This window comes from Dactylosporangium sp. CA-139114 (assembly GCF_050955725.1).
GTDB lineage: Bacteria > Actinomycetota > Actinomycetes > Mycobacteriales > Micromonosporaceae > Dactylosporangium.
In genome coordinates this window covers 1,082,958-1,196,493 of sequence record NZ_CP192080.1, presented here as the reverse complement: position 1 = coordinate 1,196,493, position 113,536 = coordinate 1,082,958, and the positions used below count along the sequence as shown (strand labels likewise).

Sequence of the window (113,536 nt, the reverse complement as noted above, 5' to 3'; positions counted from 1 at the left end):
CCAGGACGCCGTCACGCCCTTGATGATCCCGCTGTCGTCGGTCACGTTGACTCGAATTGACGGCTGGGTGGTCCCTTTGTTGCACGGTGCGCCCGAGTCCAGGGTCTGGTCGATCGGGCTGGCCGGCTGGACCACCCAAGTGATCACCGGCGGCTGGTTGGGCGGCGGGCCGGCCGTCGTCGTCGGCGGGACCGCGGGCGTCGTCGTGGGCGGCCTGGCAGTGGTCCTCGTCGGCGTCGGGGTCTTCGTCGGCGTCCTCGTCCGGGTCGCCTCCGCCGACGGCGGGGCCGAGGCCGAGGCCGAGGCCGACGCGGACGGCGAGTCGCTCGGCGAGGGCAGCTCCGACGGCGTGTCCGAGGCCGACGGCACCACGGTCGGCGTCCCGCCCGGCTTCGGCAGCGCCACCCCGTCGCCGCAGGTCAGGTCGGCCGCCGAACTCGGGTCGACGACGGTGCCGTCCAGCTTGACCACGCCGCGGCTCACCTCGGGGTCGCCGCTCGCGGGCAGCGCGAAGCGGGCCGCGCCCTCGTTGGTCACCGGGCCGACCGTGAGGCGCAGCGGCTCGAAGGCGGTCGTCGTGCTCGTGGTGTCGACCAGCAGGCGGCCCTGGCCGAGGCTCAGCGCGGCGGTCGGCTCGATCGGCGTGCCGAGACCGCCGGCCGGGCCGCTGACGAGGGCGCCGACGCGCACGTCGGCCCCGGCGCAGAGCACCGTCGCGCTGCCGCCCCGGAAGGTCAGGGACGCGGTCGACTTGACGCTGACGTGGATCGAGTCGCCCTGCTGGACGTACACCTTGCCGTCGCGGGTCAGGGTGCGGTCGGTGCCGTTGACGCGCACGGTGGCGTTGCCGCGGGTGACGGTCACCAGGGCGCTGTCGGTCGGCATCTCCGCCCACACCGGCCCGGTGAACAGGTTCGCGCCGGTGAGGAACACGGCGAAGAGCAGGAGCAGCACCAGCAGCCACCAGAGCCGGCGCTCGAAGCGGCGGTCGACGCTGTCGTCGGCGGGCGCGGGCGGCCCGGGCGGCGCGGCCAGCGGCGGGTAGTTCGAGGGCGGGTGGGCGCCCGCGACCGGGCGCCGGCCGCCGGCCGGGATCGTGTCGGCGGGCCGGCCCAGCAGCAGCGGCAGCCCGGCGACGGCGGGCAGCAGCCACGCGCGGGCCGGGGTGCGGGCGGTGGCCACCTGGCCGGGCGAGCCGTCGCCGTACGGCCCGATCATCGACCCGCGGTGCAGCTCGACGCCCTCGGGCAGCACCAGCGAGCCCGACTCGACCACGAGCGCGTCGTTGCCGGTGCGCAGCACGACCGGCTGGCCGGGGCCGAGCTGCATGGGCCGGGCGCGGGTGAGCAGGCCGAGACGGTCCTCGGGGCCGAGGCTCGACAGCGCGGGCGTCTCGTCGAGCAGGGTCTCGAGCTCGGCGCGCTCCACCGGCGGCGGGCCGGGCAGCGGGCCGACGGCGGCCGAGACGGTCGAGGCGGGGATGGCCAGCAGCGTGGTGCCCGCGGTCATCCAGCTCAGCGCGGCCGGGGCGCCGGTCAGCGCGTTGGCGAGGCCGACGACCCCGCCGCGGCCGACGCGCTCCCGGACGGTACCGGTGGGATCGCCCGGACGCCTCGCCTCCAGGGCGCCGTCGACCACGACGAACACCGATGGCTGGGCGGCACCGGCGAAGACGAGCTGGTCGCCGGTGCGCGGGTGCACCCAGCGGGCGTCCCCGGCGAGCCGCGCGAGGGCGTCCGGCGGCAGGCTGGACAGCGCCGAGGAGCTCAGCGCGGCGAACCGGCGGGGCTCGTCGCGCCCGAGCCTGCGCTCGCCGAGCCGGTCCCGCACGCGCCGGCCGCGCCGCCGCAGCCAGCCGAAGAACAGGTACACCACCGGCGCGAGCAGCCCCGCGACGATCACCGCGAGCAGCCCCCGGGCGAGCCACCCGGCGTTCCACAGGCCGGTCACGACGCCGGCCACGCGGTCGGTGTAGACGCGGTAGACGAGGTTGACCGCGATCGCGATCCAGGCGACGGCGAGCATGCCGTAGAGCGCGACGAGCCGGCCCTCGCGGTCGAGCTCGGAGAAGCGCGGCGGGCGGCGGCGCAGCCGGGCGAGGACCCAGGCGAGGCCGCGGGCGCGCAGGTTCGGCACCTCGAGCCAGTCCATGAGCAGGTAGTAGCCGTCGAGGGCCATGAACGGGTTGAGGTTGAACAGCGCGTTGAGGTACCACGCGAAGGCCAGCTTGAAGGTCCAGGGCTCCAGCTCGGGGAAGAAGACGCCGACGAGCTGGCAGGCGCCGGCGAGCACCAGGCCGGTGGCCGGGCCGGCGACGGTGGTCACGAGCCGGGCCCGGCGGCCGGCCATCCACACGTCCGTGGTGTCCACGAAGACGGAGGGGATGCCGAAGTACACCAGGAAGCCGGCGACGGGCACGCGCCGGCCGGCATGCTTGGCGCCCAGCGCGTGCCCGAGCTCGTGGCAGGCCAGCGCCACCACGTTCAGGCCGAGCAGGACGAGGGCGCCGGAGAAGTACGAGTCGTTGGTGAGGAACACCGACTGGTCCGCGCGGAACCAGTTCCACACGAACACGCCGAGGCCGGCCGCGGCGACGAGCCCGCAGAGCACCGCGACGATCCGGGTGAAGAAGAGCCGGCCGCCCGCCTTGTAGAGGAAGGTCACGACCGGGTCCACGCGGGCGAGCACGACCCGGCGGCCCTGCGCGGTGGCCAGCAGCCCCCGGCCCAGCCGGATCGGCCAGGGCCGCCGGTGCACGCGCTGGAGCTTGCTGAACGCGTCGACGGGCAGCTCGTCGAGCATCCGGTTGCCGGCGAGGTCGGCGACGATCCGGGTCACCTGGTCGGGGGCGAGCCGGCCCGAGATGCGCGCGAACTCGGCCACGAGCCGCGCCACCGTGCGGCTGCCGTCCATGAGCCGCGCGAGCCGGTACTCCTCCGGCGTCAGGCGCAGGTAGCTCGACTCGCCGTGGTCGGGCGAGCGCAGCATGACGTACTCGACCCCGCGCGCCGACGTCAGCGTGACCGACTCGACGCCCTCGCGCAGCACCGGCCGGGCCCGTGCCGGGTTGAGCCGATCCGTCACCGCGTGCCACAGCCCGACGTCGGCGGGGCCGAGCGGGACACCCGGGGCGCGCCCGGCGAGGGCCTCCCAGACACTCATGCGCGTCTCGATGACGGACACTGTCGCTCCTGAATGGACACGGCTCCGGACCCGGACTTTAGGGGCCGCCGCAGAATGCCGGAAAGGTTCCGTCCCGAACGTGACAGAGCTTCGGCGAAGATGGCACTGTGTTTATCCTCGCCATCGACCAGGGCACGACCTCCACCCGTGCGATCGTGTTCGACGCCGACGGCGCCATCGTGGCGCTTGACCAGCGCGAACACCGCCAGAGCTTCCCCCGCCCCGGCTGGGTCGAACACGACCCGGTCGAGATCTGGCACAACGTCCAGGCGGTGTCGACCCGCGCCCTGGACCGGGCCGGGCTCTCCCGCGCCGATGTCGCCGCCATCGGGATCACCAACCAGCGCGAGACCACGATCCTGTGGGACGCCCGCACCGGTGAGCCGGTGCACCCCGCCATCGTCTGGCAGGACACCCGCACCGACGCGCTGATCCGCTCGCTGGCCGGCGACGCGGGCCCGAACCGCTTCCGGGAGCGCTGCGGCCTGCCCCTGGCCACGTACTTCGCCGCCCCCAAGGTGGTCTGGCTGCTCGACAACGTGCCGGGCCTGCGCGCACGGGCCGAGGCGGGCGAGATCCACTTCGGCACCGTCGACACCTGGCTCATCGAGAAGCTGACCGGGCGGCACGTGACCGACGTGACCAACGCCAGCCGCACGATGCTCATGAACCTCACGACGCTGGACTGGGACGACGAGCTGCTGGCGGCGTTCGGCATCCCGCGGGTCATGCTGCCCGAGATCGGCTCCTCGTCCTACGTCTACGGCGAGGCGAAGACCCTGCTGCACGGCGTGCCCGTGGCCAGCGCGCTGGGCGACCAGCAGGCGGCGCTCTTCGGCCAGGCGTGCTTCGCGCCCGGGGAGGCCAAGTGCACGTACGGCACCGGCTCGTTCCTGCTGCTCAACACCGGCACCCGTCCGGTGCCCAGCGAGCGGGGGTTGGTGACCACCGTCGGGTACCGCATCGGCGACGCGGACCCGGTGTACGCGCTGGAGGGCTCGATCGCCATCACCGGCTCGCTCGTGCAGTGGCTGCGGGACAACCTGGGCCTGATCGCCTCCGCCCCCGAGATCAACGAGCTGGCCGCGACCGTGGCCGACAACGGCGGCTGCTACATCGTGCCGGCGTTCGCGGGCCTCTTCGCGCCGCACTGGCGCCCGGACGCGCGGGGCGTCATCACCGGGCTCACCGGCTATGTCACCAAGGGCCACCTCGCCCGCGCGGCCCTGGAGGCCACCGCGTGGCAGGTGAAGGATGTGGTCGACGCGATGATGGCGGAGTCGGCGGTACCGCTGGAGACGCTCAAGGTCGACGGCGGGATGACCGCGAGCGATCTGCTCATGGCCTTCCAGGCCGACGTGCTGGACGTGCCCGTGGTGCGCCCGACGGTCGCGGAGACCACGGCGCTCGGGGCCGCCTACGCGGCGGGGCTGGCGGTCGGGTTCTGGCCGGACACCGACACGCTGCGTGAGAAGTGGCAGCTGGACAGGCGCTGGGAGCCCTCGATGGCGGCCGAGCAGCGCGACCGCGGGCACGCGCTGTGGCTGCGGGCCGTGGAGCGCTCCTTCGGCTGGGCGGACTGAGCACGGCAAGAGGCGGCGCACTCCGCCAAGTGCGCCGCCTCTTGCTTTCTGGGAGGGGAATCCAGTTTTTCGGGGAGGGGAATCAAAGCCTTTGGGGTGCGGATCCGTGCGAAGCGCGGGCTACTAGCTGAGCAGCTGCTGAGCGACAGCCTTGGCGGTGTTGCTGGAGATCGCGAAGCCGACGCCGATGTTGCCGGCCGTCTCGCTGGTCGAGGCGATGGCGGTGTTGATGCCGATGAGCTGCCCGGCCATGTTGACCAGGGCGCCGCCCGAGTTGCCCGGGTTGATCGCGGCGTCGGTCTGGATCGCGCCGGTGATCTTCGCGCCGGTCGAGACCTGCTGGCCGCGGCCGCCCTGGCCCGACTCCGCGCTCTCGTCGATCTCACGGTTGAGCGCGCTGACGATGCCGGAGGTCACCGAGGCCTCCAGGCCCAGCGGGCTGCCGACGGCGAGGACCGAGTCGCCCACCTTGACGGAGGAGCTGTCGGCGAAGGCCAGCGGGGTGTAGGTGCCGCCGGCCGTGAGCTTGACGACCGCGAGGTCGTTGGCCTCGTCGGTGCCGACGATCTGGGCGGTGCCCGACTTGCCGCCGGAGAAGCTGACCTGCACCGTGTTGCCGCGGGCCGTCGCGACGACGTGGTTGTTCGTGAGGATGGCGCCGTCGGCCGTGATGATCACGCCCGAGCCGACCGCGGAGCCGGTGTTGATGGAGACCACGCTCGGCAGCACGGCGGCCGCGACGTCGGCGAGGTTCGCGCTGCCCGTCTTCGACGTGCTGGTGTTCTGCGCGCTGACGACGGTGCTCGTCGCGCTCGACGGCCGCAGCTCGAGGGCGGCGACCCCGCCGCCGAAGGCCGACGCGGCGGAAATCGCGGCCGCGGCGATCACCGCGACGACGCCCTTGCTCAGCCGGCGGCTCGTGACAGGAGCCGGCACCGCGGTGGCGGGCGTCACATAGGGTGACGACGGCGGGTACCACTGCGGGGGGTGCTGCATGTGCGGGACATGCGGCGGCACGTGGTTGGAAGGCATGTGCTGCTGTGCTTCTTCGGCCGGCGTCTGCGCCCATCCCTGCTGTTCGCTCATGATTTGAGCTTGGCCGCAGTTGCTTGCGGGCCACCGGGAGCGGCCTGGGAACCGGCTGTGAGAGGAAGCCGAACCTGGAAGGTCGCTCCGCCACCCGGCGTGACGAAGACCGAGACCGTGCCCTGGTGCACCGCCACGAGCGCGGCGACGATCGCCAGGCCCAGCCCGCTGCCGCTGTGCGAGCCGCCGGCCTGCTGGCGGGTGCGGGCCTTGTCGACGCGGTAGAAGCGCTCGAAGACGCGGGCCGCCTGCTCGTCGGTCAGGCCCGCCCCGTGGTCCACGATCTCGATCAGCGCGTCGCCGCCGTCCCGGCGCAGCCGCAGCTGCACGGGGGTGCCCGGCGGCGTGTGGGTCAGCGCGTTCGTCATGAGGTTGCCGACCACCTGCCGCAGCCGCGCCTCGTCGCCGTTGACCTCGATGGGCTCGTCGGTCTCGAGCTCCAGCGCGATGTCGCGGTCGGGGGCCACGGCGGACGCGGCCGCGACCGCGTCGCCGGCGATCACCCGCAGGTCCATGTCGGCCAGGCTGAGCGGGCGCTCCTCGTCGAGGCGGGCCAGCATCAGCAGGTCCTCGACCAGCAGCCCCATCCGGTTGGCCTCGTCCTCGATGCGGCGCAGCAGGGCCGAGGTCTCCTCCGGGGCGCGGGCGGCGCCCTGGCGGTACAGCTCGGCGAATCCCCGGATCGTGGTGAGCGGCGTGCGCAGCTCGTGGGAGGCGTCGGCGATGAACTGCCGCATGCGCTCCTCGGAGGCCTCGCGCACGCGGAAGGCCCCCTCGATCTGCCCGAGCATGACGTTCAGCGCGCCGGCGAGGTGGCCCATCTCCGTCTCGGGCGGGCTCTCGGGCACGCGCTTGGTGAGGTCGCCCGCGGCGATCGCGGCCGCGGTGCGCTCGATGTCGCGCAGCGGCTGCAGGCTGGTCCGCACGATGGTGACCCCGACGGCGGCGATGACCACGAGCACGCCCGCGCCGATGAACAGCTCGGCCGCGACGAGCTCGTCGACCGCGTTGTCGATCATCGACAGGTTCTCGGCGACGCCGATGACGTTCACGCCGTCCTGCCGGGTGGTGGGCCGCTTGATGATCAGCACGCGCCAGCGCTCGCGGGTGCTGGCGGCGGTCACGGTGTAGGGCTCGCCGATGTGGTCGCTGACGTCGTTGCCCACCGGCAACGGCGGCCGGGGATCACTGTCGGAGAGCCCGACGATCTGCCAGCCCAGCTGGTCCTTGGCGTTGTAGGCCAGATAGAAGTAGAAGTAGTTGCTCTGCGTCATGACCGACGTCTGGCCGTGGGTCTGGGCCTGCACCTGCGCCTGCAGCCGGTCGAGGTCGACGTTGCCGGCGAGCTGGCGCAGCTGGCCGTCGACCTTGTCGATCATCGAGCTGCGCATGACCAGGGCGCTCGCGACGCCGATGACGAGCAGCGCCATGGTGACGAGGGTCAGCACGGCCGCCACGAGCTTGACCCGCAGCGGAACGTCGGCGATGAACCGCACCGCAGGACCGGATCAGACGGGCAGGCGCAGGACGTAGCCCACGCCGCGCAGGGTGTGGATGAGCCGCGGCTCGGCGATGTCGACCTTGCGGCGCAGGTAGGAGATGTAGGACTCCACGATGCTGTCGTCGCCGCGGAAGTCGTAGTTCCAGACGAAGTCCAGGATCTGGGCCTTGGACAGCACGCGGCCGGCGTTGAGCATGAGATACCGCAGCAGCTTGAACTCCGTCGGCGACAGCGCGATGGTCTGCCCCGCCCGGCTCACCTCGTGCGTCTCCTCGTCCAGCTCCAGGTCGTGGAAGACCAGGCGGTTGGGGCCGGGATCGCCGGCGGTGCGGCGCAGCACGGCCCGGATGCGGGCGGTGAGCTCCTCCAGGCTGAACGGCTTGGTGACGTAGTCGTCGCCGCCGAGCGTGAGGCCGCGGACCTTGTCCTCGGTGCCGTCGCGCGCGGTCAGGAAGACGACCGGGAGCCGGACCCCGCCCTCGCGCAGGCGCCGGATCACCTCGAAGCCGTCGAGGTCGGGCAGCATCACGTCGAGGACCACCAGGTCGGGCTTGGCCTCGCGGGCCGCGGTGACCGCCTCACTGCCGGTGGTCACCGCGTCCACCGCAAAGCCGGCAAAGCGCAGGCTGGCGGAGAGGAGCTCGCGGATATTCGGGTCGTCCTCGACCACGAGCAGCCTCGCCTCAGCCTGCGCCACGCCTGGCGACGATGCACCCCCGGATTGTGCGACGCCGCCTCGTACCCCCATGCGCATATCTTTCCGCCCTCCGCTGAAGTAGGGCTGGTGGTTGCCTGGGAAGTTCCTGGGCACCGTCCGGCCTACCTGAGCAAGCGTCTCACCTGGTCGATCGCGCCGTCCAACACCACCAGGGTGGCTCGCATGGTCTCCTGGCTGGCGCGGCCGGTGCGAGCCAGGCGGCGCACCTCGGCCAGTAGCAGCGCGGCCTTGTCCTCCAGCTCGCCGACGACGTCCGCGGGCGGGGCGGCCGGGCGGGCCCCGGTGGCGCCGGGCCGCGGCGGGTAGCCCCACCCGAACGAGGCCGGCCCCGGCGGCGGGCTGTTGCGCACCTGCCGGCTGGCCTCCTTGAGCTCCCGCTTCAGGTCGCGCACGGAGCCGCGCACGCCCTGCTCGACCTCGTCGGCGAGGGTCGAGAGATCGGCGAGCGAGGCGTTGATGTCGGCCTCGAGCGACTCGAGCTCGCGGGCGCGCCGGTCCAGCTCGGCCCGGCCGGCGGCGGCGATCTCGTACACCTTGCGGCCGCCCTCCGCCGTGTGCGTGATCAGGCCGTCGGCCTCCATGCGCTGCAGGCGGGGGTAGATGGTGCCGGCCGACGGGGCGTAGAGGCCGTGGAAGCGGTTCTCCAGCAGGCGGATGAGCTCATAGCCGTGGCGGGGGCCCTCGTTGAGCAGCTTCAGCAGGTAGAGCCGGAGCCGGCCGTGGCTGAACACCGCGCTCATGCCGTCTTCTCTTCCTGGTCGGTGGCCGGCGGTTCGCCTCGGGTCGGGGGCTCGCCGCCCATCAGGCGCATCGCTTCCTCGTCGTCCATGGGCGGTTCGGCGTCCTCGTCGTCCATCGGCGGCTCGTCGTCCACCGGCCTGCGCAACAACGAGATCGTGCCAGACGTGGCGCTGGCCGCCAGATGTCCACCGGACCCCGCGCCGAGGCGTCCGGTCACGGTGTTCCTCGCGTGCTGGTCGAGCTCCGGGAACCCGTTCACCACGTGCCCGGAGATCGCGTGCAGGCTCACCCGCAGGTCGCTGTCCTCGCGCACCCGAGCCGTGATCTCCCCCGACACCGTGTCGAGTCGCACCTCGGTCCCGGCCGGCGGGTTGTCGAGATCGCAGGTGACCGAGCCGGAGATGGTTCGAGCCGAGACCTGCCCCGCCGTCGAGTCCGCCACCACGATCTCACCCGAGACCGTCTCGAACGCGACCGTGCCCCCGAGCGTGAGCCCCTCGATCGAGCCGGACACGACCCGCCCGGCCACCGGCCCGTCGATGCCGAGCAGCGTGATCCGCCCGCTGGTGACGTCGACGGTGGCCCCGTTGCGCAGCGAGGACGCGATGACCGCGCCCGAGGCGAGGTGCAGCCTCACCGCGGCCCCCGTCGGCACCACGATCGAAACGTCGACCTTGAACCGCTGGTGGAACAGCCACCAGAGGAATCCCGGCCAGCCCTTCGGGAACTCCTGCGTGACGTCGAGCCGCCCACCACCGGCCTCGACGTGCACGGGCCGGTCCCCGATCTCGGCCACCTCGACGCGCGCGGGCCCGTCGTCGGACCCGACGACGTTGAGCCGCCCCGCGACGAGCGAGACACTGAGGTCGGTGACGCCTTGATCGAGCACGATCTTCTGCGGCTCGCTTACCTTCCACGCGGTCATGTCGCGCACTCCTCGCTCACGCTCTCCTGCGGCGAAGCGTAGCGCGAAACGCGATACATCGCGACTGTCGCTCACGACATAATGGCTCGCCACGTGATCGGCGCAGAGGCCCGCCCCAGCCGCGCGCACGGTCGGCTCGGCACCGCGCACCGCGGCACGGCGCGGACGCGCAACACGCAACACGCTCACCGCCCAGACGCCATGTCCGACGCAGTGGCGCAGGAGCGACGGCTTCCGCCGGGCGCCGGTCCACCCGGCGCCCGGCGCCGATGCTGCGGTAGGTGGTGATGGTCTCGAGAAAGCGCGCTCTGCAACGGAAAGGAGAGGCAGTGATGTGCGCGGCCGCGCAGGGGTCAGGCCGCCACGACGGCGGTCGCCGCGCGCGCCAGGACTCGGCGGGAGTGGGTGTGCGCGTGCGGGTGGGAGTCACACGCGGCCGGGTGCAGCTTCGGATGGGCCCGCAGGCTGATGGAGAGGTCGCGGGCGGCCAGGACCCGCTTGAGGGACGCCAGCAGGGTCTCGTCGCCGATGAAGGCGGCCACCGTCGTCACCACCCCGCTCTGGGCGAAGGTGAGGCGGACGGGCACGACCGGTACGCCGGCATCGACCGCGGCCTGGAACATCGCGGGGCGGAAGGTCCCGCCCATGCGCCCGCACCACGTGGTGCCCTCCGGGAAGACCGCGACCACGCCGCCGGCCGCGATGTTGCGGCGCACCTCCGCGACCGTCGACGGGAGGCTCTTCGGGCGGGAGCGGTCCACGAACACGGTGCCGAGGGTCGCGGCGAGCCGGCCGATGAGGGGCCACGAGCGGACCTCGCGCTTGGCCAGCAGGCGGGCCGGCGCGTGGGCGAGGATCACGATCACGTCAAGCCAGCTCACGTGGTTGGCCACGAGCAGGGCGCCGGACTGCGGGATGCGGCCGGTCGCGCAGTGCTTGATGCCGAGGCCGGCGAGCACGGAGCGGGCCAGGGCGCGCTGGGCGCGGATCAGGCCGCGCTGGGGCAGCAGGGCCAGCACCGGCACCGAGAGGGCGGCGAAGAGCAGCACGGCGCCGGTGACCGCGATGCGCTTGGCCACGATCAGGCGCGACACGTGCCGGTCCGGGGCGGCCGGCAGGCAGTCCGCGCCGCACGTCGAGCGAGGCAGCCAGAGGCTGTCCATGACCGCCATGGGGGTCACCGCTGTCCGAGGAAGTGGCGCATGTACCGCGGGTTGACCCGATCCAGCGACAGCAGCACGTAGAAGTCGGCGCAGTCGAAGTCGGGGTCGTGCGCCGGCGCGCCGCCCACCCAGGCGCCCAGGCGCAGGTAGCCCTTGAGCAGCGGCGGCACGTTGAGCTTGGCCGGGGGCTCGACGTCGCCGACCCACGGGTTGCGGGGGCGCACCCGCCAGGCGCTCGGCACCAGGTGCTGGCGCCGGGCGAGGTCCCAGACGCCCGCGGCGGTCGCGCCGCCGTCGGCCAGCGGGACCGACGCGCAGCCGCCGAGCCAGCGGTGCCCGTGCAGGTGCATGTAGCGCGCGATGCCGGCCCACATGAGGTTGATGACGGCGCCGCTGCGGTGGTCGGGGTGCACGCAGGAGCGGCCGGTCTCGACCAGGCCCTCGCGCAGCCGGGCGAGGCCGGTGAGGTCGAACTCGGTGTCGGCGTAGAGCCCGCCGGCCGCGGCCGCCCGGTCCGGCGGGAGCATGCGGTAGGTCCCCACGACCTCGCCGGTGCGCTCCTCGCGGATGATCAGGTGGTCGCAGTGCTCGTCGAACGCGTCGGCGTCGAGACCTTCCTCGGTGCTGTGCAGGGTGGCGCCCAGCTCACCGGCGAAGACGTCGTGGCGGAGCCGTTGTGCGGCCCGGACCTGGGCGCCGTCGGTGGCCACCAGCAGGGTGTAGCGCTGCAAGTCGCCCAGCTCTTGCGGGCCGGCGGCGACGGCGAGAATCGTCATGCGTTCGGTGTAGGCGTCGAGGTCTGCGGATGGCTGACACTCACAGGTTCGCCTGATGGCGCGCGGGTGAACTGTCGCTACCGTGGTCAGCCATGGCGGGATACTCAGGCACACCGTTACCCAAGAAGCTCGGGATCCACGCGGGACACCGCGTCCTGCTGGATGGCGCCCCGCCCGGGTTCGACCTCGCGGAGCTGCCCGTGGACGTGGTGCTCCACCGCCGCAGCGCGCCAGGGCTGTACGACGTGATTGTCCTGTTCTGTCCCGACTCCGCCCGGTTGCGCCGCCGGTGGCGGGTTCTGCACCGGCTCACCCCGCCCGCGGGCGCGCTCTGGGTGGCCTGGCCGAAGCGCTCCTCGGGGCTGGCCACGGACCTCGACGAGCACGTCGTTCGCGAGTATGCCCTGGCCAACGGCCGGGTGGACGTTAAGGTGTGCGCGATCGACGAAATCTGGTCCGGCCTGAAGCACGTCATCCGCGTGGCGGATCGACCCTAGATCGCGCGCGACTTGTCCGGACATGCCATATTGACGCCTTCACCTGTCTCACGGAGGGAGCGGCGCCTTGTCCAACGGGCAGATCGTCGTCTCCGGCCTGACGAAGCAGTACCGCAACGTCAGAGCCGTCGACAATTTGTCGTTCGTGGTCGAGCCGGGCCGCGTCACCGGGTTCCTCGGACCGAACGGTGCCGGCAAGACCACCACCTTGCGCATGGTCCTCAACCTCGTCACGCCGACGTCCGGCACCGCGACGATCGGCGGGCACCGCTACGCCGACGTCGCCGAGCCCTTGCAGCTGGTCGGCGCGATCCTGGAGGCCTCGGCCGCACACAAGGGCCGCACCGCGCGCAACCATCTGCGCTGTGTGGCCGCGGCCGGCGGCTTCCCCGCCTCGCGGGTCGACGAGGTGCTGGAGCTGGTCGGGCTCACCACCGCGGCCAAGCGCAAGTTCCGCGGCTACTCGCTGGGCATGAAGCAGCGCCTCGGCATCGCGCAGGCGCTGCTGGGCAACCCCAAGGTGCTGATCCTCGACGAGCCGGCCAACGGCCTGGACCCCGAGGGTATCCGCTGGATGCGCGGGCTGCTGCAGGGCCTGGCCCAGCAGGGGCGCACGGTCCTCGTCTCCAGCCACCTGCTGTCGGAGATGGAGATCCTCGCCGACGACGTGGTCATCATCGCCGCGGGCAAGCTGGTCACCCAGGGCCCCGTCGACAAGATCATCGGCCAGGGCTCGACCCAGGTCGCGGTGCGGGTGCGCACCCCCAACATCCAGGAGCTGGTCACCGCGGTGCGCGAGGCCGGCGGGGCGATCAACCCCAACAACAACGGCGCGCACATGATCACCGGCCTGGACGCCCCGGCCGTGGGCAAGCTCGCCCTGCAGGCCGGGGTCGAGCTGCACGAGCTGGTCGCCGAGCGGCCCGACCTGGAGCACGTGTTCCTCGAACTGACCCAGGGAAGGGCGGACATCCGATGATCCGGCTCATCCGCAGCGAGCTGATCAAGCTGCGCACCACGAACATGTGGTGGATCTTCCTGCTGTGCTCGGTGGCGTTCGTCGGGCTCGCGCTGCTCATCAACACCGCCCAGGCGGACTCGGACCTGTCCACGCCCGACTACCTGAACCAGGCGCCGCCGCCCGGCATGTCGCCACAGGACCAGGCCGACTTCCTGGCCCAGCAGCAGGCCGCGAGGGACGAGGCGGCGGCCAACCACACCGGGGCCGGGCTGGCCCGCATCGCCGCCAACGTCTACACGTCGGGCCAGTTCTTCGGCCTGATGATGGTCATGCTGCTGGCGATCCTGCTGATCACGAACGAGTTCTACCACCAGACCGCGACGGCGACGTTCCTCGCGACGCCGAAGCGCACCAAGGTCATCGCGGCGAAGCTGATCACCGGCGGCGCGATGGCGGTGATCTTCTGGTTCATCGCCACCGTGATCAACGTCGTGGTCGGCGCGATCTTCTTCTCCAGCGAGGGTGTGGCCAACAGCCTGGGGCACTGGACCGCGCAACAGGCGATCCTGCTCAACCTGCTCGTGTACGTCCTGTGGGGCATCTTCGGCATCGGCATCGGGGTGCTCATCCGCAGCCAGATCGGCGCGACGATCACGGCCGCGGTCGTCTACACCATCGGCACCTACGCGGCGCTGGCCATGCTGGCCCTCATCCGGGAATACCTCATCAAGGAGGACTGGGTGCTGGAGGCGGCCGTCTATATCCCGCCGCTCGCCTCCGAGCACGTGGTCGGCTCGCTGCGGGGCCAGATGGGCAACACCCACCTGCCCGCCCGGTGGGTCGGCGTCGTGGTGCTGGTCGGCTGGGCCGTGATCCTCGGCACAATCGGCACACTGATCACCCGCAAGCGCGACATCGCCTGACGGTGCGTGACGGGGTGCTCGCACCACCGCCTCAAGAGTTGCGCAAGATGTAACTGCAAGATCTTGGACAACTGTGGCCGCCCTCGGGCGGCCACAGTTGTAAGGGTGGGACGTCAGGCCGCTCGTCAACATGGTCACTCCGGCGGCGTCGGCGACGAACGAGCGTTAGGCAGCGCGTAGCCTAAAGGACCGGACATCCGTAACCCCTAGCAACTCGCGTTTGGAAGAGGCGATCAAGAGCCGTGTCGACCCAAGCGACCAACTCGCAGGAGAATCCGCTGGCGGGATTTGGCCCGAACGAGTGGATCGTCGAGGACATGTACCAGCGGTACCTCGCGGACCCGGCGAGCGTGGACTCGGCGTGGCACGACTTCTTCGCCGACTACAAGCCCGCCCCGGACGTTGCCGAGGCCGCGGCGCCGGCCAAGCCCGCCGAGAAGCCGGTCGAGACGAAGGCCGCCAAGCCCGCCCCGGCCGCCCCGGCGGCCAAGCCGGTCGAGAAGGCCCCCGAGAAGGCCCCTGAGCAGGCCGCGGCGAAGAAGGCCGTCCCCGCCGCCAAGCCCGCGCCGACGCGCGAGACTCCCGCACCCGCCGGCGGCGCGAAGCGCGTCCCGCTGCGCGGTGTGGCCGCCCGCATCGTGCAGAACATGGACGCCTCGCTCGAGGTTCCCACGGCCACGAGCGTGCGCGCCGTGCCGGCCAAGCTGCTCTCCGACAACCGGATCGTGATCAACAACCATCTCGCCCGCGGTCGCGGCGGGAAGGTGTCCTTCACGCACCTGATCGGATACGCGCTGGTCCGGGCCATCGCCGCGCACCCGGAGATGAACAACAGCTTCGCCGAGATCGACGGCAAGCCGAACCTGGTCGAGCCCGAGCACGTCAACCTCGGCATCGCGATCGACCTGGCCAAGCCGGACGGCTCGCGCTCCCTCGTCGTGCCCAGCATCAAGGGCGCCGGGGACATGGACTTCCGCCAGTTCTGGTCGGCCTACGAGGACATCGTCCGCCGTGCCCGGCGCAACGAGCTGACCATGGACGACTACGCCGGCACCACGATCTCGCTGACCAACCCGGGCGGCATCGGCACCGTGCACTCGATGCCGCGGCTCATGGCCGGGCAGGGCGCGATCATCGGCGTCGGCGCGATGGAATACCCGGCGCCCTACGCCGGCATGTCCGACGAGACCCTGGCCGAGCTCGGCATCAGCAAGATCATCACGCTGACCAGCACCTACGACCACCGGATCATCCAGGGCGCCCAGTCCGGCGAGTTCCTCAAGGTCATGCACGAGCTGCTGCTCGGCGAGCACGGGTTCTACGACCAGATCTTCACCGCGCTGCGCATCCCGTACGAGCCGGTGCGCTGGGTCCGCGACGTGGCCCGCACCTCCGAGGGCCAGATCGACAAGGCGGCCCGGGTCGTGGAGCTCATCCACGCCTACCGGGTGCGCGGGCACCTGATGGCCGACACCGACCCGCTCGAGTTCCGCATCCGCCGCCACCCGGACCTCGACGTGCTCGAGCACGGGCTGACCCTGTGGGACCTCGACCGCGTCTTCCCGGTCGGCGGGTTCTCCGGCAAGCAGAAGATGAAGCTGCGGGCCGTGCTCGGCGTGCTGCGCGACTCCTACTGCCGCCGCGTCGGCGTCGAGTACATGCACATCATGGACCCGGAGGAGCGGCGCTGGATCGCCGAGCGGGTCGAGAAGCCCTACGAGAAGCCCAGCACCGACGAGCAGAAGCACATCCTCAACCGGCTCAATGCCGCCGAGGCCTTCGAGACGTTCCTGCAGACGAAGTACGTCGGGCAGCGCCGCTTCTCCCTGGAGGGCGGCGAGTCGCTGATCCCGCTGCTCGACGAGATCCTGCAGAACTCGGCCGAGAGCGAGCTCGACGAGGTCGTCATCGGCATGGCGCACCGCGGCCGGCTCAACGTGCTGGCCAACATCGTCGGCAAGCCGTACGAGAAGATCTTCTCCGAGTTCGAGGGCCACCTGGACCTGAAGTCGGCGCACGGCTCGGGCGACGTGAAGTACCACCTGGGCATGACCGGCAAGTACACGCACCCGAACGGCGAGCACGCGACCACCGTCTCGGTCGTCGCGAACCCGTCGCACCTGGAGGCCGTGAACCCGGTGCTCGAGGGCATCGTGCGGGCCAAGCAGGACAAGATCGACCTCAAGCTCGAGGGCTACACCGTCCTGCCGCTGCTCATCCACGGCGACGCGGCCTTCGCCGGCCAGGGCGTCGTGGCCGAGACGCTGAACCTGTCGCAGCTGCGCGGCTACCGCACCGGCGGCACCGTCCACGTCGTGGTCAACAACCAGGTCGGGTTCACCACCGCGCCGGAGTACTCGCGCTCCTCGCTCTACTCGACCGACGTGGCCCGGATGATCCAGGCGCCGATCTTCCACGTCAACGGCGACGACCCCGAGGCCGTCGTGCGGGTGGCGCGGCTGGCGTTCGAATACCGCCAGGCGTTCAACAAGGACGTCGTGATCGACCTGGTCTGCTACCGCCGCCGCGGGCACAACGAGGGCGACGACCCCTCGATGACCAACCCGCTGATGTACGCGATCATCGACCAGAAGCGCTCGGTGCGAAAGATCTACACCGAGGAGCTCATCGGTCGCGGCGACATCCCGATCACCGAGGCCGAGGCGCTGCTCAAGGACTATCACGAGCAGCTCGAGACGGTGTTCAAGGCGACCCGGGACGCCTCCAGCTCGCCCGCCGCGCGGCTCACCCGGCTGCGGGAGCCCGAGGCGGAGCCGGTGGTCGAGACCAAGATCGACGAGTCGGTCCTGCGGGCGATCGGCGAGGCCCACGTCAAGCTCCCCGACGGCTTCACCCCGCACAAGCGCGTCCAGCAGCTGCTCGACCGCCGCGCGAAGATGGCCGTCGAGGGCGACATCGACTGGGGCTTCAGCGAGATCATCGCGTTCGGCTCGCTGGTCCACGACGGCGTCACGGTCCGCCTCTCCGGCCAGGACTCGCGGCGCGGCACGTTCGTGCAGCGCCACGCCGGGATCGTCGACGCCGAGACCGGCGCGGACTACATGCCGGTGTCGTCGCTGATCAAGGACAACGCGAAGCTCTTCGTCTACGACTCGCTGCTGTCGGAGTTCGCGGCGATGGGCTTCGAATATGGCTACTCGGTGGAGAACCCGGACGCGCTGGTCATGTGGGAGGCGCAGTTCGGCGACTTCGTCAACGGCGCCCAGTCGATCGTGGACGAGTTCATCTCCTCCGGCGAGGTCAAGTGGGGCCAGCTGGCCTCGGTCACGCTGCTGCTGCCGCACTCGCACGAGGGCCAGGGCCCCGACCACACGTCGGGCCGGCTGGAGCGGTATCTGCAGCTGTGCGCCGAGGACAACATGCGCGTGGCGGTGCCGACCACCCCGGCGAACCACTTCCACCTGCTGCGCCGCCAGGCCCTGTCGCCGAAGAAGAAGCCGCTCGTGGTCTTCACGCCCAAGTCGCTGCTGCGGCACCGGCTGTGCGTGTCGAGCGTCGAGGACTTCACCACCGGCACCTTCGCCACGGTGCTGGCCGACCCGGGCGTGAAGGGCACCGCGCTGGACCCGAAGGCGGTGAAGCGGGTCCTGCTGTGCTCGGGCAAGGTCTTCTACGACCTGCTGCAGGCGCGCACCGACCGCGGCATCACCGACACGGCGATCATCCGCGTCGAGCAGCTCTACCCGATGCCGATCGAGGAGCTCAAGGCGGCGCTGGAGCAGTACCCGAACGCCGAGGACTTCGCCTGGGTCCAGGAGGAGCCGGCGAACCAGGGGGCCTGGTCGTTCATCGCGCTCAACCTGCTCGAGCAGCTGCAGGGCGTGGGGCTGCGCCGCATCTCCCGGCCGGCCGCCGCCGCTCCGGCGGTGGGCTCGACCAAGCTGCACGACGCCGAGCAGCAGGCGCTGATCGAGGCGGCCCTGCCGAAGCCGTGATCGCGGTTCGGTAACTTCCGGGGGCACGGCGGCGACGCCGTGCCCCCGTTTCGCATCTTCCGGAAGGACGCGTCATGTACTTCACCGATCGCGGCATCGAGGAGCTGGCCCAGCGCCGCGGCGAGGAGGAGGTCTCGATCGAGTGGCTGGCCGAGCGGCTGCGCGACTTCGTCGACCTCAACCCCGAGTTCGAGACGCCGATCGAGCGGCTGGCCGTCTACCTGGCGCGGCTGGACGACGAGGACGACGAGTAGACCAGTCCGTCCATTTCGGACATTTGCCGCAATTTAGCGAGGTGATCGGCGGACGCCTATCCCCCTGAGGGTCGACAGGTCGTCCAAATGGTTCATCCGGTGACATCCCGGTGTAGTCCGGCAAGCCAATCGAATGTCCCCACTCGGGCGATATGGCTTTAGCACGAGCCGCCCTTACATTGCTCTCGTGCCCGCACGTCGCACCCGAACCGCAACCGTCACGCTGCTGACCGCTGCCCTGCTGATCCTGGGCAGCGCCTTTGCCGCGTCCGGCAGTGACGACAGCGGCACACCGTTCACCACCGCGGCCGGAGCGACCGCCGTCGACGCCTCCGCCAAGGTCCCGCACGCGGTCGGCGTACGGCACTTCAGCTTCGCGCGCGGCAGCCGGTCGCTGCCGACGACCGTGTGGTACCCGGTGCGCGGCTCCGCCCGCCAGACCCGCGGCCGCGTGCAGATCGACGCCACGCCCCTGCCCGGCGAGTTCCCGCTGATCCTGTGGAGCCACGGCTTCTTCAGCAACCCGCAGATGCAGGAGGGCATGACGAAGTTCCTGGCCGAGTCCGGATACATCGTCGCCGCCCCGGCCTACCCCTTCACCAAGAAGGACGGGCCGAAGTTCGACAAGACCGACGTGCCCAACCAGGCCGTCGACGCCTCATTCGTGATCACGCAGATGATGAAGGCGGGCAACCCGCTCGCCGACAGCATCGACCCGGACCGGCTCGGCGCGATCGGGCACTCCGGCGGCGGCACCACGACCGACTGGCTCTTCACCGGCAAGCGCGACCCGCGGCTCAAGGTCGGCGTGATCTTCGCGGGCCGGCCGACGACGGCCTACAAGGGCTCCCCCGTGCCGCTGCTGTTCGTCCACGGGGACAAGGACCCGGTCGTCGCCTACAGCCAGGGCCGCGAGTCCTACGGCAAGAACCCGTGGCCCAAGGCGTTCCTGACCATCGAGGGCGGCGAGCACGGGGCGGGCACCAACGATCCGGAGCGCGGCCACGTGCAGGTGCTGGCCACACTGCTGGACTTCCTCGACTACGCGCTCAACGGCGATGACGTGGCCCGGATGCGGCTGACGAGCGACGCCACGCTCCCGGGCTTCACGCACTTCGAATCGTCGGGGATCTACGCGCAGGCCAGCGCTCAGCCGAGCGCGACGAACAGCACGATCGCGAGCACCACGACGACACCGACGCCGACGCCGACCCAGAGCAACGTCCTGGAGCTCGCGGGCTCGGCCGGCTGATTCCTGCTGTTGTCCACCCACGCCTGGAACGCCTGAGTGTTCTGACTCGGGTCGATACGCTCATCGGGCATGGCCGACACACTACCGAGCGTGTCGGGGCCGCCAGGGCCCGAACAGTGTCGGATTGCGGGCACACTCCCCCGGTCGGGGTACTCCGCCCGGTCAGACCGAGGCCGGGTCCTCGGCGGGGGCGGCCTCGCCCACCCGGTCGCGCGACAGCAGCCGGCGCAGCAGCGCCCCGAGGCCGATGAGCGCGAGGCCGAGCAGGAAGAACGCGACGGTGAAGCCGAGCGAGGTCTCGGTCACGCCGAGTCCACCGAGCTTGTTGACGTCGATGAACGGGTACGGGTACTCGTGCACGAACGCCCCGCGCACGAGGGCGAACACCAGGTAGGCCAGCGGATAGCACAGCCAGGCGGCCGCGTACCACCACCGCACCCGCTCCCGCTCGACGACCAGCCAGGTGAGGGCGGCCAGGATCGGCACGGCCGAGTGCAGCAGCAGGTTGTGCAGCGTGTGCGCCCCGGAGTCGGCCTGGTAGAACGGGCTGGACGGGTTCGCCAGCAGGGTGTGGTACACGATCCCGGTGATGCAGCTGTAGAGCGTCGCCGCGCCGCGGACCCAGGCGGGCACCGGCCGGAACACGGCGACCCCGGACACCGCGGCGATGATGACGGCGCTCTGCACCGTGAAGTAGACGAACGAGCCCCAGTCCCCGTGGTTCGACACCTGCAGCGCGACGATGCCGGCCACCGCGCACACGGCGGTCAGCGCGCGGAACACGACAGTCATGCGCCGGAAGGTAGCCGGATTTCGCCCCGCGGGAAAGCGGTCATGCTCCGGCGCCGCTCGTACCGTTGGTGCCATGCGCCGACTCGCCGCCGCCGTATGCCTGCTCGCCCTGCTCAGCGGCTGTTCGACGGCCCCGGCGCCGGCGCGCCGGGTGGTCGCCTCCCCCTCGGTCGCACCCACCGTGCCGGGCGCGCTGGCCCCGGTACAGCTGCCGCCGTCCCTGACGCTGCCGCCACCGGGGCTCTCCGTGTCGTCGCAGCAGGTGACGTACACCCGCGAGAGCCGCGTCCTGCGCACGGTCGTCTGGACGCCGGACCGGCCCGGACGCTACCCCGCGGTCCTGTTCAGCCACGGCCTCAACGGCACCCCGGAGGAGTTCGCGCCGCTGCTGCAGAGCTGGGCGGCGGCCGGGTTCGTGGTGATCGCCCCCGCCTACCCGAACACGACCCGGGGCGCGGTGAACTTCGACGTGTACGACGTGCTGAACCAGCCGGCCGACGCGAGCTTCGTGCTCGGGCAGGTGCTCGCGGGCCCGCTGGGCAAGCGCATCGACGCCGGGCGCCTGGCCGCCGCGGGCCACTCGGCGGGCGCGATCACGACGGTCGGCCTGTTCACGTCCGGGCGCGACAAACGCCTGCGCGCGGGGGTGGTGCTGGCCGGCAGCGGCCTCGGGGTGGGCACCGATTTCCAGGGCACGCCGGCGGCCCTCTTCTTCGTCCACGGCGACGCTGATCCGCTGGTGACCTACGACAGCGGCAAGGCGACGTACGACCTGGTCCCGTGGGCGAAGGCGATGCTGACCATCCCGGGCGGCAACCACGACGACCCGTACCTGAGCCCGTCCTCGGCGTCGTACCCGACGGTCGCGAAGAGCACGCTGGAGTTCCTGCGGCTGGAGCTGTACGGCGATGCCGCGGCCCGCTCCTCGCTGGCGTCCACCGCCGAGCTCGACTCGCACCTCTGAGCCGGGCCCCGGGGCACGGCGACGCGGGAAACGCCGCGGCGCCCCGGCCCACGGGAGGCCGGGGCGCCGCGAGCGGATCGTTTCAGCCGGTGTGGTCCAGCACGACCTTGCCGAAGACGTCACCCGAGTGCAGCAGCTCGAACGCCTTGCGCGCCTGCGAGAACGGCACCACCGAGTCGATCACCGGACGGATGCCGGTGCGCGCGAGCAGGGCCATGAGGTCGGCCAGCTCCTGCGGCGTGCCCATGCTCGTGCCCAGGATCTCCAGCTGCAGCGCGAACATCCGGCGCAGGTTCACCCGCGGCAGGTGACCACTCGTCGCGCCGGAGACCACGATCCGCCCGCCCGTCTTCGCGCACTTCATCGAGTGCTCGAAGGTGGCCTCGCCCACCGTCTCCACCACGACGTCGACGCGCTCGGGGAGGCGGCCGCCCGGCTCCACGGCCGTCGCGCCCAGAGCCGCGATGCGTTCACGCTTGGCGGCGTCGCGGCTGGTGGCGTACACCCGCGCCCCGAGCGCCGTGCCGATCAGCACCGCGGCCGTGGCCACGCCGCCGCCCGCGCCCTGCACGAGCACGGCCCCGTCGGCCTCGAGGCGGCCCTTGGTGGTGAGCATGCGGTACGCCGTGAGCCAGGCCGTCGGCAGGCACGCGGCCTCGGCGAAGGTGAGCTCCGCGGGCTTGGGCACCAGGTTGTACGCCGGCACGGTGACCTGCTCGGCGACCGTGCCCGGGTAGTACTCCGAGAGGATCGTGAAGTCGCCCTTCTCGTTGTAGACGACCGGGTAGACGACGACCTCGGCCCCGTCCGGGCCGATGCCCGCGGCGTCGCAGCCGAGGGTCATCGGCAGCTGCTCCTCGCGCAGCCCGACGCCGCGCAGGGACCACAGGTCGTGGTGGTTGAGCGCGCTGGCGCGCACGTCCACCACGGCCCAGCCGTCCCTGGGCGCCGGCTCGGGAGCATCGCCGATCTCGAGCACGGCGAGCGGGTCGGCATCGTTGAACGCGGTTGCGAAAGCGGCACGCATACCCAGGACCTTAACCCTCGTTAACGGGTGACGCCGTCGCGGCGGGCCGCCTCCGCCACCGCGGCCGCGACCGCCGGGGCCACCTGCGGGTCCAGGGCGCTCGGCACGATCGTGTCGGGCGCGAGCTCACCGGCGCCGAGCACGCCGGCGATCGCCTCGGCCGCGGCGATCTTCATGCCGTCGCTGATGCGGGTCGCCCCCGACTCCAGCGCCCCGCGGAAGATGCCGGGGAAGGCCAGCACGTTGTTGATCTGGTTCGGGAAGTCACTGCGGCCGGTGGCCACGACGCTCGCGTAGCGCGCCGCGATCTCCGGGTGCACCTCGGGCGTGGGGTTGGCCAGCGCGAAGATCGCGCCCTCCGGCGCCATGCCCGCCAGCGCCGCCTCGCCGATCGTGCCGCCGGAGACGCCGACGAGCACGTCGGCCCCGCGCAGCGCGGAGGCGATGTCGCCGGTCACGCCGCCGGCGTTGGTCTGCGCGGCGAGCGCGGCCTTGATCGGGTTGAGGTCGGTGCGGCCCGTGTGCAGGCAGCCGCGCGAGTCCAGCACGATGATCTCGCCCGGGTCCGCGCCGCCGCTGATGAGCATGCGGGTCACCGCGACGCCGGCCGCGCCCGCGCCGCTGACCACGATGCGCAGGTCACCGAGGTCGCGCCCGAGCACCTTGCAGGCGTTGCGCAGGGCGGCGAGCACCACGATCGCGGTGCCGTGCTGGTCGTCGTGGAAGACCGGGATCGCCAGCGCGTCCTCCAGCCGCCGCTCGATGTCGAAGCAGCGCGGCGCCGAGATGTCCTCGAGGTTGATGCCGCCGAAGGACGGCGCCAGTGCGGTCACGATCCGCACGATCTCGTCCGGGTCCTGGGTGTCGAGGCAGATCGGCACCGCGTCCACGCCGCCGAACTGCTTGAACAGCACGGCCTTGCCCTCCATCACCGGCATCGCCGCGCGCGGGCCGATGTTGCCCAGGCCGAGCACCGCGGAGCCGTCGGTCACCACGGCGACGGCCTTGCCGACCCAGGTGAGCCGGTGGACGAGCGACTCGTCCGCGGCGATGGCCTCGCAGACGCGGGCGACGCCGGGCGTGTAGGCCAGGGAGAGGTCCTCGCGGGTGGACAGCGGGACCGTCGACTGCACCGCGAGCTTTCCGCCGACGTGCAGGTCGAAGACGGGGTCGGACACGGAATCGGACACGGAATCGGACACGGATGTAAGCACGGGGGCTCCTTTGCCACGGCTTGTGATACAGGAAGAACGCGCGGCGCGGGTGAAAGCGCGAAAGAATGTGCGAATGCAGCCGGGGGTCGCCCGTATCCGCCTCACCTTAGCGCGGGACGCGGCGCAGGCGCACTGGTTGTGGCCACCAGCGAAATGTCACACGACCGACGATGTCCGCGCGGCCGTACCGCGCCGAATCATCACTGGCGAAGGGGTTGTCGCCTACCACCCACCACCCGTCGGCGTCGGCCCGCTCCACGCGCTTGACGACGAGCAGACCGGGCCGGGCGCGAAACCGCGCGACCACCACGTCACCGGGGCGCGCCGACGTCCCGCGCCGCACCAGAATCCGGTCTCCCGAGCGCAGCGTCGGCACCATGGACGGCCCCGAGACGAGTGCCGCAAACCACGGTAGGCGCATGAAATCCCCGAAGATGGATAGGAGTAGGGTCAGCACTGAGGATCATCGCAAATCACCCTGGAGGGTTCGATGCGACTGTCGCGGCTATTCACCCCGCGCACCGTGGTGAGCGCCCACTGCGACCTGCCGTGTGGTGTCTACGACCCGGCGCAGGCCCGAATCGAGGCCGAGTCCGTCAAGGCAATCTGTGAGAAATACCAGGCGAACGACAACGCGGAGTTTCGCACTCGCGCGCTGCTGATCAAGGAGCAGCGCAGCGAGCTGGTCAAGCACCACCTGTGGGTGCTGTGGACCGACTACTTCAAGCCGCCGCACTTCGAGAAGTACCCGCAGCTGCACGGCCTGTTCAACGAGGCCACGAAGCTCGCGGGCGCGGCCGGCGCCAAGGGCTCGGCCGACCCGGCAGTCGCCGAGCAGCTCCTGGCCAAGATCGACGAGATCGCGAAGATCTTCTGGGAGACCAAGCAGGCCTGAACCGGCCTGTGGAGTCCGCGTCATCGAACCTCCCCCATCCCGCACCCGCGGGGTGGGGGTCGTGCTTTTCAGGGAGTAGCAGCATGATCCGCCCCGCCACCCCGGACGACGTCCCCGCGCTCGTCGAGATGGTCTACGAGCTCGCCGAGTTCGAACGGGCCCGCGACGAGTGCCACCTCACCGAGGGCCAGCTGCACGCGGCGCTCTTCGGCCCCTCCCCCGCCGTGTTCTGTCACGTGGCCGAGGACGGGGGCGAGGTGGTGGGCATGGCGCTGTGGTTCCTCACGTACTCGACGTGGGAGGGCGTGCACGGCGTCTACCTCGAGGACCTCTACGTGCGCCCGGGCGCGCGCGGCACCGGCGCGGGCAAGGCCCTCGTCGCCGCGCTCGCCGCGGTGTGCGTCGCGCACGGGTACCGCCGCCTGGAGTGGGCCGTGCTGGACTGGAATCCGGCGCGCGAGTTCTACGACAGGCTCGGGGCGGGTCCGAAGCAGGATTGGGTGCCGTATCGCCTCTGCGGCGCGCCGCTGGAAGCACTCGCCGCGTCGTCGGGTGCGCCGACGTCGTAGAGTCGCGGGCAGGACCACGGTGAAGGGGGGTTCGATAGCGTTGACTCAGGTCGCTCCGAAGAGGTCCGGCGCCGACGGCGACGACGTGGTGCTGCTGGCCGTGCCGGCGTCGCCCGCCTATCTCGGCGTGTTGCGCACCGCGACGGCCGGTCTGGCCGCGCGCCTGCAGTTCACCCTGGACGAGATCGAGGACCTGCGCATCGCGGTCGACGAGGCCTGCGCGATGCTGCTCGCCGTGGCCGCGGACACCCCCCAACTGGGTGACACGGTGGAACTCTCCTGCCGGTTCACCGTGACGCCCGACGCCCTGACCGTCTACACGACCGTGCCGCTGGGCTCGCCGGACGAGCGGCTGCCGGGCGGGGAGTCGTTCGCGTGGCAGGTGCTCAGCGCCCTGGCCGACGAGGTGTCGGCGAGCGTCGACGCGCACCAGGCCGGCATCCGGCTGACCAAGCGCCGGCCGGCGCGGGGCTGAGCCGGACGCCGGCTCGGATGACGGCTCGGACGCCGGCTCAGACGACGACCGGCACGCGTTCGGCCGGGCGGATGTTGTCGATGTGCACGCGAGCCAGCTCCATCGCCCGGGCCACGTCCTGCGCCTCGATCGCGCCGAGCAGGTCCCGGTGGTCGCGGTCCACCGTCCGCCAGAACGGCGGCGGCGACACCCGGCTCACCGCCTCGCGGCGGGCCAGGCTGTAGAGCGGGCGCACCACGAGGGCGAGCAGCGAGTTGCCGGTGGCCCCCGCGACCGCCAGGTGGAAGGCCGCGTGCGCCTCGATGCGCCGCTCCAGGTCGTCGTGCTCCGGGTCGAACATCGCGGCCTCGAGCTCCGCGAGGTGCTGCGGCTCGCGACGGGCGGCGGCCAGGCCCGCGGCCGGCACCTCGAGCATGCGGCGCACCTCGAGGAAGTCCTCGCCGGTCACCGCGCCGCTGGCCAGCAGCAGGCCCACGCCGTCGGCGAGGGACTCGCCCAGGGCGAACGCGTCGGGCTCGGCGACGAAGCTGCCGCCGTTGACGCCCCGCGTGGTGACGATCAGGTGCTGGCTGCTCAGTAACCGCAGCGCCTCGCGCACCGTCGAGCGGCTCAGGCCCGACTGCTCGCACAGCTGCGGTTCGGTGGGGAGGCGCTCGCCGGGGCGCAACTGGCCGGACACGATGTCGACGCGGATGCGCTCGGCGAGGACCTGATAGGCGGGAGCGACCGTCACGACAACCGAGCGTAAAGCACCGAAACCGTCTACGGATCAGTCACTGTGAGATAGCGGACTCGCGGTGCGACAGGAATTTCTGTCCGAGCCGCGAACAGGTGCGCACAGCGAACGACGAGAAGCTCTACAGCTGTCGATCTAACGAACACCGAGAGCGATGCGCGTCGAGGGCGCGAACAGCAGCACAGCGCCGGTCAGCCCGAGCACGAAGAGTGGTCCGCCGATCCACGGCTGGCCCGTCTGCAGCATCGTGAGACCGATCGGCATCTGCAGCATCGAGACCACGATGCCCGGGCCGCGGGCCCAGCGCCGCCGGCGGTGCAGGGCGAACCCGACACCGGCGAAGCACACGGTCATGAGGGCGAGATAGACGGTCACCGAGACCGCCCCGGGCACCGAGGCGGCGTCGGAGGTCAGGTCGAGATACACCAGCCACAGGGTCACGGCGGCCAGCCCGGCCCCCTCCACCAGCAGCAGCCGGACCGCCCAGCGCAGGGTCGCCGGAGTCCGGCCGGGAACCTCCCCGACCGCGCCCACCTGCACGTCCCTCCTGCTCACGACATCCTCACGGGCCAACCTTATCGCGCAGCGAACCGGGTACAGTGCCGCCCATGCGAGCCCTTCTGGTGGTCAACCCCAACGCGACGACCACCACCGAGCGCGGCCGGGACATCCTGGTGCGGGCGCTGCGCAGCCAGGTCGACCTGGACGTGGTCTACACGCGCCGCCGGGGGCACGCCGCCGACCTGGCCCGCGACGCCGCCCGGGAGCGCCTCGACCTCGTGGTCACCCTCGGCGGCGACGGTACCGTCAACGAGGCCGTCAACGGCCTGATGACCTTCGACGCGGGGCCCGCCGCGAACCGCGCCCAGGAGCGCCCCGCCCTCGCGGTCGTGCCCGGCGGCTCCACGAACGTGTTCGCCCGGGCGCTCGGGCTGCCCAGCGACTGGGCGGAGGGCACGGGCGCGATCCTCGAGGCGCTGCGGGACCGGCGCGAACGGCTGATCGGCCTCGGCCGGGCCGACGACCGCTACTTCACCTTCTGCGCCGGCCTCGGCATCGACGCCGAGGTCGTGCGCCGGGTCGACCAGGCGCGGCACAAGGGCTCGACCTCCACGCCGCTGCTCTACCTGCGCGCCTTCATGGCCCAGTACGCCGCCACGAATCGGCGCGTGCCGCTGCTCACCATGCAGTTGCCGGGCGAACCGGCCACAAGCGGGCTAACGTGGATGCTGGTGCAGAACACGGCACCGTGGACGTACATCGGCGAGCGGCCGGTCAATCCGAACCCGCGCGCCTCCTTCGACACGGGCCTGGACGTGCTCGGCCTTCGGGAACTGCAGATCGCCGGCACCGCTCGGACGGTGTCGCAGCTGCTGTCCAGCCGCCGGACCCCGAAGGGAAAGCAGGTGCTGCAACTGCACGACCTGCCGGGGTTCACGCTGACCGCCGCGAAGCCGATCGCGTATCAGGTCGACGGGGAGTACCTCGGCGAGGTTGACAAGTTGGATTTCGCGTCCGTCCCGGGTGCGTTACGCGTAGTGTGTTGAGTCACCCCGGGCGATCATCCACCGAAGGGGGAGAAAGTTGCAGAGAGTCGCGACAGAGACACCGCGGCCGCATCTCCGAAAGCCCTCCGGTCGTTGACCGAACCGTACTACATTGGTCACTGACTGTTGCGATCCAGGGTCACCAGTCGCCATAAAATCGGACAAACAGTGCGTGAGCTTGCTCACCGACTTGGATTTTTTTGGTTTGGACCCCTTGACATCGCGGTAGTTCGTGAAAGCATTCACAAGCGAAACGACCACTGAGCGTTGCCCGCACACATGCAACGGATCTTCAGGCTCCGCCTAGCCGAACCGTTACATGAGATGCATAACGGGAATCACCAACAACGATCCGCGAAAAAACAAGGAGTGTTGCCGCCATGTCGGACTGGCGCCACCATGCCCTCTGCCGCGACGAGGACCCGGAGCTGTTCTTCCCCATTGGGACCTCCGGCCCGGCGTTGCTGCAGGTTGAGCAGGCTAAGGCGGTCTGCCAGCGCTGCTCCGTGACCTCCGAGTGCCTCCAGTGGGCCCTCGACTCGGGTCAGGACGCCGGCGTCTGGGGCGGAATGAGCGAAGACGAGCGTCGCCTGATGAAGCGTCGCGGCGGCCTTCGGGTCCGCGCTCACTCTGCCTGAGCCTTTCCCACGCACGCATCTAGACAACAACGCCCCGGCCATTCGGCCGGGGCGTTGTTGCATCTAGTCGAACAGCTCTCCGAAGAAACTCTCACGGTGATGGCGCCGGTGCTTTTTGTGATGGCCGTAATGACCATAGCCACCGTGCGATTGGGGATATGGTTGCTGATAGCCGTATGACGGCTGGTGAGTCGGCTGATGGGGCTGCCGGCTGCCCTGCCAGGCCTGCTCGGCGTCGATCAGCCGCTCCAGCTCACCGCGGTCGAGGAAGATCCCGCGGCACTCCAGGCACTGGTCGACGGTGACACCGCTCCGCTCGAACTGGCGCATCTCGCCACGACACTTGGGGCACGTCATCATCCTGCAACGGTAACCGTCCAGCGCCACGTAACGGTCCCGCGGGGCCCCTCAGGCGGCTCGTAGGAGCGAGAAATCCCCGATCCGGGACACCACCAGACGGGCGACGTCCACGTGGGCGCACAGGGGCGCGGCGACCGGCTCCAGCGCGCCGGCGCCGACCGCCGAGCCGACCACGAGATCGTGCAGCCGGCCGGGGGCGAGGAAATACGACGAGACGGCGATCCGCTCGCAGCCCTGGGCCCGCAGCGCGGCCACCGCGGCGGCGCCGGTGACGGTGGACGCCGAGGCATAGCCCGGCACGCACGGCACGCCCAGCGACGCCCCCAGGGCCGCCGCGGCCACGTCGACGCAGCGGCGGGCCAGGTCGTCGCGCGTGCCGGCGGCGGCGAGCACGACCCCGTCGAAGGACACCGGGGGCAGCAGCCGGCGCAGCGCCGAGAGCAGCAGCGCGGGCGCGCCGGCGCCGAGCACGTCGGTCGTGATGACGTCGAGGCCCAGGCCCCCGGCCCGGGCCCGCTCCAGCACCGCGGGCAGGTCGAAGCGGCCGTGGAAGGCGTTGGTGAGCAGCAGCGGCACGACGACGGCGGCGCGGTGCCCCAGCGCCTCGAACGCCGCCAGCTGCTCGCCGGGGCGCGGGCCGGCGTGGTCGAGGAACGCGCAGCGCACGGCCAGGCCGGGCCGCTGGGCCGCGACCGCCCGCGTCAGCGCGCGAGTGGCCGCGGCCGCGCGCGGATCCGAGGACCCGTGCGCGACCAGCAAGACGGCATCCGCAAGGCGACGGCCCGTCATCCGGACGTGTGCAGCCCGCACTCGGTCTTGTCGAACGCGGCCCAGCGTCCGCTGCGCGGGTCGCCACCCGGAGGCGTGCGGCGCGTGCACGGCCAGCAGCCCACCGAGGCGTACCCCTGCCGCATGAGCGCGTTGACCGGCACGTTGTAGCGCGAGATGTACTGGTCCACGTCCGCCTGCGTCCACAGCGCCAGCGGCGAGACCTTGAACTTGCCCCGGGCCCGCTCGAAGCCCACGATCGGCGTGTTGGCGCGGCTCGGCGACTCGTCGCGGCGCAGGCCCGCGGCCCAGGCGTCGTAGTCCTCCAGGGCCCGCTCCAGCGGCTCGACCTTGCGCAGGAAGCAGCACTCGTCGGGCTCGCGGGAGTACAGCCGCGGCCCGAACTCGGCGTCCTGCTCGGCGACCGTCTGGCGGGGGCGGATCGAGCGGACGGTCACCGGCAGCGTGCGCTGCACGACCTCGCGCACCCGCAGCGTCTCGGCGAAGTGCAGGCCGGTGTCGAGGAAGATGACCGGCACGCCGGGCACCACCTTCGACACCACGTGCGCGAGCACCGCGTCGGCGAAGGAGCTGGTCACGCAGAAGCGCTCGCCGAACTCGCCGGCGGCCCACTCCACGATCTTCTCGGCCGTCTGGCCCTCCAGCCGCGCCGACGCGGCCGCGGCCAGCTCGATGGATTCTTGTGCGGTTCGGGCAACGGTCGTGCTGCTCATCGCTTCGCCTCCAAAGCGTTCGCCGCCAGTCCCAGGAATTTCAGTGAGAAGACGCGGGCGCAGCTGCGGCACTCCCATGCGCCGTGCGCGTCCTCGTGGGGTCGAAGGTCTTCCTCGCCGCAGTACGGGCAGTGCAGCGGCGCCATGCGTTCGCTCATGTCGCCGACTCGCTTCGCTCGCCGGCGCCACGAGGCTCAAAAAAGCGCTGAGTCATGATTCGCTCACTGCGTTCGCTCATCGCAGTTCCTCTTCCGGCGCGCGCATCACCCAGCGGGCGAAGGACTCTCCGGGCTCGCGCCCGGCCAGGTAGTGGTTGGCGACCCGCTCGACGTATGCGGGCAGGGCCGCGGCGGTGGTCTTGAGGCCGCGCAGCTTGCGGCCGAAGCCGGCCGTCTGCCCCTCGGCCATGCCCAGCCCGCCGCCGAGGTGGATCTGGAAGCCCTCGACCATCTCGCCGTTGTCGTCGCGCACGAGCATGCCCTTGAGGCCGATGTCGGCGACCTGGGTGCGGGCGCACGCGTTCGGGCAGCCGTTGAGGTGGATCGAGATGTCGGCGTCGAGGTCGGCGACCCGCTTCTCGAGGTGCTCGATGAGCTCCGCCGCCCGCGCCTTGGTCTCCACGATCGCGAGCTTGCAGAACTCGATGCCGGTGCACGCCATCGTGCTGCGCCGCCAGCTCGACGGGCGGGCCTCGAGCCCCACCGCGGCCAGGCCCCGCACGAGCGACTCGGTGTGCTCCTGCTCGACGTCGAGGATCAGGATCTTCTGGTACGGCGTGAGCCGCACCCGAGCCGATCCGTGCCGCTCGGCGAGCTCGGCCACCGCGGCGAGCTGGGTGCCGGAGCTGCGCCCGGCGATCGGGGCGGCGCCGACGAAGTACTTGCCGTCCCACTGCTTGTGCACGCCGATGTGGTCCACCGGCTTCTCCGGCAGGTCGGGCGACGGTCCGTCGATCAGGCGCCGGCCGAGGTACTCGTTCTCGAGGATCTGCCGGAACTGGTCCACGCCCCAGTCCGCGACCAGGAACTTCAGCCGCGCGCGGCTGCGCAGGCGGCGGTAGCCGTAGTCACGGAAGACCCGGATGACGCCGTGCCACACGTCGGGCACCTCGTGCAGCGGCACCCAGGCGCCGAGGCGCTGGGCCAGCATCGGGTTGGTCGACAGCCCGCCGCCGACCCACACGTCGAAGCCGGGGCCGTGCTCGGGGTGGATGACGCCCACGAACGAGACGTCGTTGGCCTCGTACGGCGTGTCGGCCAGCCACGAGATGGAGGTCTTGAACTTGCGGGGCAGGTTCGACAGCTCCGGGTCGCCGATGTACCGCGCGTTGATCTCGTTGATCGCCTCGGTCGGGTCGAGCACCTCGCTCTCCGCGACCCCGGCGATGGGGCTGCCGAGGATGACGCGGGGCGAGTCGCCGCAGGCCTCCAACGTGGACAGACCGACCGCCTCGAGCTCCCGCCAGATCGTCGGGACGTTCTCGATCTCGATCCAGTGCAGCTGGATGTTCTGCCGGTCGGTGACGTCGGCGGTGTCGCGCGCGAAGCGCTGGGCGATCGAGGCGATCGTCTTGAGCTGCTCCAGCGAGAGCTGGCCGCCGTCGCTGCGGATGCGCAGCATGAAGTAGCGGTCGTCGAGCTCCTCCGGCTCCAGCACGGCGGTGCGCCCGCCGTCGATGCCGGGGCGGCGCTGGGTGTAGAGCCCGAACCAGCGGAACCGTCCGCGCAGGTCCGCGGGGTCGATCGAGTCGAAGCCCGCGTGCGCGTAGATGTTCTCGATGCGGGCCCGCACGTTGAGCGGGTTGTCGTCCTTCTTGCTGCGCTCGTTCGGGTTGAGCGGCTCGCGGTGCCCCAGGGCCCACTGCCCCTCACCACGGGGACGACCACCGGCCGCACCACGTCCGCGGACAGTGTTCACCGACATGTCGGCGTCCTCTCAGGATTGAGAGCACGCGGCCAAGCGCCGGCCGTCCCCGATGGAAGCGGGAACGGATGACGTCGATGTCATAAGCATTCCGGCGCGAAGTCGCGCACCCGGGAAGAATTTCGGCGGGCGGCGTTCAGCAAGCCGGACAGATGGCGCTGCGCACGCGACCGTAGTCGACGTGTCGGCGGCTGACGAGCCGCAGAGAAGCAGCGTGCATAGGGTGCAGTCTTCCACGGGGAGCGGTCCTTACGCCACGTCCACGTGAGGGTTCTCTCAGTAGGATTTGACGAACATGTAACTGGAATAACACTCAGCCGATAGGAATTCGGGGGCGCGAATCAGCGCCTGGTCCGGTCACGGCGCCCCCATGTCCCACAGTCCGGTTGGTTTCACCGTTTCGCCAGCGGTACCACCATCACCGCCTCGGTGCCGCCCTCCGCCCGCGCGCGCAGCTCGATCGTGCCGCGCAGCTCCCCCGTGGCGAGGGTGCGCACGATCTGCAGGCCCAGCCGCTCGCTGGCGTCGAGGTCGAAGCCCTCCGGCAGCCCGCACCCGTTGTCGGCCACGGTCACGTGCAGCTGCTTGCGGAAGCGGTGCACCGAGACGACGACCTCGGGCGCGTCCGGCCCGGCGGGCTCGAAGGCGTGCTCGACCGCGTTCTGCAGCAGCTCGTTGAGCACCATGACCAGCGGGGTCGCGATCTCGGCGGGCAGCACCCCGAAGTCGCCCTCGCGCCGGACCGCGACGTTGAACCCGGCCGCCCCCACCTCGACGGCGGCCGCCGCGACCCGGTCCACGATGCCGTCGAACTCGACCGCCTCGTCCGAGGACTCCGAGGACATCGAGAGCGTCTCGTGCACCAGGGCGATGGAGGCCACCCGCCGTACCGACTCCTCCAGCGCGTGCCGGGCCGCGGGAACGCCCACCCGTCGCGCCTGCAGCCGCAGCAGCGCGGCGACGGTCTGCAGGTTGTTCTTGACCCGGTGGTGGATCTCGCGGATCGTCGCGTCCTTGGTCATGAGCTGCCGGTCGCGCCGCCGGACCTCCGTGATGTCCCGCACGAGCACGAGCGCCCCGATGGGCACCCCGGCCGGCATCAGCGGCAGCGCGCGCATGAGCACGGTCGCGCCCCGGGCCTCGAGCTCCTTGCGCGCGGGGGCCTCCCCGTGCAGGGCCTGGTGGATGCGGTCGGTCGCGTCGGCGCCCTCGAGCGGGTCGTCGACGAGCCGGCCCGTGGTCTCGGCGAGGCTCTCGCCCACCAGGTGGGCGGCGAGTCCCAGCCGGCGGTACGCGGACTGCGCGTTCGGGCTGGCGTAGGTGACCTTGCCGGTGGCGTCGAGGCGCACCAGGCCGTCGCCGATGCGCGGCGCGCTCGTCGTCTCGCCCGGGTGCCGGGGCGGCGGCCAGCTGCCGTCGGCGATCATCTGGGCCAGGTCGTCGGCCGTGGTCAGGTAGTTGAGCTCCAGCTGCGCCGGGGTGCGGGCGGTGCTCAGGTTCGTGTCGCGGCCCAGCACCGCGATGACCTTGTCGTTGCCGCGCCGGCGGACCGGGATCGCCTCGTGGCGGGCGGGCATGTCGCCGTACCAGACCGGGTCGCCCTCCCGCCAGATGCGCCCCTGCTGGCGCACGATCGCCAGGTGCGCGACCTCGGGGCCGCCGGCGATCCGGCCCACCTGGTCGTCCTGGTAGGCCGTGCCCGCGGTGGTCGGGCGCACCTGGGCCACGCAGATGAACTCGCCCCGGACCTCGATCGGCACCCACATGAGCAGGTCGGCGAAGCTGAGGTCGGACACGATCTGCCAGTCGCCGGCCAGCCGGTGCAGGTGCTCGATGTCATCGGGTTCGAGGCTCGTGTGTTCCTCGACGAGGTCGCGCAGGGTGGACACGAGGACAAGACTAAGGTTGCCGGGTGCGGCGTTTGGTACTTCCCCTGTTGTTGGTGCTCTCCCTGGGCGGATGCGGCTGGCTGAGCCGCGCCGACGAGACGTCCAAGCCCGATGGATTCCTGTTGCACGGCTACGTCAGCGTGGCCGGGGCGGCCGCGGGGACGCCGGGCAGCGCGTGCCTGGCGCCGTCGCCGGTGCGGGACGTGTACCAGGGCGGCACGGTGCGCATCGCGGACTCCTCCGGGCGCCCGATCGCCGCGGCGGAGCTGGCGGCCGGCGTGCTGGCGGCCGACGGGGGCGGGTTCGACTGCAACTTCGCGTTCGAGCAGCGCAACGTGTCCAGCGGCCGGGCGACGTACCAGATCTCGGTTGGCAGCCGCCCGGCCATCTCGTTCGCGACCAAGGACCTCGCGGAGGGTCGCCCCGCCGTGATCCCTGTTTCGGCCGCTACAGCGTCGTCGTCACCTTCTTGAGGCCACGGGGAGCGTCCGGGTTCTCGCCGCGCAGCAGCGCCAGGCAGAGCGCGAGGCGCTGCAGCGGCAGGATGTCCAGCAGCGGCGCGTAGCGCTCGTCCACGTCCGGGGTGCGCACCCAGCCCGAGGCGCCCTCGACGGCGGCCGGCCCGAAGACGACGGTGTCCGCGCGGCGCTCGCCGAGCCGGCCGACGACGTCGCGCATCGACTGCCCCGCGGGGCCGTTGCCGACGACCGCGAGCACCGGCACGTCCGGGTCGGTCATCGCGAGCGGGCCGTGCAGCAGGTCGGCGCCGGAGAACGCGAGGCCGGCCAGGTAGCACGTCTCCATGAGCTTGAGTGCCGTCTCCCGGGCGGTCGGGTAGGCGTAGCCGCGGCCGGTCGTGACGAGGCGGCCGGCGAAGCGGTACCGCGCGGCGAGGTCCACCACGGTGTCGTCGCTCAGCACCGCCTGGGCGTGCCCGGGCAGCTTGGCGAGCTCGGCGCGCTCCTCGTCGGGCAGGGCGCCGCCGCCGCGGACGCTCTCGATGAGCATGAGCAGGGCCAGCAGCTCCGCCGTGTACGTCTTCGTGGCCGCCACCGCCACCTCGTGCCCGGCCGCCACGTCGACGTGCAGCTCGGCCGCCCGGGCCAGCGGGGACTCGGCGTTGTTGGTCACGGCGAGCGTGTGCGCGCCCTGCTCGCGGGCGACGCTGAGCACGCCGTGCAGGTCGGGCGAGCCGCCGCTCTGGCTGACCCCGACGACGAGCGTGTCGCGCAGGTCGGGGCGCGCGCCGTACAGCGTCATCGCCGACGGGCTGGCGAGCCCGGCCGGGATGCCGAGCCGGATCTCGGTGAGGTAGGCGGCGTAGAGGGCCGCGTGGTCGGACGTGCCGCGCGCGGTGAACACGACGCTGCGCGGCTTCCACTCCGCGATCTTCGCGGCGACCTCGGCGATCTGGCCGGCGCGCTCGTCGAGCAGGCGAGCGAACACCTCCGGCTGTTCGGCGATGTCGGCCTTCATCCCGGCGCCGGTCATGACGGTCCTCCCAATGAGCGATCGATGCGCGTTCCTGCTCATAGTCTGGCAGTTTCGCGCACCGATCGCTAGTTTTGGGGGCAACTTCGCGCATTGCGTGCGCGAAACTAGCCCTCTTGCGCAAGCAGTGTGCGCTCGGGCTCCTCCTCGACGCCGCCGCGCAGGGCGACCTCGCGGATGAACAGCGCGATCACCGGCACGAGCGCCGCGGCCACGGTCGACCACAGGAACACGCTCGAGGTCGCGCCCGCGATCGCGTCGACGACCGCCGTGCGCACCCCCGGCGGCAGCTGCGCGAGGGTGACCGGGTCGATCCGCGCGCCCCCGCCGCCGCTGGCCATCCTGTCCGCGGCCGCCGAGCCGAGCCGCTCGCCGAGCAGCGCATGCAGCCGGTGGTTGAAGATCGCGCCGAAGATGGCCACGCCGAACGCTCCCCCGATGGACCGGGCGAACGTGGCGGTGCTGCTGGCCACCCCGATGTCCTTGAGCTCCACGCTGTTCTGCGCGATGAGCATCGTGGTCTGCATCAGGAAGCCCAGCGCGATGCCGAGCACGGTCATGTACAGGCCCGAGGCGAGCTTCGAGGTGTGCGGGCCGAGCTGGGCCAGCAGCAGCATCGCGGCGACCATGACCACGCCGCCGGCGATCGGGAAGATCCGGTACCGCCCGGTCTTCGTGATCACGCGGCCGACCACCAGCGAGACGACCAGCATGCCGCCCATCATCGGCAGCAGGAGCAGGCCCGAGTTCGTCGCGGAGGCGCCTTGGACGATCTGCTGGTACAGCGGCAGGAAGGTGATGGCGCCGAACATCGCGAAGCCGACGAGGAACCCGAGCACCGCGACCAGGGTGAAGGTGCGGTTCGCGAACACCGACAGCGGCACGATCGGCTCCGGGTGCCGGCGCTCGACGAGCACGAACGCGACGAGCCCGAGCACCGCCACGATCGCGAGGCCGCGGATCTCGGCCGAGCCCCAGGCGTACTGCGTGCCGCCCCACGTGGTGACGAGCACGAGCGCGGTCACGCCGATGGACAGCAGCAGCGCGCCCAGCCAGTCGATGCGGTGCTCGGTGCGGCGCTTCGGCAGGTGCAGGCGCAGCGCGAGCAGGACGAGCGTGGCCCCGCCCAGCGGCAGGTTGACGAAGAACGCCCAGCGCCAGTCGGCGTGGTCGGTGATGAAGCCCCCGACGAGCGGGCCGCCGACCATCGCGAGCGCCATGACGGCGGCGAACTGGCCCTGGTACTTGCCGCGGTCGCGGGGCGGCACCAGGTCACCCAGCACCGACATCGCCCCGACCATCAGGCCGCCGGCCCCGAGCCCCTGGAACGCGCGGAAGCCGATGAGCTCGGGCATGCTCTGCGCGAAGCCGCACAGGGCCGAGCCGATCAGGAACAGCACGATCGAGGTCATGAAGACGGTCTTGCGGCCGTAGAGGTCGCCGAGCTTGCCCCAGAGCGGGGTGGAGACCGTGGTGCCGAGGACGTATGCGGTGACCACCCAGGAGAGGTGGTCGACGCCGCCGAGGTCGCCGACGATGCGCGGCATGGCGGTGCCCACGATCACGTTGTCGAGCATGGCCAGCAGCATGGCCATGAGCAGGCCGGGAAGGACGACCTTCACCGGGCTCTGCGCCGTCTTGTCTGCCATTGTCGATTGCTCCCCGAACTTACTTGCCGACCGGCTAGGTGACTTACTAGCCGTACGGTAAGCTGGGTACTAGCCGGGCGTCAAGTAGGATTGGTGGCGATGAACTCCAGCGAGCACGAGACCGCCGCGCGGGTCGTCCGCGGGCGCAATCGCATCCGCACGGGCGAGGCCGACGGGGCTGCGGACGCGCGCGCCCACATCCAGCGGGTGGCGCTCGAGCTGTTCATCGAGGAGGGGTACGACAAGACGTCACTGCGCGAGATCGCCGAGAAGCTGGGCGTGACGAAGGCGGCGCTGTATTACCACTTCCCGACGAAGGACGACATCGTCTCGAGCCTGATCGACCAGCGGATCGCGGCGGTGGACGACCTGCTCGCCTGGGCGGAGTCCCAGCCGCGCGACTCGGCGACGCGGCTTCGGTTCATCGAGCGGTATTCGGTCCTGCACGACGAGTTCGCGCACGAGAACGTGATCCGCTTCTTCGAGCGCAACCAGACGCTGATCAACACGCTGCCGGCAGGCAAGCGCATGCGCGAGCAGATGCTGCGCGTGTTCGCCCTGCTGATGGACCCTTCGGATTCGCTGGGTCAGCAACTGCGGCGGGCGATGGCCCTGTTCTCGATCCACGCGAGCTGGTTCCTGCTGCGGGAGCGGCCCGGGACGGCGCATGAGCGCCGGGCCGCGGCCCTGGAGGTGGCGACGGAGCTCTTGGCCGCCGCCGACCATGAGGCCTCCGCCGACCGCGAGGCCGCCGCCGACCGCGAGACGCCTGCCAACTCGGACATTTCGCCCGAAATGCCCGCGGACGCACCGTCCCCCGAGCCGCGCACCTCCACCGGCTGAGGCTCGCCGCGGAGGTCGGCTTGGCTGGCCGGCCCAGCTGAACGGCGGCCGGCCCGCGACTCGGACCCGCCGGCGGCCGCTGGCGACCCGGCCCCGGCCGGCCCGCGGCTATTTCGCCAGAGCCGGCAGCCCGATCCACAGCCCGAGCAGCTTGACCCGGGGCACCGGCGACCAGTCCCGCGAGGTGTCCCGCGCGAAGCCGAACCCCTCGTACAGCGCGAACGCCCCCGGATTGTCGTCCCGCACGCAGATCGCCACCCCGCTGCACCCGAGCGAGGCGGCGCGATCGAGGCACGCCCGCACCAGCGCCCGGGCCACCCCGCGGCGCTGCGCGGCCGGATCCACGGCGAGCATGCGGAACTCGGCCTCGCCGGGCCGTGAAGCCTCCGCGTAATCCCCGCCGGCCAGCGTGAACGTCACCGCCCCCAGCAGCACCCCGTCGATCTCGGCGACGAGCACGTCCGCGGCCTCGGCGCGGCTCGCGACGTCGGCGAGCGCCTTCGCGTAGTCGGGCGACGCCTCCAGCTGCCCGTCCGCCCGATAGGCCTCGACGGTCAGCCGCGACACGGCGTCGTAGTCGTCCGGCGTGATCAGCCGTACGCGAACGGCACCCACGCCGGGCACGGGCGCGAAGTCCGTGGCCGACGGGCCGCCCGTGACAGGCGAGGCCGGCGAGGTCACCCGATCACGGCGATCAGGTCGCCCTCCTGCACCACGTCGCCCTCGTTCACGGCGATCTGGCTCACCGTGCCGTCGGACTCGGCCACCACGGGGATCTCCATCTTCATCGACTCCAGGATCACCACGGTGTCGCCCTCGGCCACCTCGGCGCCCACCTGGGTCGTGATCTTCCAGACGTTGGCGACCATCTCGGCACGGATCTCGTCGGACATCCCCGGTCTCCCTCGCGGCTGCATTGTGTGCGCTCGCAGCATATCGGGAGCATCACCCCCGCGCGGCCCTACCGTGGCCGCCGGGGACCCCACTCATCGAGGCGCCGTGGCAGCCACCGAAGCACAAGCCAGCAGGAGAGGAAGCAACGAGGACGAATGCCCGCGCAGAGCTCAAGGAAGCCAAGGCCCACTCAGGCGGTGCGCGGCCGATTCAAACCTAAGCCTACCCGACGCATCCAAATCTAGCGATCAAGCTTCTACGCCGAGGTAGGGGCCGAACACGGAAAGCGATGACGGCTAGTCCGTCCGCAGCTCGCGGGAGTCGGCGTTCACCACGAACTCCGAGAGCTTCGCGCGCAGGCGGGCCTTCAGCTCCGCCGGGGCCAGCTCCGAGCCGCAGCAGCGTGCCACCAGGGCCTTGACCTCCTGCTCGATGCCGAACTCGCGCAGGCAGGGCGAGCACTCGTCCAGGTGCTCGCGGATCACCGTGCGGCGTTCGTCGGCGCACTCGAGGTCGAGGTAGAGGTATACCTCGGCGAGCACGTCACTGCAGTCGGTCTCGTGCGGGTCTCCACAGCTCATCGATCTCAGACCTCGCTCGGCTCAGCGGACGGAGTGCGGGTGAACCCACGGTCGGCAGCATAGGTCTCCAGCTGCCGGCGCAGGTTGCGCCGTCCGCGGTGCAACCGGGACATCACGGTGCCGATCGGCGTGTTCATGATGTCCGCGATCTCCTTGTAGGAGAAGCCCTCGACGTCGGCGAGGTAGACCGCCAGGCGGAACTCCTCGGGCAGCGACTGCAGGGCCTCCTTCACGTCGGAGTCGGGCAGCCGGTCCAGGGCCTCGGTCTCGGCCGAGCGCAGCCCACTGGACGTGTGCGACTCCGCCTCGGCGAGCTGCCAGTCGGTGATCTCCTCGGTGGGCGCCTGGACGGGCTGACGCTGCCGGCGCCGGTAGGAGTTGATGTACGTATTCGTGAGAATCCGATACAGCCAGGCCTTGAGGTTGGTGCCCGTCTCGAACTGGTGGAACGCCGCGTAGGCCTTCAGGAAGGTCTCCTGCACCAGGTCCTCGGCGTCCGACGGGTTGCGCGTCATGCGCAGGGCCGCGGCGTACAGCTGGTCGATGAAGGGCAGCGCGTCATGCTCGAACCGGACCCGCTGCTGCTCCGCGCTCTCGCTGCTCACCACTCGTGCGACCCCCACCCTTGACCGTCCGGTCGAGGATACGCCGAGTTCCTGTGCGAGTTCGGTGTTTGTGGCGCCCGTCAATCGTTCACGGGCGATCGGCTGCCACGACGGGTCCGGCTCCGCGTCGGTCGTCGCGGGCCACGCCGGACTGAACAGCAACTCGCGGATCCGCAGGTCGTCACGCTCGAGTGTTGCCACGCTCTGGTTCCCTCCGCTGACGGCGCCGTCGGCAGCGCCGCTCGGATGGTGTAACACCGGAGCCCGGCCGGCCATTCCGCCTCACCCGCTCCAGCGGCCGGACCACTTTGGGACCGGGCCGACCGCTGGGAGCAGGAAGGGCCTGGGAGTTGTGGCAGCGTGACCGGCGTATGCCGGCCACATCCCGCTCAACGAGGCAGTCCGGTCCCGGTGACGAAGGCCACGGCGGCCTCGGCGACCGCCGCGGGGCGCTTCGACAGCGCGTGGGTCTCGCCGGGCAGGATCCGCACGTGTACTCCGGGCGATTCCCCCGGCACCCCGAAGGCGTCGCGGTCGCCGTTGAGCACGAGCGTCGGCACCCCGGTGAGCAGTTCGTCCGCGCGGGACTTGTCCGGCTTGCCCGGCGGGTGCAGCGGGAACGCCAGCGCCAGGACGCGCGCCGCCCCGGCCTCGCGCGCGGTGCGGCACGCGACCCGGGCGCCGCTGGAGCGCCCGCCCACGACGAGCGCGCCGAACTCGAGGTTGTGGCGCAGCCGGGCGACGACGGCCAGCCACGCGGCGTCGAGCTGAGCGGCGGGCGCGGGCGCACGCCGACCGGCGACCCGGTACGGCTGGGTCACCAGCGCCACGGCGACCCCGAGGCCGAGCACGGCGTCGTGCACGGCCACCAGGTCGGGCGCGTCGACGTCGCCGCCGGCCCCGTGGCCGAGCATGAGCAGCGTTCCGCCGTAGTTCCCGGGCACGTCGAGGCGGTACCGGGCCGGGCCGGACGGGGTCGCGACCGACCGTCCGCCGCCCGGCCGGGGCCGAGCGGCGGACGTGGACGGCTCTACTGCGCGGCGCCCGCCCCGACCGGATCCGGCTGTTCCCGGCTCCGGGCCCGCTGCAACGGCAGGATCGGCAGGCACGCCACCGCGCCCAGCCGTGGGTCGCTCTGGCCGGGAACGCCCGGCCCCTGCCCCTCGCTGCGCCATGCGACGAGCATCGCACGCCGCTCGCGCGGTGTTGTGGCTCCCCAGACACCGTGGCAGTCGCCGACGTCGAGGGCCCACGCGAGGCAGGCTCCCTGAACGTCGCACGTGCGGCACAGGGCCACCGCGGCGTCGGCCGGCTCCGTCGGAGCCGGGAAGAACGTCTCTGGGTCGACCGCCTGACATGCGCCGCGGATGCGCCAGGCTCCGTCGCCCTGCTGCTCCTTGACGGCCCTGAGCAGTCGCGGGTCTCGCTTCGCGGCTGCGACTTCGTGAGGGCGTGGCATCCTCGCCCGGGTCATACACCCACCTCCCCCGTGGGTCAAACGAACGCAAGGCGGGAAAACGTCGGGATGCCCCCATCCGACATAGACCCACCGGCGCTGTGTTGTATCGCAAAAACGGCTGCAAATTCAAGAGTTCATCGGCCGATCCGCAAAAACGGTCGGATTTTTTTCTGGACTTACAGCCTAAAACAGGGTCAGATCGATCGGCTCGACATCGCTCGATCGGAGAGGGGGTGCCGCAACTTTCGCGACCAAGTCAGGACCGTCGTTGCGTACATCGCCGACGCGGGCGCCTACGGGGCGTAGCTCCAGCCGTGCGACGTGCGACGATGGCGTCGGCAACAGGAGGCTTGCATCCGGTTGTGCGCCGAGCCAGTCGGCCCACCGCGCCCTCGGCAGCAGGAACGGCATGCGGTCGTGGATGAGCGCCAGGTCATCGACGGCCGGCGTGGTGATGATGCTGCAGGTGAGGAGTCGGTCGTCGCCTTTGCCCCACACGGACCACAGCCCCGCGAATACGCACGGCTCGGCGTCGCCGAGGGTCATGAAGTAGGGCCGCTTGGATTTCCCGTCGTCACTGCGGACCCACTCGTACCATCCGTCCGCGGGCACCAGGCACCGCCGCCGCGCGAACGACTGCGCGAAGGCGCTGGAGGACTCGACGGTCTCGACCCGCGCGTTGATCATCCGGGCGCCCGCCTTCGGGTCCTTGGCCCAGGACGGCAGCAGACCCCAGCGGGCCGTGGACAGCACCCGGCCGCCCGCCGACTGCGACACCCGCACCACCGGCACCGGGTCGGTGGGGGCGACGTTGTAGTCCGGTTCGAGGCCGCCGGTCTCGTCGGCCGCCTCGAACAGGGCGCTGAGGTCGGCGTTGCTGCGCGAGGTCGCGTACCTGCCACACATGCGTCCACGGTATCGGCGCAGTATGAGAAAAATCCCGCCCGGCAAACCCAGCAGTCGCTACATATCGAAGTTGATTGCACACTGAGCGCGTGGAAACCGACTTACCGTGGCCCGCCCCGACCGCCGCCGGTCCGCTGGACGCCACGCTGCGGTTGCCGGGGTCGAAGTCCATGACGGCCAGGGCGCTGGTCCTCGGCGCCGTCTCGCACGGCGCCACCACCCTGCGGACCCCCCTGCGGGCCCGCGACACCGAGCTGATGGCGGCCGGGCTGCGCGCGATGGGCTGCCACGTGTCGACCGCCGACGACAACCTGTGGCTGCTGCGCTCGCGGCCGCTGGAGGGCCCGGCCCGGGTCGACGTCGGGCTGGCCGGCACGGTGCTGCGTTTCCTGCCCCCGGTCGCGGGCCTGGCCACCGGCGCGGTGTCCTTCGACGGCCAGCCCGCCGCCCGGCGCCGCCCGGTGGCCCCGCTGCTCGGCGCGCTGCGGGCGCTGGGCGCCCGGATCGACACCGACAACGGGCTGCCGTTCACCGTGCACGGCTCGGGCCGGATCGCGGGCGGCCCGGTGACCATCGACGCCTCGGCGTCCAGCCAGCTCGTCTCCGGGCTGCTGCTGTCGGCGGCCGGCTACGACCGGGGCGTGGTCGTGCGCCACGTCGGCGCCCCGGTCCCCAAGCCGCACGTGGCCCTGACCGTGCACATGCTGCGCGCGGCCGGCGCCGGCGTGGACGACACCCGCCCGGACGTGTGGGCGGTCGAGCCCGGGCGGCTCAAGGCACGGGCCTGGGACATCGAGCCGGACCTCGCCACCGCCGCCCCGTTCCTGGCCGCGGCCCTCGTCACCGGCGGGACGGTCACGGTGCGGGGCTGGCCGGCCGCGACGAGCCAGCCGAGCCGGCGGCTGCTGGACGTGCTGCGGCAGATGGGCGGCGAGGCGGCCCTGACGCCGGGCGGGCTGACGGTGCGCGGCTCCGGGACCGTCCACGGTGTCAGCGCCGACCTCACCGGGCTGGCCGACGTGTCCGCGGTGCTGGCCGCCGTCGCCGCGCTCGCCGACTCCCCGTCGCACCTGCGCGGCCAGGAGCCGGCCGACCGGCTGGCCCAGGTGGCCGCGGCGCTGACCGGCCTGGGCGCCGACGTGACGGCCGAGCCGGACGGGCTGCGCATCCGGCCGCGGCCGCTGCGGGGCGGCACGCTGCGCACGAACGGCGACCGGCGGCTCGCGCACGCGGGCGCGGTGCTGGGGCTGGCCGTGCCCGGGCTGTGTCTGGACGACGTGGCATGCACCGCGAAGACGCTGCCGGACTTTCCCCGGCTATGGTCAACGATGGTGGCAGGGCGATGAGGGTCGGGTTCAGCGGGAGGTTCGGCTGAGGCGGAAGCGCGAGTACGACGAGGATGACGTGCGGGTGCGCCCGAGCCGGTCCTCGCGACCGCGCACGCGCCAGCGCCCGAAGCACAGCGACGCCGTCGAGGGGCTCGTCGTGGCCGTCGACCGCGGGCGGTACACCTGCCACATCGCCGACACCGGCGCCACCGTCACCGCCATGCGCGCCCGCGAGCTGGGCCGGCACGGGGTGGTCGTCGGCGACCACGTGCAGATCGTCGGGGACGTGAGCGGCCGCCCCGACACCCTGGCGCGCATCGTGCGCATCGACGAGCGCACCTCCGTGCTCATGCGCACCGCGGACGACGAGGAGGGCGGCACCGAGGGCCGCTTCGAGCGGGTCGTGGTGGCCAACGCCGAGCAGCTGGTGATCGTGAACTCGCTGCAGGACCCGCCGCCGCGGACCGGGTTCATCGACCGGTGCCTGGTCGCGGCCTACGACGCCGAGATCGACCCGCTGCTGTGCCTGACCAAGGGCGATCTCGCGGCGCCGGACGCGGTGCTGGACTACTACGCCGAGCTCGACCTGCCGTACGTCCTGTGCCGCCCCGACCGCCCCCTGGACGACCTCGTGGCCGAGCTGACCGGCCGGGTGTCGGTGCTGATCGGGCACTCCGGCGTCGGCAAGTCCACGCTCGTGAACCGGCTGGTGCCCGGCACCGACCGGGCGGTGGGCTCGGTGAGCGCGGTCGGCAAGGGCCGGCACACCTCGACCAGCGCCGTGGCCCTGCAGCTGCCCGACGATCTCGGCTGGATCGTGGACACGCCGGGCGTGCGCTCGTTCGGCCTCGCCCACGTCTCGGCCGACAGCCTGCTGCACGGCTTCCCCGACCTCGTGGAGGCCTCCACGCGCTGCTCGCCCAACTGCGACCACACCGGCGCCGGCGGCGACTGCGGCCTGGACAAGCTCGTGGCCGAGGGCGGCGCCGACCCGCGCCGGCTCGCCTCGTTCCGCCGGTTGCTGGCCTCGAAGGAGGGCACGCCCTCAGACGACGACGGGGCCGCCTGAGCGCCAGTAGACGTTGTTGTCCCGGGACAGCAGCCCGCCGTCCACGAGGTAGCGCCGCAGCGCCGCGTGGTCGTCGTGCCAGGCGCGCAGGATCGCGTCGACCTCGCGCTCGGGGTAGCGCACCCCGGGCTCGAAGGACGAGGCGATGTGCTCGAGCACGACCATGCGCTTGCCGTGCGCGGCCGGGATCTGCGTCAGCCGCCCGTCGCTGATGAACGTGCGCAGGACGAGGTCGCGCTGCCGGTCCGGGTCGAGCTGCGGCTGCGGGCCGGCGCTCACCGCGGCGGCGCGCACGGCCTCCTTGAACGTCTCCGCCGACGCGGCGAGCTCGCCGCCCTCGACGCCGAGCAGGCCGCCCTGCTGCAGGCGCCGGATCGCGGGCTCGATGACGCGGGCGGGCAGGCCGGTGGCCGACTCGACGGCGCTGGGGGTGCGCGCGCCCAGGACCACGGCCGCGAAGACCTGGAGACGCTCGGACTCGGCGAGCAGGCCGCACAGGGCTGTGGGAGTCACAAACGGCGACAGTACTGCCAGAAGGTGGCGGTCGTCGGCTAAGTTTCCGCGCATGGCTCGCTACGCGGACGATCTGGCCCTCGCTCATCTTCTCGCCGACACCGCGGACGCGATCGCCGTGCCGCGCTTCCGCGCCCAGGATCTGCACGTGTCCGAGAAGCCGGACCTGACGCCGGTGACGGACGCGGACACCGCGGTGGAGAAGGCGCTGCGGGCCACCCTCGGCCGGGCGCGCCCGCGCGACGGGGTGCTCGGCGAGGAGTACGGCGCGACCGAGGCCGCCGCGGGCCCGGGCAGCCGCCAGTGGGTCATCGACCCGATCGACGGCACGAAGAACTTCGTGCGCGGGGTGCCGATCTGGGCGACGCTCATCGCGCTCATGGAGGGCGACCAGCCGGTCGTCGGCCTGGTGTCGGCGCCCGCGCTCGGGCGCCGCTGGTGGGGGGCGCTCGGCCACGGGGCGTATGCGGGGCGCCACACCGCCGCCGCGACGCCGATCCGGGTGTCGTCGGTGTCACGGCTGGCCGACGCCTCGTTCTGCTACTCGTCGCTCGGCGGCTGGGAGGAGGCCGGGCGGCTGGGCGCCATCCTCGACATCAGCCGGCGCACGTGGCGGCAGCGGGCCTACGGGGACTTCTACGGATACATGCTGCTGGCCGAGGGCGCCGTGGACATCATGGTGGAGCCCGAGCTGTCGCTGTGGGACCTGGCCGCCCTGGTGCCGATCGTGACCGAGGCCGGCGGCACCTTCACCGACCTGCAGGGCACACCCGGCCCGGGCGGAGGTAGCGCGGTCGCCACTAACAGCCGGCTGCACGAGGACGTGCTCACCCGTTTGGGCACCACCCGACTGTCCGGTTTGTCCGGCTGAACCCAAAGGTCCGTATGCCCGGCACCCGCACGGGGTCTATCCTGCCCGGGTGGCATCTTGGAGTTGGCTGTTCCTCGGCGCGATGATCGCCGCCTACGGCGTCGCCAACCTGCTGCAGTCCGTGGCCGCCGCGCGCACCGACCTGCATCAGGGCTTCCAGCCGATGCTCCTGCTGCGCCTCGGCCGCCACAAGTCCTACCTGGTCGGCATCGCCTGCCAGTGCGCCGGCTTCGCGCTGGCCTTCTTCGCCCGCCGCGACCTGCCGCTCTTCCTCGTGCAGTCGGCCATGGCCGCGGGCCTGGGCGTGACCACGCTGCTGGGCGTGCTGATCCTCAAGTGGAAGCTGCCGCGCACCGAGGTCGCGCTGCTGCTGGCCCTGACCGTGGGCATCGCCGCGCTCGTGCTCGCGGCCAAGCCGGCCCCGTCCCGCCAGCTCGGCGCCGGGGGCGTGATCGGCCTGGCCGTGGTGCTGGCGCTGCTGGCGGTGCTGGGCTTCTTCGCGAGCCGGCTGCACGGCGCGCCCGGGTCGGTGGTGCTCGGCTCCCTGTCGGGCGTGGCGTTCGGCGCCGCCGCGGTGGCGTCGCGCCCGCTGGCCTCGGCCGACTCGTTCGCCCAGTTCGTGACCGACCCACTGTCCTACCTGCTCATCGCCCACTCGCTCGTCGGCCAGCTGCTGCTGGGCCTGGCCATGCAGCGGGGCTCAACGACGGCCGCCGTGGCCGCGATGGACGCCGCCGGCGCCGTGCCGGCCGCGCTCGTGGGCCTGCTCTTCCTCGGCGACGGCGTGTGGCCGCACCGCGAGTGGCTGGTGGCGGTGGGCTTCGTGGTGACCCTGGCCGGCGTGATCGGCCTGAGCTTCTACGCGGAGCCGCAGCACCACCACCGCACGGCCACGGAGGAGTCGGAGCCTCCGCCGGCGGGCCTGGCGTTCAGCGCAACTCGCCGCTCCGCCGGCCGATAGTCCGGGACCCCGAGACGACGAAATGTCGGGCGCTTCGCTAGCCCGACATTTCGGATTTATACCCTGACGGGCGTCAAGAGCGTAGAAATCTTTGCTCGGGCCCGCGTCACCTGCGGGCCGTCGCTCCCGCCAGGAATCCCGGCCTCCGTGGTGGCAAGAACAGAACAGAGCGTGGTCATTTGAGCACGCTCTGTCCACCGTTCGGGGGACCCATCCGGCAACTCGCCCGACCCAGCCCGCACCCGGGTTCTCGTTCAGACTCCCTCCGCCTGACCGATTCAGGGATTGCACGAAGCCCTGGTCGTGAGCAGGAAGGAGGCGGAACACGTGCTGAAGAACAAGCTCAGCGCCTGGTTCGCGGTCTGGATGGCCTTGCTCACCGTGGCGTTCTACCGCTGGCCCGACATGCACATGATCTGGTGGGGCGCGATCGGCCTGTCCAGCGTGGCCGGGGTCGTCGTGGGCGTCGTGGTGCACCGCCCGAGCCGCCGCTGGCCGTGGTTCCTCCTGGCCGCGGCGCTGGCCTGCTTCGGCTTCGGCGACTTCCTCTACAACCTGCTCACCGACGTGTTCGGCCTCGAGAACCCGTTCCCGTCGTTCTGCGACTTGCTGTACCTGGCGATGTACCCCATCCTCGCCGGCGGCCTGCTCGGCTTCATCCGCTCCCGCACCGGGCGCAACAACCGTGACAGCCTGATCGACGCGGCCACGTTCACCATCGGCCTGGCCCTGCTGTCCTGGATCTTCCTGATCGACCCGTACGTGCGCAGCACCGAGCTCACGCTGATGCAGAAGCTGGTCTCGATCGGCTACCCGCTCGGCGACGTGCTGACCCTGGCCGTGTTCGCCCGTCTGCTCACCGGCGGCGTGCGCCGCACCGGCACGATCAACCTGCTCGGTCTCGGCACCGCCGGCCTGCTCGCGGCCGACGTCGTCTACGGCCTCATCCAGCTCAACGGCTCCTGGCACGTCGGCGGCCCCACCGACCTCGGCTGGGTCGTGTGCTACTCGGCGTGGGCCGCGGCCGCGCTGCACCCGTCGATGCGGGAGCTGACCGAGCCGACCCGCTCGGCCACCGCCGACCTCGGCGGGCGCCGCATCGCGCTGCTCGGCGCCGCCTCGCTGATCGCCCCCGGCGTGCTGCTGGTCGAGGCGAGCCTGGGCACCGTGCGCGACGCCGCCGTCATCGCGGCCGCCTCCGGCGTCATGTTCGCCCTGGTGCTGCTGCGCCTGGCGGGCGTCATGGGCAACCATCGCCAGTCGCTGGCCCGCGAGCGGGAACTGCGCGAGGCGACGTCCACGCTCCTCGCCGCGGCCGACACCCGCGAGGCGCTCTCCGCCGTGCAGACCACGCTCGAGCGGCTGCTGCCGGCCGACACGCCGCACGTGGTGACCCTGGTGCGCGTCGGCGCCGAGGAGGAGCTGCCCGCGCCCGGCCTGGTGCGCGTCTCCGGACTCACCCCGGACGTGCGGTCCCGGCTGCGCGAGTTCAGCTCGGCGCTGCGCCACCCGCTCGGCGTGACCAGCGACGTGCTCTACCTCGCCGCCCCGACCGAGGTCCTGCAGCTGCTGCAGCCGACCTTCGAGGTGCTCGCCTCGCAGGCCGCCATGGCGCTGGAGCGCATCACGCTGACCGCCGAGGTCAACCGGCGCAACAGCGAGGCGTACTTCCGCACCCTGATCCACAACACGTCCGACGTCATCCTGATCGTCGACGACAACGACGTGATCCAGTACGCCAGCCCGGCTGCCGGCACGGTCTTCGGCGACGAGCGCATCGCCGGCTACGAGCTGTGGGAGTTCGTCGCCCGCGACGAGCGCGTGCGCCTCGCCGAGCTGCTCGGCCAGGTCCGCTCCGGCGCGCACGGCCACGACGTCGTGGACGTGCGGGCCGAGCGCGTGGACGGCTCCGACCTGCTGGTCGAGGTCGACTGCCGGGACCTGCGCGAGGACACCACCGTCGGCGGCCTGGTGCTGACCGTGCGGGACGTGACCGAGCGCCGGCGCCTCGAGGAGCAGCTCATCCGCCAGGCGTTCCACGACTCGCTCACGGGCCTGGCCAACCGGGTGCTCTTCGGCGACCGGGTCGAGCAGGCCGTGTTCCGCGGCCGGCGCGACGGGAGCCTGGTCGGCGTCCTCTTCATCGACCTCGACGACTTCAAGATCGTCAACGACACGCTCGGCCACGCCGTCGGCGACGAGCTGCTGCAGGCCGTGGGCAAGCGCATCACGGCCGAGCTGCGCCCGACCGACACCGTCGCCCGCCTCGGCGGCGACGAGTTCGCCGCGCTCATCGAGGCCGACTCCATCGCCGACCTCGAGCTGGCCGCCGAGCGCATCAACCTCGCGCTCGCCGAGCCGTTCGCCGTGGCCGGCGAGTCGGTCAACGGCATCAGCAGCATCGGCCTGTCCACCACGATCGACGCGAACTCGGCCGAGGAGCTCATGCGCCAGGCCGACCTCGCGCTCTACGTGGCCAAGGGCGCCGGCAAGGGGCAGTGGCGGCGGTACCAGTCCGACCTGCACACCGCCGTGCTGGAGCGCCTGGAGCTGCGCGCCGCGCTCGACCAGGCGGTCAAGGAGAGCCAGTTCGTGCTGCAGTACCAGCCGATCGTCGACCTGGAGACCGGCGTGCCGCTGGGCTTCGAGGCGCTCGTGCGCTGGAACCACCCGACCCGGGGCATGATCGCGCCCGGCCACTTCATCGAGGTGGCCGAGGAGAGCGGCCTCATCGTGCCGATGGGGCGGATGGTGCTGCGGCAGGCGCTGAACACCGCCGGCCGCTGGCAGCGCTCGACCGCGCCCGGGGCGCTGCGCTACATCAGCGTCAACGTCTCCGCGCGGCAGTTCCGCACTCCCGGCTTCGTCGAGGAGGTGCGCCAGATGCTGCACACCTCGGGCGTGGAGCCCGGCACGCTGCTGCTGGAGATCACCGAGAGCCTGCTGCTGCGCAACGACGACACCGTCCGCGCCGACCTCGACGCGCTGCGGGCGATGGGCATCCGGCTGGCCATCGACGACTTCGGCACCGGCTACTCGTCGCTGTCGTACCTGCAGCACATGCCGATCGACGTGCTGAAGATCGACAAGTCGTTCATCGACGACATGCTCAGCTCGGCCCAGCAGCGGGCGGTCGTCACGGCGATCGTCCAGCTGGCCCAGACCTTCAACCTCTCGGTCGTGGCCGAGGGCGTCGAGCAGGCCGACCAGCGCGAGGCCCTGCAGCAGATCGGCTGCCCCTACGGCCAGGGCTACCTGTTCGCCCGGCCGCTGTCCGAGCCCGACGCGTTCGCGCTCATCCCGAAAACCGCGCCATTCGCCGCGATGGCGTGACTCGTCCGGCCACCCCGGCGAGCCGCACAGGAACACTCCTCGACCACGGAAGGCAGATCCGCATGACCGTCCACCCGCTGCACAGCACCCAGGGCACTTACGTTCGTCGCGACGGACGCTGGAACGACCTCGAGCGCCTGCGCACGACCAGCCCGATGTACGACGCCGTGATCGAGGAGATCGACGGTCGCCGCATCCGGGTGGGCAGTCACTGGCTGACCGACTGGGCCTCGTGCAACTACCTCGGCTTCGACCTGGAGCCGGAGATCATGGACGCCGTCGACCCGTACATCCGCACCTGGGGCACGCACCCCAGCTGGTCGCGGCTGCTGGGCAACTCCCGGCCGTACATCGACATCGAGGAGCGCCTCACCGAGCTGCTCGGCGCCCCGGACACCCTGCTGCTGCCGACGATCACGCACATCCACATGTCGGTGATCCCGATCCTGGCCGGCGACGGCACCATCTTCCTCGACTCGCAGTCGCACAAGACCATCTACGACGGCTGCATGTACGCCAAGGGCCTCGGCGCCACGGTCCAGCGCTTCCGCGCCGGCGACCCCGAGCACCTGGCCGAGCTGCTGGCCAAGGCGCCGGCCGGCAAGGCGAAGCTGGTGGCGATGGACGGCGTGAACAGCATGACCGGCCTCGCGCCCGACCTGGCCCGCTTCGCCGAGGTCTGCCGCCAGTACGACGCGCTGCTCTACGTCGACGAGGCGCACGGCTTCGGCGTCATCGGCGAGCGGCGGCCCGACGAGACCTCGCCGTACGGCTCGCGGGGCAACGCGATCGTGCAGTACGCGGGCGAGACCTACGACAACATCGTGCTCGTCGGCGGCTTCTCGAAGTCGTACTCCTCGCTCATGGCGTTCCTGGCCCTGCCGACGTGGCTCAAGAACCACCTCAAGGTCGCCGCCCCGCCGTACCTGTACTCGGGCCCGTCCCCGACGGCCTCGCTGGCCACGGTCATGGCCGGGCTGGAGCTCAACGAGAAGCGCGGCGACGAGATCCGCGCCGAGCTGTACCGCAAGACGATGCGCGTGCTCGAGCACGTGCGCGCGCTCGGCGTCTACACCCCGAACTCCGGCACGACGCCGATCATCGAGCTGCCGCTCGCCCCGGGCGAGGACATCGCCCAGGTCGGGCAGTTCCTGTGGGACCGCGAGACCTACGTGACCCTGGCCGCCTACCCGCTCGTCCCGCGCGACCAGGTCGGCTTCCGCGTCCAGGTCACCGCGGCCAACACCGACGCCGAGATCGACCAGCTCAACGGCGTCATCACCGAGCTCGCCCACGCCGGCCGCCTGCTGCGGACGGACGTGAACGCCCTCGGGAACGCGGCTTGAAGCACGTCTTCGAGGCCCGCCACCGCGCCAGGCGGGAGCTTCCGGGGCTGCTGATCCCGCTGCGGGTCCGGGACTTCCGGCTCCTGTGGACGGGCATGAGCAGCTCGCTGATCGGCGACGGGATCCTGCTCGTCGCGATGGCCTGGCAGGTGTACGCGCTGTCGGACGCCCCGGCGGCGATGTCCGTCGTCGGGTTCGCCCTGACCCTGCCCCAGGTCGTCACGCTGCTGTTCGGCGGGGTGGTCAGCGACCGGTTCGACCGGCGGAAGATCATGCTCGCCAGCGACCTGGTGCGGGGCGCGGTGCTGACGGTGCTCGCGGTGCTCAGCCTCACCGGCGTCGTGCAGGTGTGGCACATCGTGGCGCTGGTCGCGGTCTACGGGGCGGCGTCGGGCTTCTTCGGCCCGGCGTTCGACGGGCTCGTGCCCACCCTGGTCGACAAGGAGGAGCTGGTGCAGGCCAACGCGCTGGACCAGTTCGTCCGGCCCGCGGCCCTGCAGATGGCCGGCCCGTCGCTCGGTGGCGTGCTCATCGCCGTCGGCGGCAGCGGTCTGGCCTTCGCGGTGGACGCCGTGACGTTCGCGATCTCGGCGGCCTGCCTGCTGCTGATGCGGACCCGGGCGGCGCAGACCCCCGCGGAGGCGCCCGAGGCCTCGGTGTGGGAGGAGTTCAAGGCCGGCCTGAACTACGTGCGCGGCAACGTGTGGCTCTGGGGCACGTTCGTCGCGGCGACCTTCGCGTACCTGCTCTTCATCGGCCCCACCGAGGTGCTCCTGCCGCTCGTGGTCAAGCACGAGCTGCACGGCACCGCGGGCGACCTGGGCCTGGTCCTGGCCAGCGGCGGCATCGGCGCCATCGCGGCGGCCCTGATCGTCGGGCAGCGCGGCGTGCCGCAGCAGTACATGCGCTTCATCTACGTCACCTGGACGCTGGCGACCCTCGCGGTGGCGGGCTACGGGCTGGCCACGGCGTCGTGGCAGCTCGCCATCTCGTGCGCGCTCGTCAACGGCCTGGAGGCGGCCGGCACGATCGCGTGGGCGACCGCGAAGCAGCGGCTCGTCCCGGAGGAGCTGATGGGCCGCGTGAGCTCGGTCGACTGGTTCATCTCGATCGCACTGGTACCGCTGAGCTACGCCATGGCCGCGCCCGTCGCGACCGCGATCGGCGTGCAGAACACCCTCATCGGCGCGGGCGTGCTCGGCGCCGCGGTGACCCTCGCGTTCCTCTACCTGCCGGGCATGCGCTCGCCGAAGCAGCTGGTGGTCTCGTCATGAGCGACGTGGTGGAGCTGGTGGACCGGCTGGGGCAGGCCTTCCTCGCCCGCGATCTGGAGGCCGCCCTCGCCTGCTTCGTGCCCGACGACGACATCACGTACGTCGGTTCCGAGGCCGGCGAGTGCGCGACCGGCCGCGACGCCGTGCGGGAGCTGCTCGCGGGGCTCTTCGCACGGCCCGCGGCGTACACCTGGCAGGCGACCTCGGCGACGGTGCACACCCTGCCGGGCGGCGCCTTCGTCATCGCCGAGGCCGACGGCGCCGAGCACGGCCCGGACGGGACGGTCGAGCCGTTTCCGTACCGCATCACGGGTCTGCTCTCGCGCCGCAACTCGGGCGCCTGGCTGTGGCGCGCGGTCCAGGGCTCGGAGCCGACGTAGGGAACCGCTCGAAGGCGAAATGTCGGGCGCTCCGCGCCGCGACACGGCGGGTTGGACGCGGGTGACGGCCGGACGGTTCCACGGCCGACTAACAGTGTTAGTTTCATGGGCATGCGAACCGTGTACTTTGCCGCCGCCCGGCGCACACCGATCGGGAGGCTGCGGGGGGCGCTCGGCCACGTGCGGCCCGACGACCTCGCGGCGGGCGTGGTCAGGGAGCTGGTGTCGGGCATCGACCCGGCCCGCGTCGACGAGGTCTACTGGGGCGCGGCCAACCAGGCCGGCGAGGACAACCGGAACGTGGCGCGGATGGCGGTGCTGCTGGCGGGCCTGCCGGACAGCGTGCCCGGCGCGACCGTCAACCGGCTCTGCGCCTCGGGGATGGAGGCGGTCACCGTCGCCGCCCGCACCATCGCCGCGGGCGAGGCCGACGTGGTCGTGGCCGGCGGGTCGGAGTCGATGAGCCGGGCGCCGTTCGTGCTGCCGCGGCCGGACGAGGCGCTGCCGCACGCGATGGCCGTCTCCGACACCCGGCTCGGCTGGCGCCTCGTCAACCCGCGCATGCAGCAGCTGCACGGGCTGCTGAGCATGGGCGAGACCGCGGAGGAGGTGGCGGCGCGCTACGGCATCGGCCGCGAACGCCAGGACGCGTTCGCGCTGCGCAGCCACCAGCGGGCGGCCGGGGCGACCGCGAGCGGGCACTTCGCGGCCGAGCTGCTGCCGGTCGACGGGGTCGGCGCCGACGAGGGCATCCGGGCCGACACGAGCCTGGCGAAGCTGGCCAAGCTCAAGCCGGTCTTCCGCGACGGCGGCACGGTGACCGCCGGCAACTCCTCGCCGCTCAACGACGGCGCGGCCGGGCTGCTGCTGGTCAGCGAGGACGCGCTGCGCGAGTTCGGCCTGGAGCCGCTGGGCCGGTACGTGGCCGGGGCCTCGGCGGGCGTGCACCCCGACGTGATGGGCATCGGGCCGGTGCCGGCGACCCGCAAGGCGCTCGCCCGGGCCGGCTGGTCCGTCGGGGACGTCCAGCAGGCCGAGCTCAACGAGGCCTTCGCCGCGCAGGTGCTCGCGTGCGCCGACCAGCTCGGGCTCGACCCGGAGCTGATCAACCCGGACGGCGGCGCGATCGCGCTCGGGCACCCGCTGGGCTGCTCCGGGGCGCGGATCCTCACGACGCTGCTGCACCGGATGCGGCGCACGGGCGACTCGCGCGGGCTGGCGACGATGTGCGTGGGGGTCGGGCAGGGTTCGGCAGTACTGGTCGAAAGGGACTGAGCATGCGATTCGAGGGCAGGACGGCCGTCGTCACCGGCGGGGCACAGGGCATCGGGGCGGCCACCGCGGCGCTGCTGCGCGAGCAGGGCGCGAACGTGGTGGTGCTCGACCTCAAGGCCGCCGACGGGGTCGTGGCGTGCGACGTGACCGACAAGCAGCAGGTCGACGAGGTGTTCGCGGGCATCGGCCGGATCGACATCCTGGTCAACAACGCCGGCATCACGCGGGACAACCTGCTGTTCAAGATGCCGTTCGACGAGTGGTCGGCGGTGCTCAACACCAATCTGACCAGCATGTTCCTGTGCTGTCAGGCGGCGCAGAAGGTGATGGTGCGCGAGCGGTACGGCCGGATCGTCAACCTCAGCAGCCGCTCGGCCCTGGGCAACCGCGGCCAGGCCAACTACGCCGCGGCGAAGGCGGGCGTGCAGGGGCTCACCGCGACGCTGGCGATCGAGCTGGGGCCGTACGGCATCACCGTGAACGCGGTGGCGCCGGGCTACATCGCGACCCCGATGACCGCGGCCACGGCCGAGCGGGTCGGCAGCACCCCCGAGGAGCACCAGGCGATGGTGGCCGAGCGCACGCCGCTGCGCCGGGTCGGCCGGCCCGAGGAGGTCGCCTCCGTCATCGCGTTCCTGGCCAGCGACGAGGCCTCCTACGTCTCCGGCCAGACCCTCTACGTCAACGGCGGCGCCCGCTAGTCACTTCAGGATGAGGTCGACCTCGGCGACGTCGCCGGCCTGCCGCTCCTTGTGGTCGCCGAGGTCGACCAGCCGCAGCTTGTACGTGCCCGGCTGGTCGATCCTCACCTGGAACGCGAGGTCGGTGCCGATCGCCTTCTGCCCGCCGGACAGGGCCTCGTTCGGCGCCGTGTCCGGGCCGAGCTCGGAGTTGTCCGGCGTGCCCAGGCGGAAGTGCTCCTGCCCGACGTACTCCGAGGACTTCCCGGTGTACTGGATGTCGACCTTGCACATCACCACGCGGTAGCCCTTCTTCGCCTGCCCGTTGTAGTCGAAGAAGCCGCCGCGCAGGTCGCACGTGGTGAACGTGGCGGTCACGTCCCGCACGGTCACCTTCTGGTCCTTGATCAGGTTCACCGGCTCGTACGCCTTGACGTCCCCGCTCGCCAGCGAGATCTTGGGCTGCTCGCGCTCGGCCTCGCCGAAGATGAGCTCGCCCGTGGCGATGCTGACCTTCAGCGGGTCGTAGATGCCGAAGTCCAGGGTGTAGTTGCTCTTCTGGCCGCCCGCGACCGTGGTGCTCTCCTGGAACTGGCCCGTGTACTGCTGCCCGCCGACGTTGAAGATCGTGGGCAGGTAGGGCCGCTCGTTGTCCGGGCCGAGGTTCTCGATCACGAGCTCGGCCGAGAGCTTCGGCGTGCTGCCGGTCCTGGCGTCGTACGTCACCTTGTTCACGGTGACCTTGAACTGCGCGTACCAGATCGTCTTGTTCACGTCGACGGTCTGCGTGGCCGCGCCCGGCTTCGCGTTGGCGGTCGGGGCCGCCCCGCCGCCGTCCGACCCGGTGCCGCCGGTGCCGCGCCCGCCGTTGCCGGCGGTGGCGGTGCGGTTCGTGTCCGGCTTGTCGTCGCTCACCGCGTTCCAGGCGACCGCGCCGCCGACGCCGAGCAGCAGCACGGCGCCGACCACGATGAGCACGAGCAGGCCGGTCTTGCTCCCGCCGCCCGGGCGCGGCGGCGCGACGGGCTGGAACGGCGGCGCGACCGGGGGCGGCGCCCCGAACACCGCGGTGGGGTTGGGCGGCGCGCTCGTGGGCGGGGACGTCGGCGTGGCGGAGGACTGGAACGCCGCCGGGGACACCGGGTTCGGCGGCCCGGACATGGGCGCGGTGGGCAGCCCCGAGACCGGGACGGGTATCGGGCCGGAGATCGGAGCCGGGCCCGAGATCGGGGCGTTCGGCGGGGCCATCATCGGCGGGCGCGGACCGGCAAGCGGCGGCGGGCCCTGCGGGAAGGGCGCGGGCCGCGAGGGCATCGCGGCCAGCACGCTGCCGAGGGCGACGACGAGCTCGGGCTGCTCGATGATCGTCGGGGCGACCCCGAGCCGCTGGTGCAGCAGCGTGGAGACCATCGGGATGCGGCTGGAGCCGCCGACCAGGAACAGCCCGCCGATCTGGTCGGTGCGCACCCCGGCCCGCTGCAGGGTGCTCGCCGTCAGGTCGACGGTGCGCTGCAGGTAGGAGCGGGACAGCTGCTCGAACTCGGAGCGGGTGACGTGGATGTCGGTCTCGAACAGCGGCAGGTGCACGCTCGCCGTCGAGGCGCGGGAGAGCTGCTCCTTGGCCGCGCGCACGTCCTCGCGCAGCAGGTGGTGCCGGCGGCGGGCGGCGTCGTCGGCGGGCTCGACCAGCTGGCGCCAGCGGTCCGGGTCGGTGGCGGCGAGCGACTGGCCCAGGTGTCCGATGATCGCCGCGTCGAGGTCGACCCCGCCGACGTCGGGCAGGCCGTCGCTGGCCAGCACGTCCCAGCCGCCGTCGGGCCGGCGCCGCAGGATCGTGGTGTCGAAGGTGCCGCCGCCGAAGTCGTACACCACCAGGACCCCGCCGGGCATGATGGTGCGCCCGAGGATGCTGGTGAAGTAGGCGGCGGCCGCGATCGGCTCCGGCACGAGGATCGGCGAGGGCATGCCGGCCCGGGCCGCGGCGTCGGCGAGCACCGAGCGGCGGTGGGTGGCCCAGTTCGCCGGGTAGGTCAGCACGGTGCGCACCGGCATGACCCCCAGCACCCGGGACGCCTCGTCCGCGGTGCGCCGCAGCAGCGCGGCGAGCAGGTCGGACACGGCATACTCGCGCTGGCCCAGCAGCACCGTGCCGTCGTCGACCCGGCGCTTCGGGTTGGGTTCGAAGCGGGAGGGATCGAGCCGGGCACTGCGCTCGGCATCCCGGCCGACGAGCAGGTGCCCGTCGACCTCGGCGTACACCGACGACGGCAGCAGGAAGCTGGCGTCGAACAGCAGCGGCTGGCTGCGACCGTCGGCGGCGGTCAGCGCCGCGACCGTGTGCGTGGTGCCCAGGTCGATGCCCAGCTGCGACTCGATATGCCTCGTCACGCCGCCACGGTAACGCCTTGCATCAACGCCGTCCGTTGGCGGACGGCTTCGACTCCTCCTCCGTGTGCACGAGGGGCGTGTCGACCAGGTGCTCGGCGAGGAACCAGGCCTGCAGCTCGTTGCGGCGGATGACGTCGGAGACCAGCAGGTCGTTGGTGCCGTCGTCGCCCTGCTCCATGACCCGCCCCGCGGCGTCGTGGGACTCCTGCAGGATCATCTCGTGCGCCTCGAGCATGCGCGAGAGCATCGCCGGGACCTCCTCGGCACCATCCGGCGGCCGCGGTACCCGGGTCAGCTCGGCCACGTGCCGGGGGTCCCCGACGGCGATGCCGCCCAGCGTCTGGATCCGCTCGGCGATGCTGTCGACGAGCTCGAGCTGCTCCTCGGCGTGCTTGTCGAGCAGCAGGTGCAGCTGGTAGAAGGTCGGGCCCCGCATGAGCCAATGGTGCTTCTTGTAGAGCGCGTAGAGGATCTGGGTGTCGGCGAGGACCTGGTTGAGCCGCTCGCAGGAGTACAGGCGAGCGTCGTGGGACAGCGCGACCGGGAACTGGCGCAGCTGGCCGAACCGCTGGATCTCGTGGCCCTGCTGGTGCAGCCAGGGCTGGCTGCCGCTTTTCTTCTTGGTGGCTGGCTTGGTGGCTGGCATGGACCGACCTGTGCCCGGCCGGCGCCGTTCGACCCTCACCCGGGGCGGTGACTCGGCCGGTGCGGCCGGCGGATGGCGCACAGCGTGGTCCGCCGGTGCGCGCGACCGCCGAACCGGGAGGGATGATGAGGGTGACGCGGTACGCTCTCCCGCCTGCCCCCATAGGGTGAACGGGATAGGTAAGCTGCGATCCCGAACGACGAGTTGAGCGGCTAGAGCTACGGGGGGTGCCGGCCGGATGACACAAGCGCCCGTGTCCGCGCGGGGCAGCGCGACCGCGCCGCCCGCCGGACGACCCGACGCCGTGGACCGGCCGCAGCTGCGGCGCCGGCCCGGATACGTCGGCGGGGTCCACATCGGGCGCCTGGTGCTGGTCGAGGCCGTCGTGCTGGGCATCGCGGCCCTGCTGCCGCGCGGGCCGGTCGTCGCCGGGATCGCCGGAGCCGTCGGCCTGGCCGTCATCGTGGTGGCCCTCCTGCGCAGCCACGGCCGCTGGTGGCTGGAGCGGCGCGCGATGACCCGCGAGCACAACCGCCGCCGCTTCGCCGCGCCCGACCCCGCCCACGAGCCCGACCGCCGCCTGGTCATGCTGCGCACCCTCGCGCCCGGGATGCTGGTCCGGGAGGTGCCCGGCGCCACCGCCGACGGCCCGAAGATCGGCATCGGGTGCGACGCCGCCGGGTGGTACGCCGCGGCCGTCCTGGGCACCGAGACGTCCATGCGGGGCGATGCCGAGCCGGGTGTACCGCTGGATCTCCTCGCCCGCGTGCTGGACGAGGCCGAGCACCCCGGCGCGGTCGTGCAGGTCACCACCGTGAGCGTCCCGGCGCCGTGGCAGCGGGTGGACAACACCCAGTTCGCCGCGCGCTCCTACCGTGAGCTGCAGCAGCTGCAGCCCGGCCCCGCCCTGCCCGCCGAGCGCACCACGTGGGTCGCGGTCCGGCTCGAGGCCCGCGCCCGCGCCGAGGTCGGCATGGCCGGCAGCTACGACGCCGAGCACGCGCCCGCGCTCGTCGGCTCGCTGATCCGCAAGGTCGGCCGCCTGCTGCGCGACGCCGGTCTCGAGCACCACATCCTCACCGGCGACGAGCTCACCGACGCCGTCGCCCGGGCCTGCGAGCTCGACCCGGCCGCGCCCGGCGAGTCGTGGCGGCCGCAGGAGGACTGGACGCTCTGGCGCTGCGGCGAGCTGGCGCACAACGTCTTCTGGCTCAAGACCTGGCCGCGGCTGGACGACACCTCAGCGCTGCTGGAGCACCTGATCTCGCTGCCGTCCTCGTCGTCGGCGACCTCGCTGGCGCTGACCCGCGACGGCGGAGGGCTGGCGCTGCGCTGCCTGGTGCGCGTCTCGGCCCCGCCCGCGGCGCTGGAGGCCTCGGCCCGCGCGGTGACGGAGGCGGCGGCCGCGGCGCACGCCGAGCTCGTGCGGCTCGACGGGGAGCACGGGCCGGGGATGTACGCGTGCGCCCCGACCGGGGGCGGTGCGAAGTGAGCCATCCGCAGCAGCCGCCGGAGCCCTACGAGGAGCAGCACGGGCGGCGCAGCGCGCCGCCGCCGGAGCAGATCGGGCTGCGCCGGGGCGGGGTCGGCCGCGCTCAGGTGCCGCCGGCGAGTCGGGACGCGCAGTACTCCCCGGAGCAGGCCGCGGCCTACGCGGCTCAGGTCCAGGCTGCTCAGGCCGCTCAAGCCCAGGCCGCTCAAGCCCAGGCCGCTCAGGCTCAGGCCGCTCAGGCTCAGGCCGCCGCCCAGGCGCAGGCCGCCTACGCCGCGCAGCAGGCGCAATACGCCCAGGCTCAGGCCGCCGCCCAGGCTCAAGCTCAGGCCGCTGCCCAGGCTCAGTACGCCCAGCAGGCCCAGTACGCCGCCCAGGCGCGGGCCGCCGTGCCGCAGCAGGCCCAGCCGGTCCGCGAGCACGTGACGACCGAGGTGCGCCCGGCCGCCGCGCCGCCGCAGTTCGACCTCGAGAGCTCCCTGTCGCGCACCGCCGCGCCCAGCCTGCCGTGGCAGCAGGCCCAGGCCGCGGCCGGGACGCTCGGAGCCGCCCAGCACGCCGCGCCGGCCCAGGCCCGCCCCGAGGATCTCGCGGTCCGCCGGCCGGGCCCGACCGGGCCACCGACGAGCACCCCGGCCCCGGCGCGGCGCACGGGCAAGCCGCTCGGGCCGAGCCTGCCCCGGCTGCACGTGGGCTGGCACGACGTGAGCGCGGCGGCGCTGCAGCAGATGCGGGGCGGCACGGGCGCGACGGGCCTGATGCTCGGCGTGGACTACCAGCGCCAGCCGGTGCCGATCCGGCTGTTCCGCCCGGAGCCGACCCGCGTGACCCTGGTCGGCGGGCTCTGGGCGCAGCGGCTCCTGGTGTTCCGGACCCTCGCCCTGGGCGCCCGCGTGATCGTGATGACCGGCGACCCGCGCCCGTGGCAGGGGCTCGGCGAGTGGGCGACCGGGATGAGCGACCGGCTGCTGCTGTGGAACGACCCGCGCCCGCCCACCGCCCCGGCGAGCGCCCGGCAGCCGCTGCTCATCGTGACCGACGTGAGCCAGGTCGGCTTCGGCGCGCGCCCGGAGCTCGGTGCGTGGCAGACGCAGGTGACGGTGGTACGCAAGCTCGGCGCCGAGCACGCGCACACGCTGCAGGGCTGCAACCTCGTCATGCTGCAGAAGCTCAGCCGCCAGGAGGCCGCGGTGGCGGGCCAGGCGCTGAACCTCACCGAGAGCGGGGCCGGCCTGCTGCAGGAGATGACCCCGGAGATGCTCGCGCTCATGGGCAGCGGGGCCAACCGATATGTCTGGCTCTCCCCGACCGGGGTCGAGCAGCAGTACCACGGGCCGCCGCAGCGCTGATCACTCGTCGCGCGCGGTGTGCTTCTCGTGCAGGGCCGCCATGAACAGCTTGTACATCTCCGCGAGGGCGTCGGGCGGCAGCTCCACCCCGTTGGTGCCGCCCGGGTTGAGCCGCAGCCCCGGTCGTCCCTGCGACCCGTCGCCCGCCCCGCCTGCCGGTGCGGTTCGGGACCAGCTCCCGGCCCCGCTCCGGGACCCGCCCTGCGACCAGCTCCCGGCCCCGCTCCGGGACCCGCCCTGCGACCAGCTTCCGGCTCCGCTCTGGGGGCCGCTCGCCGAGTCGCTCTCGGGCCAGGCGACCACGATGTCGATGAACGGTACCGAGACCCATTCGCGGTCGCCGACCTCGGCCTGCATGTGCGCGACCGACGTGAAGGCGAAGATGATCTCGCGGCCGTCGACCAGCTCGGCGCGCCACCATGGGAACTCGGGGTCGGTCACGTCGCGGGAGATGCTCGGCACGATCCGGTCGGTGCGCACGACCGTCCAGTAGGCCGCCTCGGGATCGTCGGGGTCGGGCCGCGGGCTCGCCGCGGCCAGTTCCTCCTCCGTCGGCAGCGGCAGCACCAGGTGGGCCTCGAGGAGAGCGGCCATGTACGCCTCCCGGTCCTCGGCCAGCACCGCCCGGCGCAGCGCGTCGTCCAGCGGCCACCACTCGGGCTCCCACGGCGGCAGGGTCCGCACCGCGTCCGGCGACAGGTACGCCTGCACCGGCAGCCCGGGATCCACGGCGATGCCCCAGCCGCGCTCCTGGATGGCGTGCACGACCTCGAAGAGCGGGGCGCGGCGCACGGCCTGGACCTCGGGCGGCAGGGCCGGGCCGGACGTCCAGGCCAGCACGTAGGTCGTGCCGTCGGCCGGGGACGTCGCCAGGGTCACCGGCTCGCGCCCGGCGGCCGCGGCCGGGGTGATCGGCAGGTAGAGCGCCTCGTCGGACAGCGCCTTCAGGTAGGCGATCTGGTCCTGCGCCGCGACCGCCGCCGCCATGGCCTCCTCGGCCTCGGTCGACGGCCGCCACTGCCCGCCACCGACCAACAACCGCGGGTCACCGGCACCGTGCGAAGGCCACGAGTCACCGGCACCGTGCGAGGGTCTTGGGTCGCCGGCACCGTGCGAAGGCCACGAGTCACCGGCACCGTGCGAAGGCCGCGAGTCACCAGCACCGTGCGAGGGTCTTGGGTCGCCGGCACCGTGCGAAGGCCACGAGTCACCAGCACCGTGCCAAGGCCGCGAGTCACCAGCACCGTGCGAAGGCCGGGGGTTGCCGACACCGTGCGAAGGCTGCATGTTGCCGGCACCGTGCGAGGGCCGCCAGCCTTCGGTGCCGGTCGAGGGCCGCGGGTCGCCGGCGCTCGGTGACGGGCGCCGGTCCTCGCGCGGGTCGTGTGCGCCGGCGGGGTGCGCGTCGTAGGACGGTGTCATGACCAGGTGCCCTCGTCGGTGACGCGAGCCGGGAGGCGGCCGCCGAGCAGCGTGGCGATCGCCTCGTCGATCGTCGCGCCGGCGAACCAGTCGGCGGTGTGGTCGAGCACGAAGACGCGGCCGTGTTCGTCGACGGCGAGCAGGCCGGCGCCGTCGTCCTGCTCGCCGATCGGCGTGAGCCGGGCCCGGATCAGCTCGCCGAGCTCGGCCAGCGTCGTGGCGGCGTGCAGGCCGCGCAGCGGGTCGAAGACGATGCCGGTGCGGGCGACCTCGGCGCCCTCGCCCTGGGCCCGGACCGTGAGGCCGCCGAACTCGGCGAGCACGGCCAGGGCGGCGGGCACGACGGTGTGCTGCTGCCCGGACGGCGAGGCGTGCGAGGCCAGCGCGAGGCCCCACATGCGCGCGCGGGGCGTCACGTCGCGGCCGGGCGCCCAGCCCGCCTCGCGCAGCGCGGTCTCCACGTCGGGGGCGAAGCGCGCGGGGCCGCTCATGACGCACCGTCCAACAGCGCGGTGCGGATGCGGCCGGGCGCCCGGCCGGCCTCGCGCGGCGCCGCGTCCACGCCGGGGGCGAAACGCGCCGAGGCGTCCGCGCCGGGCGCGAAACGCACCAGGACATCCACGCCCGGCGCGAAACGCACCGGGACGTCCACGCCGGGCGCGAAACGCACCAGGACATCCACGCCCGGCGCGAAACGCACCGGAGCGCCCACGCCGGGCGCGAAACGCGCCGGGACGTCCACGCCGGGGGCGAAACGCACCAGGACGTCCACGCCGCGGGCGAAGCGCGCCGGGGCGCTCATGACGTGCCCGCCTCGATGCCGAGCCAGTCCAGCAGCGCGGCGCAGGTGCGGCAGGGCCGGGCCGGGGTGCCGTGCACCGGGTCGCCCTCCTCGCGGATGTGCACCAGCGACAGCCGCGCGCCCCGGAGCTCGGCCCGCGCGGCCGCCGGGGTCAGCGGGGTGCCGCCGAGGACGCGCTCGGCCTCGTGCAGGCGGTCGGAGACGAGGATCATCTCCGCGCAGGAGCCCGCGTAGCGCTCCCGCGACTCGACCGGCAGCTCGTGCAGGAACCGCCGGATCAGCGCGTGCAGCTCGGGCGGGGTGTCGCCGCGAACGGAGGTGTGCCGGTAGACCGTGTCGCCCACGAGCAGCGCGCCCGCGGTCAGCGGCAGCCTGCGGCCGGTCGTCGCCCTGGTCGCCATGCCGCACAGCGTAGCCGCCCGAACGCGGACCGACTGCCCATAGGCGGGCATCGTGGTGAGCGCGGCTGGCTGCGATAATGCGAGGGCACCTTCCGTCTTCAGCACCGGGGGCCGTCATTCGCACACTTCTCGTCTCACCGCAGCAGCGGGGTGCGTACGCCACCATCGGTGACGCGCTCGCCGCGGCCACCGACGACTCGGTGATCGCGGTGGCACCGGGCACCTATGCGGAGGCCATCTTCGTCACCGGCAAGCGCCTGAAGCTGGTGAGCTCCGACCTGTCCGGCGCCGCCGTGACGCTGGACGCGTCCGCGATCCCCTACCCGGCCGTGAGCGCGCGCAACGCCGCGCTGACGATCGAGGGCTTCACGCTGGTGGCGGCCGACGCGCCCGTGGTCACCGCGCGCGGCACCCAGCTCGCGCTGCACGGCTGCGAGCTGACCGCGCGCTTCGGGCCCGGCGTCGACCTGGCCGGCGGCTCGATCGACCTGCGCAAGTGCACGATCACCGGCACGCAGTACGGCGTGGTGGTCGAGGACGCCCCGGGCACCATCGACGACTGCCAGATCAGCGAGGTCGCCGAGGACGGGATCATCGTGCGCATCGGCGCCGACCCGGTGATCACGGCCACGGTCGTGCGCGGCTGCGGGCGGCGGGGCGTCTACGTGTACCAGTTCGGCAAGCCGACGCTCGAGGGCTGCGAGGTGACCCAGACCGGCGACGCCGGGGTGGTCGTGGCCCACCAGAGCTCGCCGACGATCCGCCGCTGCAAGATCCACGACACCCAGGGCGTCGGGGTCTCCGTCGCGCGCGGCTGCGGCGGCGCGATCGAGGATTGCCAGATCGAGAACACGGGCGTGCCGGCCGTCGACATCGCCGAGGGCGCGACCACGACGCTCATCACCGCCCGGCCCGACGCGCCGCCGCTGACGATCGGCGACGGCGCCCCGGCGGCCGGCGGGGACGCGGCCGCGGTCGAGGCGCTGCTGGGCGACCTGGAGACGATGGTCGGCCTGGCCGGCGTCAAGGACGAGGTCCGGGCGCTCATCGACGAGATCCAGGTCAACGAGTGGCGGCGCAGCGCCGGGCTCTCGGTCGGCGCGATGAGCCACCACCTGGTGTTCGCGGGCGCGCCGGGCACCGGCAAGACCACCGTGGCCCGCATCTACGGCAAGCTGCTCGCCGCGCTGGGCGTGCTGCCCAAGGGCGCGTTCAAGGAGGTCTCGCGGCGCGACCTGGTCGGGCAATATCTCGGCCACACCGCCGAGAAGACGTCGGCCGCGTTCGAGGAGGCGCGCGGGGGCGTGCTGTTCATCGACGAGGCCTACACGCTGTCGCGCACCATGGGCTCGGGCGGGGACTTCGGCCAGGAGTCGATCGACACCCTGGTCAAGTTGATGGAGGACCACCGGCACGAGATCGCGGTGATCGCGGCCGGCTACACCGCCGAGATGGACGAGTTCATCTCGGCCAACCCGGGTCTCGCGTCCCGGTTCACCAAGACGATCGTGTTCGAGAACTACACCCCGGAGGAGCTCGTCCGGATCGTGCGCCGGATGTGCGCGGCCGACGACTACGTGCTCGGCGACGACGTGGAGCCGGTGCTGCTGCGCCACTTCGCCGCCGTCGAGCGCGACGCCAACTTCGGCAACGCCCGCGACGCCCGGAAGCTCTTCGAGAGCATCCGCAAGGCCCAGGCGCAGCGCCTGCGGGTCCTGGGCCGCCGCCCGAGCCTCGACGAGCTGCGCATCCTCCAACTGGCCGACCTCGAGGCGGTGGTGACGACATGAACGAGCCGGAGGAGTTCCGGGCGAGCTGGGCGCAGACCTGGCACAACTACAGCAAGCCGTTCCTGCCCACCAACATCGTGGTCGCCCTGCTGATGTTCGTCATCGGCTACATGATCGCCGGCTACGCGGGCATGGTGCTGGGGCCGATCCTGGTGGTCGGCGGCATCACGCTGCTGCACCGGGTGGCGAGCCGCCAGCAGGGGCTGCGCCTGTCCCCCAACGGCGTGGAGTTCCTGCGCCGCGACGGCAAGATCGTGCGGATGCGCTGGGACGGCATCCAGAGCATCGTCGTCATCAACCGCCGCTCCGGCACCGTCATCGCGCCCTACGGCGTGGGCCGGGCCGCGGCCCAGGCGGGCGTCGACATGTTCGCCGACGCCAACACCGGTCCGGGCCTCACGGGCGTCGGCGAGATCCTCGACCACAGCCAGGTCGAGCGGCAGCGGCAGCACGGCGCGCAGTGGGTGCCGTTCGGCGACCCGCTGACCGTGAACATGAGCCTGACCATGATCGACCGGGGCTGGACGTCGGGCCGGATCGGCGACTGGTTCCGCCGCTACCGGCCCGACCTTCTGCCCTAGAGACCCGGTGCGGCTCTTCGGTGCCGGGAACTGACATGAGAAGAGGGTGACCAGCCGCGGACCTGGCAGCGTCGGCGCGCAGCGCCAAGCGGTGTCTGGCGGGAGCGACGGTCCGCACCACCGCGGACCCGAGTCATGCGCTCAGGAACCACCCTCGGCCCGCACGCCCGGAAGCTCGACCGGCCAGGGCTTGTTGTCGTCCTTGCCGTTCCAGGCCCGGTAGGTCAGGTGGTCCGGGCTCGGCACGCCGTTGACGTCGCGGAGGGCGGCCACCACGGCGTCGACGATCTCGCGGTACTCCGCGCTGGTCGGCGGGTAGGGAACGAACCGGTGCCAGCGGTAGCCCTCGCGGCGCATCGGCGGCGCCCAGCCGAGCGACTCCAGGATGCGCGTCCCCTCCGGCGTCGGGGCCTCCTCGACCGCCGGGTCCTGCACCGTCTCCCCGCTGACCTCGGCGAAGGTCTCGTCGAGGTACTGCGCGAACTGCGCGTAGTGCCAGGGCTGCTCGCGATGGCTGATGACGAAGAGAATGCCGTCGCCCATCCGGCCCAGCTCCTTGCGCAGGGCGGCGGCGAACTCGTCCCACGTCGGGGTCGTCGGCGCGGTCACAGGTACTCCTCCTCATCCGGGACCCACTCCCGGGCCTTGAGGTCGATCGGGCGCCACAGCCACAGCTTGACCCCGATCGGCGCGCGGATCAGGTTGATCGCCGAGTCGCCGATGCGCCACTTCAGCTTCGGCAGACTGCCGCCGTCGAGCGCGTAGGGCTTGCCGAACGCGTTCGTGATGGCCCGGCCCGCCACCGAGTACGCGTCCTGGCGGAAGTCGCGCCGCTCGTCGGTGTCGCGCCCGCGCATCTGGGTGTGGATCGACGCCGTCACCACCTCGGGCGTGCCGTCGTCGCCGAGGCCGACGCTACCCTCCCCGAGCCCGTCGCCGGGGTCGGTGAAGTACACCTCGTCGTTGTGCTCGATCTCGGTCCAGCCGAGCTCCTGGATGATCTGCTCGGCCGGGGCGTTGCGCAGCAGCGGCCGCACGGTCATCAATTTGCGGACCAGCGCGACGACCTCGTCGCCGCTGAGCATCCGCAGGTCGGTCGACATGGGCCTACCTTAGCCAACCGCTCCCCGCGCGACGCGACTCGGCGGGAGCCACGCCGCGCACGAGCGCGGTGAGGGCCTCGTCGACGTCGCGGCCCAGGAACCGCTCGATCTCGCCGGCGGTGCCGATGCCGTGCTCCGGGTGCAGCACGATCTCGCAGTTCCAGCCGGGCACCGAGCCGAGCGGCAGCAGCGGGCCGCCGAGGCGCCGGGCCGCGGCCGCGAGCCGGTCGGGGTCGCTCGGCGGGCCGTCGGGCAGCAGGTGAAAGGCCGTCACCCGCCAGTCGCGCGCGTAGCCGTAGACGGGGTAGGTGAGCCCGCCGAACTCGGCGAGGATCTCCGCGGCCCGCGGGTCGAGCCCCTCGGCGACCGGGATCCGGCGCCCGGGCGTCCAGCCCACGGTGAGCAGCAGGTCGTACACGTCGGGCGGCAGGCGGAACTGCATCGGCGCGGGCGGCTCGAACGGGCCGGGCATGCGCGGCAGCAGCGCCTGATGGGCCTGGCCGCACCGGTCGGCGTGGACCCGCAGCGGGAAGTGGGCGCGCTCGGTCATCACGTCGAGCAGGCCCTTGGGCGGGGCGACGCCGTGGTGCTCCAGGTAGTACTCCAGCGCCAGCGGCCAGACCCACTCGCCGTCGGTGCGGTAGCCGCGCGGCACCGCCGGCTCGGCCCGCGGATCGAGCGCGTCGGCGCCCCTGGTCAGCGGGTCGCGGATGACCCAGGAGCCCCGCCGCAGGTAGCGCAGGACCCGGAAGAAGCGGCGGTTGTTCTCGGCCGTCATCTCACCCGGCACCAGCTGCCCGCCGGTGTGCTCGCCCAGCACGACGAACTGGAACGGCTCGTCCGACTCGCCGAGACTCATGACTGTTCCCCATCGAGACGTTCGAGGTCGGCGTGCTCGGCCTGCCAGTCGCGGTACCACGCCTCGAACCAGGGCCGCCCGGCGGCGAGGGGCACGATGGTGGCGACGGTCTCGCGGTAGTACGAGGCCCGCTTGGCCGGGCGCGGGTGCGTGCGCAGCCGCTGGACGTTGCTCACCCGGTCCGCGAGCTTCACGGCGAGCGCGGCGTCGGGCGCGTCGCGCAGGGCGGCCAGGTACTCCTCCCGGTCCCCCTGCTTCGTGACCCACCCGACCAGCTCGGCGACCCGCGGCCCGAAGCGCTCCCGCACCTCGTCGAGCGTCGTCGGGGTGTCCTCGACGACGTCGTGCAGCACCGCGGCGCACAGGGTGTCGGGGTCGCGCTCCCCGACCGCCTCGACCAGCACCTCCAGCGCCTCGAGCAGGTGCTCGACGTAGGGCTCCCCGGCGGGGCGCCGCTGGTCGCCGTGGCGCTCGGCGGCGAAGGCCACGGCCGCGTCCAGCACGGCGAGGGTCGGCGGCGGGAGCCGGTCGGCGAAGCGGGCGCGCAGCGCGGGCCAGCCCACGGAGCCGTCAAACGTGCGCGGCACCGCCGGCCCCTCCCCGCGCCTCGAACGTGGTGGCGTCCACGACCGGGGAGGCGCCGGTCAGCCGCACCGCGTTGTTGCGCCTGCTCCAGACGGCGGTGATCGTGTACCCGGACCGCTCGGCCGGCAGCGTGACGTACCCGGGCGACTCCTCGACGGCCGCGACCGTCCAGCCGCCCGCGCGCAGCGCCCCGGCGACCTGCCCCAGCACCGTGGCGGCGTCGGCGCCGGCGGGCGGGACGGCGAGGTACTCGCAGTCCGTCCGGTACCGCTCCTCGGCGAGCACGACGGAGCCCGGGCCGATCCGGTGCGCCTCCGCCTCCCGCGTGCGCCGCACCCGGGCCCCGGGCACCGCGCCGGCCGCCGCCGCGAGCTGCGCGTCGAGCCACGCGCGGGACTGCTCCAGCCAGCGGCCCATCTCGTCCCAGCCCGCCGGGGTCGGCTGGACCTCGGGGCGGGGCCGCACGCCGATCGGCTCGCCGCGCTCGAGGTGCCGCGCGCGCCACTCGGGCCAGGAGGGCAGCGGGGATCGCGGGGTCTCGGGCCGTACCGCCGAAGTCTCGAAATCCGCGATCAGCCGCCGGTCGCCGAGGGCCGCCCGGGCCGCCCCGACGGCGGCGCGGACGGCCTCGTCGTCGGGGTAGTCGCGGCCGTCGACGACGAAGGCGGGCGTGAGGTCGTCGTCGGCCTCGCCCAGCCGGAAGACATAGAGCGTCCCCCGCTCCGTCATGAGCTGTCCTCCAGCTGATCGAGGGCGGCGGCCTCTTCGAACGCCTCGCGGACCGCCTGCGCGTCGGCCGCCGACAGGGACACGTAGGGCTTGTAGAGCGAGTTGTGCTCGATGTCGGCGGCGATCGACGCGCGCAGGGTGGTCAGCTGCAGCTCGAACGCGTACTTGTGCCCGTTGACCTCGATGCCGATGCAGAGCGGGATCACCCGGTACTCCGGGCTCTTCGACTTCGGGGAGGCGTACATGTTGTCGACCTCCACGATCCGCCCGCCGTCGCCGACGCCGAACTCGTCGACGACCGCCTGCAGGGTCTTCCACAGGCTGCTGGTGTCGGGCACGGTGATCCGCGCGCCGACCGCGTCGATGATATCGCCGACGCGGTACCAGGGGCGCCCGGGCGCGTTCTCGCGGCCCCGGCTCATCCGGCCGACCTTGTCGATGAGGCCCTCGGCGTCCTTGGCCCGGCTGTTGTAGTCGACCGGCCCGTCGGTGGTCTCGCGGATGCGCTGGGCGATCTCCCCGAGAACCCGGTCCACCTCCGGCTTGAGCTCGCCGGTGAGCCGGTCCGCGTATTCGCGCACCAGCCCCATCTCGGCCGGGGTCGGGTCCGCGCCGACGCCGAGGGCCGGGTCGGAGGCCTTCAGGTCGGCGACGTACCGCCCCATCCGCGACTGCTCGGCCCCGTCCACGACGACCTTGTTGACCCAGTCCGGCACCTTGGCGTAGAGCGGCCCGCGGCCCGGGTGCTCCTGCAGGAACTGGTGCAGGTCACCGCCGTAGCGGGCCAGGGCGTCGCCGCGGGCCAGCTCCTCGATGTGGCGCAGCACGAGGTCGCGCAGCAGCGGGTTGCGCAGCGAGTTGGTGACGTTGAGCGCGTGCGGGTCGTCCAGCAGCTTCTCGACCACGCTCGCCAGCTCCGGCGAGTGCGGCGCGATCCGCTCCTGGACGAGCCGGTGCGCCGTCAGGTTCGGGTCAGCATGATCCGGCGCAGCTCCGCCTCCGAGGGCATGATCGTGCGGGCCGCCAGCAGGGTCTGCTCCGCCTGCTCCCGGGTGATCTCCTGGGAACCCGGCGGCGGGCTCGCCGCCCAGGATCGAGAGGATGTCGCCAGCTCGATAGCCACCGCCCGGCTCGTCCCCGGCGAGTCCTCCGAGATCGTGACCAACGCCGCCGTCGCCAGGTCCGGGGTCGCGTGGTAGCGGTACGCCACCACCGGGCGCTCCTCCACCTTCAGCATCACCCCCACGGCCGCCGGGCTCGGCGTCGTGGGCTCCAGCCGCAGAGTGACCCACCCCTGCGCCCGGTCCCGCGGGCTCTCCGGCTCGATGCCCAGCACCGTCGCGCGGTTCCCCGTACCGTCGCCCAGCCTCATCCCCGGCTCGATGATGCCCCCCATCTGGAACCCCGAGACCATCAGACCCCGGCCGGTCCAGTCGAACAGGCTCTCCACCATGATGCGGATCACCGGCACCCCCTCCGTGTTCGCGCAGCGTCGTGGCCAGCGTGTCGCGGTCGGCGAACGCGTCCGGCCCGAGCACCACCACGCGGCCGCCCTCCTCCGGCGGCACGATCGCGAGGACGCCCTGCTCCCGCATGTACCGCGCCAGCGCCGGGTCCTCGGCCACCCGGATCTCCACGCCGCGCAGGTCGATGCCGGCCTCGCGCGCGACGGCGTACGCGTGGCCGGCGCTCATCGGCTCGCCCGCCGGCGCCGGCACGCCGATTTGCCCGGCGTCGTGCAGATCGCCCGGGCGGGGGCCGCCGTCCGCCAGCAGCCGTCCGTCGATCGTCGGCGGGTCCTCGAAGCCGGTGTAGCGCAGCCGCAGCTCGAACCGGTCGAACCCGGTCTGGCGCAGCTCCGTCACGTGCAGGCGCGCCCCGGCGGGCAGCAGCGCGTGGCCCTCGGCGTAATCGTGGGCGCCGCCGATCCAGGCCATCGGCGTGCCCGCGGGCGCGTCGACCACGATCCGCACGTCGCCGCTCGAGCGCAGGTGCTCCTCGGGCATCACCCGGGTGAACCCGTCGAGGGTGATCTCGCCGTGGACCAGCCGCGGCAGGTCGACGGCGCCGCGCAGGCCCAGGTCCCGCCAGAACAGCTCGCCGGTGAGCCGCATCGCGGTGGGCGACTCGCGCATCGCGCTCTGGATGCGGTACGCCTCGGCGCGGGCGACCGACCGCTTCTGGGCGTCGCCGGTGCGCAGGTACTGGTCGGCGCTCGAGCGCCCGTTGGCGTAGCGCTCGAGCGCGGCGCGCTGCTGCGTGCTCCATCCGGCCGCGTGCTGGGCGCTCTGCCGCTCGACGACCTCCGGCGACGGCTCGCGCAACGGCGAGCCCTCCGGGTCGAAGTGCGGCGCGTGGTTCGTCGCGAGGTCGAGCTCGGTGATCGCCTCGTGGTGCGCCCGGCCCTCCGGCGAGTCGAGGAACCTGGCGATCGTCCGCTCGAAGGTCTCGTGGCGGTTGCCGTCGGGCATCAGCCGGTCCACCGCGCGGGCGGCCTCGCGGACCGTCATGCCGTGCGCGTACGTCTCGGTGTTGCGGATGGACGCCTCGCGGAGGGCCTCGTACACCTCTCGCGGCGACGGGTTGCGCCCCAGCAGGCCGCGGGCGTCCCGGGCCATGGCGTACACCGCCTCCGGCGCCGGGGGCCGGAAGTTGCGCTCCAGCACCGCGTCGCGCCGGGCGGCGAGCTCGGTCGCCATGCGCGCGGCCGCCTCCCCGGCCACCCCGGCCCGCTCGACCAGCGCCGCGATGCGCTCGTCGGACACGTTGCGCAGCGTGGCGATCGCGCGGTCGGTGTCGCGCGGCGGCAGCACGGGCTCGCCGTCGCGGCCCGGGGCGTGCAGCGTCTCCTGGCCGGTCCGCTCGGCGAGCAGCCGGTCGAGCTCCGTGAGCACGTGGTCGGGGCGGGCCGGCGGGCGCGGCTCCGCCACGGGCTCGCGGGGCGGCGCCGCCAGCCGGTCCAGCTCGCCCTGGATGCGGTCGCGCAGCTGGTCGGCGCCCTGGAACGCCAGGTCGGCGTCGGTGGCGGTGCCCTCGCGCTCGGCCGGGAAGCGGAACCCCTCGGCGTCCGGCCCGTCGTGGCGCGCGGCCTGGAGGAAGTCGCGCACGCCCGCGCCGTCGACCTCGATCACCCGGCCGTCGGTGAGCTCGACCCGCAGGACCGCCGGTCGCTCGGCCCGGCTCATCTCCACGTAGCTGGTGTCGCGGCTGACGCCGGCCACGCCGTCGATCTCCCCGGGCCGGTTCAGCTCCGCGATCGCCCGGTCGAAGGCCTGCTCGCCGCGGGCGCGCGAGTGCTCGGTCGGCTCGGGGCCGACGTCGGCCCGGAACTCGGCCCGGGTGAGGTCGGCGCCGAGGTGGACGAGCGCGTCGCGGGCCCGGGCCACGTGGTCGGCGACCGGCGTGTAGTGGCCGCTGGCGTTGTCGACCCCGAGAATCCGGCCGTGCTCGATGCGCAGGGTGCCGGCCGCGTCGACGGGGCCGCCCGCGAGCAGGCTCGAGTGGCGGGTGTTGTCGGCCATGAACGGGTGCGCGTGCAGTTCCTGGGTCCGCGGGTCGACCGCGTAGATGTACTCGCCGTGCAGGGGCAGGCCGCCGGTGTCGTACAGCCGCCCGTCGACGACGCGCACCGGGACCTGGGGCGGGGCCGAGGGGTCGGTCCCGAAGTAGGGCACCCTGTTGGCGCGGTCGTTCGCGACGGTGGTTTCGGGCAGCGTGATCGGCTCGCCGTGCAGCCGCGGCCCGTCGACGGTGATTCGCGGCGGGGCGACCGGGTGGCCCGGGTCGGGCGGGGTGAACTCGACGCGGGTGTGCTCGATCAGCCGGGCGGTGGCCGCGTCGATGCCGTGCGGGGCGTGCACGACGATCCGCGGCGGGGCCCCGTCGACCCACGTCCGCGGGTCCGCGGCCCCCTCCAGCAGCCGGTGCACGCGCGCCTCGACCTCGTGCGGGGTCGCGGCCCCGAACTCGCCCAGCCCCAGCTCGGCGTGCCAGACCCGGCCGCCCTGGGTGGTCCGCACGTCGTACACGCGCTCGGGGTCGTAGCCCGACAGCCGCTCGGGCACGTGCTCGCCCCGCGCGGCGGCCGCCTCCTCCGCGGCCCGCACCCCGGCGTCGTGGATCTTCTGCGGGTCCGGGTTGATCTTGCTCGGGTCGAAGGAGTTCCGCTCGTGGCCGCCGCGGTCCACGCCGTCGAGGCCGAACTCCCGCACGTGGGTCCGGCTGCTGCCGTCGACCAGCTGCGGCCGGCCCGTCTGCGGGTCCCGCACGAGCCGGCCCGCGCCGTCGCGCACCGGATCGAGGCACTCGGTCGTGACCTTGTGGTAGGCGACCGTGACCTTGCCCGTCTGGATGTCGGCGAGCAGCGTGGGGTGCTCGGCGTACAGCCGCAGCATGGTCGGGTCGTGTTCGAGCATCCACTTCAGGTAGGGCCCGCTGCCCTGCTGGGCCCGCTTCCCGCCGAACTCGGGGATCTCGTGCCCGCCCAGGGTGCCGGAGTTGCCCTTGGCCTCCCAGATGTCGAGGCGGTTGTAGTGCGCCGGCGCGTCGCCCGAGCCGTCGTAGCGCAGCGCGATGATGTCCAGCTCGTGGTTCTTGGCCGAGACCGGGTCGCCCGACAGGAACACGTGTTCCGGGTTGACCTGCGTGTGCGGCGTCGGCAGGTTGTTGTGCATCGCCTCGTGGAACGCCACCCCGAGCCCGGCGTGCACGCCCACGGCGTTGCTGGCCATGCGCACCGGGTGCATGTCCTTGTTGAACACCCCGGCCGCGTCCCGCAGCTCGGCCGCGAAGCGCGAACCCACCCGGTCCTGCTTGAGGGTGTCGAGCGCGGTCTCGAACTCCTTGGTGCCCGGCTTGAGGTCCTTCGGGCCGAAGTCGCTGAAGTCGGCGCCGGTCTCCTCCTCGTACCGGCTGATGATGTCGTCGCGCTTCTCGTTGAACGCGTCGTAGGCGCGCTCGCGCGCGTCGTGGTAGTCCCGCGAGGCCTCCCGGACCTGCTCGACCGGGTTCTCCGGCCGGGCGGGGTCGTGGGTCAGCTCGTGCGGGACCGGCTCGCCCTGGTGCGCCATCGCGACCATGTCGTTGCGGATCGCGGTGTGCCAGTCCTTGACGAAGCTTCCGCCGCGCTGCAGGTTGCCCTTGATGGTCCGGGAGGTGTCCTTGGGGTCGCCCTCCATGTGCAGCTTGCCGTCGTCGCCGAGCTGCAGCTTGACCTGGATCTCCTCGCCGATGACGTGCTCGGCGCTCAGCTCGTGGGGCTGGTAGCGGTCGACCGGCCCGGCCCCGCCCGCGTGCGCCGGTCCGTCGCCCATGCCCGTCGTGTGCTGGATGGGGTGGAGCGGCTCGCCGTGCGCGTCGAGCGTGATGGACCAGACGCCGGCGACGTTGTCGTGGTACATCGGCCCGTGGTCCGAGACGACGTTGTGCTGCATGTCGACCCAGACGATGTCGCCGTGGATGTTCAGGGCGTTGAACGCGTGGCCCTCGCCGGTGTCGCCCCACTTGACGACGACGACGGCGCCGGAGCCCGGCCCCGTCTCGCGCAGCTGCCGGTCGATGCCGTCGAAGCCGCGGTGGTCGCTGCCGTGCATCTCCCACTCGCCGCCGGTCCAGCGGGAGATGCGGTCGGCGGCGCCGCGCTCGCCGGCGGCGTGCGGGTCGCGCAGGGCGCCCGCGACGGTGGGCTCGCCGTAGTGGTTGGCCAGCACGGCCATGGCCACCTCGGGGCAGTTGTTGTTGCGCCCCGGCTCGGTGTGGCCGCCGTCGTTGGCGTTGTGCGCCCAGTCGCCGACGCGCACGTCGGGCTGCGTGAGCGGCCGTCCGTGCTCGTCGCGCGGGAACGCCTCGTCGAGCTCGCGGACCTCGTGCGGCGTGGGGTCGTTGTACTCGTTGGTGCGCGCCTCGGACAGCGGGCGGTCGGTGATGCCGCCCAGCGTCTCGGGCGGGCGCACGCCTTCGCCCGGCCCGTGCTCGCCGGGGACGCTGCCCGGGTCGTGCTCGCCCGGGCGCCCGCCGGTCGGCTCGTGCGGCCCGGTGGTCGGCCCGTGCGACGCGGCGCCCTCGTGCGGGTCGATCGAGTGCAGGCCGAAGTCCTGCACGAACGGCTCACACGACGCGCACGGGGGCGCGTAGTCGCCGTGCTCCTGCCGCCCGCCCTCGCCGATCCAGTGCGTGGCGACGACACCGTCGCGCAGCTGTTCGCGCGCGTAGGTCCCGAAGTCCCCCGGCTCCCCGGCCTCGTGCCACTGCCGCTCGAGCTCGTAGAGCTTGTCGGAGACGAGCACCACCTCGGCACACTTGCCGTGGTTCTGCCCGATCCGTTTGCCGGGGTCGTGCTCGGCGGCGGCCTTGATGTCGTCCAGGACCCGTTGGGCTTCCGGGTGTACTCGCACGTCGGTGGCCGTACCGTTGTCGTGCTTCATCGGCCGCGTGCTCGTGTGGCTCGAGATCGTCGGGTCCTCCGGCGTGAGCAGCGCCCCGGCCACGCGCACCCGGTTCTTCTTGCCCAGGTTCTCGGAGTTCATCTGGTCGCGCACGGCGTCGGCGAGATCCCGCGCCGAATCGTCGACGGCGGCCCGCCCCTCGCGACTGCCGGGGTCGCCCTCGAAGTGCCGCGGCGGCCCCTCGTACCCGCGCGTGCCCCCGGCCGTCTCCGTCGTCGACAGCTTCGAGGCCGGCTCTTCCCCGCCATTGGGCCGGTCCCCGGGCGGCGGCGGCTCCTCGCCACCCCCACCGGGCGGCGGCTCGTCCCGGCCCCCGCGAGGCCCTTCGCCCCGGTCGCCGGGGCCGCTCCCGCGATCGCCCGGCCCGTGCTCCCGCCCCGGCAGCGTTTCGGTTCCGCGCCCGCCACCCTCGTGCATGGACACGGGCCGCGGGGATCCCGCGCCGGGCTCGCTCCCGCCGATCCGGACGGGCATGTCGTCGAGCCGCGGCAACGGCACGAACACGGCCGCGGGCTCCTCCGCCCGATGCCGCCCGGCGCCGTCACTGCGCTCGGTCCCGTCGCGCACCGGCGCGTGCTCGGACCCGCGGCCCTGCTCGCCGGCGTGCACGGGCTGATGTTCCCCGGGCCGGGCCCCGTTTTCCCCCGGCCGAGCCCCGTTGTCCCCGGGCCGGGCCCCGTTTTCCCCCGGCCGAGCCCCGTCTTCCCCAGGGCGCGCCCCGTGCTCGCCGGGCCGCGCTTCGCCGACCTGAACGTGCTCGCCGGGCCGCCCCGAGGTCTCACCGGCGCGCACGTGTTCCCCGGGCTGCGCCCCGCTCTCACCGGGCCGCCCGTGCTCCCCGACCGGCACGTGTTCGCCGGGTCGAGCCCCGACTTCCCCGGCCCGCTCCGGCGCCCGGAACGACCCATTGGTGCGGTTCTGCTCGGTCGTACGCCCCCCATCAGTCGTACGCGCCCCGCCCCCGCCGCGCTCCCCGGCCTTCTCCCCGCTGCGAGCCCCATCGGAGGCCCGCCCCGAATCCCCGGCCCGCGCCCCTTCGTTCCCGCGCCCGGCACCATCCGACCCGCGCCCGGCCCCCTCGGAGCCACGGCCGGCACCTTCCGAACCGCGACCGGTGCCCTCAGCCCCGCGCCCAGTCCCCTCAGCCCCGCGACCGGCGCCTTCAGCACCGCGCCCAGTCCCCTCAGCCCCGCGCCCAGTGCCCTCGGCCCCGCGCCCAGTGCCCTCGGCCCCGCGCACAGCGTCGGCCGCGCGCCCGGTCCCGTCTGCCCCGCGCCCGACGGCGTCCGTGGTCCGCGCCCCGTCCGCCCCGGCCGGCCGGTCGACCCCCACGACCGCACCCGGATGCTCCGCCACTGGCCCACCGGCATGCGTCGCCGCCCGCTCACCGCCCGCCGCCGCCCGATCCGCGCCAGCAGCCGCCCGATCCGCGCCCGGCCCGCTCGCCCCGCCGTCGGCCCCGGCCCGCGCCCCGGTCTCCCCGGCGTGGGCACCCGCGCTGCTCCCGGCGTGCGTCTCCCCGGCCTGCGTCCCACCGGCCTGCGCCCCACCGGCCTGCGTCTCACCGGCTCGCGTCTCACCGGCCCTCGCGCCGCCGTCGCCCCCGCTCGCCCCGTTCCCGGAGTCGGCCGCGTGCTGCACGACCGGATCCCCACCGCGCTGGGTGACCGGATCGCCGCCGCCGTGCGCGTTCTGCCCCGCACCCGAGTCGCCGTGGGCGTTGGAGTCCACAGGGGCCGCGACCGAGCCGCCGGCCGGATTGTCCGAGGTCGGTGCGAGCGATTGCCCGTCCCCTGGAGTGTAGTCGGACCCTGTGACATCAGCCCCGGGCCGATTACCGTTCGCGGTCCCACCATCACCGGTAGCGCCGCCGTCGCCGGTCACGCCCGAGTCGCGCACGTTGGTGTCGAGGCCGGGGTCGCCGACGCTGGTGTCGCCCAGGCCGCGGGTGCCGTTCTCGCCGCCGCGGTTCGTCTCGCCGGGCCGGCCGGCCTCGCCGTCGACGTGCGGGGCGGCGCCGTGCGCGCCCTGCTTCGGGCTGCGGATGGCGCCGATGCCGCCCATGCCGCCGCCCATCGCCGCGCCATTGATGAACGACTGGAGGTTGATGCCCTGCGTGATGTTCTTCCAGCTCCAGTCGCCGGTCATGAAGCCGGTCGTGAGCATCATCGAGGCGGGCATGATCAAGGCGTTGGCCGCGCCGTGGACGGCGGCGTTGGCGGCCACCCGGGGCAGGCGGCTCTTGATCGGCAGGTGGACGAAGTTCAGCGGGAACGTCAGGGCGCCGGTGACGAGGCCGGAGACCAGGCTGTTCATCAGGGAGTGGGTGTCGAGCTCCTTGCGGTGCCCCTCCGCGATCTGGATCTCCTGCGCCAGCCAGTCGGTGCCGACCGAGAGCACGACCTGCTGGATCTCGTGGATGATGAATTTGCGGATGTACTTCTTGACGAATTCCTTGCCCAGGAAGCTGATCAGCCGCTGCAGCACGCGCCCGGCGACGGTGCGGGCCGCGGTGACCGCACCGGCGGCCGCCGCCTCGGAGCCGCCGAACGTGAACGCGGCCAGGATCTGGCAGATGACGATCGTGATGACCGTGACGATCAGCGTGATGCCGAGGACGAGCTTCGCGTACTCGATCTCCATCGCCGCGTTGTCGGCGGCCGCCGAGTAGTTCAGCGCGATGTCGGCGACCTGGGGCAGCCCGTTCTGGGGACCGACCGCGAGCGCCGTCCAGTACTGGTTGAACGCCTCCCCAGCGTCCCCGCCCCACGCCTGCGCGATCTGCATCGCGACGGTGTCGGAGTTGTTGAGCAGCCCGTTGAGCTCGGTGCCGAGATCCTGCCAGGCCTGCGCGAGCTCGCGCAGGTGGTCCTCGTTGCCGTCCGGCCACGCGGAGCCGCCGCCGATGATGCAGACGGCGTCCCACAACCAGTCGATGGGATGGAGGTCGGGCTTCTCAATGGCCAACTCGGACGGCTCCCCGTGTCGAACCCCAGGTGGGGAGCGCTACTTCTTCTTGAACCACTCGGCGGTGAGGTCGTCGACGTCGACGACGCCCTGGACGCCCTCCCGGACCTGCTCCCCGAGCTTCGACATGGCGATGACGAGGCTCTCGCCGCCCTCGAGCACGCTGGTGCAGGGCGGGTGCTTGCCCTCCATGTAGTGCTTGTTGAAGTTCTTGCCCGGCTCGTCGTTGCCCCACGGCTGGCTCGCGTTGAGCTCGTCGATCCGGGCCCGCAGGGCGCGCCACCGTTTGAGCATCGCGTCGCCGGTGGTCGTCAGCTGCGACGCGGCCCCGAGTGCCTGGGTGGGGTTGACCGCAGTGCTGTCCGTCATCGCTGCTTCTCCTTCTCCGCATCCATGTCCGCGGCGAGCAGGCCGAGCTCGGAGTCGAGCTTGTGGGTCATGCCCTGCAGGTCGAACTCCAGGTGCGCCTGCACGGTCGACTCGGCCATGAACGGCTTGCACGCCTCGGTGACCTGGCGCATCGCGTCCGCCGAGGCCGCCTGGATCGTCTTGGTGATCGACTGCGCGAGCTGGCGGGAGTCCGGACGACGGTAGACGCGCGCATCGATGTCCAGCCGGATCAGCTGGCCACGGGGCCCGACGACGGCGGTGATGAACCCGTCGTCCGACTTGGCCGTCGCCGTGATGGCCTGGAGTTTCTGCTGCAGCGTGCCCATGCCGCTGCGCATCCGTTCGAGCTCGCCGGCGAGCTCGTCGGCGCGCGCCCGGAGCGCACGGTTGTCCATGATGCCCTCCCCGTAGCAAGCCGTCCAACCGTACGATACTCAACAACGGCAATACGCCACCAGTGCGTATCGATGTCACAGAAGGGCTCCGACGTGCAGCGCAAGCGTTGGTTCGCCGCCACCGCAGCGCTCGCTGCCGCGGCGATGACGCTCGCCGTGCCCCGGACCGCCCTCGCGGGCCCGCCCCCGGCCGCAACGTGCAGCAACCCGGCCAAGGCGGGCGAGGTGGTCAAGGAGACGCCCTGGCCGCAGCAGACCTTCGGCATCGGGCGGGTCTGGCCGACCACCAACGGCGGCGGCATCACGGTCGCGGTCCTCGACTCCGGCGTCGACGGCGCCCATCCGCAGCTGGCGGGCCAGGTGCTGCCCGGCTTCGACTTCCTGCGCAACGCGGCGGGGGCGGACTTCGACTGCACGTCGCACGGTACGGCGGTGGCGAGCCTCATCGCCGCCAAGCACGCCAACGGCGTCGGCTTCGAGGGCCTGGCCCCCGGCGTGAAGATCCTGCCGATCCGCGTCTCCGACCACGAGGACGGCACCAACGGCGAGGCCGCCGGGCCGGACGTGTTCGCCAAGGCGATCCGCTACGCGGCGGACCAGAACGCCCGCGTCATCAACGTCTCGCTGAGCCTCGACACCGACTACCCCGCCGTCGCCGAGGCCGTCGACTACGCGATCAACACCAAGGGCGCGCTCGTCGTCGCCGCCGTGGGCAACCACCACGTGAGCGCCGAGGCGACCCCGCCGCCGATCGGCTCGGCGCGCAGCGCGATCCCGAACGACCCGCCGTCGTATCCGGCCGCCTACCCCGGCGTCCTCGGCGTCGCCGGCGTCAACCAGGACGGCACCCGGGTCGACGAGTCCCAGGTCGGCTCCTACGTGGACATCGCCGCCCCCGGCAACCTCGTGCTCGCCGCGACGCGCGAGCACGGCCACCAGTACTACAAGGGCACCAGCTTCGCCGCGCCCATCGTGAGCGCGGCCGCGGCGCTGGTGTGGTCGGCCCAGCCGGGCCTCAAGAACAGTGACGTGGCCTGGCGGCTGCAGGTGACCGCGGATCGCATGGCGGGCGCGCAGCGCAGCACCGAGTTCGGCTACGGCCTGGTCGACCCCTTCCGCGCCGTCTACGAGACCCCCTCGAAGCAGGGCGCGGCCACCCCGACGCCGATCCCCGCCACCGCGAGCGACCCGGCCGCCGCGGCCCGCCTGAGCCGCTGGCAGACGGCGGGACGCATCGCCGCCTTCACCGGCCTCGCGATCCTGGTGGCCGCCCTGGTGATCTTCGCCCTGCGCGGCGCCGCCCGCCGCGGCCGCGCCCGCGGCTGGCGCCCGGGCGAGGTCCAGCCGGTCAAGCGCCCGGAGCGGGACCCGGACATCGAGCCGGAGGACGTGTTCTTCGCCCTCCCGACCCGTTCCCGCACCGACTGACGAACGCAAGAACCTCGACGCAAGCGACCGGGACCTCGCGTTCATGAAATAACCGATAAATCGGATACGTCCGGACACGGAGTGTCTGGACGTATCCGCACCGGCGCTGCGATGTGGCCGTGCCCCCTCCGAAGCCGGTCCGGCAGGGGCTGACGGTCACGCAGGGTCCGGACCATCCGCACCGGCCACGATGCGGCCGTGCCCCCGCCGAAGCCGGTCCGGCAGGGGCTGACGGTCACGCAGTATCCGGACTATCCGCACCGGCCACGACGTGACCGTGCCCCCGCCGAAGCCAGTCCGGCAGGGGCACGGTGCGGATGGTGCTCCAGGATCACGACCGCCCGATGGCCGGGCCGGCCTCCGGGGACTGCGGCAGGTTGGGCGTGTCGATGACGGCGCCGCCCTGGTTCGGCCGCTCCACCGCCCACAGCTCGTCCTCCGTCGCCTCCGCGTAGTCGTCGTGCTCGGCCCGCTGGTCGCGGCGCACCGGCCGGAACGGCGACTCGCCGGGGCCGGAGCCGCCGCGGCCGCGCAGGGCCGGGCCGCGGCCCTCGCCCTCCGGCAGCGGGCTGCCCGCCGGGCGCTTGATGCCCCCGCGGCCCTCGATCGCCGGGCGCGCGGCCTGGCGGTTGAAGCCCTCCTGCTCCTCCAGCGGCAGGCCGGGCGCCCGGCGGCCGTTGAGGCGCTCGCCCGGGGCGCCGGCGCGGCCCGCGCCCCGCTGGCCGGGCGGCAGGCCGTTGCCGCGGCCGCCGAGGCGCTCGTGCTCCGGGCCGATGTGCCCCGAGGGGCCGCCGGGGCCGCGCCGTCCGCCCAGGCGGGGCGGCATGGGACTGCGCGGCGCACCACGCCCCGTCTCCTCGCTCAGATCGGGGCCGTGCACGCCGCCGGGGAGGCGGCCCTTGGACCCGCGCAGGTTCGGGTTGCCGCGGCCGGGCGGCATCGGCGGGCGGGCGCCGCCGCCGGGCGGCGGGCGCAGGCCCGAGAGGTTCGGGCGGCCGGGCAGCTGGGGGCGCATGCCACCGGGGCCCTGACCGGGGCCTTGCCCGAGCCGCTGGGCCGCCTCGGCCGGGTCCAGACCCGCGAGGCCGCGGGCGGTGCGGAGGTTCGGGCCGCCCGGGAACGCCGGCAGGCCCGGCACGTTCATCGAGGGCACGACGCCCGGGCCGCCGGGGGCCGGGGGCAGGTGCATGTCGGGCAGCGGCGGCAGCGGGGGCGCGACCGCGCCGCCGGCCAGGGTCAGGGCGTGGTCCGGGTCGTAGCCGGGCACGCCGAGGCCCGCGAGCTGCGACTGCAGCCGGCTCGTGTCCGGCGGGCTGGTCTTCGGGATCGACGGCGGGTTCAGGATCGGCGGCGGCGGGAGGCTGCCGCCGGGGCCGCCGCCGTGGAATTTCGGCTGCACCGCCACGGCCGCGTTCGTCGGGCCCTTGTACGTCGAGCCGTGCGTCAGGAAGTTGTAGTACACGTTGAGATACGTGTCCGCGAGGTCCTTGACGAACGGCTTGATCTGCTCCGTGTAGTGCTTGACCAGCCGCTTCTTGCGGTTGTCGTCGGTCTCGGTGTTGGAGATCGCGCCGCCCTTGCCGGCCGCGACGATCCTCGACGTGGGCGCGGAGCCGGGCACGCTGCCGGGGTTGTTGATCGCCTGGCAGTATTCGTTCCAGACCGCGAGAGCCTTCTTCTGGTTGTACTTGATCGTGCTGGCGAGCACGTCGAGGCCCGTCGCGTTGGTGTTGGCGACGTCCTTCCACTCGTCGATCGAGGACAGCGAGGCCCCGATCTCGCGCAGGAAGACCTTGGACGCGTCGGAGTTCCAGTGCGACGCGAGCTCGTCGGTGTAGCGCCGCAGGTTGCGGCTCGTGTTGTCCAGCAGCGTGTGCACCCGGCGCCACATGTCGGCCAGGGCCGTCGCGCGCGCGTCGGAGTCGATCTGGATCCAGGGCCACATCATCTCGATCGTCGTCGACTCGGCGTCCCAGTCGGTGGGGTCGTAGTCGACGATCTGGTTCGAGGCGCTGTAGTTGTCGTACTGCGAAACGCTCGGGGGAAGCGTGTACTTCACATACCCGTAGTACTGATCAGTCATCGGTTCCCCCGTCTCACTTCTTCTTCAGCGGGTCTTCAGGGGCGCCCATCATGTCGGTCTCGTTGCTGTGCACGTAGTACGAGTTGGCCCCCTCCCCCACCGAGAAGCCCTGGTCCCAGGTGTTGAAGTAGGACGAGCCGTCGGTGGGCGGGATGGCGCCCTCGGTCTGCATGCGGTGCTCGGCCGCGTTCGCCGAGCCGGTGAAGGGCGCGTCGTCCGTGCCCTGCCCCTGCTGCTGGGCGGCCTTGACCTGGTCCTGCAGCGTCGGGCGCCCGTCGGTCGGCCAGAACACGTCGTAGACGTCGTCGACGTGGGCCTTGCCGAGGTCGTCACCGCCGAGGTACTCGTAGTAGATCCCCAGCGCCGCCTGCGTGATCGCCTGCAGGCTGAACGAGACGTCCTTGAGCAGGTCACCCGTCGCCGCCAGCGCGTTGGCGTGCGCCCCGCGGTAGAGCTTGGCCTCGCCGAAGCCGGCGAAGGTCGACTGGACCTTCGTCATCGGCAGGACGCCGTCCTTGAGGTTGGTGTTGTAGTCCTCGACCTCTTTGCCGACGAGCTTCACGTAGTCGGCGAGGCTCGACACGTTGACCTTGATCGGCGAATGGTCGACCGGTGTCCACGAGTCGTGCCCCGGCTTGTACTCGTAACCGTCTCTGGTCATTCGCCCTCCCCGTCGGCCGAAGTCGAACCCGATAGACCCAACTCAATCATATCGGTTCCGCACCACAAGAAGCTCGGGTTCATCAGCTCGGTGGCGGGCGCCACGCGAGCTGGACGAGCCGGCCGCCCTCCTTGCGCGTCACGTAGTACCCGCGGCCGGGCGGCTGGTGCGAGGAGCGCACGTTGCCCAGCAGGGCGCCCTCGTCCCGCTCGCCGGACAGCAGCATGCCGGGCGAGCCCAGCTCCCGCAGCCGCATGAGCACCGGCTCGTAGAGCGCGCGGCTCGCGCCGCCGGTGCGCCGGGTCAGAATCAGGTGCAGGCCCACGTCCCGGGCCTGGCTGAGGAAGTCCAGCAGCGGGGTCACCGGGTTCGTGCTGCCCCCGGCGACCAGGTCGTAGTCGTCGACGAGGACGTACAGCTCCGGGCCCTTCCACCAGCTGCGGTTGCGCAGCTGCTCGATCGTGACGTCCGGGCCCGGGAGCCGGCTCTTGAGCACCCCCACGACCTCGGTCATGATCGTCTGCGCGGTCTGCGCGGAGGTACCGGTGCCGATGAGGTGCTTGCTGTCGAACGCGCCGAGCAGGCTGCGCCGGTAGTCGATCACGATCATGCGAGCCTCGTTGAGCTCGTACCGATCAATGAGCGACTGCCCGAAGGCCCGCAGGAACGCGCTCTTGCCCGACGCGGAGTCGCCGAAGAGCAGGAAGTGCGGGTCCTGGTCGAAGTCCACCCAGACCGGGCGCAGGTCCGCCTCCGCGATGCCGATCGGGATGCCGGAGCGCTCGCGATCGGTGACGGGCAGGCTCTCGTACGGCAGCATCGCCGGCAGCAGCCGCACGGGCGGCGCACCGGCGGCGGGCCAGCTCTGGCGGATCTCGGCGACCAGCTTCTCGACCCCGTCGGAGAGGTCCTCGACCGTCTGCTGCCCGTCGACGCGCGGCAGGGCGCCGAGGAACTGCAGGCCGCCGGGGACGATGCCGCGGCCCGGGGTGCGGTCGGGCACGTTCATCGCCGCGCGCCGGTCGATCTGCGAGTCGCTGGGATCGCCCAGGCGCAGCTCGAGGCGGCTGCCGAAGAGGTCGCGGATCGCGGGCCGGACGTCGTTCCAGCGCGTCGCGGAGGCGATGACGTGGACGCCGTACGTCAGCCCGCGGTTGGTCAGGTCGTTGATCGCGCCCTCGAGGTCCTCGAAGTCGGAGCGGATCGTCGACCAGCCGTCGATGACCAGGAACACGTCGCCGAACGGGTCGTCGGCGTGCTGCCCGGCCCGGCGGGCCCGGCGGTAGGTCGCCATCGAGTCCACGGCCGCCGCGGCGAAGCGCCGTTCGCGCTCGGCCAGCAGCACGTAGAGCTCGGCGACCGTGCGGCGCACCGCGCCCGGGTCGAGCCGCGTGGCGACCCCGCCGACGTGCGGCACCTCGCGCAGCGTGCCCAGGGCGCCGCCGCCGAAGTCGAGGCAGTAGAACTGGGCCTCGCGCGGGGTGTGCGACAGGGCCAGGCTCAGCACCAGGCTGCGCAGGATCGTGCTCTTGCCGCTGCCCGGGCCGCCGACCACGACCGCGTGCCCGGCCGAGCCCGCCAGCTCCCACCAGACCGGGTCGCGGCGCTGGTCCAGCGGCCGGTCCACGATGCCGAGCACGGCGTGCAGGCTGCCCTGCAGCTCCGCCACCTGCACGGTGAGGCCGCGCTCGGGGTCCACGATCCGCGAGGGCAGCAGCGCGTCGAGCGACGGCGGTTCGGCCAGGGGCGGCAGCCACACCTGGTGCGCCGGCATGCCCTTGCCGCGCATGCGGTCGACCAGCAGGTCGAGCATGCTGTCGCCGACGACGTTCTCCTCCTCCTTGACGACCACCGGCTCCTCGGTCACCGGCGGCGCGACGTATGCGCTGACGTAGTCACGCACGACCGGGCCGCCCCCGGCCGCGGCCAGGGCGACGGCGGTGTCGCGGCGGTAGACGCCGGAGACGTACGCGGCCCGGAAGCGCCGCAGCGGCTCGGTGCCGAAGCGCAGGTAGCCGTGGCCGGGCGAGCGGGGCAGCTCGAACGCCGCGACGTCGCCCAGGACGATGCGGCTCTCGACCGCCGAGAAGGTTCGCAGGCCGATGCGGTACGACAGGTGCGTGTCCAGGCCTCGCAGGCGCCCCTCCTCCAGCCGCTGGGACGCGAGCAGCAGGTGCACGCCCAGCGACCGCCCGACCCGCCCGATCTGCACGAACATGTCGATGAAGTCCGGCTTGGCGGTGAGCAGCTCGCTGAACTCGTCGCAGATGATGAGCAGGCTCGGCAGCGGCTGCAGCGGGGCGCCGGCCGTGCGGGCCTTCTCGTAGTCGCGCTGGGAGGCGTACATGCCGGCCTTGCGCAGCAGCTCCTGGCGCCGCAGCAGCTCGCCGTTGATGGCGTCGGTCATGCGGTCGACCAGGGGCAGCTCGTCCTCGAGGTTGGTGATCACCGCGCTGGTGTGCGGCAGCACGTCGAGCTTGGTGAAGGTCGCGCCGCCCTTGAAGTCGATGAGCACGAAGTTGAGCACCTCGGAGCTGTGCGTGACCGCGAGCGCGAGCACCAGCGTGCGCAGCAGCTCCGACTTGCCGGAGCCGGTGGCCCCGATGAGCAGGCCGTGCGGGCCCATGCCGTCCTGCGCCGACTCCTTGAGGTCCAGCTCGACCATCGTGCCGTCCGGCGACCAGCCGATCGGCACCCGCAGCCGGTCGCGCTGCGGCCGCGGCACCCAGTGGCGGGTCGGGTCGTAGTCGTCGGGCGAGCCGATCTCGAGCAGGTCGGTGAGGTCGATGGTGCCGGTGGCGCGCTGCTCGGTGCGCGAGGCCGCCGACAGCCGCAGCGGCGAGAGCTGCAGCGCCAGGCCCTCGGTCTCGGTCAGGCTGAGCCCGTCGGCCCGCCCGACCTCCGCCTTGCCCTCGAAGGTGCTGCTGGACAGGGCGCCGCCGGGCTCGATGCCGAGCACGAGCGCGGTCTGGTCGAGCAGCCGGGGCGGCGGCGTGGACAGGTCCAGCACGGTGACGCCCTCGACGCCGCCCTCCGTCATGAGGTGGTCGGAGCCGAGCACGTCGCCGCCGTCGAGCACGACGATCAGGTGCGGGCCGCCGACCCGCTCGGCGCTGCTGACGGGGTTGAACCGGGGCCGGGAGCCGAGCACGTCGTCGAGCATCGCCTCGAGGCCCGGCACGTTGGTCGAGACGAGGCGCAGCTGGCCGAGGGCGTCGTTGCGGTTCGGGTGCAGCGCGTGCGGCAGCCACTTCGCCCACTCCCAGTGCCCGCTGCTCGCCGGGCCGGCGCACACCGCCACGAGCAGGTCGTCCGGGGAGTGGAAGGCCGCCGCCTGGGCCACGATCGCGCGGGCCAGGGCGCGGGTGCGCTCGATCTCGCCCTGCATGTAGACGCGGGCGAAGCCGTCGAGGGCCATCACGATCGGCAGGTCGTCGACGGTGGCGTAGGTGGTCATGAACCGCCGCAGCGCGACCGCGCACATCGGGTCGAGGTCCTCCAGCGGCTTGCTCGCCGGGGGCACCAGGGGCGTCGCGAGGTCCTGGGGGCCGAGCGCGATGCGCACCATGCCGAAGTCGGCGTCGCCGGGGCGCCGCTCCCAGAGCCGCTGGCTGGCCGGGATCGACCACAAGGCGTCGGGGTCCGGGTAGCGGTACAGCTGCGCCGCCCGCTGCTTCTGCCCGGCCCGGCGCACCTGACGGCGCCGCTGGGCGAGGTGGCGCATGTAGTTGCGCCGGGCGAGCAGCATCTCCTGGCGCCCCGGGCCGGCGCTCTGACCGAACTGGGAGGCGAGCATGCCGATCGCGGACAGGCCGAACATCGCGCCCGTCATGTAGGCCAGGGGCCCGCCGCGCTGACCGGCGAACATGAGCGCCATCGAGCCGGAGCCGGCCAGCATCGGGATCATCATGAGCATCTGCGCCCAGCCCTTGCCGGTGGGCGCGGGCACCTCGGGCGGCGGCTCGAGCAGCACCTCGCCCGAGGGATACTCGGGCTCGGCCCGCCGCGACGGCCTGCGGCGCACGACTGTGCTCACTCGAGTCCACCCTCCCCGTAGCGCCCGTTCGATCACACATGCTAACCAGAGGGCTGCTAGGTTGGGCACTCTCGATGGCGGGCGGAAACGGCGGGGAGCACGGTCGATGGCCGAGAACGTTGGTGCCGGGCTGGCCCGGGTGGTGCTCGCGGCCCCCAAGCGGCGCCTCGACCTGGCGCTTCCGGAGCAGATCCCGCTGGCCATGCTGCTGCCGGGGGTGCTGCCCCGGGCCGGCGAGGCCCTCGCCGACGACGGGCTCGACCACGGCGGATGGGTGCTGCGCCGCACCGACGGCACCACGCTCGACATGAGCCGCACGCTCGCCGCCCAGGACGTGCACGACGGCGACATCCTGCACCTCGCGCCGCGCTACGAGGAGTGGCCCGAGCTCGAGTACGACGACGTGGTCGACGCGATCGCGGCCGGCGCCCGCCGCTACGGCGCACCGTGGACCCCGGCCGCGACCCGCGTCACCGGCCTGGCCACGGGCGTGCTGCTGCTGCTGGGCACCCTCGCGCTGCTGCTGCTCGCCGGGCCGTCCTGGACACTGCCCGGCATCGTCGCGCTCGTGGTCGCGGCGGGCCTGCTGACCGGCGGTTTCGTGCTGTCCCGGGCGATGTCCGACGCCACCGCGGGCTCGACCCTGGGCGCGGCCGGCCTGGTGTTCGCGTTCGCAGGCGGCCTGCTCGTGCTCGGCGGCGACGAGAAGCTGTCCCGCCTCGGCGCCCCGCACCTGCTCACGGGCGCGGGGGCGCTGCTCGTCGTCGCCGTGATCGGCTACCTCGCGGTCGGCGCGAACATCCGCCTCTTCGTCGCGGGCATCTTCGCCGGGGCCCTGGGCGTGCTCGCGGGCCTGCTCGGCCTGACCTCGCTCGGCGCCCCCGAGTGCGCCGCGGCCCTGGTCGGCCTGCTGGTCCTGCTCGCGCCGGCCCTGCCGCTGGCGTCGGTGCGGCTGGGCAAGGTACCGGTGCCGCAGCTCCCCCGCACCACCGACGACCTGCTGCAGCAGGACCCGGTGCCGCCGGCCGCGACGACGTACGCCACCGTGGCCCGCGCGGACGAGATCTTCACCGGCCTGCTGTTCGCCTCCGCGGTGCTCAACGTCGCCTCGTTCTGGCTGATCAGCCGCGAGCCGGGGATCATGACCGGCATCCTGGTCGGCGTGGTGGCCGCGGCGAACCTGTTGCGCGGGCGGCTCTTCGGCACCGTGCGGCACCGGCTCCCGCTGCTGCTGACCGGCCTGGCGGGGCTCGCGCTGCTGATGGCCCGCCTGACCGGGGCGAGCCTGACGGTGCAGGTCGGCGTCGGGGTGGGGCTGCTGCTCCTCGCGGTGCTCGCGGTGACGGCCGGGATGCGCTACAGCGTGCGCCCGCCCTCGGTCTACCTGGGCCGGCTCGGCGACATCTTCGACGTGCTGCTCGTGCTGGCCACGATCCCGATCGTGTGTCAGGTGCTGGGCGTCTACAGCTGGATTCGCGGCCTGGCCGGCTGAGCCACCTCCCGCGAGCCGTGCGCAGCGCGGGCGCGCGGCCCGCGCCGCGCAGGGCCCGGCCTGCCGGGCAAACGCCGGTCAGGACCCCAGCACCTCGCCGTGATCGTCGACCTCGGCGAAGGGCTCGCCGCGGACCAGCCGGCGCATCGCCTCGTCCGGGTCGGCGCCGATCAGGAACTCCCCCGCCTCGTGCAGCAGGAAGACCCGCCCGTCGGCCGCCACCACGATGTCGCTCGGCCCGTCCTCGAACCAGGCCAGCGGGAACACCGGCATCCCCAGGTCGCCCGCGAACTCGGCGAAGAGGTCGGCCAGCACGCGGCCCTTCGTCGGCCAGAACTCCACGCTCCAGCCGCCCGTCGCCACGCCCGGCTGCTTGAGCTGGCGGAAGCTCAGGCCGCCGAACTCCTCGAGCAGGCGCCGGGCCACCGGGAAGATCGGCAGGCGTTGCTCCAGGCCGGGGGTGGCCTCGTAGAGCTCCCGCAGCCAGCTCGCGACCCAGGTCTCGACGTTGCGGTTGGACTTCCAGCCGGCGGCGGTGAGCACCTGCCGCACGTCCTCGGGAAACCGGCGCCGGGCCGCCAGTTCGAGCTCGTAGAGCTCCGCGACCGCCTGCGGCGACAGCGACGGCCACGTGGTCAGCTCGCCCGACTCCTTGTCGATCACGGCGAGGGGCGCCCCGATCACCTCCGGCGGGCGGTCCGGGTCGGACGGCGGCACCTTGGCCCAGGCCACGAACCCGTGCTCGAACTCGTGGAGCCCGACGTCGCCCCCGCTGGCCGGGAGGCCGGCCAGCGCCCAGGGCCGGGCGATCTGCGTGGCTTCATCAGGCGTCACCAATGCCGCACCTCCGTGGTCGCTGGCCTATCGTATGCAGCCGAGCCCTCCGCAAGCGCGAGGGCCACGGGGAGGGGACCAACCGGACATGCCGTCCCGACGGGAACAGATCCAGTCGTATCAGTACCTGATGCAGCGCGTGGTCAACGCGTTCGTCTCGGGTGAGGCCGACCCGTCGATGTCGCCGACCCGCCGGCTGGCCGGTGCCGGGTACGCCAGCGTGATGGTCGCCGTGCTGGTGCTCGCCGTCTTCGGGGTGATCGGGCTCATCAAGCACGGTGGCAACACGTCCTGGCAGGCCGCCAACGCGGTCGTGATCGAGAAGGAGACCGGGACGCGGTACGTGTACCGCGACGGCGTGCTCTACCCGGTCGCCAACTACGCCTCCGCGGTGCTCGCGATCGGCCAGGCCGCCACGACCGTCTCGGTCTCGCGGGAGTCGCTGACCGGAGCCACCCGCGGCCCGCTGATCGGCATCGCGGGGGCGCCCGACGCGCTGCCCCCGGCGAGCCGGATGAGCGCCGCCGGGTGGTCGATGTGCGCGGTGGCCGGCCACGACTCCAGCGGCGGCGCCACGGTCTCGAGCCTCGTCATGGTCGGCACGACCCCCTCGGGCGGGCAGGACCTCGGCGACTCGGCCATCGTCGTGCGCGACAACACCAGCAGCCAGAAGAACTACCTGGTGTGGAACGGTCACCGGTACCGTGTCGACTCCCGCCAGATCTTCGCCGCCATGGGCATCGACGGGCAGCCGCGGGTCCTCGTCGACGAGGCGTGGCTCGACACGGTGCCGCAGGGCCTGCCGATCACCCAGCCGCAGGTGGACAACAAGGGCAAGGCGTCCACCGCGATGAAGAACTACCTCATCGGCCAGGTGCTCACGGTCACCGTCGGCGGCTCCACCACCGCCTATCTCGTGCGCGCGAACGACATCGTGCAGGTCACGGCGGTCGAGCAGGCGCTGATCCTGGCCGATCCGGCCACCGCGGCGGCCTACCCGAACGCGACGCCGCAGGCCAAGGCGATCCAGGCCGCCGAGGTCGCCAACGTGTCCAAGGCCAACCGGCCCAAGTCCGACCTCGACCCGCCGGCCCAGGTGCCCTCGATGGCGACCGTCGACCCGGCGGCGCCGCTGTGCACCACGTGGGCCGACAAGCAGGGCGCGCCCAAGTTCCTCATCAACGCCCAGCCGCAGTCGGACAGCGCCGGCATCGCGACCAACGGCAACGCCACCGACCAGGTCGCGACGCGGGTCGTGGTCCCGTCGGGCGGCGGCGCGGTCGTGCGCTCGGCGCAGTCCGCCGACACCGGCTCCGGCCAGGTGTTCCTCGTCACCGACCAGGGCCGCCGGTTCGCCCTGATGGCCCCCGCGCAGCTGGCGTGGTTCGGCTACGGTTCCGTGAAGCCGATCGAGCTGCCGTCCTTCGTCGTCGCCCGGATTCCCGCGGGACCCGGGCTCGACCCGAGGACCGCGCAGCGTCCGCTGACGGGCTGAGCGGCCCCGGCGCGGAACCGCCCACTACGGGAAGTGGGAGAACTTCGATACGGTGATATGCACAAGCGCCGCCCCACGGGGGCGTCGGCATCCGAATGGAGGTGGGTCTGACGATGGCCGGCAAGGGAGTAACCACTGACGCCGCGGTCATGGCGAAGACCGCTCAGGAGATCGACGGGGCCGCGGACCGGCTCACTGGCATGTTCAACAAGCTGATGAACGAGCTCACCCCGCTGCAGTCGTCCTGGGTGGGCGCCGGCGGCTCCTCGTTCCAGGGCATCAAGGACCGCTTCGACACCGACGTGGCGAACCTCAACGTCGCGCTGCGCAGCATCGCGCAGGCCGTGTCGACCGCGGGCCGCGACTACACCCTGAGCGACGACGAGATGCGCCAGGAGATGCAGCAGGCCGGGGCGAGCGCCGGCGAGATCACGCGCGCACTGATGATCAACTGAGCCGAAACGGGGAGGGAACACCATGGCCGGTGACGAGATCGTCGTCGAATTCGCCGCGCTCAACCAGGCCGCGTCCGACATCAGCGCCGCGCTGTCGTCGATGCAGTCCGAGCTCGACAGCGTCGACCAGCAGGTCGCGCCGCTGCTGCACACCTGGCAGAGCGACGCCCAGGAGGCGTTCGCCCAGCGCAAGGCCGAGTGGACCAGCGCGGCCAACGACCTGCACCAGCTGCTGACCGGGATCAAGGGGGCCGTGCTCAAGTCCGCCGAGATCATGCAGGCCCGCGAGAAGGCCAACGTCGCCAAGTTCTCGCGCTGAGCGGCAGGCGCGATGGCCCGATCCCGGACGGGGCGGGCCATCGCGCTACACGGCGGGGAAGGCGTCCGCGAAGGCGCGGTAGACCGGGGTGCCCGGAAGGCGGTCGTGGATCGCGAAGATCACGCGGTCGAAGCACGGCACCCGCTGCATCGCCACCGCGAAGGCCCGCGCCACCTCGCCCGGCTCGTTGCGGAACACGCCGCAGCCCCAGGCGCCCAGGACCAGGGTCCGGTGCTCGTATGCGGCCGCGATCCGCAGCACCCGCGTGGCCCGGCGGCGCAGGATCTCCGGCACGCCGGCGGCGTCGGCGGCCTGGCTGCGCAGCACGGCGCCCAGGTTCGGCGCGGCCGCGGTGAGGAACGCGGTGTGGAAGGGCGCGTCGAGCAGGCGGCCCTCGTCGTCGCGGAAGCACGGTACCGCCGGCGAGTAGATGACCTGGTCGCTGTAGCGCAGGTCGTGCTGGTGGCGGTGGAACTCGTAGAAGCCGGACGCGGCGCGCTGGCAGGCGTAGAGCGCGGACGCGCGGGCCAGGCTCTCCTCCTGGGCCTTCGCGCCGCCGAGGAAGCCGCCGCCGGGGTTCTTGGCCGAGGCGAACACGAGCGTCGCGGCGCCGTCGCCGGCCCGGCGCGCGGCCTCCAGCGTCGACTCGCGGGTCACCTCGACGGCGACGGCCGGGGCCGGGGTGCCGGGCCGGACGGGGTCGTCGGGCTCGAACAGGCGGGTGCCGGCCACCGCGGCCGCGACGGCCACCGGCACGGTCGCGCCGGCGGCGTTGACGTAGGCGCCGCGCTCGGCGATCGCAACGGTCTGACGGGCGATCTCACGCAGCCGGCCACTCACGGGCGACACCGTAGCAGCGCCTTCCCTCCGGCAGCCGGGCATTTTCCGCGCGGCCCGCCGCCTCCGTCGCCGCCACCGGGCGTCGGGCTCGTCCTCGGCGGCGAAGGCGGCGAACGCGGCGAACGCGGCCTGGTGCCGGGTCCGCCTACATACCGCCGGCCACGCGAATGAGCACCTTGCCGACTGCGCCGTTCTCCACCGCGGCGTGCGCCGCCGCCGTCTCGTCGAGCGGATATTCGTGCAACGGCAGGCCGGCCTCGGCGCCGAAGCGCAGCGCGCCGTCGGCCAGGGCCGCGTTCACCGCCGCGGCCCCCTCGGCCAGGGCCGGGGGCGGGACGGTGTAGAGCAGCACGAACTGGTACCGCACGTTGAGCACCATGTGCCGCCGCACGTCCAAGGAGAGCGGCCCGCCGGAGCTGTCGTTGGCGTAGACCGCGATGGTCCCGCCGGAGCGCAGCACGGCCAGGTTCAGCTCGGCGTTGTGGGCCGCGGCCACCTCGACGATCACGTCCGCCCCGCCGGGCAGCGCGGCCCGGACCTGCTCGGCCGCGTCGGCGTCGCGGTAGTTGACCACGTGGTGCGCCCCGGCCCGGCGGGCCAGCTCCGCCTTCTCCGGTGAGCTGACCGTGGCCGCGACCGTGGCCCCGGCCCAGACCGCGAGCTGGATCGCCGCGTTGCCCACGGCCCCGGCCCCGCCGGCGACGAGGACGTTGCGGCCGGCGAGCGCGCCGGGGGCCAGCCGCGCGGGCGCGCCCTCGTGCACGGTGAGCGCCCGGTGCGCGGTCATCGCGGGCACGCCCAGACTCGCACCGGCCTCGAACGACGCCGTGTCCGGCAGCGGTACCACCCGATCGGCCGGCACCACCGTGAACTCCTGCGCGGTGCCGCTCCCCGGCCGCTGGTAGGCCGCCATGACCAGCCACACGCGGTCGCCCACGGCCAGCCCGCTCACCCCGGGCCCGACGGCGTCGATCACCCCGGCGCCGTCCTGGTTGGGCACCTGCCCCTCGGCGGAGACGGGCGCCATGGCGGTGGCGCCGGTGCGGGTCTTCCAGTCGGTCGGGTTCACTCCGGAGACGGCCACCCGGACGCGTACCTCACCCGGCCCCGGCTCCACGAGCTCCCGCTCGGTCACGTTCAGCACCGAGGCCTCACCGAACTCGGTATACACGATCGCCCTGTAGTTCTCGCTCATACGGCTAACGTAGCCGCCACCGCCTCGCGGAACAGGGTGGCGCCGCGGCCGTCGAGGACCCGAGCGACAGGGCCGGCACGTCGCGGATGACCGGCACGCGCAGCCCTGGCCGACGCCGACGGTCACCCCGACATTCACCCTCGCGGCCCGGTGCACCCGGGGCCCGCGGCGCCGGCTCGGTGATCGTGACCTCCGACATTCCGGAGTCTCAGAAGGAGCGGGTTGCGCCGCAACGGCCGCGAGGCGCGCCCAGCGTCAATGTGCACGTATTTCGATCTTCGGATTCCGCGGTCTTGAAACGGGGCCGCCGCCGTGGTCATACTCCACCGCCATGGCGGTCTTCCTGCTCGTCGCGCACGGCACGGCCGGCGACGTCCTGCCGTTCGCGCGCGTCGGTGCCGCGCTGGCCGCGCGCGGCCACGACGTGACGCTCGTGAGCCACGCGCCCTTCGCCCGGCACGCGCCCTACGGCTTCGCCGCCATCGACACCGAGGAGCGCTACCGCGAGCAGCATGCGCACACCCCCGAGCCGCTGGCCGTGCGGCACCCGGACGACCTGCGCCGCTCCTACGAGGCGCGGGGTCTCTTCGACGACCTGCGCCGCGAGGTCGAGCTGCTGGCCGAGCGGCACCGGCCCGGCGAGACGGTGCTCGTGGGCCGGCACACCTCGGCGCTGTCGGTGCTGGTCGCCGCGGACCTGCTCGGCGCGCCGGCGGTCTGGGTCGCGGTCGCCCCGGTGCAGCTGATGGTGGCCCCGGTCGCCGCGACGCACGCGCGCAAGGGGCTGGCCGCGGGTGTCGACGCGGTGCGGGCCGGGCTCGGGCTGGCGCCGGTGGCCGACTGGGCCGGGTTCCTGCGCGTGCCGACGCTGGGGCTGTGGCCGGGCTGGTTCGACGCGGCGGGGATGCGGTCGCGGGCGGCGCTGACCGGATTCGTCTGCGGGGACGAGGACGGCGAGACCGTGGAGCTGCCCGGGCGCCCGATCCTCGTGACGGGCGGGACGGGGCAGATGCCGCATCCGCGGTACTACGAGGTCGCCCTCGCCGCGGCCGGGCTGGTCGACCACCCGGTCGTGGTCGTCTCGCCGGAGCGGGTCGGGGGCTTTGCGTGGTACCGCCGCCTGCCCTTCCCCTCGGCGCTGCCCCAGTGCGGCGCGATCCTGCACCACGGCGGGATCGGCACCGCCGTGCGCGCCCTGCTCTCGGGCACGCCGCAGGTGATCCTGGCGCACGGCGCCGACCGGCCGGACGTGGCCCAGCGGCTGGCCCGGCACGACCTGGCGCGCTGGCTGCCGGTCGGCGCCTGGACCCCGGAGGCGGCCGCCGACCGGCTGTGGGCGGCCCTCACCGACACCGGCTACGGGGCCCGGGCGGCGGGGTTCACGGAGCCCACGCCGGCCGGCCCGGAGCGGGCCGCCGACCGCCTGGAGGCCATGCTGGCCTGACTCCGTCACGCACGCGTCGTCGACGCCTTCGACGACGCGGACGGTGAAAGTTCCACACCCACACCCACGCTCACGGACACGGCCTCGACCGCGCGGCGAGGAGTTCCTCATGCGGGTGTGGACGCGGGGCGTGACACCCGGGCGAGCTTCTCGGGGTTGGCGACGAGGAACACCGTGCCGACGCGCTCCCCGTCCGGCTCCACCGCGAGGACCCCGATCACCCGCTCCCCCACCCGCGCCACGATCGCCGGGGCGCCGTTGACGTCCTCGATCGCGGTCTCGAACGCGGCCGGGGTGGGCAGGCCGATGGAGGCGAGGAAGCGCTGGGCGCCCTCGTCGTCGCAGATCGCGGTGAGGAAGCGCCCGACGCGCTCGGCACTCTCGATGACCCGCAGCGGCGCCTTCGCGCGCCCGCCCCCGTCGGCGACCAGCCGCACGTCGGCGGCGAGCAGGTCGACGAGGCCGGCCAGGTCGCCGCCGAAGCAGGCGGCGAGGAAGCGCTCGGTGAGCCGGCGGCGCTGGTCCCGATCGGCCGTGTAGCGGGGGCGGGCCTCGCGCACGTGGTCGCGGGCGCGCCGGGCCAGCTGGCGGGTCGCGGCCTCGCTGCGGCCGATGACCTCGGCGACCTCGGCGTGGGAGAGGCCGAAGGCTTCGTGCAGGACGAACGCGGCCCGCTCCAGCGGCGACAGCGTCTCCAGCACGACCAGCAGCGCCAGCTCGACGGTCTCGGCCAGCTCCGCACGCGCCTGCGGGTCGGGCTGGGTGCTGATCAGCTCCGGCAGCCAGGCGCCCGGGTAGGCCTCGCGGCGGGCCCGGACCTGGCGCAGCCGGTCGATGGCGAGCCGGGTGGTCACCGTGACCAGGAACGCCTGCGGGCTGCCGACGCCGGACCGGTCGGCGGCGGACCAGCGCAGCCAAGCCTCCTGGACCACGTCCTCGGCATCCGTGACGGTGCCGAGGATGCGGTAGGCGACGTCGAGCAGCCGGCGGCGGTGCGGCGTGAAGTCATCGGAGCCCATGCGTGACAAGACGTCACCGCCGCCGGATGTGTGACATCAGCGGTGCCTCAGAGCCGTGGCATCAGAGCTTGACGACCTCGCCGGTGTCGGCCGAGCGGCGGGCCGCCTCCAGCACCTTCAGCGCGGCGATGGCGTCGTGCACGTCGACCGGGCTCGGGGCGCCGTCGCGCAGGGCGGCCGCGAAACCGGCGTAGAACTCCTGGTACGCCCCCGGATCGGTCGGCACCGTGTGGTCGGCGCCGTCGTAGTCGGTGAGCACCCCGAACGTCTCCGGCTCCTCCTGGCCCCAGCCGGGCTCGGTGGGCAGCCGGCCCGCGCGCAGCGCGTCCTCCTGCACGTCGAGGCCGTACTTCGTGTAGGCCCCGCGGTCGCCCAGCACCCGCAGCCGCGGGCCGGACTTGGCCGCGAGCGTCGTGGCCCACAGGTGCGAGCGCGCGTCGCCCTCGTGCCGCAGCGCGATGAACGTGTCGTCGTCCACGGTGAGCCCGGCGCGGCGGGTGTGCGCCTCGGCGTACACCTCGGTCGCGGGGCCGAGCAGCTGCAGCGCCTGGTCGACGAGGTGGCTGCCGAGGTCGTACAGCAGGCCGCCGGCCTCGGCCGGGTCGCCGCTCTCGCGCCAGCCCCCCTTGGGCACCGGGCGCCACCGGTCGAAGCGGGACTCCAGGCGCAGCACCCGGCCGAGCCGGCCCTCCGCGACGAGCCGGCGCACGGTGCGGAAGTCGCCGTCCCAGCGCCGGTTCTGATACACGGTCAGCAGCTTCTGCTGCTTCGCGGCCAGCGCCGCGAGCTCCTCGGCCTCGGCCGAGGTCGGGGTGAGCGGCTTGTCGACGACGACGGACAGCCCGGCCTCGAGCGCGGCGCGGGCCATCGGCGCGTGGGTGCGGTTGGGCGAGGCGACGACGACGGCGTCGAGGTCGCCCGCGGACCACAGCTCCTCGGCCCGCTCGACGATGCGGGCGTCCGGGTAGCGCTCCGCCGCGCTGTGCTGCCGGCCCGGGTCCGAGGTGACGATCGCGGCCAGGCTGAGCCCGGGGGTGGTGCTGATCAACGGCGCGTGGAACGCGGAGCCGGCCAGGCCGTAGCCGATCAGCCCGACGCGCAGGGTGGTGTCGCTCATGGCGCCAGTCTTCCATCTCGCCCACCGGGCACCGTCGCCTGCTGGGACAACATCGGCGCGCGTTGCCGTGGGAGCCGGCCGATGAACCCCTCGGCCTCGCCTTCCCGCTCGGCCTCCGGCTGGAGAGGGCTCGGCGAGCTACAAGGTCATCTCGTCGTGAGGTGAGACCTTTCAGTGCGAGGTGCCGCTGACGAACACGTCCACGACCGCGTCGACGGGCTGGACGCCTGCGCACTCTCCTGACCCTGCGGGGGGCCGTCCCCATGCGGGCGGCCCCCACGTCCGGCCGCTCGACGGATCCGCGGTGATGAGCCGCATCAGTACTATCCCTGCCATGCCAACGCAAGGCCGCCACGCTGCCGACGACGACCCCACCGAGGTGATCGAGCGCATTCCGGCTCCTCGCCGCGCTCCGCGCTCGTCCGGTGTGGATTCGCCCGTGGTGGATTCGCCGCTGGTGGAGCCGGCGCCGGCTCCCCCGAAGCGGCGGTTCGGCCGCGGGACCCGGATCGCGCTGGTCATCGTCGCGTCACTCGCCGTGCTGATCGGCGTGGCGTTCGGCGGCACCGCCCTCTGGCTCAACTCGGTGGCGTCGAGCGTCGATCGGGTCGACGCCTTCGGCGGGGTCCCCGAGGCCGAACGCCCCCAGAAGGCCGAGGCGGCGAAGAACGCGATGAACTTCCTGCTGCTGGGCAGCGACTCACGGAACCCGGACAACCAGGACGGCTCCCGCAGCGACACGATCATCGTGCTGCACCTGAACCAGACCCACACCAAGGCTCAGATGGTCTCGATCCCCAGGGACACGTGGGTGTACGTCCCGAAGGCCCCGAAGAGCCAGTACGGCAACCGGGAAGCCAAGATCAACGCCGCCTACGCGTGGGGTGGCGTGCCCGGCATCGTGCAGACTGTCGAGAGGTTCACGAACATTCGCATCGATCACGTCGTGATGGTCGACTTCTCCGGCTTCAAGGAGATCGTCGACGCCCTCGGCGGCGTGGACATCAACGTGTCGGAGAGCTTCACCTCGACCCACTCGCTGGACCCCTCGGGCACCCGCCACTTCGAGAAGGGGCTGCAGACCATGGACGGCGCGACCGCCCTGGACTACGCCCGCGAGCGCTACGCCTTCCAGGACGGCGACTTCGCCCGGATCCGCCACCAGCAGCAGGTCATCAAGGCCGTGCTGAACAAGGCCGCCTCGGGCGGCACCCTGAGCAGCCCGGGCAAGCTCAACGACTTCCTGCACGCCACCGCCGACGCGGCCACCGTCGACGACACGCTGAACATGTTCGACATGGCCATGGAGCTGCGCAACATCCGCGGCGACGACGTGACCGCCTACACCAGCCCGACGAAGGGCACCGGCATGAAGGGCGACGAGTCGGTGGTCCTGGCCGACACCGAGCTGGTCAAGCCGTTCTTCGACGCCCTGCGCGAGGACAGGCCGCTCCCGGAGCCCACCAAGTAGCGAGCCGGCACCGGCAACTCCGGCCGCGCGGACCCGCACGCGCACGGCGCGGACGTGGACTTGCGACGACCCGCTCAACGGCCGGCTTCGCGCAGGCGCCGCGTCCGCGCGGTGAGCTCGGATGCGAGCTCGTCCGGGTCGGCCCCGCGGGCAAGGGCCGCCGAACAGGCGGCCCTCAGTTCGCGTAGCAGCAGCTCCCTGATCTCGACCAAGCACAGATCCATCTGCCCACTCCCACCGGTCGATCCTGTGTCAGGCACCCCTCTTGCTGACGGACCGCACTAGATCCAGCGCTGTCCGTCAGAATGTGGGGAGCAGACCGAGCACCGCGCCGACCACCCGGTCGACCGTCGCCTCGTCGCCGAGCAGCTCCGCGGCCAGCCGGGTCAGCGAGCTCTCCCCCGGTGCCAGGCCGAGCTCCAGGTCGTCCCCGCCGGCCGAGCCGCCGAAGGCCACCCGGACGACCTCGGCCACCACGGTCCGGGGATCCTCGCCCCGCTCGACCCGCCGCACGATCGCGTCGAGCGCCAGCCCGGCCAGGCTGTGCAGGCGCGACTCCTCCCGGTAATGCCGCGCGACCAGCGACAGCGGCCGCTCCGGGATCTCGGGCTCCTCGACGCCGGCCCGCGCGCCCCGCACCGGCGCCTCCTTGCGGCCGAGGGGGCGCTCGACGTATTTGGCGTACCAGTGGGGGCGCCGTCGCATCGTGGCCAGCACGGTCTCGATGTCGCGCCGCACCGCGGACTCGCCGGCCCGGTGGTCGCCGGTCACGCCGACCCGCCGGTCCACCCACGCGTCGATCGGCCACAACTCGATGCCCGCGGTCACCGGCAGGCCGACCCAGACCAGCATCTCGTGGGCCAGCAGCGAGAGCCACCGGTCGGCGGCCAGGCCCTCGAGCACCCACTGCGGCACCCGCACCTTCTGCAGCGCGCCCCGCTCACCGCGGCGGCGCCGGTGCGCGTCGATGGTCGCCACGTTGAGCCGGGCAACCAGCCAGCCGTCGAGGTTCACGATCGGCGCCCACGCCTTCAGCAGCAGGTGCTCGACCAGAGCCTGGGTGTCGTCGTGGTACCGATCCAGGCAGTCCGGCTCGAGCCAGCCCAGCGAGACCGCGCATGCGTGATGCCCGCGGGCGATCTCGACACTGCGGGTTTTGCGCTGGAAGACGATCGGCCCGGCGATCTCGTAGGCGGCCCGCCGCAGTTCCCGCTGCTCGTCCGGGTTCGCGGCGGCGTATCGACCGGCGAGCATTCCCAGGCCGGCCAGCTCGCGCAGGCGACTGATGTGTTGACGTGCACGTCACACCCCTTCGGCATTCGAGTCGCCCCGCCGGGGTTCTTTTGTCACGGAGGAGGGCGCGTCGGCGATGGCGCTCAAGGCTAAGGCCGCTGCAGACGCTGCTGGCGCATCTCGCCCGCCAAGCAAATCATTGCTCCTCGCGGAGTGGCTGACCGCCGTGCGCGCGAGTCCCTGGATCCCTCGACGCAAGTCAACGACGCCGCCTACCGCGATACGTACGTGGTGTCCAACTTCGCCGGCACCTCGCGATGCCGGACGCCGAGCAGAGGGACTTCGGCGCCGGCTACCAGCATCACGGCAAGCTGTTCTGCCATCCGGACAGAGACCCTGCTCCCATTCGGACAACGTCATGCGGCGGTTCATCCGCGTTGTCGATGTGGCCGGAGTACCCCGAATCTGGCTGCATGACGTGCGCCACACCTACGCCACGGTGGCTCTCGACAACGGCGACGACCTAAAAGTGGTCAGCGATCGGCTCGGCCACGCGAACGTGACCGTCACCACGCAGATTTACGCGCACAGGTCCGTGGGCAAAAACCGCCAGTCGGCCGACCGCATCGCGAGCCTCATCCTCCAGCGAGTACTGGGAGGTGCCGGCCTAAAGAAGGCCCTGGCTACAGATCTGCCTACACCGGATGCCAGAATGGCCCCTCAGGTGATCCCTGAGGGGCCATTTCCATTGGTAGCGGGGACAGGATTTGAACCTGCGGCCTCTGGGTTATGAGCCCAGCGAGCTACCGAGCTGCTCCACCCCGCGTCGCACCATCAACACTAGCCCAAGAAACCCAAGACCCCAAACCGTTAACGAAGGCACAAGAGCACAAGAGCCGATAGAAAAGCGCGCCCACCGACAACCCGGCAGCGAAGGCGCGCAGCGCCGAGCGGTGCCTGGCGGGAGCAACGGCCAGAACCACAAACAACCCGAGCAAAACAAACACGACACACGAAGACGCTTCGGTGCAAGCGCAACCAACGACGCTCTGGTGGGGGGTGTTGGGGTGGCGAAGCCCCCCACTGGGGAGCGAACGAAGTGAGCGCGAAGCATGCTGCAAATCGAAACGGCAAACGCCCCCCGCGTGAAGCAGGGGGCGTCGCGATTTGTAGCGGGGACAGGATTTGAACCTGCGACCTCTGGGTTATGAGCCCAGCGAGCTACCGAGCTGCTCCACCCCGCGTCGGCTTGTTCAGCTTAGCGGACGGGGTTGGTGAGTTCCAAATCGGAGCCGGGTGACCGTGTCGGGGGGCACCCGGGCCGGGGTCGTTACCGCCGGCCCGGGTGATCACCGAAGCGGTCAGCCCGAGGACGGCTGGACCGACAGGGACGGCGAGGCGCCCGGCGTGGCGCCCGGGGAGCCGCTCGGCGACGGGGTGGCGCCCGCCGCCTTCGTGGCCTCCTCGTACCGCGCGATCGCGTCGTTCAACGCCTTGAGCGCGCGGCCGTACGCCTCGAAGTCGCCCGACTGCTGGGCCGCCTTCATGTCCGCGATCGCCTTGTTCATGGCGGCGATCGCCTCCTGCACCTGGGGCGTGCCCTGGTTGCCGGACGGGTTGCCGGTGTTCTGGCCGGTGTTGCCGCCGTTGTCCGTCTGGGGTACCGGCGCCTGGCCGGTGACCTGTTTGACGAGCTGCTCCAGACCGTCGGCGAGCGTGTCGGCGTAGGCCATGTACTTCGGGCCGTAGGCGACCAGCACCTTCTGCAGGCGCGGGAACGCGGTCTCGTTCTTCGCCTTCAGATAGATCGGCTCGACGTACAGCATGCCGTTGGCGACCGGCAGGGACAGCAGGTTGCCGTAGAACACGTCCGAGTTCTGCGAGCTGAACTGGGTGAGCTCGCGTCTGGCGTCGGCGATCGACGTCATGCTGCTGTGGGTCTGGTTCGGGCCCTGGATCGCGGTGTTCGCCGGCAGCTCGAGCACCTCGAAGCGGGGCTGGCCGTTGACGTAGGAGGCCGACATGAGCGCCGCCAGGTTGCCGCGCTTGCGCGGGGCCATCGCGGCGGTGAGCTGGAAGCGGGCCTCGTCCTGGCCGGGGAGCTGGGCGACGAGGTAGTACGGCGGCTGGTCGGCCGTCGCGTTCGCCGGGTCCTTCGGGACCTCCCAGAAGTCCTGGCCGGAGAAGAAGCCCTCGGGCGTCGTGACGTGGAAGCGGCTGAGCAGGTCACGCTGGACCTTGAACTGGTCCTCCGGGTAGCGCAGGTGCGCCATCAGGCTCTCCGAGATCGCGGAGCGCGGCTGGACCAGCTTGCCGCCGAAGGCCTTGTTCCAGGTCTTGAGGACCGGGTCGCTCTCGTCGAACGCGTAGAGCTTGACCTCGCCCGTGTACGCGTCGACCGTCGCCTTGACCGAGTTGCGCAGGTAGTTGACGTCCTGGCGCGGCTCCGGGAACATCCGGCCGCCGGTCGAGGAGTCCTGGATCGCGGTGTTCCAGTCGAGCTTCTGCGCGTACGGGTAGGTCGCCGACGTGGTGTACCCGTCGATGATCCATTGGATCTTGCCGTCGACGACCGCCGGATACGGGTCGCTGTCCAGCGTCAGGAACGGCGCGATGTTGCGCACCCGGGTCTCCGGGTCGCGGACGTACAGCACCTTCGAGTGGTCGTTGAGCACCCCGGAGAGCAGGAAGTTGGTCTCACGGAAGTACGACGCGTAGAGCAGCCGGCGCCAGAAGGTGTTCACGTCCACGCCGCCGGTGCCGTCGTACGTCGAGTACTGGTCCTGGTCGCCGGAGCCCCCGGTCGGCCGGTCGAACTCGGCGTTGCGGTCGGACGCCTTGCTCTTGCCGACGATCGCGTAGACGTCGCCCATCTGCTCGCCGTAGTAGATCTGCGGATGGGTGACCTTGATCTGGTCGTTGTCCGAGGCGCACTCTTCGCTGCCCTGGTTGTCCGGCTTGGTGTTCTCGCTCAGGAAGCCGGAGACGTAGTACGGCTGACCGCCGCAGACGACCTGGTTGGCCGGGGCGGCGACGAAGCCGTAGCCGTGCGTGTAGACGCTGTGCCGGTTCTGCCAGTTGTTCTGCTGGAGCTGGTCGTAGCGGATCTCCCGGACGCCGACGATGTAGTCCTGGGTGCGCGTCTTGCCCTTGTCGTCGGTCAGCGTGTAGCGGTCGATGTCCAGCTTCGGGTTGAACTCGTAGAAGCCGCGGACCTGCTGCTGCTGGGTGTAGGTGTCGCCGACGACGGCGGGGTCGAGGAGCCGGATGTTGTTCACCGTCGGATCGCTGCCGTTGGTCAGCGAGGGCGGCGGGTCGGTGTTGCTCGACGCGTACGGGACGACCTTCACGTCCTTCAAGCCGTACGCGTCGCGCGTGGCGTCGATGGCGTACTGGAAGTACGGAGCCTCCTTCTGCAGCTGGCTCGGCTTGACGGTGAACGACTGCACCGCGGCCGGGTAGATGCCGCCGACCGCCACGGCGGACAGCGCCAGCAGACCCAGGGCCAGCCCGGGCCACACCAGGTTGCGCATGAAGGCGTTGGAGAACACCAGGATCGCGATCGCCACGACGATGGAGATCCAGGCGAGGATCTCCTTGGCCGGCAGCAGGGCGTTGATGTTCGTGTAGCCGGCGCCGTACAGGTCCTGCGTCGGGAACTTGTCCAGCAGCAGGCCGCGGCGGTCGAGGAAGTACGCCGCCGCCTTGAGCAGCACGAAGACCGCGACGAGGGCGGTCAGGTGCGCGCGGGCCGCGGCCGTCATCCGCTCGCCGGCGCCCTGGAGCCGGACCCCGCCGAAGAGGTAGTGCAGGGCGAGCGCGCCGATCAGCGAGAAGACCACGGCGGTGAAGGCCACGCCGAGCAGGTAGCGCCAGAACGGGTACTCGAACACGTAGAACGACAGGTCCACGTGGAACTGCGGGTCGGTCCGGCCGAAGGGGGTGCTGTTGCTGAACAGCATCCAGTCCTGCCAGTGGCCCTGCGCCGAGAGGCCGGAGAACAGCCCGATCAGGCCGGCCACGAGGATGATCCAGCCGGTCATGTGCGGCAGCAGGAACAGCCGGTAGCGGTCCAGCGCGTGCTGCTCGGCCGAGTGCGGCCGCAGCAGCGGGCGGGTCCGGTAGGCCAGGTAGAGGTTGCCGGCGATGACGAGCCCGACCGCCACGCCGAAGATCACGAACATCCAGATGCGGGTCGTGAGCACCCCGGTGAAGACCTGGGGGTACTTGACCTCGGAGAACCACAGATAGTCGGCCCACGCCCCGACCACCCGGTCGAACAAGGTGAACAGCAGGAAGACGACCACCAGGACGGCGATCGTGACCCGTCCTCGCCGGCTCACCCTGGTCATCGGATTACGCATTACCACGGTCGGCTCCGCCCGTTCGCGTATGGAAACTCGTCCAGCGTAGTCATCTACTACACAGCGTCGGCGTCCGACCGGCCCGCAGCGTGTCGAGTGCGGTCAGCGCGTCGTCGATGTTGTTCACTTTGATCAATGGCAGGCCGGGCTGCGGATTGTCCATCGCCTCGCCGCAGTTGGCCGCGGGCGTGAGGAAGACCTTGGCCCCGGCGGCCTTCGCGGCCACGAGCTTCTGCGGGATGCCGCCGATCGGGCCGACCGCGCCGGCGTCGTCGATCGTGCCCGTACCGGCGATGATCATGCCGCCCGTGAGGTCCTCGGGCTTGATCGTGTCGATGATGCCCAGCGTGAACATCAGGCCGGCCGACGGGCCGCCGATGCGGTCGAGCTGGATCGTGAGCTTGAACGGGTGCGGCTGGCTGGTGCCGGCCTGGATGCCGAGGCGCGGATGGCCGTCGTCGCCGGCCTTGGTCGCGACCTCGACGGTGGAGGTCTGCCCGGCCCGCACGATCTCGATCTGGTGGCTGGTGCCGGCCGGCTTGGCCCGCACGAGCTCGGTGAGCTTGTCGGGGCTGTCCACCGCGGTGCCGTCGACGGACTTGATGACGTCGTCCTTGCGCAGCTTGCCCTCGGCCGGGAAGCCGGCGGTGACCTCGGCCACGGTGACCTGGACGGGGTAGCCGAGCTTGCGCAGCGCGACGGTCTCGGCCGAGGTCTGCGACTGCTGGAAGTCGCGGGCGTTGTCCTCGTCGACCTGCTGCTGCGTGCGGTCCGGCGGGTAGATCAGCTCACGCGGCACGACCGCCCGGTCCTTCTGCCACCAGCCGATCATGGCGTCGAGCAGCGTCATGTCGGGCTGGACCGACACGGTGGTCATGCGCAGCTGACCCTTGGACCTCGTGGCCTCGGCGCCGTCGACGCTGATGATGGGGTGGCCGCCGGGCTTGCCCGTGTCCGTGCCGAGCGTGTCGTAGGTCGGGCCGGGGCCCATCTCGACGTACGGCACCTTGACCACGGTCGCCTGCCAGGCCAGCACCAACAGCAGCAGCGCGCCGAACAGCACGGTCAGCCCACGACGTCTCATGGCGGCGAGCCTAGCGCTCCCGGCCTACCGCACCTGGAAGCGAGTACCGTTGTCACATGCCCGCAGATATCCCGTTCGGCTTCGGTCCGTCCGGCGGCGACGTGCCGGATCCCAATGATCCGCGCCAGATGCAGCAATTCCTGAGCCAGCTGCAGCAGCTGTTCGCCACGCCCAGCGGCGGTCCGGTCAACTGGGATCTCGCGCGACAGCTGGCGCAGGCCCATCTCACCGGCGGCGGCCCGGCGGCCGGCGTGTCGCAGTTCCCGGTCGGCTTCGCCATGCCCGGCGCCCCGATGCCGGCCACCGAGCCGGCCGACCCCGACGCCGCGAAGCCCGTCGGCGACCCGGCCGTGACGGCCGTGGAGCGCGCCGCGGTCATCGAGGCGCTGCGGCTGGCCGACCTGTGGCTGGAACCGGAGTCCGCACTCCCCTCCGGCGTGCGCTCGACCGCCGCCTGGAGCCGCGGCGAGTGGCTCAACCAGACCCTGCCGATCTGGCGCAAGCTCTGCGACCCGGTCGCGGCCCGCATGGTCTCGGCCATGACCGAGCTGGTCCCCGAGGAGATGCGCGCCCAGATGGGCCCGATGACCTCGATGGTGGCGTCGCTGGGCGGCGCGCTGCTCGGCGGGCAGCTGGGCACCGCGCTGGGCTCCCTGGCCGCCGAGGTGCTCTCGGCCGGCGACATCGGCCTGCCGCTGGGCCCGGCCGGGACCGCGGCGCTGCTGCCGGCGAACATCGCGGAATACGGCAAGGGCCTGGAGGTCCCCGACGACCAGGTGCGCCTCTACGTGGCCCTGCGCGAGGCGGCCCACCAGCGTCTCTTCGGCCACGTCCCGTGGCTGCGGGGCCACGTCTTCGCCGCGGTCGAGGCCTACGCGGCCGGCATCCACGTCGACCGCGAGGCTATCGAGGAGGCGATGAGCCGCATCGACCCGTCGACCCTCGGCAACGACCCGCAGGAGCTGGTGCTCGAGGGCATCTTCACGCCCGAGGACACGCCGCAGCAGCGGGCCGCCCTGGCCCGGCTCGAGACGGCGCTCGCGCTCGTGGAGGGCTGGGTCTGCCACGTGGTGGACCGCGCCGCCGGCGAGCGCCTGCCCGACGTCGTGAAGCTCTCGGAGGCCTTCCGGCGCCGGCGCGCGGCCGGCGGCCCCGCGGAGCAGACGTTCGCCGCGCTGGTCGGGCTCGAGCTGCGCCCGCGCCGGCTGCGGGAGGCCACGGCGCTGTGGAACGCGCTGACCGAGCACCGCGGGGTGAGCGGCCGCGACGCGCTCTGGGGCCACCCGGACCTGCTGCCGGACGAGGAGGCGTTCGCCGACCCGGACCTCTTCGCCCGCACCCAGCTGGACCTCGGCGACCTGGGCTTCGGCGAGTTCGGTTCGCTGGGCGACCCGTCGTCCGAGGAGCAGAAGCCCTCCTCCGACGAGGAGAAGCCTCCGTCCGACGGCGAGGGCTGAGAGCGTCATGACTCGGGTCCGCGAGGGTGCGGACCGTTGCTCCCGCCAGGCACCGCTCGGCGCTGCGCGCCGACGCTGTCAGGTCCGCCGCTGGTCACCCTGAACCTATCCGCCGGCCCCATCGGCAACGTCAGGTCTGCAGCGCCTCGGTCGCGTCGGCCGGGACCGGGACGGCAACTGTCTCCGGGCCCGCGCCGACCGCACCGCTAGGTCAACGGCGCCCTGGTCGCGTCGGCCGGCACGGTGATGGTCTTCGGGTCCGCGCCGCCGGCGCCAGGCCGGCTTCACGCCGACGGCGCCGCTGGGTGATCAGCGCCTGGGTCGCGTCCCAGCCGTCCAGGCCGAGATCGACCGGCGCCAGGCCGGCTACACGCCGACGGCGCCGCTAGGTGAGCAGCGCCCGGGTCGCGTCCCAGCCGTCCAGGCCGAGATCGAGACGGCGGAGATCTTCCGGCCCGCGCAGCCGGTGCCAGCCCGGCGCGGAGGCGACCATCGTCGGCTCCGGGGCCGGGCGGCGCGCCGTGGCCACGTCCCCGGCGTCGGCGTCGAGCTCGGGCAGCCACTCCGGCAGCGGCAGGCGAGCGGCGGCGCCGAGCAGCCCGCCGTTGTGCGCCGGGGCGATCGCGAGGTGGCGGGTCGACAGCGGGCGCAGCAGCTTGCCCACGAGCATCGCCGGCAGATCGGGCGCGTCCGCGAGCAGGACGGCCGCCTTGTCGTGCCCGTCGGCGGCCGCGGCGGCGAACGCGGCCCGGATCGTCGGCGCCGGGATCTCGTAGATCCGGGTCGACGGCCAGGCGATCCTGGCGGCCAGCGGCAGATCGTCCGCGACGGCGGCGATGGCCGGCTGGACGCGCGGCAGCGGGGCCAGCAGGTCGACGAGGTCCTCGGCCATCGCCGAACGCCAGACGTCCGGCTCGGTGCCGGGCGGCGCCCAGGCGACCGGGACGAGCAGCGCGACGACAGCGGCGACCGTCATTCGGTGATCCCCAGACCGGCCATCACCGAGCGCCAGACGGCCGGCTCGGTGCCAGGCGGCGCCCAAGCGACCGGGACGAGCAGCGCGACGACAGCGGCGACCGTCATTCGGTGATCCCCAGACCGGCGGCCGCTGACACCCCCTCAAGATACCCCCGGGCCCGTTCGGCCTTCGGGTAGCGGGCGACCAGCGCCCAGAAGGCGCTGCTGTGGCTCGGGATCACCAGGTGTGACAGCTCGTGCAGCAGCACGTAGTCGATCACCCAGTCGGGCATCTCCTGCACGCGGTGGGAGATGCGGATGGTACCGTCTGCCGGCGTGCAAGATCCCCAGCGCCCGTTCTGGTTCTGCACCCACCGCACGCTGGCCGGACGGCCGGCCGCGGCGTGGTCGGGCAGGTAGCGGGCGGCGAGCCGCTGCGCCCTGGAGGTCAGTTCGGCATCGGTCCGCCGAGCTCGCTGCTCTCGCGCCGCCAGGCGCTCGAGCATCCGGTCGACCCACTCGCGCTCCTCGGCGCGTGAGAACTGGGCCGGGATAAGCACCACCACGCGTTCGCCGTCACGGTAGGCCGACACCGTGCGACGGCGGCGCTTGCTGCGCCGCACCTCGATGACCGGCTTGCGGGTCATGCCGGCCGCCCCCCTCGGGTCCCGCTCACGGGGGAACGCTAGCCGTTGGCTGCCATCCCTTCGCAAGGCCCAATCTTGCGGAGGGCGCCCGTAAGTCACCCATTCGTGGGCACTCGCCGGAAAGATTCCACCGGAAGTCCGGCCTGCTCCGGGTGCCCGCTGCGATTTCATCCACAGCAACCCACACCGTTGCCCACACGGTTATCCCCAGGCTGTGCATAGTGTGTACGGTGCGGCTGGAGGAAGATCTTCCGATTACGCTCGGCGTGTCCCGTCTAACCGCACTTTCCCCGAGTGTCCGACAAGGCACACTCACCACGTTGGCCTAGCTGGTCAGCACCGGTGCGCGGGACGTGCCGGACCGAGATGAGGAGGGCATCGTGGCCGAGACCTACAACGGCTACTGCGTCAAGTGCAAGGAGAAGCGGGACTTCGAGGGCGAGATCGCCATCTCGAAGACCGGCATGAAGATGGCCAAGGGCGCCTGCCCGGTCTGCGGCACCACGGTCAACCGGATCCTCGGCAAGGCCTGAGCCCGGCGGCTCGCCACCCGATCGACCTCGCACCCGGCACCACCTCGAACTGGCCTGCGGCGCTGCACCGCACCGAATGCCCTCCCCGCCCGGCATTCGGCCCGGACCTGTCCAGCCTTTTCGACGGACATATCCGGAATATCGGGCAGCGGGGCGGGTCGAGCGAGTCCGGCATCCACGCCGGAGGGACCGAAAGCATCCCGCGCGAACCCCGCGCGATACATGGCCTTTGCCCCTTTCCCTGTGGATAACCAGCCCGCCGGCTGTGGATAACGCCGGCCGTCGGTGGATCGTCCTGTGGACAACCGCCGCCGGCCGGCGCCCGGCCGTGGCAGCGTTGCAGCATGCGACCGACGCTGCTCCCGGGGCTGCGACGCCTCTGGCGCGACGAGCGAACCGTTCAGCTGGGCACCGATCCCGCCACCGCCGTCGTGCTCGAGCTGGGCCACCCGGCCCTGGCCCGGGTGCTCGACCTGCTCGACGGCTCCCGCACCCTGCGCCGCCTGCTCGCCGAGGCCCGCCCGTTCGGGCTGGACGGGGCCGAGGTGCTCGCCCTCGTCGACACGCTGCGAGCCAGCGGCCTGGTGGTGGCCGCGCACGCACTGCTCCCGACCGGGCTGGACCGCACGACCGGTGACGGGCTCACCGCGGAGGCGGCCGCGATCAGCCTCCGCCTGCGCGAAGACCCCCGGGACCGCACGGCCGCGGGCGTGCTGCGCCGGCGCGGCGGAGCGCGCGTGATCGTGGCCGGCGACGGCCCGCTCGTGGCCCCGCTCGCCACCGCGCTGGCCGGGGCCGGGGTCGGGCACGTCGAGCCGCTCGTCGAGGGCCGCGCGACCGACGCGGACGTGGCCGTCGGTGGCCTCGGGCGCGACGACGTGGAGTCCTCGCGGGTCCTGGCCATCACCTCCGCCATCACGCGGCACGCACCCTGGGCGCGGCTCTCGGCCGGCCGCGGGGACGGCGTGGACTTCGTGGTCCGCGTGGGCGACCGGCGCCTCGACGCCCTGGACCGCCGCGGGGTGCGCATGCATCTCCTGCCGCGTCTCGAGGTCCAGGTCCGGCTGGGCACCGTGCTCGTCGGCCCCCTCGTGCGGCCCAGCCGCTCCCCCTGCCGCGGCTGCCTCGAGCTGCACCGGCAGGACCGCGATCCCGCCTGGCCCGCCCTCGCCGCACAGCTGGCGACCGCACCGCCCGGCATCGGCGAGCCGTGCAGCCTCACCACCGCGATGGCGGGCGCCGCGTTCGCCGCCGACGAGGTGCTGTCCTATCTCGACGGCGGCTCCCTGCGCACCGAGGCGGCCATCGTGGAGATTCCCCGCCCCGGCGAGTTCCGCCGCCGGGAGTGGAGCGCCCATCCACGCTGCGACTGCCGACGCCGCCGCCGGGGCCGGGGCTCCCGCGAGGGCGGCTCTTCGTGAACGCGACACGCGCACACCGCAAGGACGGCTCACCGTGAACGCGACATGCGCACACCGCCAGGACGGCTCTGCGAACGCGACACGCGCACGCCGCGAGGACGGCTCACCGTGAACGCGAAAGGAGCACGCCACGAGGGCGGTTCTCCATTTGGGCGGCGCTCCTGGAAGCCGGCGCCCCGCGGAAGCCGACGCCCCGCGGAAGCCAGCGCCCCGCGGAAGCCAGCGCCCCGCGGAAGCCAGCGCCCCGCGGAAGCCAGCGCCCCGCGGAAGCCGACGCCCCGTGGAAGCCGGCGCCCCGCGGAAGCCAGCGCCCCGCGGAAGCCAGCGCCCCGCGGAAGCCGGCGCCCCGTGGAAGCCGGCGCCCCGTGGAAGCCAGCGCCCCGTGGAAGCCAGCGCATCGACACGGGGACCACCGTCGGACTTGCGCTGGTCGATCTGCGTGGCGCGCACACTGTGACCGCCGTCTCCACGGACGCGTCCGGCCCGGTGCACGGCCTGTCCGACGGCGGCCAACGCCGGCCCGCACACAACCGGGGAGCGCCCGCATCCGGCCCGTTGCGTGGCGTGTCCAGCGGTGGGAATGGGCGGCACGAGCACGCTGTGACTGCCGTCGCCGTCGTCGGGGTGGCTCGAGCGGGTAAGAATGACTTGTGACCGAGATCCCCAGGGGCGCAGTCGCCCGCACCGCACGGCTGGCGTCGCTGCCCCTCGGACTGGCCGGACGGGCCGCGCTCGGGCTGGGCAAGCGCGTCACGGGCATGGCCGCCGACGTCGTCTCCGCCGATGTCCAGCGCCGCACCGCCGAGCACCTCTTCAGCGTCCTCGGGCAGCTCAAGGGCGGCGCCATGAAGATGGGGCAGGCGCTGAGCGTGTTCGAGGCGGCCCTGCCCGAAGAGCTCGCCGGGCCCTACCGCGCCGCCCTGACCAAGCTGCAGGAGGCCGCCCCTCCGCTGCCGGCCGCCAGCGTGCACAAGGTGCTCGCCGAGTCGCTCGGGGCGGACTGGCGCGAAAGGTTCAAGGAATTCGACGACAAGCCGGCCGCCGCCGCGTCGATCGGCCAGGTGCACCGGGCGGTGTGGTCCGACGGGCGCGACGTGGCCGTCAAGGTGCAGTATCCGGGCGCCGGCGAGGCGCTGCGCTCCGACCTCAACCAGCTGGCGCGCTTCGCCGGGCTCTTCAAGGCGATCCAGCCGGGCCTGGACGTCAAGCCGCTCGTGGCCGAGATCCGCGACCGGGTCACCGAGGAGCTGGACTACGAGCTCGAGGCGCGGTCGCAGAGCGCGTTCGCCGCGGCCTTCGCCGATGATCCGGACATCTTCGTGCCCCCCGTGCTCGCCTCGTCCCCCCGCGTGATCGTCACCGAATGGGTGGAGGGCACGCCGCTGTCGGCGATCATCTCGGGCGGCAGCGAGGAGCAGCGCAACCGGGCCGGGCACCTCATGGCGCTGCTGCACTTCTCCGCCCCCGCCCGGGCCGACATGCTCCACGCCGATCCGCACCCGGGCAACTACCGCCTGCTCGACGACGGCCGCCTCGGCGTGCTCGACTTCGGCGCGGTCGCGCACCTGCCCGGCGGGCACCCCGAGATCATCGGCCGGCTCACCCGCCTGGCCCTGACCGGCGACGCCGAGGCGGTGCTCGAGGGCCTGCGGCAGGAGGGCTTCATCAAGGGCGACGCGAAGGTCGACGCGCCCGCGGTGCTCGGCTACATCCGGCCGATGCTCGACCCGATCGCCGAGGACGAGTTCCAGTTCACGCGGGCCTGGCTGCGCGCGGAGGCGACCCGGCTGGCCAACCCGAGGAGCCCCGCCTACGCGCTGAGCCGCCAGCTCAACCTGCCCCCGTCCTACATGCTCGTGCACCGCGTCACGCTCGGCTCCATCGGCGTGCTTTGCCAGCTCGAAGCCAAGGCCGCCTACCGCACCATCCTCACCGACTGGCTGCCGGGATTCGCCGAGGCCGAGGCAAAGAAGCCACGCCGCAAAAAGTAGCCGGGAAGCAAGAAGCAGCCGTGGCGCAAGAAGGCGTCGCGGCGCATGAACGCGTCGCGGCGCAAAGTAGTGGGAGTCGCGGCGTGAGCGGGCAACCGCCACGTACGCGA

98 protein-coding genes and 2 tRNA genes (1 of these 100 running past the window's edge) are annotated in these 113,536 nt (G+C 72.5%); 41 read left to right on the top strand and 59 right to left on the bottom strand.

From position 1 onward, the window contains the following. Positions 1 to 3,162: the 5' portion of a cyclic nucleotide-binding protein gene (locus tag ACQP2P_RS05425; RefSeq protein WP_433613834.1), read on the bottom strand. It extends 192 nt beyond the left edge of the window; only the first 3,162 of its 3,354 coding nucleotides appear in the window; its start codon is at positions 3,160 to 3,162; its stop codon lies off the left edge, out of view. Between the two features lie 128 nt (positions 3,163 to 3,290). Between ACQP2P_RS05425 and glpK the strand changes: the two genes are divergently transcribed. Beyond that, entirely contained in the window at positions 3,291 to 4,766 is a 1,476-nt protein-coding gene (gene glpK, locus ACQP2P_RS05420) for a glycerol kinase GlpK (RefSeq protein ID WP_433613833.1), read from the top strand. 123 nt (positions 4,767 to 4,889) lie between these two features. Here the strand turns inward: glpK and ACQP2P_RS05415 are convergent, their stop codons facing one another. The 7 genes from ACQP2P_RS05415 to ACQP2P_RS05385 form a co-directional block, all read right to left on the bottom strand. After that, complete coding sequence (locus tag ACQP2P_RS05415) at positions 4,890 to 5,852, bottom strand: S1C family serine protease (RefSeq protein WP_433613832.1); 963 nt, start codon at positions 5,850 to 5,852, stop codon at positions 4,890 to 4,892. Continuing rightward, positions 5,849 to 7,348 carry an ATP-binding protein gene (locus ACQP2P_RS05410; RefSeq protein WP_433613831.1) on the bottom strand — a complete coding sequence of 500 codons (1,500 nt, stop codon included), beginning with the start codon at positions 7,346 to 7,348 and terminating at the stop codon, positions 5,849 to 5,851. The genes ACQP2P_RS05415 and ACQP2P_RS05410 overlap by 4 nt, the downstream gene beginning before the upstream one ends. Positions 7,349 to 7,360: 12 nt before the next feature. Next, positions 7,361 to 8,050 (bottom strand): response regulator transcription factor, encoded by a 690-nt coding sequence (locus ACQP2P_RS05405; RefSeq protein ID WP_350627064.1) that lies wholly within the window; start codon positions 8,048 to 8,050, stop codon positions 7,361 to 7,363. A 122-nt stretch (positions 8,051 to 8,172) separates the two neighbouring features. Further along, positions 8,173 to 8,811: a PadR family transcriptional regulator gene (locus ACQP2P_RS05400; protein ID WP_433613830.1), complete on the bottom strand. Its 639-nt coding sequence runs from the start codon at positions 8,809 to 8,811 to the stop codon at positions 8,173 to 8,175. Beyond that, positions 8,808 to 9,737: a DUF4097 family beta strand repeat-containing protein gene (locus tag ACQP2P_RS05395; protein WP_433613829.1), complete on the bottom strand. Its 930-nt coding sequence runs from the start codon at positions 9,735 to 9,737 to the stop codon at positions 8,808 to 8,810. The genes ACQP2P_RS05400 and ACQP2P_RS05395 overlap by 4 nt, the downstream gene beginning before the upstream one ends. A 353-nt stretch (positions 9,738 to 10,090) precedes the next feature. After that, positions 10,091 to 10,909 carry a lysophospholipid acyltransferase family protein gene (locus ACQP2P_RS05390; RefSeq protein ID WP_433613828.1) on the bottom strand — a complete coding sequence of 273 codons (819 nt, stop codon included), beginning with the start codon at positions 10,907 to 10,909 and terminating at the stop codon, positions 10,091 to 10,093. Between the two features lie 5 nt (positions 10,910 to 10,914). Beyond that, positions 10,915 to 11,676, bottom strand: coding sequence for a GNAT family N-acetyltransferase (locus tag ACQP2P_RS05385; RefSeq protein ID WP_433613827.1), 762 nt, complete (start codon positions 11,674 to 11,676; stop codon positions 10,915 to 10,917). Positions 11,677 to 11,768: 92 nt separating this feature from the next. Here ACQP2P_RS05385 and ACQP2P_RS05380 point away from each other — a divergent pair, with 92 nt between their 5' ends. The 6 genes from ACQP2P_RS05380 (at position 11,769) to ACQP2P_RS05355 (ending at position 19,519) form a co-directional block, all read left to right on the top strand. Further along, positions 11,769 to 12,173, top strand: a complete 405-nt coding sequence (locus tag ACQP2P_RS05380; RefSeq protein ID WP_433613826.1) for a DUF3052 domain-containing protein — start codon at positions 11,769 to 11,771, stop codon at positions 12,171 to 12,173. A 43-nt stretch (positions 12,174 to 12,216) separates the two neighbouring features. Then, a complete protein-coding gene (locus tag ACQP2P_RS05375; protein ID WP_433618995.1) occupies positions 12,217 to 13,152 on the top strand; it encodes an ABC transporter ATP-binding protein in 936 nt (311 codons plus the stop codon). Next, complete coding sequence (locus ACQP2P_RS05370; RefSeq protein ID WP_433613825.1) at positions 13,149 to 14,057, top strand: ABC transporter permease; 909 nt, start codon at positions 13,149 to 13,151, stop codon at positions 14,055 to 14,057. The genes ACQP2P_RS05375 and ACQP2P_RS05370 overlap by 4 nt, the downstream gene beginning before the upstream one ends. Positions 14,058 to 14,299: 242 nt before the next feature. Then, complete coding sequence (locus ACQP2P_RS05365) at positions 14,300 to 18,013, top strand: multifunctional oxoglutarate decarboxylase/oxoglutarate dehydrogenase thiamine pyrophosphate-binding subunit/dihydrolipoyllysine-residue succinyltransferase subunit (protein WP_433613824.1); 3,714 nt, start codon at positions 14,300 to 14,302, stop codon at positions 18,011 to 18,013. A gap of 74 nt (positions 18,014 to 18,087) precedes the next feature. Next, positions 18,088 to 18,267: a DUF6104 family protein gene (locus ACQP2P_RS05360; RefSeq protein ID WP_350611610.1), complete on the top strand. Its 180-nt coding sequence runs from the start codon at positions 18,088 to 18,090 to the stop codon at positions 18,265 to 18,267. Positions 18,268 to 18,454: 187 nt separating this feature from the next. After that, entirely contained in the window at positions 18,455 to 19,519 is a 1,065-nt protein-coding gene (locus ACQP2P_RS05355; protein WP_433613823.1) for an alpha/beta hydrolase family protein, read from the top strand. A gap of 162 nt (positions 19,520 to 19,681) precedes the next feature. Here the strand turns inward: ACQP2P_RS05355 and ACQP2P_RS05350 are convergent, their stop codons facing one another. After that, entirely contained in the window at positions 19,682 to 20,311 is a 630-nt protein-coding gene (locus ACQP2P_RS05350; protein WP_433613822.1) for a Pr6Pr family membrane protein, read from the bottom strand. 73 nt (positions 20,312 to 20,384) lie between these two features. Between ACQP2P_RS05350 and ACQP2P_RS05345 the strand changes: the two genes are divergently transcribed. Continuing rightward, entirely contained in the window at positions 20,385 to 21,275 is an 891-nt protein-coding gene (locus ACQP2P_RS05345) for an alpha/beta hydrolase family protein (protein WP_433613821.1), read from the top strand. A gap of 82 nt (positions 21,276 to 21,357) precedes the next feature. Here the strand turns inward: ACQP2P_RS05345 and ACQP2P_RS05340 are convergent, their stop codons facing one another. From ACQP2P_RS05340 to ACQP2P_RS05330, 3 genes are all read right to left on the bottom strand, one after another. Further along, a complete protein-coding gene (locus ACQP2P_RS05340; RefSeq protein WP_433613820.1) occupies positions 21,358 to 22,302 on the bottom strand; it encodes a zinc-binding dehydrogenase in 945 nt (314 codons plus the stop codon). A 20-nt stretch (positions 22,303 to 22,322) separates the two neighbouring features. After that, positions 22,323 to 23,504, bottom strand: coding sequence for an NAD(P)-dependent malic enzyme (locus tag ACQP2P_RS05335; protein ID WP_433613819.1), 1,182 nt, complete (start codon positions 23,502 to 23,504; stop codon positions 22,323 to 22,325). 118 nt (positions 23,505 to 23,622) lie between these two features. Beyond that, positions 23,623 to 23,937, bottom strand: coding sequence for a S24/S26 family peptidase (locus ACQP2P_RS05330; RefSeq protein WP_433089854.1), 315 nt, complete (start codon positions 23,935 to 23,937; stop codon positions 23,623 to 23,625). Between the two features lie 69 nt (positions 23,938 to 24,006). Here ACQP2P_RS05330 and sodN point away from each other — a divergent pair, with 69 nt between their 5' ends. The 3 genes from sodN (at position 24,007) to ACQP2P_RS05315 (ending at position 25,455) form a co-directional block, all read left to right on the top strand. Next, complete coding sequence (gene sodN / locus ACQP2P_RS05325; RefSeq protein WP_433613818.1) at positions 24,007 to 24,411, top strand: superoxide dismutase, Ni; 405 nt, start codon at positions 24,007 to 24,009, stop codon at positions 24,409 to 24,411. 83 nt (positions 24,412 to 24,494) lie between these two features. Continuing rightward, positions 24,495 to 24,980, top strand: a complete 486-nt coding sequence (locus ACQP2P_RS05320; RefSeq protein WP_433613817.1) for an N-acetyltransferase family protein — start codon at positions 24,495 to 24,497, stop codon at positions 24,978 to 24,980. 40 nt (positions 24,981 to 25,020) lie between these two features. Continuing rightward, the gene (locus tag ACQP2P_RS05315) at positions 25,021 to 25,455 is read left to right on the top strand and encodes an ATP-binding protein (protein WP_433613816.1); all 435 of its coding nucleotides are present in this window, start codon (positions 25,021 to 25,023) and stop codon (positions 25,453 to 25,455) included. A gap of 37 nt (positions 25,456 to 25,492) precedes the next feature. On the opposite strand, the gene ACQP2P_RS05310 is transcribed toward ACQP2P_RS05315, so the two are convergent. Together ACQP2P_RS05310 and ACQP2P_RS05305 are read right to left on the bottom strand one after the other, a co-directional pair. After that, on the bottom strand, positions 25,493 to 26,188 hold the full coding sequence (locus ACQP2P_RS05310) for a FadR/GntR family transcriptional regulator (RefSeq protein WP_433613815.1): 696 nt from the start codon (positions 26,186 to 26,188) through the stop codon (positions 25,493 to 25,495). A gap of 138 nt (positions 26,189 to 26,326) precedes the next feature. After that, a complete protein-coding gene (locus tag ACQP2P_RS05305; protein ID WP_433613814.1) occupies positions 26,327 to 26,746 on the bottom strand; it encodes a hypothetical protein in 420 nt (139 codons plus the stop codon). A 53-nt stretch (positions 26,747 to 26,799) separates the two neighbouring features. Between ACQP2P_RS05305 and ACQP2P_RS05300 the strand changes: the two genes are divergently transcribed. Together ACQP2P_RS05300 and ACQP2P_RS05295 are read left to right on the top strand one after the other, a co-directional pair. After that, positions 26,800 to 27,738: a diacylglycerol/lipid kinase family protein gene (locus ACQP2P_RS05300; protein ID WP_433613813.1), complete on the top strand. Its 939-nt coding sequence runs from the start codon at positions 26,800 to 26,802 to the stop codon at positions 27,736 to 27,738. Positions 27,739 to 28,118: 380 nt separating this feature from the next. Then, on the top strand, positions 28,119 to 28,376 hold the full coding sequence (locus ACQP2P_RS05295; protein ID WP_190257048.1) for a WhiB family transcriptional regulator: 258 nt from the start codon (positions 28,119 to 28,121) through the stop codon (positions 28,374 to 28,376). Positions 28,377 to 28,439: 63 nt separating this feature from the next. On the opposite strand, the gene ACQP2P_RS05290 is transcribed toward ACQP2P_RS05295, so the two are convergent. The 6 genes from ACQP2P_RS05290 to ACQP2P_RS05265 all read right to left on the bottom strand — a co-directional run bounded on the left by ACQP2P_RS05290 (position 28,440) and on the right by ACQP2P_RS05265 (position 34,050). Further along, complete coding sequence (locus ACQP2P_RS05290; RefSeq protein WP_433613811.1) at positions 28,440 to 28,706, bottom strand: zf-TFIIB domain-containing protein; 267 nt, start codon at positions 28,704 to 28,706, stop codon at positions 28,440 to 28,442. Positions 28,707 to 28,784: 78 nt separating this feature from the next. After that, a complete protein-coding gene (locus ACQP2P_RS05285; RefSeq protein WP_433613809.1) occupies positions 28,785 to 29,525 on the bottom strand; it encodes a sirohydrochlorin chelatase in 741 nt (246 codons plus the stop codon). Further along, positions 29,522 to 30,238 carry a phosphoadenylyl-sulfate reductase gene (locus ACQP2P_RS05280; RefSeq protein ID WP_433613807.1) on the bottom strand — a complete coding sequence of 239 codons (717 nt, stop codon included), beginning with the start codon at positions 30,236 to 30,238 and terminating at the stop codon, positions 29,522 to 29,524. The genes ACQP2P_RS05285 and ACQP2P_RS05280 overlap by 4 nt, the downstream gene beginning before the upstream one ends. Next, positions 30,235 to 30,396 (bottom strand): hypothetical protein, encoded by a 162-nt coding sequence (locus ACQP2P_RS05275; RefSeq protein ID WP_350611623.1) that lies wholly within the window; start codon positions 30,394 to 30,396, stop codon positions 30,235 to 30,237. Before ACQP2P_RS05275 ends, ACQP2P_RS05280 begins: the two co-directional genes overlap by 4 nt. A gap of 76 nt (positions 30,397 to 30,472) precedes the next feature. Further along, positions 30,473 to 32,161 (bottom strand): nitrite/sulfite reductase, encoded by a 1,689-nt coding sequence (locus tag ACQP2P_RS05270; protein WP_433613804.1) that lies wholly within the window; start codon positions 32,159 to 32,161, stop codon positions 30,473 to 30,475. Between the two features lie 392 nt (positions 32,162 to 32,553). Further along, positions 32,554 to 34,050, bottom strand: a complete 1,497-nt coding sequence (locus ACQP2P_RS05265; RefSeq protein WP_433613802.1) for a sensor histidine kinase — start codon at positions 34,048 to 34,050, stop codon at positions 32,554 to 32,556. Between the two features lie 23 nt (positions 34,051 to 34,073). On the opposite strand from ACQP2P_RS05265, the gene ACQP2P_RS05260 reads away from it, so the two are divergent. Next, positions 34,074 to 34,523 carry a hypothetical protein gene (locus ACQP2P_RS05260; RefSeq protein WP_433613800.1) on the top strand — a complete coding sequence of 150 codons (450 nt, stop codon included), beginning with the start codon at positions 34,074 to 34,076 and terminating at the stop codon, positions 34,521 to 34,523. On the opposite strand, the gene ACQP2P_RS05255 is transcribed toward ACQP2P_RS05260, so the two are convergent. Next, positions 34,498 to 35,526 (bottom strand): SIS domain-containing protein, encoded by a 1,029-nt coding sequence (locus ACQP2P_RS05255; RefSeq protein ID WP_433618993.1) that lies wholly within the window; start codon positions 35,524 to 35,526, stop codon positions 34,498 to 34,500. The genes ACQP2P_RS05260 and ACQP2P_RS05255 overlap by 26 nt on opposite strands. A 122-nt stretch (positions 35,527 to 35,648) precedes the next feature. Next, positions 35,649 to 37,190 carry an MDR family MFS transporter gene (locus ACQP2P_RS05250; RefSeq protein WP_433613798.1) on the bottom strand — a complete coding sequence of 514 codons (1,542 nt, stop codon included), beginning with the start codon at positions 37,188 to 37,190 and terminating at the stop codon, positions 35,649 to 35,651. Between the two features lie 99 nt (positions 37,191 to 37,289). Between ACQP2P_RS05250 and ACQP2P_RS05245 the strand changes: the two genes are divergently transcribed. Then, positions 37,290 to 38,033, top strand: coding sequence for a TetR/AcrR family transcriptional regulator (locus tag ACQP2P_RS05245; RefSeq protein ID WP_433613796.1), 744 nt, complete (start codon positions 37,290 to 37,292; stop codon positions 38,031 to 38,033). A gap of 108 nt (positions 38,034 to 38,141) precedes the next feature. Here ACQP2P_RS05245 and ACQP2P_RS05240 read toward each other — a convergent pair whose 3' ends face one another. The 7 genes from ACQP2P_RS05240 to ACQP2P_RS05210 all read right to left on the bottom strand — a co-directional run bounded on the left by ACQP2P_RS05240 (position 38,142) and on the right by ACQP2P_RS05210 (position 42,478). After that, a complete protein-coding gene (locus tag ACQP2P_RS05240) occupies positions 38,142 to 38,648 on the bottom strand; it encodes a GNAT family N-acetyltransferase (protein ID WP_433613794.1) in 507 nt (168 codons plus the stop codon). 62 nt (positions 38,649 to 38,710) lie between these two features. Continuing rightward, entirely contained in the window at positions 38,711 to 38,926 is a 216-nt protein-coding gene (locus ACQP2P_RS05235) for a biotin/lipoyl-binding carrier protein (protein WP_433613792.1), read from the bottom strand. A gap of 297 nt (positions 38,927 to 39,223) precedes the next feature. Beyond that, the gene (gene rsrA, locus ACQP2P_RS05230; RefSeq protein WP_433083664.1) at positions 39,224 to 39,508 is read right to left on the bottom strand and encodes a mycothiol system anti-sigma-R factor; all 285 of its coding nucleotides are present in this window, start codon (positions 39,506 to 39,508) and stop codon (positions 39,224 to 39,226) included. Between the two features lie 5 nt (positions 39,509 to 39,513). After that, positions 39,514 to 40,131, bottom strand: a complete 618-nt coding sequence (locus ACQP2P_RS05225) for a sigma-70 family RNA polymerase sigma factor (protein WP_433083662.1) — start codon at positions 40,129 to 40,131, stop codon at positions 39,514 to 39,516. 371 nt (positions 40,132 to 40,502) lie between these two features. Further along, positions 40,503 to 41,057, bottom strand: coding sequence for an alpha/beta hydrolase family protein (locus tag ACQP2P_RS05220; protein WP_433613789.1), 555 nt, complete (start codon positions 41,055 to 41,057; stop codon positions 40,503 to 40,505). Between the two features lie 86 nt (positions 41,058 to 41,143). Beyond that, positions 41,144 to 41,587 (bottom strand): WhiB family transcriptional regulator, encoded by a 444-nt coding sequence (locus ACQP2P_RS05215; protein ID WP_433613787.1) that lies wholly within the window; start codon positions 41,585 to 41,587, stop codon positions 41,144 to 41,146. Positions 41,588 to 41,755: 168 nt separating this feature from the next. Continuing rightward, positions 41,756 to 42,478 (bottom strand): SOS response-associated peptidase, encoded by a 723-nt coding sequence (locus ACQP2P_RS05210; protein ID WP_433613784.1) that lies wholly within the window; start codon positions 42,476 to 42,478, stop codon positions 41,756 to 41,758. Between the two features lie 89 nt (positions 42,479 to 42,567). On the opposite strand from ACQP2P_RS05210, the gene aroA reads away from it, so the two are divergent. After that, a complete protein-coding gene (aroA, locus tag ACQP2P_RS05205; protein WP_433613782.1) occupies positions 42,568 to 43,824 on the top strand; it encodes a 3-phosphoshikimate 1-carboxyvinyltransferase in 1,257 nt (418 codons plus the stop codon). A 64-nt stretch (positions 43,825 to 43,888) separates the two neighbouring features. Further along, complete coding sequence (gene rsgA / locus ACQP2P_RS05200) at positions 43,889 to 44,875, top strand: ribosome small subunit-dependent GTPase A (RefSeq protein WP_433618991.1); 987 nt, start codon at positions 43,889 to 43,891, stop codon at positions 44,873 to 44,875. Here the strand turns inward: rsgA and ACQP2P_RS05195 are convergent. Next, the gene (locus tag ACQP2P_RS05195; RefSeq protein ID WP_433083653.1) at positions 44,852 to 45,388 is read right to left on the bottom strand and encodes a DUF2087 domain-containing protein; all 537 of its coding nucleotides are present in this window, start codon (positions 45,386 to 45,388) and stop codon (positions 44,852 to 44,854) included. The two genes, rsgA and ACQP2P_RS05195, sit on opposite strands and share 24 nt — an antisense overlap. Before the next feature lie 52 nt (positions 45,389 to 45,440). Here ACQP2P_RS05195 and hisN point away from each other — a divergent pair, with 52 nt between their 5' ends. From hisN to fabG, 8 genes are all read left to right on the top strand, one after another. After that, positions 45,441 to 46,259 carry a histidinol-phosphatase gene (gene hisN / locus ACQP2P_RS05190; RefSeq protein ID WP_433613780.1) on the top strand — a complete coding sequence of 273 codons (819 nt, stop codon included), beginning with the start codon at positions 45,441 to 45,443 and terminating at the stop codon, positions 46,257 to 46,259. A gap of 82 nt (positions 46,260 to 46,341) precedes the next feature. Continuing rightward, positions 46,342 to 47,220, top strand: coding sequence for a hypothetical protein (locus ACQP2P_RS05185; protein ID WP_433618990.1), 879 nt, complete (start codon positions 46,342 to 46,344; stop codon positions 47,218 to 47,220). Between the two features lie 303 nt (positions 47,221 to 47,523). After that, positions 47,524 to 50,553, top strand: a complete 3,030-nt coding sequence (locus ACQP2P_RS05180; protein WP_433613778.1) for a putative bifunctional diguanylate cyclase/phosphodiesterase — start codon at positions 47,524 to 47,526, stop codon at positions 50,551 to 50,553. Positions 50,554 to 50,615: 62 nt separating this feature from the next. Further along, a complete protein-coding gene (locus ACQP2P_RS05175; protein ID WP_433613776.1) occupies positions 50,616 to 51,899 on the top strand; it encodes an aminotransferase class I/II-fold pyridoxal phosphate-dependent enzyme in 1,284 nt (427 codons plus the stop codon). Then, on the top strand, positions 51,896 to 53,173 hold the full coding sequence (locus tag ACQP2P_RS05170; protein ID WP_433613774.1) for an MFS transporter: 1,278 nt from the start codon (positions 51,896 to 51,898) through the stop codon (positions 53,171 to 53,173). The genes ACQP2P_RS05175 and ACQP2P_RS05170 overlap by 4 nt, the downstream gene beginning before the upstream one ends. Continuing rightward, complete coding sequence (locus tag ACQP2P_RS05165) at positions 53,170 to 53,553, top strand: YybH family protein (RefSeq protein ID WP_433613772.1); 384 nt, start codon at positions 53,170 to 53,172, stop codon at positions 53,551 to 53,553. The genes ACQP2P_RS05170 and ACQP2P_RS05165 overlap by 4 nt, the downstream gene beginning before the upstream one ends. Before the next feature lie 111 nt (positions 53,554 to 53,664). Then, entirely contained in the window at positions 53,665 to 54,828 is a 1,164-nt protein-coding gene (locus tag ACQP2P_RS05160; protein WP_433613770.1) for a thiolase family protein, read from the top strand. 2 nt (positions 54,829 to 54,830) lie between these two features. Continuing rightward, the gene (fabG, locus tag ACQP2P_RS05155; RefSeq protein WP_433613768.1) at positions 54,831 to 55,529 is read left to right on the top strand and encodes a 3-oxoacyl-ACP reductase FabG; all 699 of its coding nucleotides are present in this window, start codon (positions 54,831 to 54,833) and stop codon (positions 55,527 to 55,529) included. Here the strand turns inward: fabG and ACQP2P_RS05150 are convergent, their stop codons facing one another. Both ACQP2P_RS05150 and ACQP2P_RS05145 read right to left on the bottom strand, forming a co-directional pair. Next, the gene (locus ACQP2P_RS05150; protein ID WP_433613766.1) at positions 55,530 to 57,896 is read right to left on the bottom strand and encodes an Hsp70 family protein; all 2,367 of its coding nucleotides are present in this window, start codon (positions 57,894 to 57,896) and stop codon (positions 55,530 to 55,532) included. 22 nt (positions 57,897 to 57,918) lie between these two features. Beyond that, complete coding sequence (locus tag ACQP2P_RS05145) at positions 57,919 to 58,542, bottom strand: Dps family protein (protein WP_433613764.1); 624 nt, start codon at positions 58,540 to 58,542, stop codon at positions 57,919 to 57,921. 238 nt (positions 58,543 to 58,780) lie between these two features. Here ACQP2P_RS05145 and ACQP2P_RS05140 point away from each other — a divergent pair, with 238 nt between their 5' ends. Further along, a complete protein-coding gene (locus tag ACQP2P_RS05140; protein WP_433613762.1) occupies positions 58,781 to 60,034 on the top strand; it encodes a type VII secretion protein EccE in 1,254 nt (417 codons plus the stop codon). Beyond that, the gene (locus ACQP2P_RS05135; protein WP_433613760.1) at positions 60,031 to 61,383 is read left to right on the top strand and encodes a hypothetical protein; all 1,353 of its coding nucleotides are present in this window, start codon (positions 60,031 to 60,033) and stop codon (positions 61,381 to 61,383) included. Before ACQP2P_RS05140 ends, ACQP2P_RS05135 begins: the two co-directional genes overlap by 4 nt. On the opposite strand, the gene ACQP2P_RS05130 is transcribed toward ACQP2P_RS05135, so the two are convergent. The 4 genes from ACQP2P_RS05130 to ACQP2P_RS05115 form a co-directional block, all read right to left on the bottom strand. After that, the gene (locus tag ACQP2P_RS05130; RefSeq protein ID WP_433613758.1) at positions 61,384 to 62,421 is read right to left on the bottom strand and encodes an SseB family protein; all 1,038 of its coding nucleotides are present in this window, start codon (positions 62,419 to 62,421) and stop codon (positions 61,384 to 61,386) included. A 380-nt stretch (positions 62,422 to 62,801) separates the two neighbouring features. Next, positions 62,802 to 63,296, bottom strand: coding sequence for an SUKH-3 domain-containing protein (locus ACQP2P_RS05125; protein ID WP_433613756.1), 495 nt, complete (start codon positions 63,294 to 63,296; stop codon positions 62,802 to 62,804). Beyond that, positions 63,293 to 63,607: a hypothetical protein gene (locus ACQP2P_RS05120; RefSeq protein ID WP_433613754.1), complete on the bottom strand. Its 315-nt coding sequence runs from the start codon at positions 63,605 to 63,607 to the stop codon at positions 63,293 to 63,295. Before ACQP2P_RS05120 ends, ACQP2P_RS05125 begins: the two co-directional genes overlap by 4 nt. After that, a complete protein-coding gene (locus tag ACQP2P_RS05115) occupies positions 63,604 to 64,008 on the bottom strand; it encodes a YwqJ-related putative deaminase (protein ID WP_433613752.1) in 405 nt (134 codons plus the stop codon). The genes ACQP2P_RS05120 and ACQP2P_RS05115 overlap by 4 nt, the downstream gene beginning before the upstream one ends. Before the next feature lie 77 nt (positions 64,009 to 64,085). Between ACQP2P_RS05115 and ACQP2P_RS05110 the strand changes: the two genes are divergently transcribed. Both ACQP2P_RS05110 and ACQP2P_RS05105 read left to right on the top strand, forming a co-directional pair. Next, positions 64,086 to 65,798, top strand: coding sequence for a right-handed parallel beta-helix repeat-containing protein (locus ACQP2P_RS05110; RefSeq protein ID WP_433613750.1), 1,713 nt, complete (start codon positions 64,086 to 64,088; stop codon positions 65,796 to 65,798). Then, on the top strand, positions 65,795 to 66,379 hold the full coding sequence (locus ACQP2P_RS05105) for a hypothetical protein (RefSeq protein WP_433613748.1): 585 nt from the start codon (positions 65,795 to 65,797) through the stop codon (positions 66,377 to 66,379). Before ACQP2P_RS05110 ends, ACQP2P_RS05105 begins: the two co-directional genes overlap by 4 nt. A gap of 141 nt (positions 66,380 to 66,520) precedes the next feature. Here ACQP2P_RS05105 and ACQP2P_RS05100 read toward each other — a convergent pair whose 3' ends face one another. From ACQP2P_RS05100 to ACQP2P_RS05065, 8 genes are read right to left on the bottom strand one after another with little or no spacing between them, the layout of a single operon-like run. Then, complete coding sequence (locus tag ACQP2P_RS05100; protein WP_433613746.1) at positions 66,521 to 66,988, bottom strand: TY-Chap domain-containing protein; 468 nt, start codon at positions 66,986 to 66,988, stop codon at positions 66,521 to 66,523. After that, entirely contained in the window at positions 66,985 to 67,482 is a 498-nt protein-coding gene (locus ACQP2P_RS05095) for a DUF6301 family protein (protein WP_433613744.1), read from the bottom strand. Before ACQP2P_RS05095 ends, ACQP2P_RS05100 begins: the two co-directional genes overlap by 4 nt. 4 nt (positions 67,483 to 67,486) lie before the next feature. Next, positions 67,487 to 68,341, bottom strand: a complete 855-nt coding sequence (locus ACQP2P_RS05090) for an SUKH-3 domain-containing protein (RefSeq protein WP_433613742.1) — start codon at positions 68,339 to 68,341, stop codon at positions 67,487 to 67,489. Then, positions 68,338 to 68,928 carry an HD domain-containing protein gene (locus tag ACQP2P_RS05085; protein WP_433613740.1) on the bottom strand — a complete coding sequence of 197 codons (591 nt, stop codon included), beginning with the start codon at positions 68,926 to 68,928 and terminating at the stop codon, positions 68,338 to 68,340. Before ACQP2P_RS05085 ends, ACQP2P_RS05090 begins: the two co-directional genes overlap by 4 nt. Next, complete coding sequence (locus tag ACQP2P_RS05080; protein WP_433613738.1) at positions 68,912 to 69,655, bottom strand: hypothetical protein; 744 nt, start codon at positions 69,653 to 69,655, stop codon at positions 68,912 to 68,914. Before ACQP2P_RS05080 ends, ACQP2P_RS05085 begins: the two co-directional genes overlap by 17 nt. Continuing rightward, positions 69,652 to 79,065, bottom strand: coding sequence for a toxin glutamine deamidase domain-containing protein (locus ACQP2P_RS05075; protein WP_433613736.1), 9,414 nt, complete (start codon positions 79,063 to 79,065; stop codon positions 69,652 to 69,654). Before ACQP2P_RS05075 ends, ACQP2P_RS05080 begins: the two co-directional genes overlap by 4 nt. Before the next feature lie 39 nt (positions 79,066 to 79,104). After that, positions 79,105 to 79,434: a hypothetical protein gene (locus ACQP2P_RS05070; protein ID WP_433613734.1), complete on the bottom strand. Its 330-nt coding sequence runs from the start codon at positions 79,432 to 79,434 to the stop codon at positions 79,105 to 79,107. Next, on the bottom strand, positions 79,431 to 79,850 hold the full coding sequence (locus tag ACQP2P_RS05065; RefSeq protein ID WP_433613732.1) for a YbaB/EbfC family nucleoid-associated protein: 420 nt from the start codon (positions 79,848 to 79,850) through the stop codon (positions 79,431 to 79,433). Before ACQP2P_RS05065 ends, ACQP2P_RS05070 begins: the two co-directional genes overlap by 4 nt. Before the next feature lie 93 nt (positions 79,851 to 79,943). Between ACQP2P_RS05065 and mycP the strand changes: the two genes are divergently transcribed. Then, on the top strand, positions 79,944 to 81,278 hold the full coding sequence (gene mycP / locus ACQP2P_RS05060; RefSeq protein WP_433613730.1) for a type VII secretion-associated serine protease mycosin: 1,335 nt from the start codon (positions 79,944 to 79,946) through the stop codon (positions 81,276 to 81,278). A 331-nt stretch (positions 81,279 to 81,609) separates the two neighbouring features. On the opposite strand, the gene ACQP2P_RS05055 is transcribed toward mycP, so the two are convergent. The 3 genes from ACQP2P_RS05055 to eccCa all read right to left on the bottom strand — a co-directional run bounded on the left by ACQP2P_RS05055 (position 81,610) and on the right by eccCa (position 88,058). Next, positions 81,610 to 83,361, bottom strand: coding sequence for a hypothetical protein (locus ACQP2P_RS05055; RefSeq protein ID WP_433613728.1), 1,752 nt, complete (start codon positions 83,359 to 83,361; stop codon positions 81,610 to 81,612). A 13-nt stretch (positions 83,362 to 83,374) separates the two neighbouring features. Then, positions 83,375 to 84,022: a hypothetical protein gene (locus ACQP2P_RS05050; RefSeq protein WP_433613726.1), complete on the bottom strand. Its 648-nt coding sequence runs from the start codon at positions 84,020 to 84,022 to the stop codon at positions 83,375 to 83,377. A gap of 82 nt (positions 84,023 to 84,104) precedes the next feature. Beyond that, positions 84,105 to 88,058, bottom strand: a complete 3,954-nt coding sequence (eccCa, locus tag ACQP2P_RS05045) for a type VII secretion protein EccCa (protein WP_433613724.1) — start codon at positions 88,056 to 88,058, stop codon at positions 84,105 to 84,107. A 106-nt stretch (positions 88,059 to 88,164) separates the two neighbouring features. Here eccCa and eccD point away from each other — a divergent pair, with 106 nt between their 5' ends. After that, positions 88,165 to 89,550: a type VII secretion integral membrane protein EccD gene (gene eccD / locus ACQP2P_RS05040; RefSeq protein ID WP_433613722.1), complete on the top strand. Its 1,386-nt coding sequence runs from the start codon at positions 88,165 to 88,167 to the stop codon at positions 89,548 to 89,550. 78 nt (positions 89,551 to 89,628) lie between these two features. Here the strand turns inward: eccD and ACQP2P_RS05035 are convergent, their stop codons facing one another. After that, positions 89,629 to 90,384, bottom strand: coding sequence for an SUKH-3 domain-containing protein (locus tag ACQP2P_RS05035; protein ID WP_433613720.1), 756 nt, complete (start codon positions 90,382 to 90,384; stop codon positions 89,629 to 89,631). A gap of 88 nt (positions 90,385 to 90,472) precedes the next feature. Here ACQP2P_RS05035 and eccB point away from each other — a divergent pair, with 88 nt between their 5' ends. From eccB to ACQP2P_RS05020, 3 genes are all read left to right on the top strand, one after another. After that, on the top strand, positions 90,473 to 91,879 hold the full coding sequence (eccB, locus tag ACQP2P_RS05030; protein ID WP_433613718.1) for a type VII secretion protein EccB: 1,407 nt from the start codon (positions 90,473 to 90,475) through the stop codon (positions 91,877 to 91,879). Between the two features lie 149 nt (positions 91,880 to 92,028). Beyond that, entirely contained in the window at positions 92,029 to 92,334 is a 306-nt protein-coding gene (locus ACQP2P_RS05025; RefSeq protein WP_433083584.1) for a WXG100 family type VII secretion target, read from the top strand. 22 nt (positions 92,335 to 92,356) lie between these two features. Then, positions 92,357 to 92,653 (top strand): WXG100 family type VII secretion target, encoded by a 297-nt coding sequence (locus tag ACQP2P_RS05020; protein WP_433083582.1) that lies wholly within the window; start codon positions 92,357 to 92,359, stop codon positions 92,651 to 92,653. A gap of 45 nt (positions 92,654 to 92,698) precedes the next feature. Here ACQP2P_RS05020 and ACQP2P_RS05015 read toward each other — a convergent pair whose 3' ends face one another. Together ACQP2P_RS05015 and ACQP2P_RS05010 are read right to left on the bottom strand one after the other, a co-directional pair. Continuing rightward, a complete protein-coding gene (locus tag ACQP2P_RS05015) occupies positions 92,699 to 93,493 on the bottom strand; it encodes a TIGR02452 family protein (RefSeq protein WP_433613716.1) in 795 nt (264 codons plus the stop codon). A 145-nt stretch (positions 93,494 to 93,638) separates the two neighbouring features. Next, complete coding sequence (locus ACQP2P_RS05010; protein ID WP_433613714.1) at positions 93,639 to 94,688, bottom strand: NADPH:quinone reductase; 1,050 nt, start codon at positions 94,686 to 94,688, stop codon at positions 93,639 to 93,641. 331 nt (positions 94,689 to 95,019) lie between these two features. Between ACQP2P_RS05010 and ACQP2P_RS05005 the strand changes: the two genes are divergently transcribed. Beyond that, a complete protein-coding gene (locus ACQP2P_RS05005) occupies positions 95,020 to 96,132 on the top strand; it encodes a glycosyltransferase (protein ID WP_433613712.1) in 1,113 nt (370 codons plus the stop codon). A 107-nt stretch (positions 96,133 to 96,239) separates the two neighbouring features. Here ACQP2P_RS05005 and sigJ read toward each other — a convergent pair whose 3' ends face one another. Together sigJ and ACQP2P_RS04995 are read right to left on the bottom strand one after the other, a co-directional pair. Beyond that, positions 96,240 to 97,151 carry an RNA polymerase sigma factor SigJ gene (gene sigJ / locus ACQP2P_RS05000; protein WP_433613710.1) on the bottom strand — a complete coding sequence of 304 codons (912 nt, stop codon included), beginning with the start codon at positions 97,149 to 97,151 and terminating at the stop codon, positions 96,240 to 96,242. 61 nt (positions 97,152 to 97,212) lie between these two features. Then, positions 97,213 to 98,268, bottom strand: a complete 1,056-nt coding sequence (locus tag ACQP2P_RS04995) for a Gfo/Idh/MocA family oxidoreductase (RefSeq protein ID WP_433613708.1) — start codon at positions 98,266 to 98,268, stop codon at positions 97,213 to 97,215. A 334-nt stretch (positions 98,269 to 98,602) separates the two neighbouring features. Here ACQP2P_RS04995 and ACQP2P_RS04990 point away from each other — a divergent pair, with 334 nt between their 5' ends. Further along, positions 98,603 to 99,739, top strand: a complete 1,137-nt coding sequence (locus ACQP2P_RS04990; protein ID WP_433613706.1) for an LCP family protein — start codon at positions 98,603 to 98,605, stop codon at positions 99,737 to 99,739. 300 nt (positions 99,740 to 100,039) lie between these two features. Here ACQP2P_RS04990 and ACQP2P_RS04985 read toward each other — a convergent pair whose 3' ends face one another. Beyond that, positions 100,040 to 100,993: a hypothetical protein gene (locus ACQP2P_RS04985; protein WP_433613704.1), complete on the bottom strand. Its 954-nt coding sequence runs from the start codon at positions 100,991 to 100,993 to the stop codon at positions 100,040 to 100,042. A 115-nt stretch (positions 100,994 to 101,108) separates the two neighbouring features. Between ACQP2P_RS04985 and ACQP2P_RS04980 the strand changes: the two genes are divergently transcribed. Continuing rightward, positions 101,109 to 101,765 (top strand): tyrosine-type recombinase/integrase, encoded by a 657-nt coding sequence (locus tag ACQP2P_RS04980; RefSeq protein WP_433618988.1) that lies wholly within the window; start codon positions 101,109 to 101,111, stop codon positions 101,763 to 101,765. On the opposite strand, the gene ACQP2P_RS04975 is transcribed toward ACQP2P_RS04980, so the two are convergent. The 4 genes from ACQP2P_RS04975 to ACQP2P_RS04960 form a co-directional block, all read right to left on the bottom strand. After that, a tRNA-Met gene (locus ACQP2P_RS04975) sits at positions 101,722 to 101,798 on the bottom strand. The two genes, ACQP2P_RS04980 and ACQP2P_RS04975, sit on opposite strands and share 44 nt — an antisense overlap. Before the next feature lie 344 nt (positions 101,799 to 102,142). Further along, positions 102,143 to 102,216 (bottom strand) — tRNA-Met (locus ACQP2P_RS04970). Between the two features lie 117 nt (positions 102,217 to 102,333). Beyond that, a complete protein-coding gene (locus ACQP2P_RS04965) occupies positions 102,334 to 105,324 on the bottom strand; it encodes a UPF0182 family membrane protein (RefSeq protein ID WP_433613702.1) in 2,991 nt (996 codons plus the stop codon). A 61-nt stretch (positions 105,325 to 105,385) separates the two neighbouring features. Further along, complete coding sequence (locus ACQP2P_RS04960; protein ID WP_433613700.1) at positions 105,386 to 106,420, bottom strand: YlbL family protein; 1,035 nt, start codon at positions 106,418 to 106,420, stop codon at positions 105,386 to 105,388. Positions 106,421 to 106,476: 56 nt separating this feature from the next. On the opposite strand from ACQP2P_RS04960, the gene ACQP2P_RS04955 reads away from it, so the two are divergent. Beyond that, the gene (locus tag ACQP2P_RS04955; protein WP_433613698.1) at positions 106,477 to 107,877 is read left to right on the top strand and encodes a zinc-dependent metalloprotease; all 1,401 of its coding nucleotides are present in this window, start codon (positions 106,477 to 106,479) and stop codon (positions 107,875 to 107,877) included. Positions 107,878 to 108,262: 385 nt separating this feature from the next. Here the strand turns inward: ACQP2P_RS04955 and ACQP2P_RS04950 are convergent, their stop codons facing one another. Continuing rightward, positions 108,263 to 108,853 carry a hypothetical protein gene (locus tag ACQP2P_RS04950; RefSeq protein ID WP_433613696.1) on the bottom strand — a complete coding sequence of 197 codons (591 nt, stop codon included), beginning with the start codon at positions 108,851 to 108,853 and terminating at the stop codon, positions 108,263 to 108,265. A gap of 103 nt (positions 108,854 to 108,956) precedes the next feature. Beyond that, a complete protein-coding gene (locus ACQP2P_RS04945) occupies positions 108,957 to 109,481 on the bottom strand; it encodes a M48 metallopeptidase family protein (protein WP_433083490.1) in 525 nt (174 codons plus the stop codon). A 377-nt stretch (positions 109,482 to 109,858) separates the two neighbouring features. On the opposite strand from ACQP2P_RS04945, the gene ACQP2P_RS04940 reads away from it, so the two are divergent. The 3 genes from ACQP2P_RS04940 to ACQP2P_RS04930 all read left to right on the top strand — a co-directional run bounded on the left by ACQP2P_RS04940 (position 109,859) and on the right by ACQP2P_RS04930 (position 113,426). Continuing rightward, entirely contained in the window at positions 109,859 to 110,014 is a 156-nt protein-coding gene (locus ACQP2P_RS04940; RefSeq protein WP_425516560.1) for a DUF5679 domain-containing protein, read from the top strand. 344 nt (positions 110,015 to 110,358) lie between these two features. After that, positions 110,359 to 111,435, top strand: a complete 1,077-nt coding sequence (locus ACQP2P_RS04935) for a hypothetical protein (protein ID WP_433613694.1) — start codon at positions 110,359 to 110,361, stop codon at positions 111,433 to 111,435. A gap of 650 nt (positions 111,436 to 112,085) precedes the next feature. Next, on the top strand, positions 112,086 to 113,426 hold the full coding sequence (locus ACQP2P_RS04930) for an ABC1 kinase family protein (protein ID WP_433613692.1): 1,341 nt from the start codon (positions 112,086 to 112,088) through the stop codon (positions 113,424 to 113,426). The last annotated feature ends 110 nt before the right edge of the window (positions 113,427 to 113,536 follow it).

Excerpts from the sequence above, each read along its gene's own strand:
- hisN (WP_433613780.1), top strand. The coding sequence starts at position 45,441 with ATGGCTCGCTACGCGGACGATCTGGCCCTCGCTCATCTTCTCGCCGAC.
- ACQP2P_RS05320 (WP_433613817.1), top strand. The coding sequence starts at position 24,495 with ATGATCCGCCCCGCCACCCCGGACGACGTCCCCGCGCTCGTCGAGATG.
- ACQP2P_RS05120 (WP_433613754.1), bottom strand. The coding sequence starts at position 63,607 with ATGAGCGCCCCGGCGCGCTTCGCCCGCGGCGTGGACGTCCTGGTGCGT.
- ACQP2P_RS05210 (WP_433613784.1), bottom strand. The coding sequence starts at position 42,478 with ATGTGTGGCAGGTACGCGACCTCGCGCAGCAACGCCGACCTCAGCGCC.
- ACQP2P_RS04980 (WP_433618988.1), top strand. The coding sequence starts at position 101,109 with ATGGCGCTCAAGGCTAAGGCCGCTGCAGACGCTGCTGGCGCATCTCGC.
- ACQP2P_RS05280 (WP_433613807.1), bottom strand. The coding sequence starts at position 30,238 with ATGAGCAGCACGACCGTTGCCCGAACCGCACAAGAATCCATCGAGCTG.
- ACQP2P_RS04990 (WP_433613706.1), top strand. The coding sequence starts at position 98,603 with ATGCCAACGCAAGGCCGCCACGCTGCCGACGACGACCCCACCGAGGTG.
- ACQP2P_RS05350 (WP_433613822.1), bottom strand. The coding sequence starts at position 20,311 with ATGACTGTCGTGTTCCGCGCGCTGACCGCCGTGTGCGCGGTGGCCGGC.
- ACQP2P_RS05115 (WP_433613752.1), bottom strand. The coding sequence starts at position 64,008 with ATGGCGACCAGGGCGACGACCGGCCGCAGGCTGCCGCTGACCGCGGGC.
- ACQP2P_RS05020 (WP_433083582.1), top strand. The coding sequence starts at position 92,357 with ATGGCCGGTGACGAGATCGTCGTCGAATTCGCCGCGCTCAACCAGGCC.
- ACQP2P_RS04955 (WP_433613698.1), top strand. The coding sequence starts at position 106,477 with ATGCCCGCAGATATCCCGTTCGGCTTCGGTCCGTCCGGCGGCGACGTG.
- ACQP2P_RS04985 (WP_433613704.1), bottom strand. The coding sequence starts at position 100,993 with ATGCTCGCCGGTCGATACGCCGCCGCGAACCCGGACGAGCAGCGGGAA.
- ACQP2P_RS04960 (WP_433613700.1), bottom strand. The coding sequence starts at position 106,420 with ATGAGACGTCGTGGGCTGACCGTGCTGTTCGGCGCGCTGCTGCTGTTG.
- ACQP2P_RS05065 (WP_433613732.1), bottom strand. The coding sequence starts at position 79,850 with ATGGACAACCGTGCGCTCCGGGCGCGCGCCGACGAGCTCGCCGGCGAG.
- ACQP2P_RS05185 (WP_433618990.1), top strand. The coding sequence starts at position 46,342 with ATGATCGCCGCCTACGGCGTCGCCAACCTGCTGCAGTCCGTGGCCGCC.
- ACQP2P_RS05160 (WP_433613770.1), top strand. The coding sequence starts at position 53,665 with ATGCGAACCGTGTACTTTGCCGCCGCCCGGCGCACACCGATCGGGAGG.
- ACQP2P_RS05415 (WP_433613832.1), bottom strand. The coding sequence starts at position 5,852 with ATGAGCGAACAGCAGGGATGGGCGCAGACGCCGGCCGAAGAAGCACAG.
- fabG (WP_433613768.1), top strand. The coding sequence starts at position 54,831 with ATGCGATTCGAGGGCAGGACGGCCGTCGTCACCGGCGGGGCACAGGGC.
- ACQP2P_RS05330 (WP_433089854.1), bottom strand. The coding sequence starts at position 23,937 with ATGCGCCTACCGTGGTTTGCGGCACTCGTCTCGGGGCCGTCCATGGTG.
- ACQP2P_RS05360 (WP_350611610.1), top strand. The coding sequence starts at position 18,088 with ATGTACTTCACCGATCGCGGCATCGAGGAGCTGGCCCAGCGCCGCGGC.
- ACQP2P_RS05010 (WP_433613714.1), bottom strand. The coding sequence starts at position 94,688 with ATGAGCGAGAACTACAGGGCGATCGTGTATACCGAGTTCGGTGAGGCC.
- ACQP2P_RS05385 (WP_433613827.1), bottom strand. The coding sequence starts at position 11,676 with ATGACGATTCTCGCCGTCGCCGCCGGCCCGCAAGAGCTGGGCGACTTG.
- ACQP2P_RS04950 (WP_433613696.1), bottom strand. The coding sequence starts at position 108,853 with ATGACGGTCGCCGCTGTCGTCGCGCTGCTCGTCCCGGTCGCCTGGGCG.
- ACQP2P_RS05080 (WP_433613738.1), bottom strand. The coding sequence starts at position 69,655 with ATGACGGAGCGGGGGACGCTCTATGTCTTCCGGCTGGGCGAGGCCGAC.
- ACQP2P_RS05005 (WP_433613712.1), top strand. The coding sequence starts at position 95,020 with ATGGCGGTCTTCCTGCTCGTCGCGCACGGCACGGCCGGCGACGTCCTG.
- ACQP2P_RS05345 (WP_433613821.1), top strand. The coding sequence starts at position 20,385 with ATGCGCCGACTCGCCGCCGCCGTATGCCTGCTCGCCCTGCTCAGCGGC.
- ACQP2P_RS05250 (WP_433613798.1), bottom strand. The coding sequence starts at position 37,190 with ATGGCAGACAAGACGGCGCAGAGCCCGGTGAAGGTCGTCCTTCCCGGC.
- ACQP2P_RS05050 (WP_433613726.1), bottom strand. The coding sequence starts at position 84,022 with ATGACCAGAGACGGTTACGAGTACAAGCCGGGGCACGACTCGTGGACA.
- ACQP2P_RS05145 (WP_433613764.1), bottom strand. The coding sequence starts at position 58,542 with ATGCCAGCCACCAAGCCAGCCACCAAGAAGAAAAGCGGCAGCCAGCCC.
- ACQP2P_RS05175 (WP_433613776.1), top strand. The coding sequence starts at position 50,616 with ATGACCGTCCACCCGCTGCACAGCACCCAGGGCACTTACGTTCGTCGC.
- ACQP2P_RS04995 (WP_433613708.1), bottom strand. The coding sequence starts at position 98,268 with ATGAGCGACACCACCCTGCGCGTCGGGCTGATCGGCTACGGCCTGGCC.
- ACQP2P_RS05400 (WP_433613830.1), bottom strand. The coding sequence starts at position 8,811 with ATGAGCGCGGTGTTCAGCCACGGCCGGCTCCGGCTCTACCTGCTGAAG.
- ACQP2P_RS05275 (WP_350611623.1), bottom strand. The coding sequence starts at position 30,396 with ATGAGCGAACGCATGGCGCCGCTGCACTGCCCGTACTGCGGCGAGGAA.
- ACQP2P_RS05215 (WP_433613787.1), bottom strand. The coding sequence starts at position 41,587 with ATGACCCGGGCGAGGATGCCACGCCCTCACGAAGTCGCAGCCGCGAAG.
- ACQP2P_RS05105 (WP_433613748.1), top strand. The coding sequence starts at position 65,795 with ATGAACGAGCCGGAGGAGTTCCGGGCGAGCTGGGCGCAGACCTGGCAC.
- ACQP2P_RS04945 (WP_433083490.1), bottom strand. The coding sequence starts at position 109,481 with ATGACCCGCAAGCCGGTCATCGAGGTGCGGCGCAGCAAGCGCCGCCGT.
- ACQP2P_RS05285 (WP_433613809.1), bottom strand. The coding sequence starts at position 29,525 with ATGACGGGCCGTCGCCTTGCGGATGCCGTCTTGCTGGTCGCGCACGGG.
- ACQP2P_RS05270 (WP_433613804.1), bottom strand. The coding sequence starts at position 32,161 with ATGTCGGTGAACACTGTCCGCGGACGTGGTGCGGCCGGTGGTCGTCCC.
- ACQP2P_RS04935 (WP_433613694.1), top strand. The coding sequence starts at position 110,359 with ATGCGACCGACGCTGCTCCCGGGGCTGCGACGCCTCTGGCGCGACGAG.
- ACQP2P_RS05095 (WP_433613744.1), bottom strand. The coding sequence starts at position 67,482 with ATGTCGACCGACCTGCGGATGCTCAGCGGCGACGAGGTCGTCGCGCTG.
- ACQP2P_RS05025 (WP_433083584.1), top strand. The coding sequence starts at position 92,029 with ATGGCGAAGACCGCTCAGGAGATCGACGGGGCCGCGGACCGGCTCACT.
- ACQP2P_RS05295 (WP_190257048.1), top strand. The coding sequence starts at position 28,119 with ATGTCGGACTGGCGCCACCATGCCCTCTGCCGCGACGAGGACCCGGAG.
- eccD (WP_433613722.1), top strand. The coding sequence starts at position 88,165 with ATGGCCGAGAACGTTGGTGCCGGGCTGGCCCGGGTGGTGCTCGCGGCC.
- eccB (WP_433613718.1), top strand. The coding sequence starts at position 90,473 with ATGCCGTCCCGACGGGAACAGATCCAGTCGTATCAGTACCTGATGCAG.
- ACQP2P_RS05125 (WP_433613756.1), bottom strand. The coding sequence starts at position 63,296 with ATGAGCGGCCCCGCGCGCTTCGCCCCCGACGTGGAGACCGCGCTGCGC.
- ACQP2P_RS05255 (WP_433618993.1), bottom strand. The coding sequence starts at position 35,526 with ATGAAGGCCGACATCGCCGAACAGCCGGAGGTGTTCGCTCGCCTGCTC.
- ACQP2P_RS05290 (WP_433613811.1), bottom strand. The coding sequence starts at position 28,706 with ATGCGCCAGTTCGAGCGGAGCGGTGTCACCGTCGACCAGTGCCTGGAG.
- ACQP2P_RS05395 (WP_433613829.1), bottom strand. The coding sequence starts at position 9,737 with ATGACCGCGTGGAAGGTAAGCGAGCCGCAGAAGATCGTGCTCGATCAA.
- ACQP2P_RS05245 (WP_433613796.1), top strand. The coding sequence starts at position 37,290 with ATGAACTCCAGCGAGCACGAGACCGCCGCGCGGGTCGTCCGCGGGCGC.
- ACQP2P_RS05110 (WP_433613750.1), top strand. The coding sequence starts at position 64,086 with ATGCGAGGGCACCTTCCGTCTTCAGCACCGGGGGCCGTCATTCGCACA.
- ACQP2P_RS05370 (WP_433613825.1), top strand. The coding sequence starts at position 13,149 with ATGATCCGGCTCATCCGCAGCGAGCTGATCAAGCTGCGCACCACGAAC.
- rsrA (WP_433083664.1), bottom strand. The coding sequence starts at position 39,508 with ATGAGCTGTGGAGACCCGCACGAGACCGACTGCAGTGACGTGCTCGCC.
- ACQP2P_RS05165 (WP_433613772.1), top strand. The coding sequence starts at position 53,170 with ATGAGCGACGTGGTGGAGCTGGTGGACCGGCTGGGGCAGGCCTTCCTC.
- ACQP2P_RS05235 (WP_433613792.1), bottom strand. The coding sequence starts at position 38,926 with ATGTCCGACGAGATCCGTGCCGAGATGGTCGCCAACGTCTGGAAGATC.
- ACQP2P_RS05340 (WP_433613820.1), bottom strand. The coding sequence starts at position 22,302 with ATGCGTGCCGCTTTCGCAACCGCGTTCAACGATGCCGACCCGCTCGCC.
- ACQP2P_RS05300 (WP_433613813.1), top strand. The coding sequence starts at position 26,800 with ATGCGAGCCCTTCTGGTGGTCAACCCCAACGCGACGACCACCACCGAG.
- ACQP2P_RS04965 (WP_433613702.1), bottom strand. The coding sequence starts at position 105,324 with ATGACCAGGGTGAGCCGGCGAGGACGGGTCACGATCGCCGTCCTGGTG.
- ACQP2P_RS05070 (WP_433613734.1), bottom strand. The coding sequence starts at position 79,434 with ATGACGGACAGCACTGCGGTCAACCCCACCCAGGCACTCGGGGCCGCG.
- ACQP2P_RS05055 (WP_433613728.1), bottom strand. The coding sequence starts at position 83,361 with ATGACTGATCAGTACTACGGGTATGTGAAGTACACGCTTCCCCCGAGC.
- sigJ (WP_433613710.1), bottom strand. The coding sequence starts at position 97,151 with ATGGGCTCCGATGACTTCACGCCGCACCGCCGCCGGCTGCTCGACGTC.
- sodN (WP_433613818.1), top strand. The coding sequence starts at position 24,007 with ATGCGACTGTCGCGGCTATTCACCCCGCGCACCGTGGTGAGCGCCCAC.
- ACQP2P_RS05090 (WP_433613742.1), bottom strand. The coding sequence starts at position 68,341 with ATGAGTCTCGGCGAGTCGGACGAGCCGTTCCAGTTCGTCGTGCTGGGC.
- ACQP2P_RS05390 (WP_433613828.1), bottom strand. The coding sequence starts at position 10,909 with ATGGCGGTCATGGACAGCCTCTGGCTGCCTCGCTCGACGTGCGGCGCG.
- ACQP2P_RS05140 (WP_433613762.1), top strand. The coding sequence starts at position 58,781 with ATGACACAAGCGCCCGTGTCCGCGCGGGGCAGCGCGACCGCGCCGCCC.
- ACQP2P_RS05380 (WP_433613826.1), top strand. The coding sequence starts at position 11,769 with ATGGCGGGATACTCAGGCACACCGTTACCCAAGAAGCTCGGGATCCAC.